We start from the raw sequence: 111430 nt of genomic DNA on the forward strand, positions 1-111430 counted from the left end.
CGAGCCGATCACCGGAGAAAGCGGGTAGCACCATTCTCGCTGCCGGCCGACTCAAGCCTTACAGCAACGTCCGTTCGATCCGATCCATCGGCTTCTCTCCGTCCGCTGGCCGATCCTCGACGGCCTCGGCGACCGGCCCCATCCGCTCGGAAAGCAGAAACGCGATGATCTCCGCCTCCTGCTCCTGCGCGTCGTCGTAGGTGGCCCGCATCAGCATGTCCCGGACGATGTCCGGATCCAGATTGGGGAACAGCGACCGGGCGCTCTCGTCGTCCAGCAGCCCGGACCCGCGATGGCAGCAGATGATGTGCCCAAGCTCATGCAAGATAATGTGCTCCTGGTGCGCGCCGGTTGTGTTGGCGTCGAAGAAGATCAGGTCCTCGCCCCGGGCCGCCACCCACATTCCGCACGGATGCGACGCGGGCATCGGCAACGGCACCAAAGTGATCGGCCGATCCCGGATCTCCCCGAGCCGCGCACACAGCGTGGCCAGGTCGTACTTGGCCGGCAGTCCCAGCTCGGCGATCCGCCGAGCCCCCTCGTCCCGCATCCGCCGCAGCTGCTCGCGCCGCTGCGGACCCAGTTGTTCGCGCCGGGGCGCGTCCGGCCCGGTCACTGCGAGGCTTCGTCGCTGACCGGCGGCAGGCCCTGCATCTTGCGGTACTGGTCCATGATCGTGGTGATCGCCTGGAGGTTCTCTTCCCGCATTCCGGCCGCGCGCATCGCGACCGCGCGGACGCCCGCCTGGCGCATCGCCTCGACCGCGGCCAGTTCGGCCAGCACCGACCCGGCGACTTCCTCGTCGAAGAAGTAGGCGACGGACACGCCGAAGAACTTCGCCAGCGCGGCCAGCAGCTCCTGGGACGGGTTGGTGCGCTTGCCGGTGCGCAGCTGCGACAGGTACACGCCGCCGACCTTCAGCTCCGGCGATACCCGTTTCAGCTCGGCTGCCACCTCGGCGTTCGTCCAGTGCTTGCCCTGCGGGCGCACGGTGCGGAACAGGTCGTCGAGTCTGGAAGCCAGCGTGGGCCGGGTGTCTTCGGACATGCTGCTTCGCCCCTCCGGTATGCAGCTGATCGCTCTCAGCTAACTCGACTATCTCAGATTAGCTCAGAGTTGACAATCGCCGGAGGGTTCCACAAGACTGTGCGCAGCCGAGTTAGCTGGTGGCTAATTCGGTAGACCGGGGCAGTGCGGAAGGCGTAGTACCGGCCCGGGGCGACGCTGGGGGTGTCGCCCCGTTCGGTCCGCCGAGCGCGGGCCCGGAGGCAGCAGGGGAGCTAGCGGACTGCCTCCGGGCCGGCGAACTGCGCCCAGTCCTCGGCCCAGCGCGCCGCGCGGCGGCGGTCCAGCACCCGGCGGGCGATCCAGAACGCGCCGGCCAGTACTCCGGCCGCGCAGAGCCAGCTGAAGGCGGCGACGAGAACACCGTTGGTGACCGCGTCCGCGTGCGTGAGCGGAGCGGTGGTCTGCTTGCCCGAGTCGTCCAGCCAGATGTCCGTGGTCGCGCCTTCGACCGCGGACGCGCTCGGCACCGTGATGACGCCGGTGCGCTGCGCGCTGTGCGGCGGCTGCCAGACGGCGTTCACGCGAGCGGTGTTGGCGATCGGCGCGCTGTCGCCGACCGACGCGGCGGGCTGAGCGGCGGTGGCGAGCACGGTGGCGGTCACCTGATGCCGGGACTGCAGCTGCGCGTCCGATGCGGCGGTTTCGGAAGAAATGTCCGCACTGCCGATCGTCATCGCGAACGGGACCGCGATCAAGGCGATCAGCGCGAAGATGGCGACGAGGATGCCCTCGATCCGATCCGATCGGCGGACGAGCGGGTTGCGTACGGCGCCGAACCGTCGGAGCAATCGTTTGCTGGGGTGTGGTGGTCTGCCTGCCCTTGTCTTGTTCCGCATGGCTCCCATGGTCCTCCGCTGCGCCCGGGAACGCTGTGTCCCGGACTACGTTTTTCCCTCTTTTCCTGGGGATTCGGTGTGTTTCTGGTTACTTCGGCGGCGGTCGACTACCCGTTTGGGTGACAGATAGCGGCGAGGGTCCGGCCCGGGCGACGAGTGGTCCAGGCCAATGGGGCTAGGGTCGATCCGCGCCGGAAGGATGCGGTGGATCGGTTGCGGGCCTTGGTCTTCGGACGGCTCGGTGCCGATGGAGCGCGGATCCCGACCGGTCGGGTTCTCGTCGGCAGGCGGTGGCGGGTCCTCTCGGTCGACGGCGGAGCGGGCTGTCGGCGGTTGAGTGCCCGGTGGACGGGGCTTCGGCTCGGCGGGCTCACGGCGGATCGGAAAACTCATTCCGGCCGGTGCCCGCGAACCCGCTGAAACGCGGTTTCCGGAAAATTGTTCAGGGAATCAGCCGGATGGTCGTGGTGGCACTGTGCGAACGTCGCCGGGTGATCCCGTGTTCGGCGACGATTCCGAGCTGGATGCTGCGGTCCGCGGGCGCCCAGTACCCGGTGCGCACGAAATAGCCGTCCATTGTGCAGAGCCGGTTCGCGCTCTTGCGGGAACTGATCGGTTCCCAGCCCCATTGCCGCCCGGTCTCCTCGACCCCGTTGCGCCGCACGTGCAGCCGCGGGTTCCCGATCTCCTGGCAGTACGCGCTGCCCTCGGCGATGTAAAGCACCCCGTCGACCTTGTAGAATCGCTTGTCGTCGAGCAGGCTGACCTGGCCGGAGAGAGTGAACCGTACGCGGCCGCCCTCCGCGCCCTGCATCGTCCAGTCGAGGACGAATTCTTTCGTCGAAACCTCGATCGACTGGGTCATGACCGTGTCCCCTTTGCTGCGCAGGCCGGAGCGTCCGGGGAAAATATAGGGAAGAATCGGCGGTCTGCGAAGGTATCGGGAACCGTTTTCACCCGAAGAGGCCCGGCGGACACGGATCGTGGTCGCCGCCCGATTAATCGGTGGAATTACCGCCGATGGGGTATCGCGGATACGAACGGTGAATTCCGCTTGCGCGAAACCGGTGGCGGTCCGCCGCTCGGGGTCCCGGTGGGCGGCGGAGGCCGTGCCGGCAGCGTGACCTCGGCCATGACGCTTGTCATAGCACGCGGGCTGTGCCACCCTGCTGTTATGACGACTGTCATAACAGCGATCAGGCCGGCCACCGCCGGCTCGGTGGCCGAGCTGGTCCGGGCTTCCTCGCCGGAGTCGCTGCGTCGCCGGTTCACCCTCGGCCGCGCGTTCGAGCCGGACGAGATCCTGGCCCGATACGGGCGGTTTCTCCTCGCCGGCACCTCGCTGGTCGCGGAGGCGTCCGGCGTTCCGGCCGGGCTGCTGAACGCGGTCCCGGACGACGAGCGCCGCGTCGAGCTGGGGTTGCTCGTCGCCGACGGATGGCAGCGGCGGGGGATCGCGCGCGGCCTGGTCGGCCTGGTCACCGGCGGCGAACGGTGGCTCGGCTGGACACTGCACGCCACCGTGCAGGAGGGCAACGTCGCAGCGGAAGGACTGCTGCGGGCGTGCGGGTTCCGCTTCGCTCCCGGGTACGGCGGGGAGAATGAGTTCGAGCTGACGGTCACGAAGGAGGCTCTCGATGGCGGAACGGCCGGCGCGCGACCGGATGGTCATCAGCGCTGCGCAGCTGCTGCGTATGCGAGGTCTGAGCGGCACCGGTATGCGCGAAGTGGTGGCACATGCCGAAGCGCCGCGGGGGTCGCTGCAGCACTACTTCCCGGGCGGTAAGGAGCAGCTGTTCGGAGAAGCCATCGACTGGGCTGGCCGTTACGCCGCACGTCGCGTCGCGCGCGCACTGGGCTCGCTTGCCGAGCCGTCGCCGTCTGCGTTCTTCGCGGCGATAGTCGAACAGTGGCGGGCGGAATTCCTCGACATCGGCTTCGAGGGCGGCTGCCCGCTGGTAGCCGCCGTCACCGACAGTCCGGCAGACCTGTTGCGGGAGCGCGCGAACGACGCGTTCCTGCTGTGGCGAAAGCCCATCGTCACAGCGCTCGAGCAGATGGGTGTGCCCGCCGCGCGTGCTGTTTCGCTGGCAGTGGTGATGATCAGTGCGCTCGAAGGAGCCGTGGTGCTGGCGCGGGCCCAGCGCGATGTTTCGGCTCTCGACACAGTCGTCACCGAACTGGGCCCGCTGCTCGACACCGCGGTCGAGAAGGGGCGTCGTCGCTAGCGGCTGAGCTTCGCGCGCAATGTCGCTACCGTGTCCGGATCGTGCAGCAGTTCGCCGAAGTGCGCGGTCTCGGAGTCCATCCGCGCTTCGACGCTCGTGTCCGTGCGGTCGTGCAACAGCGCGCGCGTCGCCTGCAACGCTCGCATAGACCGGGTCGCGAGGGTCGCTGCGCGTTCCGGCACTCGCTTGCGGAGCGCCGTCGAGTCTTCGAGCACTTCGTTGACCAACCCCAGCTGCGCGGCTTCGGCCGCAGGCAGTCGTTCACCGAACAGCAGTAGCTCCGTCGCGCGCTGAGGGCCCACTCGACGCGGCAGTGCGTAGCTGCTGCCGAACTCCGGCACAAGCCCCAACGGCACGAACGGGAACTGCAAGTAGCTGCGTTCTGTCGCGTAGACGAGATCGCAGTGCAGCAGCAGGGTCGCGCCGATCCCGACAGCCGGACCGTCGACCGACGCCAGCACGACAGCCCGCGTCGCGAGCAGCGCCTCCTGAAAGATCCGCGCGGGCGTCTTCTGCCGGTCGCCTGCTTCGTGCGCGAGGAAGTCGCCGAGGTCGTTGCCCGCGGTGAACGCGCCGCCCGACCCAGTAAGGACGACGATCGGAGTGCTGACCGTGTTGAAGGCTTCGGCGAGAGCGAGGTACATCCCTTTCGAGAGCGCGTTGCGCTTCTCGGGCCGGTTGATGGTGACAGTAGTGACCTGCCCGTCGACCGTGGTCTCGATACTCATTCACAGCTCCGTAACGGCGTTGAGCAGCAAATCGACCTCTGCTGCGGTTGTGTACGGCGCGATGCCCGCGCGTACGGCACCAGCCTCGCCGAGGCCGAGGTGCCGAGAACACTCGATCGCATAGAACGTCGCCGCCGGCGCGTTGACGCCTCGCGATGCAAGGTGCTCGTACACGGCCTGCGGCGTGCTGCCCGTGACCGAGAAGAGGACAGTAGGCGTACGCCGCCGCTGTGGCGAGCCGTACCGCACGACGCGCGGCAGCGCGGCCAGTCCGTCGTCCAGCCGTCGCAGCAGTGCGTCTTCGTGCGCTTCGAGTGCTTCGAGCGACGTACGCAGCCGTTCTCGCCGCGTGCCCTCACTGGGTACCAGGCCGGCGAGGAAGTCGATAGCCGCTGTCGTGCCCGCGAGCAGCTCGTACGGCAACGTGCCCAGCTCGAACCGCTCCGGTACCGCGTTGCTGGAAGGCAGCAGCTTGTCCGGCCGCAGCGTCTCCAACAGTTCCGGTGCGGCGGCGAGGAGCCCAAGATGCGGCCCGAGGAACTTGTACGGCGAACAGACGTAGAAGTCAGCTCCCAATGCGGCGATGTCCACCGGAGAGTGCGGCGTGAGGTGCACGCCGTCCACGTAGCTGAGCGCGCCCGCTTCGCGGACCGCCGCCGTGATCGCCGGGATGTCGGGACGCGTGCCGAGCAAGTTGCCCGCCGCGGTCACCGCGACCAGCCGCGTCCGGTCCGTCAGCAGCGAAGTGAGAGAAGCTGTCGACAGCTCGCCGGTCGCCGGGTCGAAGTCGGCCCAGCGCACAGTCGCGCCGCGTGCCTCTGCGGCCTGTACCCAGGGCCGGATGTTGGCGTCGTGATCCAGCCGCGTTACGACGATCTCGTCGCCCGGTCCCCAGTCCTTCGCGAGCGTCCGGGAGAAGTCGTACGTCAGCTGCGTCATGCTCCGGCCGAACACCACGCCCTCCGGACGCGCGCCGAGCAGGTCTGCCACCGCTTGGCGCGCTTCGCGCACGACGCCGTCCGCGCGCCGCTCTGCGGCAGTGACAACGCCACGGTTCGATATGGCGGCACACAGCGTCGACGACACTGCTTCGCCGACTACGTCGGGGACTTGGGAACCACCCGGTCCGTCGAAGTGGGCAGCTCCGCCCTCTAGCGCGGGGAAGTGCTTGCGGATCGCGTTCACGTCGTAGGCCACGGCTGCCACTTTGCCTGATCCCCGGGCGAGTGTCGTGCTCCGCGCGAGTGCGATCATGCCGATAGTCCCGTTGTTCGGTCGGAAAGGGGTTCGCCGTGCTCGCCGAAGAGGTCGAAAAGCTGCTCGCCCAGCCCCTGCCGTGGCCGATCGTGCAGGCAGGCGACCCGGTGCTGCGCGCTGCCGCGAAGCCGTACGACGGCGAACTCAGCGATGCCGCGCTGTCCGCGTTGATCGAAGGGATGAAGGCGACCATGCACGCCGCCCCCGGCGTCGGCCTGGCCGCGCCGCAGATCGGTCTGTCCGTCCGGATCGCCGTGGTCGAAGACGGCGCCCGCGAACGCCCCGGCGTCCCGGAATCCACCCTCGCCGCCCGGGGCATCGCGCCACTGCCGTTTCGTGTGCTGGTGAACCCGGCGTACACCCGAGTGGGCGAGGAAACCGCCGCTTTCTTCGAAGGCTGCCTCAGCGTGCACGGCTGGCAAGCGGTCGTCGCGCGCCCGTTGCGCGTCCAGCTCCGCGGTGCCGACGAAACCGGGGCCGTCCTGGACGAGGAACTCTCCGGCTGGCCAGCTCGGATCATCCAGCACGAAACCGATCACCTGCACGGCATCCTCTACCTGGACCGCGCCGAGCTGCGTTCGCTGTCCACACACGAGGCCGTCGCCCGCCGCTGGGCGCAGCCGACCCCTGTCGACGCCGCCCGCGAACTGGGCTTCGACCTGCCCTGACTTCGCGGCCCCGTTTTTGTCGGTGCCCGCTGATACGTTCCTCCGCAGTCGCCCCGCCCGGGGCCGTCGACTGGGGAGAAACCCACATGACTTCGTTGCAGGACAAGGCAAAGCTCTTTCGCGACCAGCACTCGGACGGCGTTCTGGTGCTCCCGAACGCCTGGGACGCGGGCAGCGCCGTGGCGATCGAACGGGCCGGCGCCCCGGCCGTCGCCACCACCAGCGGAGGCGTCTCCTGGGCGCTGGCCCGCGGCGACGGCCAGCACCTGACCCGCGCGGAAATGCTCGAGGTCATCGCCCAGATCGCCGCAGCGGTAGAAGTCCCGGTGACCGCCGACGTGGAAGGCGGCTACGGCCCAGAACCGGCCGCAGTGGCCGAAACCGTCGCCGGCGTCGTCGCGGTCGGCGCGGTAGGCGTGAACCTGGAGGACTCCCGAGCAGGCACCCTCACCCTGTTCACTCCCGATGAGCAGGCAGAACGCCTGCGAGCCGCCCGCGCCGCCGCCGCGTCGGCCGGCCTGGCGGACCTGTGGGTCAACGCCCGGACCGACGTGTACCTGTTCGGCGTCGGCGAGCCGGAAGGCCGCTACGAGGACGTTGTGACTCGGGCGAACACCTATGCGGAGGCGGGCGCGGACAGCATTTTCGTGCCCGGCTTGGCGGACCTGGAGGTGCTGGCCGCACTCTCGAAGGCAGCCCCGATCCCGGTGAGCGCCATGGCGGGGCCGGGTGCGCCCGCCGTAGCCGAACTGGCCGAGGCCGGGGTGCGCCGGGTGAGCGTGGGAACGGCGATCGCCCAGGCCGCGTACTCGCTGGCCCATCACGCGGCCGCCGAGCTGCTGAACCAAGGCACGTACGGAGAGGTAACCGGAGCGCTGGACTTCGGCACGGTGAACGGCTGGTACCGGTAAGCGATCGGCCGGGAGCGGAGAGGTGCGGGGCGGGTTCGCCGCCCCGCGGCGCACTGGCCGCCGGAGCCCGGGGAACCCGCGCGCCGTACCTACCGCCCGACCTTCTCCAGCTCCAAGAGCCGCCGCTTGCACTCCACGCCGGCCGCATACCCGGTCAGCGTCCCGTCAGTGCCCAGCACCCGATGGCAGGGCACCACGATCCCGATCGGATTCCGCCCGTTCGCCGCCCCCACCGCACGGGCGGCCGTGGGTCGCCCGATCGACTCCGCTAGTTCGCGGTAAGTCGTCGTCTCCCCGTACGGGATCCGGAGCAGCGCTCGCCACACCGTCACCTGAAAGGAGGTTCCCCGAAGCGCCAAGGGAAGATCGAACTCCCGCCGCACGCCGGCGAAGTACTCGCCCAGCTGCCGCGCGGCCTCGGCGAACGGCCGGTCGTCCCGCGGCCCGAACGCGGTCTGCGGAGGCCGATACAGCGCGTCGCCGATGTACAAGCCCGCCAACCCGCCGTCCTGGGCCAGCAAGGTCAACGGCCCCTCCGGGCTGTCGATGACGGTGTGCACCACTGTCATGCCGACGCCGCCGGGATCCGGTTGATCGGGTGGTCCCCAGTCGCCCACAGGTGCTGCACGGCGTAGGCGCGCCACGGCCGCCACCGACCCGCGTGCGCGATCAGAGCGGCGGGGCTGGTCGGCAGGCCGAGTTGCTCGGAGGCGATCTTCACCCCCAGATCGGTCGCGACGAAAGCGTCCGGGTCGCCGAGCGCGCGCATCGCGATCGATTCCACCGTCCACGGCCCGAACCCGGGCAGCGCGGCCAGTTGCGCCCGGGCCTCGACCCAATCGCCGCCGACCGTCAGATCGACCTGGCCCGCGACCAGAGCGGCGACCAGGCCCAGCAGGGTCGAGCGGCGGGTCTTCGGCATGGCCAGCGTTTCCGGATCCAGCTGCGCCAACGCTTCCGGCGACGGGAAGAGGTGGGTCAGCCCGCCTTCGCGGTCCTCGATCGGCGTGCCGTGCGCGAGCACGAGCCGAGCGGCGTGAGTGCGGGCGGCGGCGGTCGAGACCTGCTGGCCGAGGACCGCTCGTACCGCGAACTCGGCGGCGTCGGTCGTGCGCGGGACCCGGCGGCCAGGGGCGGCGGCGACGAGCGGCGCGAGGGTCGGGTCGGCGGCGAGCTGTTCGTCGACCGCGACGGGGTCGGCGTCCAGGTCCAGCAGCCACCGGCAGCGACTGATCGCGGCGGACAGGTCGCGCAGGTCGGCGAGGCTCAGCCGGCAGGCGACGTGATCCGGTTCAGGACGCAGCGCCACGACGCCGTGGCCGTGCGGCAGCCGCAGGGTGCGCCGGTAGGCGCCGTCCCGCCATTCCTCGACGCCTGGCACCGCGGTCGCGATCAGGTGGCCGAACAGGTTGTCCGGACATAACGGCTGCCGGAACGGGAGCCGCAGCGTCAGCACGCCGGGCGAGCTGGTCCGTTTGCCGCCGCGGACGCGCGACCGGAGTTCGCTCGGCGTCAGCGCGAAGACCGCGCGCACGGTCTCGTTGAACGTCCGGATGCTCGAAAACCCTGCCGCATGAGCGATGTCGCTCATCGCCATCGTCGTGGTTTCGATCAGCAGCCGCGCTGTTTCGGCCCGCTGCGCCCGGGCGAGCGCGAGCGGCCCGGCACCCAGCTCCGCCTGCACCTGACGCTCCACCTGCCGCACGCTGTACCCGAGCCGCGCGGCCAGCCCCTGCACGCCCTCCCGATCGACCACTCCGTCGCCGATCAGCCGCATCGCTCGTGCCACGACGTCGGCGCGTTCGTTCCACAGCGGCGAACCCGGCGACGCGTCCGGCCGGCATCGTTTGCACGCCCGGAAACCGGCCGCCTGCGCGGCGGCCGCGCTCGGGTAGAAGCGCATGTTCTCGACCTTGGGCGGCACCACCGGACAGCTGGGCCGGCAGTAGATCCGCGTGGTCAGCACCGCGGTGAAGAACCACCCGTCGAACCGGTCGTCTTTCGATTGCACCGCGCGCACGCAGCGTTCGGTTTCTTGGTACACGCCGACCAGTCTGCCGCGCCGAGCCGGCCAAACCTCGCGAAAAAACGACATCACCCTGACGAGGCGGCCAGCGTTCGCACGGCCGCGCGAGTGTCGGCTACCGCCCTAGCGCCCGAGGCCCCGCGCTTGCGGCAGCTGATCGCGGTGGACGGCACGACTAGCACGAACGCCAGCCCGAAACCGGCGAACACGGCTATCAGCGCAGGACCGCTCCACCAGGTCATCGTTCCGCCACCCCGGGGTGGGCGGCCCGGCTAGCCGCCGGCAGTAATCTGAGCACGCGGAAGGAGGCGGCAGTGGACGACGACATCGAAGACAACGCCGACACCGGCCTGCTCGACCCCGAAGACACCCTCGAGGACGGTGATCCGTACGACGAGGGCTACTCGCCGCCGGAACGTCCGCTCGCGACTCGAGACTGGGGCACCACCGCGGCCGAGGAAGCCGCGGGCGAAAGCTGGGCGGGCAGGCTGTCCCGCGAACTCCCCGACGTAGCGGCCGGCGGCGGCGACGGTCTCGGCGACACGGACGACACGGACGGCGAACTGCTCGACAACGAAGTCGGCGACTCGCGCGCTGGCCGTCTAGTGGCCACGAACGAGGGCTTCGGCCCGGACACCGACGCCGAACTGCACGCGACCGACATCGGCATCGACGGCGGCGCGGCCTCCGCGGAGGAAGCCGCCATGCACCTGGTCGACCCGCGGGACTCGTGAGCGCGCCCGGCCCGGCGGTCAGTCCGCTGGTTCGCCGATCCAGATCGACGCGGGAAGAACATACGGCCGCAACAGCTTGACCAGCTCGGGGTCGCCTTCGCCGTGCAGAGTCTGCTCGGTGAGCCTGCGCGCGACGCCAGCCAGGAAGTCGGCGACCTGCACCCTCGGCTCCGACCGCGAGTCCACGAACCGCAGCGGCGGCACCGGTTCGAGCAGGTGCGCGAGCCGGGCCGGGGTCAGCGACGGCTGCTCGTCGTGAATGACGTTTTCCGGACGCCAGAACGCGATCGTGTCGGCGAGGGCGGGCATCAGCGGGTCGAGCGGCGGGACCAGGGCAGGGTCGGCGAGCAACTGGTCCCGCAAGCCGGTGAGAGGTCCACGGGCGTGCGTCAGGTCGCCCAGGACGTCGGTCTGCGCGAAGAACTCGTCGGGGGTGGTCACCGGAAGCCGGCGGTTCGACGTGTGCAGCAGCCCGGTGAAAGAACGGAGGAAGTCCGCCCAACGTCGTGCACCGTGCCGCGCGGGACCGTCGCGGTGCAGCGTACGGGCGCGCTCATCCGGGCGGCGGCGGAGGCACTCCGGATACGGGGTGAGGTCGACCAGCAGGTCGACTACCTTCCCCGCGAGGAAAAGTGCTTTGTCGACAAGCAGCACACTGGCCGCGTCCGCGAGCGGTTCGGTGAGCAGCCATTCCAGCGCGTCGCGATGTTTTGCGCGCAACAGATGGTTGGCCTTGTACTCGCGCGCCGGCGAACCGATGAGCTCCCGCAGCCGCGCGACGCATGCCGCGGCTTCCTCCGGTTCGAGCCGGACAGCGGCGTGCGCGAACACCGCGGTATTCGCGCCGATCAGATTGACGCCTTCCGCGCCGGACTCGTCGCACGCGATCGTCGGCGGCCGCACAGCTCCCGATCCTGCCAGAGCCGCCGGGCCGGAGGGAACCGTTTTCCGGGGGCTGGGGGCGATCGCGCGATGCCGGGACGGCGCGGACAGCTCCGTAGCGCTGCCCGAGCTGGCCGCCGCCGCGGCTTGAGTCCTTTGTGGAGACCGCGAGCCCCGCCGCCGGGAGCGCGGCCCAGCGTCCGCCTCGCGGCCGGGGAACGCCGATGACACCCGGAACCGCCGGGAGTGCGGTGTGCGCCGCGCTCCCGGCGGCTCCAGGACGGTCGGGCGGCCGGGACGGTGATCCCAGTGCACGGCACCGGCGTGCGCCGACCTGGTGAACAAGCCTTCCGGCCGGATCGTTTTCGAACTTAGCCCAGGTCCGGGGCTTGCCAGCGGCCTGTTCCCCTATCGTGTCGGCGGAACCACGCCTCTGGGCGGGTCCCGAAGGGCGAGCCGGATGCGGTTGAGTGAGAGCGGGTGCGGGACAACGCGCCCGATCGGGAGGATGATCCGGGGATGGCCGGGTTCAGGGCTCGTCACCGGCGGGCGGTTGCGGACGAAGCGCTGGTTCGCGCGCTGTTCGAGGAGCATGGGCGCGCGATGCTCGCGTACGCCACCCGGCTGCTCAGCGACCGGGCGGCCGCGGAGGACGTAGTGCAGGAGGCGCTCGTCCGCGCGTGGCGCAGTCCGGACAGCCTCGTCAATGGGCGCGGGTCGGTGCGCGGATGGCTGCTGACCGTCGTCCGCAACCTGGTGATCGACCGGGCCCGGGCGAAGGAAGCGCGGCCGCGGGAGGTGGCCGAGTCGGCGTCCGGCGGGCCGGTCGAGGCGGACCACGCCGATCAGGTCGTGGACTCGATGGTCGTGCTGGCCGCCCTGGACGGGCTTTCGGCCGAGCATCGCGAGGTGCTGGAGCAGATGTACCTGCACGGCTGCAGCGTCGCCGAGGCGGCCGAGCGGCTCGGAATTCCCCCGGGAACGGTCAAATCGCGCTCGTACTACGGCTTGCGGGCGTTGCGGGAACAGTTCCGGCGAGCGGAAGGAGTGGCCGGATGAACACTGCCGACGAGCACGTCGACCTGGCGGGATACCTGTCCGGTCAGCTCGCGTCGGGCGAACGGCGCGACATCGAGGCACACCTGGCCGAGTGCGAACGGTGCCGGGCGGAGGCGGCCTCGCTGCGGGAGGTGCAGAGCTTCCTCGGCGAGCTGCCGCCGGAAGCGCTGCTGGAAGGTCCGCCGGTCGGCGCGGACGGAGTCGTGCAGCGGACGGTGGACCGGATCCGCGCGGAGTCCCACGCCCAGTTCGACCGCGGCCGGATGCTCGCGCTCGCCGCGGCGGCGGTAGTGGTGCTCGCGGCGCTCGGGATCGGAGTGCTGGTGGGGCGCAGCACTTCTGGGACCGCGGTCGCGGTGCCGCCCTCGCCGGTCATGTCCAGTCCGGCTCCTGTCCCCGGCTCGAAGGTCCTCACCGGCGCGGACGCGAGCGGACGGACCCGGCTGATCGCCAGCATCGTGCCCGCGGCCGGCTGGGTGCGGGTGAACGCTTCCGTCTCCGGGATCCCGGCGGGGGAGAAGTGCCTGCTGGTGGTCCTCGGGAAGAAGGGCGAACGCCAGGTCGCGGGCGGCTGGCTGGTCTCCGAGCAAGCCGCGAAGGACGGCGCGAGCCTGTACGGCTCGGCGGTGGTGGACCCGGCGGAGGTGTCGGCGATCGTCATCGAGAACACGGCTGGACACCGGTTCGTCGAGGCGGATTCGTGAGCGGGAGGGGCGGCCGGACCCGGCTCGGTCGGCCGCCGTCTCCGCGGGCAGTGGTTGACCGCCGTCCCCGCGGACAGCGGTCGTACGGCAGTGTCCGCAGGCGTCAAATGTGCAGCGCTTGCGGACTTCGGCCGTGCCCGCCGTGCATTCCAGCTGGGTCGCCGAATCCGGCTGAGTCTTTCAGCTGAACCGGCGGTCGAGCCATCCCCGGGCCGGTTTCCACGGTTCATCGGCCGGATCGATGAGCCGGAAGTGGTCCACGCCGGGCAGTTCCAGGTACTCCACTTCGTCCCCGGCCGCCACTGCCGCGGCCACGTAGTCTCGGCTGTGCGGTGCCGGGACCCGGACGTCCGCATCGCCCTGCACCACGAGCTGCGGGCACCCGATCGGCAGTTGCCGGATCGGGGACGCCGCCGGGTCGTCGCCGGTCAGGAACAGGCCGGCGGCGCCCTCTCCCAGGTTTTCCGCGCGGGCGCGGGGCACGTCGGTGATGGGGGCCAGTGCCACGACGCCGGACAGCCCGAGGCGTTTTCCGGCCAGCAGGGCCAGATGCCCGCCGGCGGAGTGTCCGATCGCGACGGTCGGCAGCGAGGGCGACGGGGCGACGGCGGCGATCGCGGCCAGCACGTCGTCCAAGGTCTGCGGCCAGCCGCCGGTGTCGCCGTCGATTCGGCGGTATTCCAGGTTCGCCACAGACCAGCCGGCGGAAACCAGATCGGCTGCCATCGGGTCGAGCTGGTGCAGGTCGTGCCGCGCTCGCCACCATCCGCCGTGCAGCAAGACGGCGGTGCCGCGCCCGCCGGGGGCGCCGTGGAGTTCGACGAACTGGCTGGGCTCGCTGCCATAGCGGAGGGTTTCCATACCGGCCATTAGATCACCCTCGCGCCAACCGTTCGTGCGCTCTCGCCAGCCGTTCGTGCGCTGCCCGATACGCCTCGTACTGGCTGGTCAGGTCAGTATTCGGGGGAAAATCCGCTCCGCGGCGACCTCCGCTGGTCCGGCCAGCTGATCGCCGGGGCGAGCGGCACGAGCGCGGCGTTGACCAGCAGATGGGTGTCGACCCGGCGGACGATTCCGGCCGCGCGCACCGCGCCGGCGGGCAGTCCGGAAAGGACGGTTCGCAGCGCGGTTTCCATTGCCTGCCACCAGTCTTCCGGGTCCTGTTCGGCCCAGCCGGGATGCGGCAGGCTGATCGGGCAGGGCTCGGAATGCGCCCAGAGTTCCTGGTCGTCCAGTGCGAACGCGGCGACTTTCACCGCGGTCGTCCCGACGTCGATGCCGAGCAGTGCTGCGTCGTCCAGGCCACCGGGGTACCAGGAATTCGCTACCTTCGAAGCATGACCGCTGCCGAGAACTATCTGCGCGACTACCACGATCGCAAACCGGACGCGATGTCCGTGCTGATCGAGTCCGGCCGGGTGACCGGAGACGGGCGGACGAGTTACCAGGTGCTCGCGGACCGGGTCGCGCCCGCCCGCAACGTGCTCGACCTCGGCTGCGGGGACGGTGCCCTGCTTGCCGTTTTCGCGCGCAACGGCGCGGAAAAGCTGGCCGGCATGGACCTCTCCGAGGGACAGCTGGCGCTGGCCCGGAAGCGCCCGGAGCTGGCGGGTGCGGATCTTCGGCACGGACGTGCGCAGGAACTGCCGTTCGCCGACGCCGCGTTCGAGGCCGTCGTGTCGCACATGGCCTTCATGCTCATGGACGACCCCGAGACGGTCGCCGCGGAGGTGGCCCGGGTGCTGGTGCCGCGCGGGACGTTCGCCATCGTCGTCGGCGGACCCGATTCGACCGGTGCCACCCGGGTGTTCCTGGAGCTGGCCCGGCCGTTGTTCCGCGAAGTGCCGGAGGAACGCCGGGCGACCTACACGAAGGAGCGGCGCACCTCGGAGCGATCGGGCATCGACGAGGTGCTCGCACCGGCCGGATTCGCGCCGGTTTCCTGGGAGCCGTACGAGATCGACCTGACCGCGTCGCCGGAGACGGTGTGGACGTTGTGCTGCGAATCGTTCTACTCGACCGACACCCTCGACGAGGACCAGCGGACCCGGTTGCGCTCGGCGTTCTTGGCCGAGACCGAGCGGCTGCGCACCGCGGACGGCCGGTTGCCGGCGGGACTCTCCGTGAACCTGGCGAAAACCCGTCTGCTGACCTGACGGTTCGCGCTACCGTCGCGGCATGATGACGCCCGCCGAAGAGTTCTTGCGCGATTTCCACGACCGGAACCCGGCAGCCGCGTCCGAACTGGCCGAGCGCGGCACCGTCGACGGGCGCACGGTGTACGAGGTGTTCGCCGACCAGGTGGGCCGGGCTCGGCAGGTGCTCGACCTCGGCTGCGGTGACGGCGCGCTGCTCTCGGTTCTCGCTGGTCGCGGTGCGGAGAAGCTGGCGGGCATCGACCTGTCCGGCAAACAGGTCGAGGCAGCGCGCGGCCGGACCGGCCTCGCCGAGGCAGACCTGCGCCCCGGTCGCGCGCAAGAACTGCCCTTCGAAGACGACAGCTATGACGCGGTCGTGTCATTCATGGCGCTGATGCTGATGTCCGACATCGAACAGGTCATCGCGGAGACCGTACGGGTGCTCCGGCCGCGAGGGGTGTTCGCGATCGGCGTGGGCGGCGGCGGGACGGGCGCGCTCGAGGTGTTCCCGAAGGTCGCGCGGCCGCTGTTCGCGGTGGTGGCGGAGACGCGCCAGGTGCCTGCCTCGGGCGACCCGCGCAGCCGCACCCGGGAAGGGCTCGACGGGCTGCTCGGCCCGGCCGGGTTCGCGCCGGTCGAGTGGCACGAGATGACGGTGGACCTGTCCGGTCCGCCGGACGAGGTGTGGCAGACCTGCCAGGACACCTACTACCAGGTCGAGGCGCTGGACGAGAACCAGCTGAAAGGCCTGCAGACGGCGTTCAAGGTGGCGACCCGGCCGCTGGTCGCGGACGACGGGACGCTCGCCGCGGGCGCCCGGATCAACGTCGCGACGACGCGGCTGGCCGAGGCCTGAGCCGAGCCGTCCGGCCGCGGGCCGGACTAGGTCGCGGCAGCGGCCTGTTCGCCAGCTGACCGCCGGCTCTTCGCCCCGGACCGGCAGGCGTGAAAAATCCAGCCGAGAATCATCAGGAAGTCGACGATCCCGAAGGCGAGGCCGGCGCCGAAGCCGACTTCGTCCGGTCGGTGCAGGTCGACTGCCTTCCGGGGGTCCGCGACGACTTCGACGGTGCTGCCTGGCTTGTCGTGGTTGACGGCAACCGGTCCGCGTTGCCCGTCCGGAGTGATCACGACCAGCGCGTTCTTCGTGTACTTGCTCGGCGGCGTGAACTGCACCGCCGTCCAGTGGCCGCTGTAGCCGGTCGCGGTCGCCTGCACCGGTACGCCGCGCGTTTCCAGGACATAGCCGCTGACCAAGGAATACCCGGTCAGGAAAATCATCACGAGATGCAGGGCGGCGATGAAGATGTTCGGCACGATGAACCAGCCGCTGCGGCCCAGAATGGCGGGCAGCACGACGTTCTGCGGGCGACCGGCGTTAGGGCAGGACCCGGCACAGCGCGGCGAGCGCGCCGGACCACGCGCTCGCGGACGGGGTGCTGAACCCGATCACCAGTGCGTCCCGGTCGGCCGGCGCGTCGGGATGCCGGAACGCGCCGATCCCGTAAACCGCGAGCCCCTGCCACGCGGACCCCTGCCACGCGGACCCCTGCACCACGGCGTCTTCCTCGCCGGCCGGAACGTCCACCAGCACCTGCAGTCCGGCGGACAGCCCAGTCACCCGGGTGTGCGGCGCGTGCTCGGCCAGCGCCGCGACGAGTTGGTCCCGGCGGCGCCGGTAGGTCAGCCGCATCGCGCGGATGTGCCGGTCGTAGCTGCCCGAGGCGATGAACGCGGCCATCGTGAGCTGGTCGACCACGCCGAGGTGCAGATCGCGCTCGCCCTTCGCCTCGGCGGCGAGGCGGGCGATCCGCGGCGGCAGGACCAGCCAGCCCAGCCGCAGGCCCGGGGCGAGTGCTTTGCTCGTGGTGCCAAGGTAAACGACGTGCTCGGGGTCGAGCCCCTGCACTGCGCCGACCGGGCTGCGGTCGTAGCGGAACTCGCCGTCGTAATCGTCTTCCAACACCAGGCCGCCGGTGCGGCGTGCCCAGTCCACGACCGCGGCGCGGCGGTCCGGGTGCAGCGCGACGCCGGTGGGGAACTGGTGCGACGGGGTCAGCAGAACCGCGCCGGCGTCGGGCAAGTCGTCCAGGTGGCCGACCACCGCGCCGTCCGCGTCGACCGGCAGCCGCGGCGTGTCGAGACCGGCTTTGACGAGATGCTGGCGGTGGACTGGCAGCCCGTAGGACTCCACCGCGATCTCCGCGACTCCGCGCTGTTTCAGCACTTGCGCGATGGTCATCAAGCCGTGCGACGCGCCAGTGCAGATCATGATCTGGTCCGGGTGCGCGCGGACGCCGCGGGTGCGCGCGAGATACCCGGCGACCGCTTCGCGCAGTTCAGGACGGCCGAACGGACCGCCGTAGCCAAACGCCTCGTCCGGGGCGTCGGTCAGCGCGCGGCGGGCGGCCTTAAGCCAGTCCGCGCGCGGAAACGCGGACAGGTCCGGCTGTCCGGGACGCAGGTCGTGGTCGATGCGGCGGCGGTGCCGCGGCTTCGGCGGCGTCGGCGCCGCGACGGTCTCCGTGCGCGGGGCGACTCGGGTTGCCGAGCCTTGACGTGCGGTGAGCCAGCCTTCGGCGACAAGTTCCGCGTACGCTTGCGCCACAGTGTTGCGTGCGATGCCAAGGTCCGCGCCAAGAGTCCGGCTGGACGGCAGCTTCGCTCCTGGCGCGAGCCGGCCGGTGCGGATCGCCTCGCGCAGCGCCTCCATGAGGCCGTCGCGCAACCGTGGCCCGCGCAGGTCGAGGTGAAGGTCTTCGCTCAGCGAATTGGCCCACTCTTCGCGCACGGAAATGGACCATAGCAGGGTGCCAATCGTCCGTAGGGTCGATGCCATGACCAGTACCGAAGAACGCCTTCCCGTCCACCAGCCCCGGCTCAAGCTGGCCGAGCTGGCCCCGGAGGCGTACAAGGCGATGATCCGGCTCGACGCGGCGACCCGGCGCGGGGTGGAACCGGTGCTGCTGCACCTCGTCAAGATCCGGGCGTCGCAGATCAACCACTGTGCGTTCTGCATCGACATGCACACGAAGGACGCGCTCGCCGCGGGAGAGACGGTCGAGCGGATCGTGCAGCTCTCGGCATGGGAGGAGTCGAAGCACTTCTACACGGCCAAGGAAACCGCCGCACTGGAGCTGACCGAGGCGATCACCGTGCTCACCGACGGCTTCGTCCCGGACGAGGTCTACGACCGGGTCGCGCCGCAGTTCGACGAGGTCGAGCTGGCGCACCTGATCGCGGCGATCACCACGATCAACGCGTGGAACCGGTTCGCGGTCAGCACGCGGATGGTGGCCGGGGAGTACCAGCCTGGGGACCATTGAGCCACCTGATCTGGACCGCGAGGGGAGACGGACCGGACGAAGACGGTCAGGCTGGCAACGCTGCCGCCTGACCGTCCGCTGTCACAGGTTTCGCAGCAGCCGCACCGGATTCTCGATGCAGTCGGCGACGAAGCGGAGGAATCCGCCCGCTGTGGCGCCGTCGCACACCCGGTGGTCGAACGCCAGGGTCAGCTCGGTGATCTTGCGCGCGGCGGCCTGGCCGTCCACGATCCACGGCCGGTCGATGATCCGGCCGACGCCCAGGATCGCCACCTCCGGGTAGTTGATGATCGCGGCGGAACCGTCCACTCCGAACACGCCGTAGTTGTTCACGGTGAAGGTGCCGCCGGTCAAGTCGGCGGGTGCGAGCCGTCCGCCGCGCGCCTGCTCGGTGCGTTCGGCGAGCGCGGCCGAGAGATCTTCCAGGGTGTGTTCGTGCGCGTTCTGGACTACCGGGACGACCAGGCCGCGGTCGGTCTGCGCGGCGAATCCCAAGTGGACCGAGGACGGAATGACGATCTCGTCGCCGTCCAAGTGGGCGTTCAACTCGGGGAACCGGCGCAGGCCGGCGACCGCGAACCGGCCGAGGAGCGCGAGCAGGCTGATCTTCGGGCGGTGCGGATCGGCATTGAGCGCGTGCCGCAGTTCCAGCAAACCGGTCGCGTCGACATCCACCCAGACCGTTGCCTCCGGGATCTCCCGGCGGGACCGGCTGAGCTTGTCCGCGACGGTTTTGCGCAGGCCCCGCAACGGGATCCGCTGCTCGTCCGGCGAACTGGCCGAAGGGGCGACGGTCGCGGCGATCGCGCGTTCCACGTCGGCGCGGCTCACGATTCCGCCGGTTCCGGTCCCGGTGAGCGCACGCAGGTCCACTCCGGACTCGCGGGCGAGGCGGCGCACGAGCGGCGAGACGACCCGGATCCGGTCCGAAACCGACGGCGGCGGCGAGACAGGCGCCTTGCTGCCTCGTGGCCGCCGGGTCCGCCGGGTGTGGGCCTTGCCGGTGCCGTATCCGATGAGGACGTTCCCGCTGCCTTCCGGCGTGACCACGCCGGGTTCGACGAAGTCCGCGGCATCGTCCACCGTGATCAGCGGGCTGCCGACGGACAGCACCTCGCCCGCCGCCCCGTGCAGCGTCGAGACCCGGCCCGCGAACGGAACCGGCACCTCGACGCTCGCCTTGGCGGTTTCGACCTCCACCACGGTCTGGTCGATCGTGACGGTGTCGCCGACCCGGACGTGCCATGCGACGATCTCCGCCTCGGTCAGTCCTTCGCCGAGGTCGGGCAGCTTGAAGACGGCCATCACTTCTCCCCGTCGAGCGGAGCCGAGTCGTCCCACTGGAGGCGTTCGATCGCGTCCAGGATCCGGTCGACGCCGGGCAGGTGGTGCTGTTCCAGATTCGGGGCCGGGTAAGGAATGTCGAACCCGGCGACGCGCCGCACCGGCGCTTCCAGGTAGTGGAAACAATGCTCCGACAGCTGAGCGGCCACCTCCGCGCCATAGCCGCAGAACCGGCTTGCCTCGTGCACGACGATCGCGCGTCCGGTACGGCGCACCGATGCGGCGACGGTTTCCAGGTCAAAGGGCGCGAGGCTGCGCAGGTCGATCACCTCGGCCTGATAACCCTCTTCCGCGGCGGCTTCGGCCGCTTCCAGCGTGGTGCCGAGCGCACCGCCGTACGAAATGAGGGTGACGTCGTCGCCGGTGCGCCGGACCACCGCTTTGTCCAAGCCGGGCGACCGGTGTCGCGGGTCGACAGCGCCCTTTTCCCAGTAACGGCGCTTGGGCTCCAGGAAGATGACCGGGTCCGGGCTGGCGATCGCGTCGCGCAGCAAGGAGTAGCCGTCCTCCGGGGTCGCCGGGGTGACGACCCGCAGGCCGGCGGTGTGCGTGTAGTAGACCTCGGAAGAATCGCAGTGGTGCTCGACGCCGCCGATCCCGCCGCCGTAAGGCACCCGGATGACGATCGGCAGCTCGACCCGGCCCTTGGTGCGGTTGCGGAGTTTGGCGAGGTGGCTGGTGATCTGTTCGAACGCCGGATAGGCGAACGCGTCGAACTGCATTTCGATCACCGGGCGCAGCCCGTTCATCGCCATCCCGATCGCCGTGCCGACGATGCCCGACTCGGCCAGCGGCGAATCGAAGACCCGGGCCTCACCGAAGCGTTCCGCCAGCCCGTCGGTCACCCGGAAGACCCCGCCGAGCGTGCCGACATCCTCGCCGAAGACAAGGACTCGCTCGTCCTCGGCCAGAGCGTCGGCGAGGGCGCGGTTGAGCGCTCCGGCGAGCGAGAGCGTGGTGTCCAGCGTCGCGGTCATGCGTGGTCCTCGGAATTCTGGGCGTTCTCAGCAGCCAGTTCGGCGGCCTGCTGACGCAGCGCGGCAGTCGGCTCGGCGTAGACGTGCCGGAAGAGATCCGCCGGATCAAGCTCGGTGTCGACATTCATCCGCGTACGCAACGCAGCTGCCTCTTCTTCGGCGCGCGCGTCGATCTCCTCCTGCACCTTGTCGTCAAGGAGGCCACGGTCGGTGAGGTACTGCTTAAGGCGGCTGATCGGATCGCGCGTGAGCCACTGCTCCACTTCGACGCGTTCGCGGTAGCGCGTGGCGTCGTCAGCGTTGGTGTGCGACTCGATGCGGTACGTGAGAGCTTCGATGAGCGTCGGTCCTTCGCCAGCCGCGGCGCGCGCGACGGCCTGCTCGACGACAGCGTGTACAGCGGCCGCGTCATTGCCGTCAACGAGCACAGAGGGCATCCCGTAGCCGACGCCCTTGTGCGCAAGGGAAGGCGCGGCTGTCTGCTTTTCTAGCGGGACACTGATCGCGTAGCCGTTGTTCTGAACCAGGAAGACCACTGGTGCCTTCCACACTGCGGCGAAGTTCAGCGCTTCGTGCGTGTCGCCCTCGCTGGTGGCACCGTCGCCGAGAAGGACCAGCGAGACAGTGTCTTCGCCCTTCACGCGCGCAGCGTGCGCGAAGCCGACTGCGTGCAGCGTGTTGGTGGCGAGCGGGGTGCACTGCGGCGCCACGTTGGTGCGGTACGGGTCGTAGCCGCAGTGCCAGTCGCCGCGCAGGAGCGTGAGCACCTCGACCGGGTCCACGCCGCGCGCGACGATGGCCACTGAGTCGCGGTACGTGGGGAACAGCCAGTCCTGCGGCCGCAGTGCGAGGATCGAGCCGATCTCGGCGGCTTCCTGTCCGCGCGCCGACGGGTACACCGCGAGCCGGCCCTGCTTGGTGAGCGCGGTGGCCTGAGTGTCGAAGCGGCGGCCGGACACCATGCCGCGGTAGAGGCGCAGCAGCACGTCGTCGGCGGGCATTTCCAGCGCCGGGTCCGGCATCGGCGTGCCGTCCGCGGTCACGAGGCCCAGCGGCTCGTCGCTGGGCAGGAAGTAGGACGCGGCAGTGCGTTCCGTAGTGGTCACCGACAGCTCCCATCGACAAGACGAGTAGACCCAGATATTCGCGGTCTGACGATCAGGGGTCCAGCCTTATGCGGGAAGTGTGGAATGATGGCTGAGTCAGGCAGTGCTCAATGGACGATTGGCTAGCGGGGTAGCGCGGATGTCCCAGCCGGGTGGACAAATGGCAGCGGCCCTGGACGAGGTCGACCTGAAACTCATCGCCGAGCTGAAGAAAGACGGTCGCGCTTCGATGCGCGCGCTCGCCGAACGCGCGCACATCTCGCGCGCCGGCTGCTACACGCGCGTCGAGCGGCTGCACCGCGAAGGCGTGATCACCGGCTACGCGGCGGTCACGGATCCGCGCCGGCTCGGCCAGGGCCTGGCGGCGTACGTGTACCTGAAGGTCACCCAGAACTCCTGGCGCACGGTCAGCACGGAACTGAAGCAGATCCCGGAAATCGAACACGGCGGCCTGGTTTCCGGGGACAACGACCTGATCCTGTTCGTCCGGACCCGGGACGCGGACAGTCTGCGCGACTTGGTGTTCGAGCGGCTCCAGGCGATGCCGGACGTGCTCTCGACGCACACCGTGCTGGTGTTCGACGAGCTGTGATCAGCGCGGTTTGACCAGGTAGACAGCCTTCTTGAGGACACCGGTCGGCTCGACCGGCATCGGTGTGCGGCGGTAGCCGGCGCGCTCGTAGATCGCGATGTTGCGCTCGCTGGCCGCGCCGGTGAACAGCACGTACTGCTTCGCCTCCGGCGGAGCCTGCTGCTCCGCGTGCGCGAGAAGGAACCGGCCGAGACCGTGCCCGGCGAGGTCCGGCGCGACCATCAGCCTGCCGATTTCCCAGCCGTCTTCGACCGCCCTCGCGCGGACGGCGGCGACCAGCCGGGGCCCCTGGCGGACGATCCAGCTGTCCCAGCTCTTGATCGCTTCGCTGACCTCGGCGAGGGTCTCGGTCAGCGCCGGGTGCTCCAGCGTGTTGTTGAGCACCGCTTCCTGAACCCAGCAACACCGTTGCAGCACCATGAGTTCGGCGGCGTCGTCGGGGGTGGCGGGCAGCAGGGTCGCGCCGGGGAGGTCCATGCGGTCCTGTTTATCCGCGATCGCACGTCATGGCAACGGGTGAGGAGGCGTGCGCGACTGCGTTCCTGCGATTCCTTGCCGACCTCCGGTCCTGCTCGACCGCTCAACAGGTGGGAGCCGCTGGCCGCGAAGATCCAGGCGCACGCATCCTGTACAGGTCGACCCCGGATCCGAATGGCAGGCAGATGAGCACGTCCCCGCTCAGCAATCCCGCATGGGCAGCATTGACCGGCCGGCAGGCGCACTTCGCGGAGCAGAAAGGCCAGGTGCTGCGGTACCCGGTCGACGTGTCGCCGTTCCAGGCCGTGCCGGACCGGCCGGACGAGCACGTCTGGCAGGACCTCGCCGACCTGGTCGGCCCCGGTGTCTCGGCCTGGGTGGTCGGCGGCATCGCAGTGCCCGCGCCAGCGGGCTGGACGGTCGAGCACGAGGTGCCGGGCGTCCAGATGGACGGTTCGGCCGTCGACGCGGCGCCGGACGCGGAAGCCGTGCGGCTCACCGAGGCTGACGTGCCGGAGATGCTCGACTTGACCGAACGTACGAAACCCGGCCCGTTCCTGCCGAAAACCATCGCGCTGGGCACCTATCTGGGCATCCGCCGCGACGGCGCATTGGTCGCCATGGCGGGCGAGCGGATGCGGCTGCCGGGCTGGACCGAGATCAGCGCGGTGTGCACCGATCCGTCGTTCCAGGGGCAGGGGCTGGCCGGCCGGCTGGTCCGCGCGGTCGCGGCGGAGATCCGGGAGCGCGGGGACCGGCCGATGCTGCACGCGGCGGGGAGCAACACCGGGGCGATCCGGCTGTACGAGAAGCTGGGGTTCCGGCTGGCACGGGAGATCGTCTTCGGCGCGTACCGGACTCCGGCGCAAGGCTAGGGTCTGGTGGTCCCGATCCAGGTCCGGGAATGGCCCCTTGACGGAATCTGAGTCCGGCAGGGGCCCGTTGAGGGAATCTGCGTCCGGCAGGGGCTCGTTGAGGGAATCTGAGTCCGGCAGGGGCCCCTTCACGGCAGTTCCGCGGCGAGGCGGACAGGATCACGCGACCCGAGCGGAGCCAGTGGAAGACACCGGTAAGCCGGTTTGGTCTGGCCGGACGCAATTCGGTGGCACCTCGCCCTCGTGGACCGAGAGGATGGTGCCCATGTCCCGACGCGAGCTCGTCGTGCTGGGTTCGGCGAGCCAGACGCCGACCCGGCACCGCAACCACAACGGCTACCTGCTGCGGTTCGACGCCGACGGCGTGCTTTTCGATCCGGGCGAAGGCACTCAGCGGCAGATGACGCACGCGGGCGTGTCGGCGAACGAACTGACCCATCTCTGCGTCACCCACTTCCACGGCGACCACAGCCTGGGCCTGGCCGGGGTGATCCAACGCCTCTCGCTCGACGCGGTCGCCCACCCGGTGCGCTGCCACTACCCGGCGTCCGGCCAGGAGTACTTCGACCGGTTGCGGCACTCGACGGTCTTCCACGAACGCACCGAACTGGTCGAGCACCCGGCCTCTGGACCCGGTCCGCTGGACGGCCCGCTGTCGGCGTATCAGCTGGACCACCGCATCGACTGCTTCGGCTACCGCTATGCCGAACCAGACGGCGTCCGGATGCTCCCGGACGCGTTGGCCGCGGCCGGCGTTCGCGGGGCCGACGTGCGGAAACTTCAGGCGGACGGCGTGTTCGTCACGCCTGAGCGCACCGTCGGGCTGGCGGACGTGAGCGTCCCGCGCCCGGGACAGGTGGTCGCGTTCGTGATGGACACGCGCCTGTGCGAGGGCGCGTTCGCCTGCGCCCGGGAAGCGGACCTGCTGGTGGCGGAATCGACCTTCCGCGCGGACGACGCCGACCTGGCGCACCGCTACGGGCACCTGACCAGCACCGAAGCCGGCCTCCTCGCGGCGGAGTCGGGTGCCCGGGAGTTGCTGCTCACGCACTTTTCGCAGCGATACCCCTACGCGGAGGCCGACCGGTTCCGCGATGAGGCGGCGAAGGTATTCGACGGGGAGATCCACGTGGCACGGGACTTGGACGTCGTGCCGCTGCCGTCGCGGCGTTGAGCGGAAGGCACCCGGCAGCCAACGCACCCGGCGCCGACGATTTCCGGCGGCGTGTCGGTACCCACCCGGGCCGCGCGGGTACCGGCTCGTGACAGACTGCCGAGCGATGTACACGCCGTCTGATCTCGCTGACCTGCTCGAATGCGAGCACCGGAGCATCCTCAACCAGGCGCTGGCGGCGGGGATTCCCGGCGCGCCGCGGCCCGGTTCCGGGCCCGATCGGCTGGCGGTGAAGTACGGGCGCGAGCACGAGGCGGCCACCCTCAACCGACTGCGCGGCGAGCGCAGGCAGGTCGTGGAGATCGAGGAGCACGATCCGGTCGCAGCGGCGAAGGCGACCGAGGAAGCGCTGCGGGGCGGCGCGCCGGTGGTCTACCAGGCGGTGTTCCACGACGGCGAGTTCTCCGGGCGCGCGGACTTTCTCCTCCGCGACGACCAGGGCCGCTACGAGGTCTATGACACCAAGCTCGCTCGGCACGCGAAGCCGTCGGCGGTCGTGCAGCTGACTGCGTATGCCGACGCGTTGCGGCGCGGCGGCTGGCCCGCCGGTCCGGAGATGCACCTGCTGCTCGGCGACGGCAGCACGCGCAGCCTGCGCGTCGACGACTTCCTCCCGCTCGTCGACCGGCTCCGGGACCGCTTGCTGGACCGGCCGCCGCAGCTGCCGGATCGGGTCTGGGCCGACGAGCGGCCGGCTTGCACCGGGTGTGCCTTCGCTGATCATTGCTCGTCCGCGCGGGAGGCGGACCGCGATCTGTCGCTGGTCGCGGGGATGCGCGGCGAGCAGCGGCGCAAGCTGGCGACTGCTGGTCTCGGCACGATCGACGCGCTCGCCGCGGCGGACCCGGCCGACCGCCCGCGCGACATGTCCGAGGGGACGTTCGCCTCGCTGCGCGCGCAGGCGGCGATCCAGGTCCGGCAGGACGAGACCGGCGAGCTGGCCTGCGAAATCATCGATCCGGACGCGCTCGCCGGGCTGCCCGAAGCCAATCCCGGTGACGTCTACTTCGACATGGAAGGCGATCCGTACGCGCAGGCCGGCGCCGGCCTGGAGTACCTGTTCGGCGCGGTCACCCCGGACGAGCGGTTCACGCCCTTCTGGGCGCATTCGCGCGCGCAGGAGAAACGGGCGTTCGAGGAGTTCATCGACTTCGCCACCGAGCGGCTCGCGGAAAATCCTGGCGCGCATGTGTATCACTACGCACCGTACGAGGTCACCGCGATCAAGCGGCTCGCCGCGGTGCACGGAACGCGCGAGGAGGCCGTGGACGAGCTCGTGCGCAGCGGAGCGATGATCGACCTGTATGCCGTGGTGCGCAAAGCTTTGCGGGTCGGGCAACGGTCGTATTCGATCAAGTACCTGGAGCCGCTGTACATGCCGGAAGCGCGCGACGGCGAGGTGAAAACGGCGGCGTCGAGCATCGAGGCGTACGAGGAATATCTGACGCTGAACGCGACCGGCGATGCTGAGCAGGCTGCCACCGTGCTGCGAGGAATCGCTGACTACAACGAGTACGACTGCGTTTCCACCTGGCGGTTGCACGAGTTCCTTCATCGGGTGCGGTCCGAAGCCGGGATCGAGCTCGCCGAACCGGCACCAGAGTCCGAAGTGGACGCTCTGCTGCGCCGTACCGAGGAAGAGGAAGCGGCACAGCGCCGCGCCGAACGCGCCGCCGCGATGGCCGCGCTGGTCGACCCGCTGCTCGAGGGTCTTCCGGACGACCCCGCGGACTTCACCCCGGACGAGCACGCCCGAGCGCTGCTGGCCGCGTCGGTCGGCTACCACCGGCGCGAGACGAACCCGGCGTGGTGGGAGTTCTTCCGGCAGCTGGCCGCGCCGATCGGCGACCTCGAGGTCGACACCACCTGCGCGGTCCCGGTTTCGGTAACCGCCGGGGAATGGGTGCCGCCGTCGGGCCGGCTGCGGACCGCCAAGCGCACGCTGGTGGTGCGGTGCGACCCGGACCGGCCGCATCCCTTCGCGCCGGGCGATGACGTGCGGTTGCGCTACGGCGCGGGCGCCCGGGACGCGAAAGTCGTTTCCACGACAGCGGTCGAGGTGACGCTGGAGGAGAGCAGCGCGCCCGACCAGACCTCGGACGACCGTCCGGCCGCGGTTCTGCCCGGCAGCCCGGTCCGTCCGTCGCCGAAGGACGAGGCGGTCGCCGACCTGGCCCGATTGGTCGGCGAAACGTTGCCGGAACTGCCGAAGCATCCGGGTGTCGACCTGCTGCGCCGGGTGCCGCGACTGCGCGGCGGACTGCCGGCGCCGGGCGAGGACTTGGTCGCGACGGTCATTTCCGCGGTGGACGGCCTCGACGGGTCGGTGCTCGCCGTCCAGGGGCCGCCGGGTGCCGGGAAGACCTATCTGGCCGGGAAGCTGATCGCGCATCTGGTGCGTTCGGGGCGGACCGTCGGGGTCACGTCGAACAGCCACAAGGCGGTCGAGAACGTGCTTTCCGCGGCGATGGAGAACGCGCCGTCGATGGCCTGCGCCAAGCGGGCCAAGCGGACGCCGGATCCGTCGCTGCCGTGGGAGCAGCCTAAGAACAACACGGCGCTGGTGCGCTGGCGCGAAGAACACGACACCGGGCACCTCGTCGGCGGCACGGCGTGGACGTTCGCCAACGCCGCGGTCCGCGACGAACCGTTCGACGTGCTCGTCATCGACGAGGCCGGCCAGTTCGCGCTCGCGGACGCGCTCGCGGTGTCGATGTGCGCGAAGAACGTGGTGCTGCTGGGCGATCCGCAGCAGCTGCCGCAGGTGGTGCAGGGCACGCACCCGGCGGGTGCGGAGGCGTCGGCGCTCGGCCACCTGATCGGCGACGCGGACATCATCCCGCCGGATCTGGGCTACTTCCTCGACCTGACGCGCCGGATGCATCCTGACGTGTGCGCGCCCGTTTCGCGGCTCTCGTACGCGGGATTGCTGCACTCGCACCCGTCGGCTTCGCGTTCGATCGACGGTTTTCGCTCAGGTCTCTATCTGGCGTCGGTGGAGCACCGCGGCAACACCACCCGGTCGGTGGAAGAGGCCGAGCAGGTCGTTTCGGTGATCAAGTCGTTGCATGGCCGGTCGTGGGAAGGCCGCCCGCTGACCGATGCCGATTTCCTCGTGGTCGCGCCGTACAACCTGCAGGCCCGGGTGGTGACGCGGGCGCTGTCCGACGCCGGGCACGGCGACATCCGAGTGGGCACGGTGGACCGGTTCCAGGGCCAGGAAGCCCCGGTGGTGGTGACGACCATGACGTCCTCGTCGGCGGTCGATCTGCCACGCGGACTGGATTTCCTGTTGTCCCGCAACCGGTTGAACGTGGCGCTGTCGCGCGCGCAGTCGGTGGCGGTGCTGGTGTGCTCGCCGCGGCTGCTGGAGGCGGACATCCGGACGGTGGAGCAGATGCGGCTGGTGTCGGGGATGCTCGGGTTGCTGCGGGACGCTCGGGAGTGGGTTGGCTGAGCCGCGAAGATCCGTCCGGCAGCGAACTCGCCGTTCCGGCCAACCCGCCGCACCGGTCGGACAACCCGTTGCCGGGAAACAAGATCGGGCTGTCCCGCCCGGCCGTTCCGGTGGGGGGCCGGCGGCCGGGCGGGACACATGTCCCCGCTGCGCGACCGTGCGGGAGCGGGCGCTGCGAGCGGGGTAGCCAGGGGCGCCCCGCGTCGACCGGTTGGGCCCGGCGGCGGGGGCGCGGGGACCCCGTCCGCGCGGGGCACTGGGGGGAGATGCCGCTGCGGACGGGGGGTTTGGGGGCCGGTGCGGTGGTCGCCTGCGCGGCGAGTAGCGCGACCAGGCTCCGGACGGAGCCGGTATTCCTGGAAGGCAGTGTGGTGAGGCCCGGGGACATCACCGCACCGGCTCCTGAGTACAACGCTTGCGGGCCGGGAAAATTCCCGCCCCGCCGGGTAGGGGTGTGCTCCCGCTCTCCTCCGGACCGGCTGGGGGTTGACCGGCCGGCGGGAGCAGGAGCACCGGTTCCCGTCCCCGCGCCTGAGGGGGAGCAGATGCGCGGGACGGGTGGTTCGTCGCCGGTACGGGGGCCGCCTCGCGGCGAGTGGCACGACCAGGCTCCGGCCGGACCGGTATTCCTGGAAGGCAGAAGGTGAGGCCCGGGGGCACCTCCGTACCGACACTCTGTACAACGCGCGGACCCGGCGAATGTTCCGGCCGCGCAAGGTGATGTGGGTCGCCATCGAACGAGTGGCGGCGCGGCCCGGGGACGCGGCGACCAAACGATTGCTCAGGTGTCCGGCAAGACGGCACCGGCCGTGCCTTCGTCTGGAGCGGATGGTCAGGCCGTGCCTTCGCCTCCCTCGGATGGTCAGGCCGTGCCTTCGCCTCGAGCAGATGGTCAGGCCGGACCTTCGCCTCCCTCGGATGGTGAGGTCGTGGCTTCGTCGTGAACGGATGGCGCGCTGCGTTCGGGCAGCCGACTCGGAGCGGGCATCGTCGACAGGCGGGTTGACCCAGGTCACTCGCGAACGAACTTGTTCGTAACGAACATGTTCGTTAGAGTGGCTCAGGTACCCACTGGAACGAAACCTGGAGCACCCCATGACCATCACCATCGTCGGTGCCGGCCTCGGCGGCCTCACCCTCGCCCGCGTTCTCCACGTCCACGGCATCGAAGCCACTGTCCTTGATCTGGACGCGTCCCCGACCGCACGCACTCAGGGCGGGATGCTCGACATTCACGAAGACGCCGGCCAGGTCGCCCTCCGCGCTGCCGGCCTCCATTCCGAATTCCTCGGTCTCGTCCATGCCGGAGGCCAGGAAACCCGCGTCTACGACCGCGCCGCGACACTCAGGCATTCCCAACCCGACGACGGAGCCGGTGATCGGCCGGAAGCGGAACGCGGCGCCCTTCGCGACCTCCTCCTCGACTCCCTCCCCGAGGGCACCGTCCGGTGGGGCACGAAAGTCGTCGCCGCCGAAGGGCTGCCTGGTGGGCCGCACCGGCTCGTCCTCGCCGACGGCACGTCGCTGACCACCGACCTGCTGGTGGGCGCGGACGGGGCCTGGTCGCGGGTCCGGTCGCTCGTCTCGCCGGAGCAGCCGGCCTACACCGGAATCTCGTTCGTCGAGATCGACCTTCTCGAGGCGGACGTGCGCCATCCGGCCGCCGCCGCGCTGCTCGGCGGCGGGATGACCTTCGCGCTGGGCGCGGACAAGGGGTTCCTTTCGCACCGCGAGCCGGACGGCAGTCTGCACGTTTACGTCGCCCTCCGCGTACCGGAAGACTGGGTCGACTCGGTCGACTTCACTGATGCGGCGGCCGGGAAAGCCGCTGTGCTGAACCAGTTCGACGGCTGGTCCGAGCGGCTTCGCGCGCTGGTCGTGGACGCGGACGGCGCGCTCGTACCGAGGCTGATCCACGCGCTGCCGATCGGACATTCGTGGTCCCGGGTTCCGGGCGTGACGCTGCTGGGCGACGCCGCGCACCTCATGTCGCCGTTCGCGGGCGAGGGCGCGAACCTCGCCATGCTGGACGGTGCGGAGCTCGGGCTCGCGCTGGCGCGGCATCCGGGGGAAGTGGAGCGTGCGCTCGCCGAGTACGAGGCGGAGCTGTTCCCGCGCAGCGCGAAGTCGGCCGCGGCGTCGGCGCAAACGCTGGAACTGTGCTTCGGCAGTGAGGCGCCTCGGGGCATCTTGGAGTTGTTCGGCGCCTGAGATCAAAGCTGGCTTTCCCTGACGCTGGGAGCTGGCTCAGCGCTTGTCTCAGGCGCCGAGCGGTCCACTGGCGTGTCCGTGAAGGGACCCTTGCGGGACTTGGATTCCCTCGAGGGGTCCCTCACGGACCGGCCGCCGGGCGGGCTATCCGCCGACGTTCAGGTCGATGCAGGCGTAGAACGCGTTGCCGGTATCCGCGATGTTCCACACCGCGAGCACCTTCCGCGGTCCGGGATAGGCACTGAGGTCGACCTGGTGCGAGACGGTCTCCGGCGGGATGGAGTCGTTGCCGCTGAAGCTCGCGACCATGGTGTTGCCGATGTAGTACTCGTAGTCCAGGGTGCGGTGCCGGGCGGTGAAGACCCAGTCGAACGTGACCTGGCTGCCGACCGGGGTGACCGTCCAGCCCTTGCTGTCGTCGTCGAGGTCGGCGAACCGGTCGACGCCGCCGCTGCAGCTGTGCAGGCCCTTCGGGCCCTCGACGCTCTGCGGTTCCCACTGGATGTCGCCGCAGGACACGGTTCCGTCCGCGCACTGGGCCTGCCGGCTCGGCGGGGAGTTCACGTAGCCGTGCGCGCTGGCGATGCCGGGTCCGATCAGCATCAGCGCCGGAGCGAGCACCACGCCGCCGAGAGCGGCGAGGATCGAGCGTTTGCGGGGCATTGCTGGCTCCTTCGAAGCCGGGCCCGCTCCCGCGCCGGCGGACGACGGCAGCACCGGGGCGCGACCGACCGGCCCGCGGTGGGGTGGTGCGCGGGCGGAGAGGGGAGAATTGGTGGTCTAGACCATACGGCAGGCGTTCCGCTGAGTCAAGGGATGACCACGCACGGTGACTGGATTCGGAATACTGTATGCAATACAGTGGACGCGCAGATGCCGACCGCAGGGAGACCGCGATGTACACGGTGACCGACCCGACCACAGGCCAGCTGATCGAGGAGATCGACAACGCGACCGACGCCGAGGTCCGCGCGGCGATCGAGCGGGTGGCCGGCGGATATCCGGCCTGGCGGGACCGCCCGGTCGCGGAACGGGCGGCGATCGTCGCGCGGGCCGCGGACCTGTTCGAGCAGCGCGCCGACGAGCTGGCCGCGATCATGACGCTCGAAATGGGCAAGCGGATCAACGAGGGCCGCGGCGAGGTCGGCATCGTGGTGGACATCTTCCGCTACTACGCGGAGAACGGCCCGGCTCTGCTCGCCGACCAGCCGCTCCCGATCCGCGGCGGCGCGGCGGTCATCCGCAAGGAGCCGATCGGCGCGCTGCTCGGCGTGATGCCGTGGAACTTCCCGTGCTACCAGGTGGCTCGGTTCGTCGCACCGAATCTGGTGCTGGGCAACACGATCCTGCTGAAGCACGCGTCGATCTGCCCGCGCTCGGCGGTGGCGATCGAGGGAATCCTGCACGAGGCGGGCGTACCGGCTGAGGTGTACGCGAACGTGTTCGCGTCGAGCCGCCAGGTGCCGTGGATGCTCGCCGACCCGCGCATTCAGGGCGTTTCGCTGACCGGCAGCGAGCAAGCCGGGGTCTCGGTGGCCGCCGAGGCGGGGCGCAACCTGAAGCGCTGCGTGCTGGAGCTGGGCGGGTCGGATCCGCTGGTAGTACTGGACAGCCCGGACCTGGACGAGACGGTCCGGGCGGTCGCGACCGCCCGGATGCGCAACTGCGGCCAGTCCTGCAACGCGCCCAAGCGGATCATCGTGCTGGCAGATCTCTACGACGAGTTCGTGGACCGGTTCACCAAGCGGGTCGCGGACTACTACGTCCCGGGCGATCCGTCCGACCCGGCCGCGAAGCTGCCCCCGCTGGCTTCGGTGGCGGCCGCGGACGAGGTGGCCGCCCAGGTAACGCGCGCGGTCGAGCAGGGCGCGACGTTGCGGACCGGCGGCCGGCGCGGGGAAGGAGCGTACCTGGAAGCGACCGTGCTGACTGAGGTGACGGCGGAAATGGACGCCTACCGAGAAGAGATTTTCGGGCCGGTGGCGATCCTGTTCCGAGCGGAATCGGACGAGCACGCTGTTTCGATCGCGAACGATTCGCCGTTCGGTTTGGGCGGGGCAGTGTTCGGGACCGACCCGGTCCGGATGCGGAAGGTGGCCGATCGGCTGGAGACCGGAATGGTGTATTTCAACAAGTCCGGCGGATCGCAGGCGGACCTGCCGTTCGGCGGGATCAAGCGGTCGGGGATGGGCCGGGAACTGGGGCCGGCGGGGATCGCGGAATTCATGAACCAGAAGTCGATCCGGTTGTGAGACCCGGCTAACCCCGGTTCAGATACCGCAAGACGGCCAGCACCCGCCGATTCCCGGTGTCGTCGTCCGAAATCCCCAGCTTCCCGAACAGCGACGTGGTGTACTTGCTGATCGCGCTCTCGCTCAAGAACAGCCGCCCCGCGATGGCCTGGTTCGACAACCCCTCCGCCATCAGCTCCAGCACCGACCGTTCCCGATCGGTCAGGCCGGCCAGACGCTGGTCCGGCGACCCGCTCGTCAGCAGCTTCGTGATCACCGCCGGGTCCATCGCCGTGCCGCCGGCCGCCACGCGTTCCAACGCGTCGATGAATTGCTCGGCCTCGAAAACGCTGTCCTTCAAGAGGTATCCGACTCCGCTGGCGCCGTCGGTCAGCAACTCCCGGGCGTAGAGCTGCTCGACGTGCTGCGACAGGATGAGCACCGGCAAGCCGGGTGTTTCGCGGCGCGCCGCCAGTGCCGCGCGCAGCCCCTCGTCGGTCTGGGTCGGCGGCATCCGGACGTCCACCACCGCCACGTCCGGCCGGTGTTCGCGCAGCGCGGCGACGGTTTCCGGGCCGGTGGCCGCGGTCGCCACCACCGCGTGGCCGTACGCCTGCAGGAGCCGGACCATCCCGTCCCGCAACAGATACAGGTCCTCGGCTACGACGATTCGCATGGCACCATCATCCACGCCCTGGTCGGTCCGCCTTCCGGGCTGCTGATCTCGAACGTCCCGTCGAAGACGGCGAGGCGGCGGCGCAGTCCGGCGAGCCCGCCGCCGGAGTGGATCCCGGCACCGCCGCGGCCATTGTCCCGTACCTCGGCGCGCAGCTGGTTTCCTTCGCGGGTAACGGTAATCTGGACCTGGGAAGCGTGCGCGTGCTTGATCGCGTTGGTCAGCAGTTCGGCGATGCTGAAGTACAGCGCGGACTCGACCGGCGGGTCGAGCTTCGGCAGTGGGCCAGCATCGACGATCACTTCGAGCGGGCTGTCCAGCGCCATCGCGCGCACTGCGTCGGCGAGGCCCCGTTCGGTGAGCACCGGCGGGCTGATGCCGCGGACGAGTTCGCGCAGCTCGGTCAGCGAGGTAGCCGCACCGGCGCGGGCGTCGCGCAGGAGTTCCTTGGCCTGTACCGGATCCGTCTCCATCAGCTTCTCCGCGGTGGCCAACGCGAGACCGACCGCGACCAGCCGGGCCTGTGCGCCGTCGTGCAGGTCCCGTTCGATGCGGCGGATCTCGGCGGCTTGCGCGATCGTGGTGTCCGCCCGCTGGGCGGTCAGCACGTCCACGCGCTCGGCCAGCGTCATCGCGGCCGACGCGCCCAGGAGCCGGTTCGCGACGGGGATGATGGTTCGCCACGCGAACGGCGCGGTCGCGATGGCCACCAGTAGCGGGCCGAGGGCGGATATCTTCGGCAACGAGCTGAACAGCGTCAGCACGGCCGCCAGGACGCCGAGCACCGGAATCAGCGCGACCAAGCCGAACGAGATCGGCGCGAGCAGAGTGAACCGCAGGTCGCGACAGGTAGCGGGGTCGTAGCGCCAGCTCTTCAGCCGCTGCTCGCGACGGGCCTCTTCGCTGGTGCGCGAGTAGGAATGGCCGTTCCACCAGTACCCGGTCGACAGCTGGGTGATCGGCGGAAGTTCGCGATACCCGGGCGGGAGCGCGATTCCGGTCCAGTTCGCGACCAGCGCCCGGCTCAGCTGGCACACCGGGCGCGCCAGCAGCAGCGTCCCGATCACCGCCCACACGAACGGCGCGATCCACGACCACGGGTTGCCGCCCCACCACTGCCACACTGCGTACGCGGCCGCCCAGACGGCTGGGACCAGCATGGCCACGCCCGCGGCCTGGGCGGCGCGCACGAATCCCACGCCGATACCGCTCAGCCACGACTTCACCATCAGCTTCCTCCCCCATTCGACCCGGCTTCGCGGTCCACTGTGCACCGCGAAAGGCCGGATTCCAGCCCGAGCGGTGCAGGAGTGGGTCCAGACCCACCCGCTCGTGCGCCCAGACCCATACCGGGTCGGCCCAGCGTTTTCTAGCGTTCTTGGCACCGCAGGAAAACACAAGGGAGAACAGACATGCAGACCGTGGAAGCCACCGGTGCCCGCCCGTTCAGCCTGGCGAAGGGGTTCATTGCCGGGTACGGAGTGGCCGGTGCCGCCGTTTTCGGCGCCGTCGTCGTGCTGGCGCTCGCCGGCGGCGAGGCGACCAGCTTCATGTGGACCCGCTCGGCCGTCGTCCTGGCCAGTGCCGCGATCGCCTACTGGCTGGTCCTGCTCGCGCAGCGGGGACGGCGCGCGGCCTACCAGCGGGCCCGGCTGATCTCGATCGTGGCACCGGTCGCGATCATCGGGGTGGACCTGATTCCGGGCGCCTGCCCGCTGTGGTTCCTCCTGGTCCAGGCCGGATGCGCGGTCCTGCTGGCCGGCGCGGCGGCCCCGCTCATCCGGATGCGGGCTTCGTTCCCGGCGTCCTGACAGTGCGGAGTCCGGCCAGCGCGGCGACCGGGGAGCCGGTCACCGCGCCGGGTCGGTCAGTCCCGCGAAGCGTCTCCGATCGCCTCGTCCAGGATCGACAGTCCCAGGTCGATCTCCTCCTCCGTCGCCGTCAGCGGCGGCGCGATCCGGAACACCCCGCCCATTCCGGGCAGCTGGACGATGTTCATGTGCAGCCCCAGCTCCAGGCATCGCTGCGTCACCCGCGCCCCGAGCTTGTCCGCGTCCGGGCCCGCCCCGTTCAGTTCCAGACCGGCCAGCAGACCCCGTCCGCGGATCTCGCCGACCGACGAGTGCCCGGCCGCGATCTGGTCCAGACCGGCGCGCAGCCGGTCGCCCAGGACGCGGGCGCGTTCGTCGAGCCGGTCGCGGATCAGCACGTCCAGCACGGTGTTCCCGACCGCCGCGGGGAGCGGGTCGGACACGTGCGTCGTGAAGAAGAGGTACCCCCAGGCGTGCGCCTCCTCCTCGATCGCCGCGCTGGTCAGCACCGCGGCGAGGGGCAGCCCGGCACCCAGCGTTTTCGACACGGTGAGCAGATCCGGGACGATTCCCTCGTGCTCGAAGGCGTACCAGCTTCCGGTGCGGCACAACCCGGTCTGCGCCTCGTCCAGGATCAGCAACATGTCGCGCTCCCGGCATTTCCGGTGCAGCGCGGCGAAGTACCCGGGCGGCGGCACGAGGATGCCGCCGGAGCTGAGGATCGGTTCCACCAGGCAGGCGGCGAGGCTGCCGACCGATTGCGCGTCGATCAGGTCGAACGCGAGGTCGAGCTGGTGCGGCCAGTCCGGGCCGCTGGGCACCGGGATGGCGAAGTTGCCCGGCGCGGACGGTCCGTAGCCCTTGCGACCGGCGCTGTAGGTCGCGCTCGCCGCGGCCTGGGTCATGCCGTGCCAGGAGCGCGCGAACGAGACGATCTCGTGTTTTCCGGTCACCAGCTTGGCCATCCGCAGCGCGGCCTCGTTGGACTCGGCGCCGGTGGTGAGCAGCAGCGCTTTCTCCAGCGGCGCGGGCAGCGTGTCGGCGAGCCGGCGGGCAAGGTCGACCACGGGGCGGCTCAGCATTCCGCTGAACAGGTGGTCGAGCTTCGCCGCCTGCTTCCGGACGGTCTCGACGATCTCCGGGTGCGCGTGCCCGAGGATCGCGCTCATCTGCCCGGACGTGAAGTCCAGGATCCGCCGCCCGTCCTCGGTGTAGACGAAGCTGCCCTCGGCGCGGTCGATGATCTCGCCGGTGAACGAGCCGGGGCCGGAGTAGCGGACGAGGTGCCGGTCGACGTCGGACCAGAAGGTGTCGGTGCCCATGTCAGCGACGGTAAGGCCGGGTCGAGCGCCGCGTCTATCTCACAGTTTGCGGTTGCCTGTTCGATAGCATCGAACAATGCTGAACCCGTGGCGACTTCGCTTGCTGAGCCGGCTGGCCGTGCTCGGCACGGTCCGCGCGGTGGCCCAGGACGTGAACCTCAGCGCCTCGACGGTGTCGCACCAGCTCGCGGTGCTGGAGACGGAAACCCGCACCCGGCTGCTGGAGCGCACCGGGCGCCGGGTCCGGCTGACCCCGGCCGGGCAGAAGCTGGCTTGGCAGGCGCGGGCGATCCTCGACCATCTCGACGCGGTCGAGGCCGAACTGCGCGGTGACGAACCGGCCGGGCTCGTCCGCCTCGGTGCGTTCCAGAGCTCCTTGCACACCTTCGCGGTGCCCGCGGCGAGGAGGCTCGCCGAGACCTTCCCGCGGCTGGAAACCGAACTGGCGGAACGAGAACCGCACGAAAGCGTGCGTGCGCTGCGGGCCGGGGACAGCGACGTCGTCATCACCACGACCGACTTCGCGGACCTGCCGCTCGGCCCGGACCTGGAGATCATCCGGCTGGCGACCGACCCGATCGTGCTGGTCACCGCGCTCGACCGGGCCGATCCGGCGGGACCGGCGGTGCTCGCCGACTACGCGGGCGAGCCGTGGGCGCTGGACATCCCGCACTCCTACCTGGCGAACCTGACCCTGCGGCTCTGTCGCGAGTCGGGCTTCGAGCCGCGCGCGGCGTGCCGGTTCAGCAACTACCTGATGACGTTGCAGCACGTCGAAGCCGGACTGTCGATCGCGTTGCTGCCCGGGCTGGCGGTGGATCCGCGGTACCGGGTCGCGACCAAACCGCTGGCGGCGCCGGTCACGCGCACGATCGTCGCGGTCGCCCGCCGCGGTTCGCCTCGCCGGGCGGCGGTGAACGCGGTGCTGGCGGCGCTGCGGGAGGTACCGCTCCCGGCAACGGTGGAACCGGTTTAGCGGCCGGGCAGGCCAGCAACGAGGTCCGCCACGATCCGTGCAGCCGGAGCGCTTCCCGTACGCGCCCGGCCGACTTACCGGCGTAGCTCCAGACCGGGCCGAATAGCCTCCGCGGCAGCACACCGGCTGACATGATTGCCCGGTGGTCGTGCCGGTACCCGCCAAGTTCGCCGCAGGCCCGGTCGCGGCGACCGCGGTCGCACCCGCCGCCGCGCTCCTCGCGCTTTCCAGCCGGTACGGCTATCACCGCGACGAGCTGTACTTCCGGGTCGCCGGCCAGCACCTCGCCTGGGGCTACGTCGACCAGCCCCCGCTGACGCCGGTGCTCGCCCGCGCCAGCATCGCGCTGTTCGGCGACACCCCGACCGGACTTCGCGTTGTCGCGGCAATCGCCTACGCCTTCACCGTCGTTGTGGTCGCACTGCTCGCCCGCGAGTTCGGCGCCGGTCGCCGCGCCCAATTCCTCGCCGCCGTCACGACCGCGGTGTCGTCGATGGTTCTCGCTTCCGGACACCTGGTGTCCACGCCGACCTTCGACATCCTGTTCTGGCTTCTGCTCTGCCTCTTCGTCGCCCGGCTGCTGCGCACCGGCGAGCCGCGCTGGTACCTGGCGATCGGCGCGGTCACCGGCGTCGCGCTGCTGAACAAGTACCTGGTCGTCCTGGCCGTGGCCGGACTCGCCGCCGGGCTCCTGCTGGCCGGTCCCCGCGCCGCACTGCGCACGTGGTGGCTGCCCGCCGGGATGGTCCTCGCACTCCTGATCGCCGCGCCCAACCTCTGGTGGCAGATGACGCACGGCTGGCCCCAACTGACCGTCGCCGCCGGGATCGATCGCAAGCAAGGGCTGGAAAACCGGATCTCGTTCGTCCCGTTCCAGCTCATTTACCTGGCACCTCCGCTGGTGCCGATCTGGGTGGCCGGGTGGCTTCGCCTGTGGCGCACGCCGAAGCTGCGGACGTTCGCGATCGCCTACCCGTTGGTCGCGGTCGTCGTTCTGGCGTTGGGCGGCAAGGCGTATTACGTCATCCCGCTGGTGATCGTTTTGCTCGCGGCGGGCGCGGAGCCGGCGGTGCAGTGGGCGGCGCGGGGACGGCGCGGCTGGGTTCTGCCGACGATCGTGGTGTTCTCCGCCGCGGTGAACGCCATCGTCGTGCTGCCGGTGCTACCGCCGAATGCGCTGGGTTTCGTGAACTCGGTGAACAAAGAACAAGGCGAACAGGTCGGCTGGCCGCAACTGGTCCGGCAAGTCGCCGTCGCCTGGCAGCGCCTCCCGGACCGGGACCGGGCGGTCATTTACGCGCAGAACTATGGCGAAGCAGGCGCGATCGCACGGTATGGACCGGATTACGGGCTGCCCGCCGCGTATTCCGGGCACATGAGTTTCGCGGACTGGGGCCCGCCGCCCGATTCCGCGAACGGCCCGGTGCTGCTGATCCATCTCGCCGGCACGCTCGACGTCCCGGCGAACTTCGCCGGGTGCCGCCGGCTCGGCCGGGTGGACAACGGGGTCGGGCTGAAGAACGACGAACACGATGGGGTGCTGGAGCAGTGTTCCGGCGTGCGCGGTACGTGGTCGGCGCGGTGGCCGGCGTTGCGCACCTACTACTGATCGGCCCAGCGCAGCGCCGACGATGGTGACTCAGCGTACAGGTCGGCAGGGCGGCTCGGACGGCGTTTTTCCGGGCATGGGACACTAGCTGAGCTATGACTGCCCTCCCCCTTGTTTTCGACGCGCCCAAGCGCGGCCTCCCGCCGCGCCATCTCGCCGACCTCACCGTTGCCGAGCGGGCCGAAGCGGTCGTCGAACTGGGGGAGAAGGCGTTCCGCGCCAAGCAGTTGTCGAATCACTACTTCTCGCGGCTCACCGTTGACCCGGCGGAGATGACCGACATCCCGGCCGCCTCCCGTGAGCGGCTCGTGGCGGACCTGATGCCGCCGCTGCTCACCGAGGTGCGCGCGCTGGAGGCGGACCGCGGTGCCACTCGCAAGACGCTGTGGCGCGCGCACGACGGAACGCTGCTGGAAAGCGTCCTGATGCGCTACCCGGACCGCGCGACGCTGTGCATCTCCAGCCAGGCCGGCTGCGGCATGGCGTGCCCGTTCTGCGCGACCGGCCAGGGCGGCCTCGACCGAAACCTGTCCACCGCGGAGATCGTGGACCAGGTCCGCGACGCGGCCGCGGTGATGCGCGACGGTGCGATGCCGGGCGGCCCGGGCCGGCTGTCGAACATCGTCTTCATGGGTATGGGCGAGCCGCTGGCGAACTACAAGCGCGTGGTCGCGGCGGTCCGCCGGATCACCGATCCGGCCCCCGGCGGGCTTGGCATCGGCCAGCGTTCGGTGACCGTGTCGACGGTCGGCCTGGCGCCGGCGATCCGCAAACTGGCCGACGAAAAAATGCAGGTGCGGCTCGCGGTGTCGTTGCACACCCCGGACGACGAGCTGCGTGACACGCTGGTGCCGGTGAACAACCGGTGGTCGATCGACGAGGTGCTGTCGGCGGCCCGGTACTACGCGGACACGTCCGGTCGGCGGGTCTCGATCGAGTACGCGCTGATCCGCGACATCAACGACCAGCCGTGGCGGGCCGAACTGCTCGCCAAACGGCTGCGGAAACACCTGGGACAGCTGGTGCACGTGAACGTGATCCCGCTGAACCCGACGCCGGGCTCGAAGTGGGATGCCAGCCCCAAGCCGGTGGAGCGCGAATTCGTCCGGCTGGTCAACGCCGGCGGCGTGGCGTGCACGGTGCGGGACACGCGTGGTCAGGACATCGCGGCGGCCTGCGGCCAGCTGGCCGCCGAAGGTTGATTCATTCAGAGTGGAGTAGCTGTCTTGTTGTGTGCGCCGAGCCTGCTCGATCCGGCGGCTGAGGAACTGAAGCTGGCCGATGTGAACGGCCGCCCGACCGCGGTCGACGTCGCCCGGACGGCCCGCACCCTGCTGGGCGAGCGGTTCGACTCGGGCAGCTTCATGTACGTGCTGATGCGCGCTTACGACGTCGAGTACCACGCTGCCTGCGAGGCGTTCCGCTGGCAGGGCTTCGGCGACGGGCCGCTGTCGGACGATGCGCTGGAGACGCTGCTCGCGCCTTGGCTGACCGCTCGCTGATCGAGCGTCAGCCGCGCCGCGGGTTCCGGCCCATGCGGTGCAGCAGCCAGTCCTGCCGGGACGCGTCCGCACCGAGCGTTCCGGTCGGTGCGGCGAAGAACCGGTGCGTCGTCTCCGCCGCGACCGGGCTTTCCGCCAACCCGGCGTAGATCGTCTCCAGTTCGTCGCTGATCCACGCCACCAGCGAGGCGTCGAGCCGGTCGTCGGCACCGACCGCCCGAGCGAGGTCCCAGGTGTGGATCACGATGTCCGTGGTGCGGACAGCCAGCGCCTGACCCCCGCAGACTTGGCCGAGCGGATAGTCGAGCTTCCGCTCCAGCGCGCCCGGCCGGCCGAACGCGTCGGCGAGGAGTTGCACGGACGCGTCGAACGCGGCGAGCGGGTCGTCGCCCAGCGCGTCGGCTTCGCGCATCCGCAGAAACTCCTGCCGCGTTCCGCCGGCCAGCAAATCGACGTAGTTGCGGTTCCCGCGCACCACGTGGTTGACGAGCTGGCGCACGTTCCACTCCGCGCACGGCGTCGGCGCCGCCCAGTGCGCCGGGCGAACCGACCGCAGCCGCCGGCCGAATTCCTTGCTTGCCAAGAGGAACCGGTTCATGCCCACCAGTCTCCCGGACTGCCGGCGGGGGAAGCTGGCGTAAATCGGACCTAGTCCTTGACCACCTCGCACAACGAGGCCCGCAGCGGCGCGCTGCCGCTGATCGGGTCGCTCGGGCCCAGGCTCAGCACGAGGTTCAGGTTCGCGCTCCCGTCGCCGACCGCCGGATAGCCGGGGCTGCCCAGCACGCCCGACGGCTGCCACCAGCCGTGCTGGCCGCACACGACGTCCGGGCTGAGGTTGCCGTTGAACTTCGCTTTCGCGCGGATGCTGCCCCGCGGCGTCTCCAGCCGCACCCAGTCGCCGGCTTCCACGCCGCGCGCGGACGCCGCGTCGGGGTGCAGTTCGAGCGTCGGGTCGGGCGCGGACTTGCGCAGGCTGGCGATCTGCCGATGCTGGGTTTCGCAGAAGAACAGCGATTTCGCGCAGGTCAGGATCAACGGGTAACGCGCGGTCAGGTCCGGCCGGGAGACCGGGCTGATCGACGGCTCGGCGTAGGTCGGCAGCGGCGGGTAGCCGTGGTCCCGCAGCGTCTCGGAGTACAGCTCGACCAGCCCGGACGGCGTCCGGAAGCCGCGTTGTTCGTACTTGCGGTAGACCGTCTCCAGCGGCAGCCGGATGCCTTCCGGAGCTGCCCGCAGCTGGTCGAGCGTGAGCCCGCTGGGTTCGAGCTGGTACTGCCAAGCGGCCTCGACATCGCCGTGGAAGAACTGCTCGCCCAGCCCCAGCCAGACCGCCAGGTCGAAGATGACCTGAAGGTCGGACCGCGCCTCGCCGCGCGGGGCGACCACCGGCTGTCGCAATTGGACAGTCGACACCGCGGCCTGGCTGATCTCGAAGCCGACCCGCAGCGCCGCGGCCTCCCATGCGCTCGTCACCGGCAGCACGAGATCCGCCTGCTCCGCGGTCGGGTTGAGGAACAAATCGGTGTGGACGAAGAAATCCAGCGCGCCGAGCGCGGCCCGGCCCCGCGCGCTGTCGCCGTTGGCCAGCACCAGGTTTGCCCCGAAGTTGACCAGTGCGCGCGCCCGGTACGGCACGCCGTCCAGCGCCGCCCGGTAGAAGTCCTCGCCGGTGACGAACTCGTACTTCGCCGGGCCGAGCGGCCGGTCGCCGACGCCGATCGCGCCGCCGCGCTGCTCGGCGGTCAGGAACTCCCGCCCGTCGACCGGGTTGGTCGGCACCGGCGTGAACAGCACGTTCCCGCCGGGCACGTCGATGCAGCCGGTGAGCGCGTAGAGCTGGCTAATCGCCCGCGCGGTCTGGGTGGAGTTGCTCTGCTGCTCCAGCCCGCTCCAGGTGTAGAACGCCACCGGCCGCTCCTCCCAAAGCAGCCGTGCGGTGTCGACTATCTGATCCGCGGGCACGCCGGTGATCTGCTCGGCGGCCTCGGGCGCGAACTGCGCGCACTCTTCGACGATCAGGTCCCACACCTGCCGGGTCGCGGTGACCTGCTGCGGCGCGTTCGTCCACCGCGTGACGAATTCCTTGTCGTACCAACCGTTCTCGATCATCACGTGGGTGAGGGAGAGAGCCAGTGCGGCGTCCGTGCCGGGACGGACCCGCAGCCACTGGTCGGCCTTGCTGGCCAGGCCGGCCTTGCGCGGGTCGACCACGACGAGCTTGGCGCCGGCTCGCCGCGCGGAGGTGGTCGCGGTGGCATGCGAGAGCCGGGATACCGATGGGTTGTAGCCCCAATAGAGGATGCAGCGCGCGTTCTCGAGGTCGGGCACGTAGCTGCCGGGCACCGGCTCGCCCCAGGTGCTGAGCGTGCTCAAGTGGCGGCCCCAGCCGCAGAGCTCCATGTAGGTGAGCGCGTTGGGACTGCCGAAGGCGCGCCGGAGCCGGGTGTACCAGTCGATCGAGTCCGACATCGCCGATGTCGACGGTGAGGCGTTGCCGAACAGCACCGACTCCGGCCCGGACTCCGCGGCGATGACGGTCAGCTGCGCGGCGACGGTGTCGAGCGCCTCGTCCCAGGTAATGCGTTCCCAGCCCGGGTCGGCCGCGCCCTTCGGAGCGGTGCGCCGCAGCGGGTGCAGCAGCCGGTCCGGATGCTCGACGATCTCCGGCGCGGCCTTGCCTTTGACACAGATCGCCTGCCCGGTCGGATGCCCGGGCAGCGGGCGAAGCGACAGCAACCGGCCGTCTTCGACCGCGGCGGTGGCTCCGCACCGGGACGCGCACAGGGGGCAGAATGTCGGTACATCGGTCGCCATCGGGCACCTCCGGACTCTGCATGAGGAATCGGGGCCGGCTCGTCCGGTGTAACAGCCTACTGAGCGGCGGCGACCCTGCCGTAGTGAAGGAAACCGCGCCGGTGCGGTTGTCCGAGCTGGTCGCCACGCTCTCGCTGGTGGCCGACCTCGGCATGGGCCGTCCGATGGAGCGCGTGCTGCGGCAGACGGTGATCGCACTGAGGCTGGCCGACGCGGCCGGCGCGGACGAGAGCGTGCGCGCGGCCGCTTACTACACGTCCTTGCTCACCTGGGTCGGTTGCGCCGCCGACACCAGCGAGCTGGCCGAGCTGTTCGGCGACGAGACCGAGCTGTACGCGGACAGCCACGACGGGGATCTCGCCGGCGTCGCGATGGCCATGTTCGTCCTCCGCCACCTCGGCCGCGGCGCTCCGCCGCTGCGCCGGGCCGCGCTGGCCGGCCAGTTCCTCGCCACCGCTGGCCGGTCGGTGCAGCAGGTCATGCAGGCTCATTGCCAAAGCGCCAGCGAACTCGCCGGGCGGCTGGACCTCGGCGCCGACGTGTGCCGTCCGCTGCTGCAGTCGTTCGAGCGCTGGGACGGCCGAGGCATCCCGGGCGAAGCCGGCGGCGCGGACCTCGACCTCGCGATCCGGCTGGTGCACCTCGCCGACAACGTCGAAGCGTTCCACCACACCGCGGGCGGGGACGGCGCGGCGGCGGTCGCACGGGAACGCCGGGGCACCCAGTTCGACCCGTCACTGGTCGACTGCTTCCTCCAGCATCGCGCCGACGTGCTGGCCGGGCTCGACCACATCCGGGCCTGGGACGAGGTGATCGCACTCGACCCACAGCTCGGCGCGCGGCTGTCCGAGGCCGACCTCGACCGCGCGCTGCAGGCGTTCGGCGACTTCGCCGACCTCAAATCCCCGCCCCGGCTGGGTCACTCGCGCGGCGTCGCGACACTCGCCGCGGCCGCCGCGGGCCGGCTCGGCCTGCCCGCGGACGACGTCCGGCTGGTGCGCCGCGCCGGCTGGGTACACGACATCGGGATGATCGGCGTACCGAGCGGGATCTGGAACGCGACCCGCCCGTGGTCGCTTGCGCAGGCAGAACGCGCGCGCACCCATCCGTACCTGACCGAACGGATGCTCGCCGGAATGCCCGGGCTGGCCGCGGTCGCGCGATGCGCGGCCCAGCACCACGAACGGCTCGACGGTTCCGGCTACCCGCACGGCCTTTCCGGGGACGCACTCCCGATGCCGGCCCGGCTGCTCGCCGCCGCCGACGTCCGCCACGCCCTTGGCGAGCCGCGCCCGCACCGCGCCCCGCTCACCCGGGACGCGGCGGCGGGCATCCTGACCGCCGAAGCCCGCGCGGGCCGTCTCGACCCCGACGCGGTCACCGCCGTACTGGCCTCGGACGGTCAGCGGGTACGCCGCACCGCGGCCGGGCTGACCGCGCGAGAGACGGAAGTCCTGCTGCACCTGGCACGCGGCCGGACTAACCCGGAGATCGCCGCCGCGCTCACGGTGTCCCGGAAGACGGTTTCGACGCACCTGGAGCACATTTACGCCAAACTCGGCGTGACCACCCGGACGCAGGCCGCGCTGGTCGCGTTGCGCCGCGGGCTGACCTGAGAAAGATCGGGCAGTTACCCGATCCGCGTCGCCGCCGCGAGCGGTAAACCTGAGTCATGACAACCCAACTCCAGTCCTCCCGCCTTGCGGCGGCGGACGCCTTGCTCCGGGCGCTGTCCGGGCAGAACTTCGCCCGGATCGCCTCCACAATGGACACTGAGGCGCAACTGAGCGCCCTGCTTCCGCACGGACTGCGCGAATTTCGCGGGCCGGACGAGATCGAGGCCGCGTTCACTCGCTGGTTCGGCGACCTCGACGAGTTCGAGCTGGTCGAGGGAGAGATCGACAAGGTCGGCCCTCGGCTGCACCTGCGCTGGCGGGCGCGGGTGCGCGGCGAACGCCTCGGCGCGGGCTGGTTCTCGGTGGAACAGCAGGCGTACGCCGACGACGACGGCGCGGATGGCCGGTTCTCGCGGATGGTGCTGCTGTGCTCCGGCTATTGCCCCGAAGGCGGGGCGCGCTGACCAGACGCCGGATCCGCCGGAGGCGGCCCGGCGGATCCATCTGGTCATCCGGCCAGAACCGAGGTCTCCCAAGCGAATCCGTCCGGGTCCGTCATCGGCCCGGCGTCCCCGCCGATGGTCAGCCGATGCGAGCCCGAGCCCTCCATCGGCACGCCAGCGTCCTTGGCCAGCGCGCGCCGGCCGTACAGCGCCAGCTTGATCGGGCTGGTCTCGAACTCCACGTACTTCTTGCCGAAGCTCTTGCCCACCTCGAGCCGGTGCGAGACATAGAACTCCTTGCTGGCCGCCACGTCCGACGCGCCCAGCAGCAGCACCATCTGCTCGTACTCGCGAACCCCGGCACCGGTGTCCTTTTTGGAGGAACACGCGACCTTCCAGATCGCGCCGTCCGGGGCCCGCACGACGCCGCCGAAACCCCAGAACGACTTGGCGGCGGGTTTCAGGGACGTGCCGCCCGCGGCCAGCGCGGCGTCCAGGTAGGCGACCGCGTTGGCAGGCTGGGCGACCGTGAGCGACAAGGTGTATCCGCGGAAGCCGCTGGTCGGCGCGTCCGACTGGCGGAAGCGGAGCCGGTCGCCCAGGTCGAACGCGCTGAGGTAGAAGCGCTCGGCGGCGGCGACATCGGGAACGTCGAGGGTGATGAAGTCGAAGGAAGTCATGCCGTAAACGCTAAATCCGGCCGCCGCCCGGACGCTTCTCGATTCCTGATCGCTTACCGCGCGAGCCACGCCTCGCGCCGCCGCGGCGACGCCCGCGACAGCCAAGCGTCCTCGACCACTTCGGTCAGTTCCTGCAGCGTGAGGTCGTCGAGCCGGGCCGCGCGGACCAGCACCGAAGGGTGGCCGTCGAAGTGCGGGGTAGTGAAAAACGGGCTGTCCGGGTCCTGGACCAGGGCCTGCTTGTCCGATTCGGACGGCACCCAGAACACGATGACGTCCGGGTAGCGCTCGCCGGTCTCCGGGTCGAACGCGTCCGGCCGCGGCGTCCGGAAGAACACGAACGACTTCCGGCCGACCTGGTACACCGGGTTCCCGCCGCCGCCGCGCTCCACCGTGACGTGCGGCATTCCCAGCGCCAGTTCGTGCACGTCCTCGACCGTCGCGCGGCGCGGCGAAGCTGCCATGTCTCGCAGGATACGACCGGGCGGGCATCGTCGGGTATGAACAGGACATGGTCACGCTGGATCGGCTCGTCAACGTCCTCGGCGGATACGGCGCGCGGTTGTGCTGCTGTCCCGTCGCGCGCGAGACGGCGCTGCGCGACGTGGTGATGGGCGATCCCGCCGACCCGCGCGGGCTTCGGGGCGACGTCTACCTCGCGGTAGGCGTCGGGTCGGTGTTGGAGGCCGTGGAACGGGCGATCGCCGCGCGCGCGTCGGTCGTGCTGGTGCGCGGCGCGACAGCGCCGGGGCCGGATGAGAACGGGCGGGCCGAGGAGGGCCGGGTCGCGGTGCTTCTCGTGGACCCGGATGTGTCGTGGGGCCAGCTCGCCGGCGTGGTCTACGGCCTGGTGCTGGAAGGCCGCGAAACTGAATCCGGCCGCGGCCCGACCGACCTGTTCGCCTTGGCCGACAGCCTCGCCGACGCGCTCGGCAGCGCGGTCACCATCGAGGACCAGCTGTCCCGTGTGCTCGCCTACTCCAGCCGCCAGGAGGGCGCCGACCGCGTCCGGCTGGAGACAATCCTCGGCCGGCGCGTGCCGGATCCGGTGCGGGAACTGTTCGAGCGGCGCGGGGTGTTCGCGCACCTCGCGCAGTCGGACGAGCCGCTGTTCGTCGAAGCCGATTCCGCGCTCGGTCTCACCGGCCGGATGGTCGTCGCGGTCCGGGCCGGGCGCGAGACGCTCGGGTCGATCTGGGTGGAATGCGAGCAGCCGCTGCCCGACGCCCGGCGCACGGTGCTGCACGACAGTTCCCGCACGGTCGGCCTGCACCTGCTGCGGTCGCGGGCGAGCGCCGACCTGGAACGACAGGTCGAATCCGACCTGGTGATCCGCCTGCTGGAAGGAACCCCGGACGCGGCCGCCGTGCTCAGCCGGCTCGGGTTGCCGCCCGGCCGGTTCCGGGTGATCGCACTCCAAGCGCACATCGCCGACGAACGGCACGCCGCCCTGCTGCTCGCCTTCGAACGCGCGACGACCGGGTTCGGCTGGTCCCGGCCGGGCCGGAGCACGTTGTTCAGCAACACGGTCTACACGGTTCTGCCCGGGGAAGACGTCGCGACCGCACGTGCCTGGATCGACGGCATCCGCGACGCCTTGCCCGCGCAAGCGACTGTCGCGGCCGGCATCGGCGCGCCCGCGTCCACCGCGGAACTTCCGGCCAGCCGCCGCGAATCCGACGAATGCCTGGCACTGCACGACACCCGATCGAAGCCCGGCGAGACAGTCGCTTACGACGAGTCCTGGGACGACATCCTGATCCTTCGCCTGCGCGCTGCCGCGGCCGCCGGCCGGGTCCCGGCCCGCGGTCCGATCGCCGACCTGGCGCGGCACGACACGGCGCATGCGACCGAGTACGTCGCGACGCTGCGGGCCTGGCTGGAGACCCAAGGCGACCTGACGGAAGCCGCGGAACGGCTGGGCGTGCACCCGAACACGATCCGGTACCGGCTGCGGAAAATGGCGGAGGTGACGCCGCTGCGGCTGGACCTGCCCGCGAAACGGCTCGCGATGATCATCGAGCTGGCGGTCGCGGACTCGGCGCGCTGAGCCTCGGGCGAGCGGGCCGCGCGCCCGCCGTCGGGGTTTCGCGGTTTTGCCGTCGCACCTCGTTGCTTCGCCTCACTGCCGCGGCACCCAGCAAGCCCGCCCTGAGGAACTCTGAGTCCGTCAAGGGGCCCCTCACGGACTTAAGGAAAAAAGCCGTCCAAGCCTGTTGGCCATATCGGACAAAACGACTCCGCCGGTTTGGCTGAACTCGACAACGCCGCCGACTCCGATCCGGGTCATCCTGGCCGCATCGGCAGCACGGCACTTCCGCGCTGCTCGGCCAGGTGCGGAAGGAAGACAGATGGGCGATCTCGATCGGATGGACGGCGGGCCGCGGTCGGCGATCGTCGTCGGCGCGGGCATCGTCGGGTTGTCGACCGCCTGGTTCTTGCAGGAGCGTGGCGTGCGGGTCACTGTCGTCGACCGCGCGGGCATCGCCGCGGGCTCGTCCTGGGGCAACGCCGGCTGGCTTTCGCCCGGGCTTTCCATTCCGCTCAACGAACCCGCCGTCCTGCGCTACGGCCTGCGCTCGCTGCTCGACCGGCAGGCGCCGCTGCACGTCCCGGCCACACCGGACCCGCGGTTGTGGCAGTTCCTCGCCCGGTTCGCGGCGAACTGCACCAACCGGTCCTGGACCCGGGCTGTGCGCGCGAACCTGCCGTTCAACGAGGAATGCCTGGAAGCGTTCGACGTCCTGACCTCCAACGGCGTCGAAGCGCCCACCATCGACGCCCCGATCACCGCGATGTTCGAGACCGCCGGACAGGCGCAGGCGCTCGTCGCGGAGCTGAACCGGCTCGGCGACGCGGGACAGCCGGTCTCCTGGACCCGGCTCTCCGGTCCGGCACTGCGCGAACGCTTCCCGCAGGTCACCGACCGGATCGGGGCCGGCATCCGGATCGACGGGCAACGCTACGTCGACCCCGGCCGGTTCGCCGAAGCGCTCGCCCGGGCGGTGGTCAGCCGCGGCGGCACGATCCGGCACCGGTTCGACGTCGCGGCCGTGCGGCGGCACGACCACGCGTACACCGTGCAGTCGTCGAACGGCCGGACGGTCAACGCCAACGCGGTCGTTCTCGCCACCGGCGCGTGGCTGGGCGGATTGGCTCGAAAGTGGGGCGTGCGCGTCCCGGTGCGGGCCGGGCGCGGATACTCCTTCACCGTGCCGACTGATCAGCCGGTGCCCGGTCCGATCTACCTGCCCGACATCCGGGTCGCGTGCACGCCGTACCAAGGCGGCCTGCGGGTGGCCGGGACGATGGAGTTCCGCGAACCCGACGACCCGCTGTACCCCGCGCGCGTCAACGCGATCATCGCTTCGGCGCGGCCGCTGCTCAAGGGCCTGCGCTGGGAGGAACGCACCGACACGTGGGTCGGCTCGCGTCCGGTCACCGCCGACGGCCGCCCGGTGATCGGCGAGACCGGCGCGCCCGGCCTGTACGTCGCGGGCGGCCACGGCATGTGGGGCCTGACCCACAGCGCGGTCACCGGGCGGCTGCTGGCCGAGCAGATCACCACCGGGAAACAGCCGGAAGCCCTGCGCCCGTTCGACCCGTTGCGGTGAGCCGGCCGTGTCCGCCGATCCCGCCGGTCCGCCGCCGACCGGGGACGAACACGCCGAGCTGATCTTCCTTCGCGCGGAGAACGCGTTGCTGCGCACCGAAAGGGACATTCTGGTGAAGGCCGCCGGCTGGTTCGCCGCCGACGCGCTCTCCCGCCGCCCTGATCCCGAGCCCCGCTGACCGCCGCGGGACTCCGCCAAAGTCCGTGGGGGCTGGACGCCTCCTGCTCACCCGGCCCCCACGGACGACCACCGAAAGGCCCTTGCCGCTCATGCCTGTCTCCGCACCGCGCCCTTGGCTGACCGCCGACGCGCACGCTCGCCTCACCGCCGAACTCGCCGACCTGCAGCGCGAACCCGATGACGGCGCTTCCGAACAGGACCGGCTCGACCGTCGGCAGCACCGCCAGGCCCGGATCCGCCAGCTGCAAGAGCTGGTGCAGGACGCCGTGATCGGCGAAGACCCACCGGACGACGGCATCGCCGAACCCGGGATGGTCCTGACCGTGCGCTACGAAGACGGCGGCGGCACGGAAACCTTCCTCCTCGGCTCCCGCGACGAGGCAGGCGACGTCGCGGTCTGCTCGCCGGACTCGCCGCTCGGACAGGCACTCGACGGCGCGAAACCGGGGGAGGAGCGCGAGTACGAGGTGCCGAGCGGGGCGGTGGTGCGGGTGACGCTGGTCGCGGCGCATCCGTACGGCCGCTTTCGGAGCCGCTCCTGAACCCCCGGTTTCCGATTAGTCTGGGAGGGTGACCGACGAAGAGCTCCTCATCGAGTTCGCTCTGGCGCGGCTCGACAACCCGAGCCTCGACCTGGACGAAGTAGCCGCGCTGCTGGTCCGCCGCGGCGGGACGGACCGCATGATCGACCTGGCCGCCCGCAACCTGGCGACCCGGGGCGAACTTCGCGGCGCGGTGTTCGAGTCGGCGGTGGAGCACGTGCTTCGGGTGGTGCTTTTGGTCCGGGGGCAGACGGACTGAGGTCTCGCTCGGCGCGTGGTCCGGTGGGCAGCCGGGTTGTGGCGCGGCTGCGTTATGGGCCCCGTTGGCAGCGACCTTGGCGCAGGTGGCCCACCCCGGCCCAACCCGGTCCACCCCGGCCACAGCTACCGCCCAGCCCCAGAGCTCCAGCCGCAGAGCCCCAGCCTTGGCCGCGCTTATCGCTGCGGCTGCTCTCGCTCCAGAGCCGTGCGCCCGCACCGTCGCTCCTGCCGTTCTCGTCGTTCGCCCGCGGCAGGCGACCAGACCGCTACTGCCGCTCTCGTCGTTCACCCGCCGCAGGCGACCAGACCGCTACTGCCGCTGCGGAAGCGCCGCACGCCGGTCACCTTTTCCCATCCGCGCGTCGCTCGCGGGCCCCGCCGCCCTCCGTGCCCCGCGCATCGTGCCTACCGCATCGCCGGCGATCCGCAGGACGTCCTCTTCGGACTGTCCATAACCGCTGGTCACACCCCCGCGCCCGACAAACCGTGCAGATTTCCGGGCCCCTGTTCCGGCCGCCGATTCCATTGTGGACAATTTCCGCCCGTTCCGTTCCTGGTTCCGGTACGAATTGTCGACCAGCGAATACCGCCAGGTGTGCCGGTAGCGGTCACATCACGCCAAGTGTTCGGCGAATACCCTTCGTAGGATCACTCCTACGGGTGAGTTTGGGGGCAATCCGCCAGATGGGCCCCGATGTTGGTAGCTCAGCGTGAGAAATCGCGGCGGCAGCGCCGCGTTACATCACTCTTTAGTGGTGAAACTGCGGGAATTGCCGTAACGGGAACCGGCTGGTCGACGCGCAGCGGAGTCGATCTTGCTTTGCGTTTCGAGGGCTGCTTGATTAATGTCAGCGGCCTGCCGGTGATCGACAGTTGTGCGCGGTCACGCGTGGATTCGGGGATCCGCGGGCGGTTCCATTCTTGATGTTCGGAAGGACAATTCATGCGTTCTGCCCTGCTGCGCGGACGGACCCTCGCGGTCGCGGTTCCCGCGCTGGCTCTGCTCGCCACCGCCGTCGCCCCGTCGGCGGTCGCCGCCGAGTCGGCTGCCGGTTCGGCTTACGGCGCGTCCGCTTCGGTCTCGCTGCTGCCTGGCGTGCTCGGCGGCAAGGGGATCACCATCGACACCGGCAAGCTCGCCGCGTCCTCGACCGATGGCCCGACGTCGGCCAGCGTCCTCGACGCGCCGCTGAAGGGCCTGGTCACCGCGAAGGTGATCAGCAGCTCGGCGAACCAGTCCGGCACCGGCGGCCCGGTCACCTCGAAGGCCTCGATCGTCGACGCCGCGCTCCCGGTGCTCGCGCCGCTCGCCGGCAGCACCCCGACGGCCCGCGTGATCAGCTCCCAGTGCAAGTCCACCTCGGACGGCATCACCGCTTCGTCCGAGCTGGTCGGCCTCGACCTCGGCAAGATCGGCAAGATCCCGGTGTCGACCAAGCCGAACCAGAAGCTCGGCATCGACGGCGTGCTGCAGGTCATCGTCAACGAGCAGATCAAGCACGCCGACGGCAGCCTCACCGTCAACGCGCTGCACGTGAAGCTGCTCGGCGGCGACGTCACCAACGCGCTCGGCAAGGGCGACATCGTGCTCGCCTCGTCCACCTGCGCCAAGGTCGCCGGCAACCCGACGACCACCCAGCCCGGCCAGCCGGGTCAGCCGACCCCGCCGGCCAACGGCGGCGGCAGCCAGGTGACCGTCGTGCCGGTCGGAGCGCCGGAGACCGGGGACGGCTCACTGGCCGCGGTGACCGTCAAGTGACCCGTTCCCGGTTCGGGCTTTTCGCGCTCCTGCTGGCTTTTATCGCCAACTTCGCGCTGCTCGGCTGCGGTTCGGCGGACCAGACTCCGCCGGCCGCGGCCCCGGCGAGTTCCGCCTCGGCCGCGCAGGTCGCGGAGCCGGTTTCGCTTGACGTGCCCAGCATCGACGCGCACTCGTCGCTGGTCCCGCTCGGCCTCAACGACGACAAGACCGTCCAGGTGCCGCCGGTCGACCAGCCGCTGCAAGCCGGCTGGTACCACTTCGGCCCCAAGCCGGGCCAGGTCGGTCCGGCGGTCGTCCTCGGCCACATCGACGGCAACCACCAGAAGGGCATCTTCTGGCGGCTGCACGAGATGAAGCAGGGCGACAAGATCATCGTCGGCCGCAAGGACGGCTCGAAGGCCAGCTTCACGGTGACCAAGGTCGACCAGATCGCGAAGAAGACCTTCCCCACCGAAGCGGTCTACGGCAACACCAGCGACGCGCAGATCCGCCTCATCACCTGCGGCGGCGCGTTCGACCCGGAAAAGCACAGCTATCTCGACAACATCATCGTGTACGGCACGCTCGACAGCTGAGCCCTGCCGACCCGGTCCGGGAAGGGCCCCTTGCGGGACTTAGATTCCGTCAAGGGGTCCTTCCCGGACTACTGGGAAGCACCGGGGAGCCGGCGGGACGAGGTCACTGGCTGGCGAGCTCGTCCGTCACTCCTCGCCCCAGCTCCGTCGTCCGTCGCAGAAACCCGGCGATCAGGGCCAGTTCCTCCTCGGTGTAGCCCGCGCACAGCTCGTCCAGCGCGGAGTTCATCCCGGCGTACTGCCGGAACACCTCCTGCGCCCGCCCGGCCACCGCGCGCACCGTGACCGCGCGGCGGTCCGTCGCTGCGGGGTCTCGCTCCCGCACCACCCAGCTGCCCCGCTCCAGCCGGTCGAGGATGCCGGTCACCGTCGCCGGGTGCAGGCCCGCTCGGCGGGCCAGCGCACTCGGGCTCAGCGGGCCCTCGCGCGAGATCAGCTCCAGGCAGTCCAGGTCGGCGTCCTTGATTTTCAGTCGGCCGCCGACCTGATGGTTCAGCAACGACAGTTGATTGCGCAGCTCCCGAAGCGAGTCCTTGACCGCCACTGTCGTACGTCGGCGGCGGCGCGCCGTTTCGGAAGCCATCCGGCCTGCCCTTCGTAACGAGTTCCAGCTGGTCAGCGTAGCCGGGTCAGGCAGCGGCGAGCAGGGCTTCCCCCTCCGGCGTCAGCTCGGCGGGCACCGGCGAGCCAGCCGGGCCGGAACCGATGGCGCGCAGCAGGCCGGCATGGGCCAGCGCGTGCGCGGTGAACTGGTCGCAGCACGGCAGGCCGTCCACGAACAGGTCCGGTTCGCAGCTGCGGGTCAGCCGGCCGCGTCCGGCGGCGACGGCGCGCAGCATCGCGATTCCCCGGTGCGTGACGTCGGTGTCCATGCCTGCCTCCTCGAAGCGTGCTTCCACCGATACGTCGAACGAGCCGGCCGGCTTTCGACCTAATCTGGCGTGGAGACGACGAAGGAGCGCCGATGCTGATCGACGACCTGCGCACTGTCCTGCCAGACGACCGGATCGTGCAGGACCCAGATGTGCTGCGCGGCTACGCGCACGACGAAGCCGAGTGGGCCCCTTACGGCGAACCGGCGGTGCTGGTCCGACCGCATACCGCGGACGAAGTGCAGGCGGTCGTGCGGCAGTGCATCAAGCACCGCACGCCGTTGGTGCCGCGCGGCGCGGGGACTGGATTGTCCGGCGGCGCGAACGCGCTGTCCGGCTGTGTCGTGCTGAGCACCGACCGGCTGACCGCGATCAAAGAGATCGACCCGGTCGAAAGGCTCGCCGTGGTCGAACCCGGTGTGGTCAATGACGATCTCCGGGCGGCCTGCGCCGACCACGGGCTGTGGTATCCGCCGGACCCGGCCAGTTCGCCGTGGTCGACGATCGGCGGCAACGTCGCCACCAACGCGGGCGGCGTCTGCTGTGTCAAATACGGGGTGACCCGCGATTACGTGCTGGGGCTGCAAGTCGTCACCGGCACCGGCGAGCTGGTCCGGCTCGGCAGGCGCACCGCGAAGGGCGTCGCCGGGTACGACCTCGCCGGGCTGATGGTCGGCTCCGAAGGCACGCTGGGCGTGCTCACCGAAGTCACCGTGCGGCTGCGAGCGAAACGCCCCGCGGAGGCGACCGTCGCCGGCTACTTCGATTCGACGGTCGCGGCGGGCGAGGCGGCCGCGGCGATCCGGGCGGCCGGTGTGGTTCCGTCTGCGCTGGAACTCGTGGACCGGCATTGCCTCGCCGCCGTGGACGCGTGGAAGAACATGGGACTGTCGGCGGACGCGAACGTCGTTCTGCTCGGCCGCAGCGACGTCCCGGGCGGGCACGAGACCGCGGTGATGCTGGAATGCTTCGAGAAAGCCGGTGCGACGTGGGCCGCGCAGTCCACCGACCAGGAGGAGGCGGACGCGCTGTTCGCCGCCCGGCGGCTGGCGTACCCGGCGCTGGAACGGCTCGGCCCGGTGCTCACCGAGGATGTCTGCGTGCCGACCCACCTGGTGCCGGAAATGCTCGCCCGCATCGACCTCGCCGCGGAACGGCACGACACGCAAATCGCCAATATCGCCCACATCGGCGACGGGAATCTGCACCCGCTGCTGATCACGCCGACCGGCGACGACGAGGCGCAGCGCCGGGCGCAGGCGGCTTTCGACGACATCGTCGCCGACGCGCTCGAACTCGGCGGCACGGTCACCGGCGAGCACGGAGTCGGCCTGCTCAAGCAATCCGGGTTGGCCCGGGAGCTGGGCCCGGCTGTCCTCGACCTGCACCGCGCGGTCAAGGAGGCGCTCGACCCGCACCGCATCCTGAATCCGGGAAAGGTGTTCGGCGGTCCCGCTCAGCGGTAACTCGACCGGGTGAAGGTAAATAGTCCACAAAGGATAGTCATCGATTTGTGACCCTTGTCTCCCAGTCGTTTCCGATTGTTGGTTGCCTACCGCAACCAACTTGCTTAGCCTAGCTAAGGGAACGGCTGGGAGAGGGGTTTGTGACGGTGGCGGAGCGCAGGACGTATTCGATCGCGGAGCTGGGCCCGCGGTACAAGTGGATCGCGCTGTCCAACACGACGCTCGGGATGCTGATCGCGACGATCAACTCGTCGATCGTGCTGATCGCGCTGCCGGACATCTTCAAGGGCATCGGCATCAACCCGCTGGAGCCGTCCAACACCAGCTACCTGCTGTGGATGATCATGGGCTTCCTCGTGGTCACCGCGGTGCTGGTAGTGGCGTTCGGCCGGCTGGGCGACATGTACGGCCGGGCCCGGATGTACAACCTCGGCTTCGCCGTCTTCACGGTTTCCTCGATCATGCTGGCCATCACCTGGTTCCAGGGCGACGCGGCCGCGCTGTGGCTGATCGGCTGGCGGATCGTGCAGGGCGTGGGCGGCGCCTTCCTGATGGCCAACTCGTCGGCGATCCTCACCGACGCCTTCCCGGCGAACCAGCGCGGCCTCGCGCTCGGCATGAACGGCGTCGCGGCGATCGCCGGCTCGTTCCTCGGCCTGGTGGTCGGCGGCGTGCTGGCCCCGGTCGACTGGAACCTGATCTTCCTGGTGTCGGTGCCGTTCGGCGTGATCGGCACGGTCTGGGCGTACCTGAAGCTGCACGACACCGGCGTCCGCAAGCACGCGAAGATGGACTGGTGGGGCAACATCACCTTCGCGGTCGGCCTCATCGCGGTGCTGGTCGGCATCACCTACGGCATCCAGCCCTACGGCACGTCGCAGACCGGCTGGGGCAGCCCGATGGTGCTGTCCTGCCTGATCGGCGGGATCGCGGTGCTGATCGCGTTCGTGATCATCGAGACCAAGGTGGACAACCCGCTGTTCCGGTTGTCGCTGTTCAAGATCCGCTCGTTCAGCTGGGGCAACCTGGCGAACCTCACCGCCTCGCTCGGCCGCGGCGGGCTGCAGTTCGTGCTGATCATCTGGTTGCAGGGGATCTGGCTGCCGCAGCACGGCTACACCTTCGAGCAGACCCCGCTGTGGGCGGGTATCTACATGCTGCCGCTGACCATCGGCTTCCTGGTGTCCGCGCCGACGTCCGGCATCCTGTCCGACCGGATCGGCAGCCGGCTGCTGGCCTCCGGCGGCTTGGTCATCACCGCGCTGACCTTCCTGCTGCTGACGTTCCTGCCGGTGGACTTCAACTACTGGGCGTTCGCGGCGATCCTGCTGCTCAACGGCATCGGCATGGGCATGTTCTCCTCGCCCAACCGGGCCGAGGTGATGAACAGCCTGCCCGCCGATTCGCGCGGGTCCGGCGCGGGCATGATGACCACCTTCCAGAACGCGGCGATGGTGCTGTCGATCGGGTTCTTCTTCAGCCTGATCATCGCCGGGCTGTCCGACAACCTGCCGGGCGCGATGTCGCGGGGCCTGATCCAGCACGGCGTCCCGGAGGCGGCCGCACAGCAGGTCGCGCACCTGCCCGCGGTGGCGGTGCTCTTCGCGGCCTTCCTCGGCTACAACCCGATCCAGCAGCTGCTCGGCCCGCAGTTGCACAACCTGCCCGCCGACCAGGCGAGCTTCCTGACCGGGCGGAGCTTCTTCCCGAACCTGATCTCCGGCCCGTTCCAGGACGGCCTCGCGGTGGCGTTCGGCTTCGCGATCGTGGTGTGCCTGATCGGCGCGGTCGCCTCGCTGCTGTGCAAGGACGTGAAGAAGTCGCCGGAGTCGGTGGGCGAGGAACTGGCCGCGGTGGCCGGTGAATCCGGCGGCGGGCCGAGCGAGCTGGTTTCCCCGCGCAGCGACCGGTAAGTCAGTCGACTGGCCAGAGCACCGCTTGCGCGACGATGACGTGCTCGCCGTTGAAAGTCACCGAGGGGCCCTCGTGCAGGCGGTAGCCCAGCGCGAGGGCCTCGCTGACCCGGTGGCAGAACGCCGCGTCGTCGGGGCCGGTGAGAACGCGGTAGACCGGAAGTCCGTTCGGGGGAGTGTTCATCCGGCCATAGTCTCAGCTCTGCCCGGATTCCGGGCAGCTCGGGCCACCAGCCACGCCGCGGCCAGCGCGCCGCCCGCACCGACGCTCACTGCCAGGAATCCCAGCCGGAACGCCGCGGCGACGTCTGGCAGATGGTTCGCGATCAGCACCGTGAACGCGGCGCCGCCGAGCGATCCGCCCAGCCGCAGCAGGATGGTCACCTGAGCGGCGGCGTCGGGAAGTTTCGCCGGCGAGACGGTTTTGTACGCCGCGATCCCCATCGGCATGCTCACCAGCGCCACCGAAGCCCCGTATCCGGCCAGCAGCAGCTGAACCACCGCCATCGGTGCGTTCGCGGGGAGAAACGCGAACGGCATCGTGCTCGCCACCGCCAGCACCGCGCCGGCCAACGCGACCGGCGCGGTGCCGTATCGGTCGACCGCCCGACCGGTGAACGGGGCCGCTGCCGCCGTGGCACCGGCGAATCCGAGCAGGCTCAAGCCGGTGCCGACGAAACTCAGCTGCCTGCCGATCTGGAAGTACAGCGTCACTACGATCCCGCTGCCGAAGATCAGTGCGCCGTTGAACGCGGCGGCGAGGCTGGCGGCCCGGTAAAGCCGGTTGCGGTACAAGGAAAAGTCCAGCAGCGGATGCGGGTGCCGACGGCAGCGCAGGACGAACCAGGCCAGCAAACCCAGTGCGGGCAGGAGAATCGGCCAGGGCAGCTGTCCGGACTCGCCCCAGGACGTCACCGCGAACAGTGCCAGCGGCAGTCCCGCCGCGACCAGCGCGAGACCGGCGAAATCGATCCGGTGCGTCTCGGTCGGCGTCCCGCGCGGTACGTAGCGAAGCCCAAGCGCCAAGCCGATCGCGCCGATCGGCAGGTTGATCGCGAACAGCCACGGCCAGGAAAGCGACTGCAGAAGCACGCCGCCGACGAGCGGTCCGAGCGCGGGCGCGACACTCACCGCGATCCCCAGCGTCGCCATCACCCGCCCGAGCCGGGCCGCGCCGACCTGTTGGCCCAGCACGGTTTGCCCGGCCGGGATCAGCATCCCGCCGGCCAGCCCCTGCAGCAGCCGGAAAACGATCAGCAGCCCGACCTCCGGCGCCAGCGCGCACAGCCCGGACGCGACGGTGAACGCGGCGAGCGCGACGAGCCACACCCGCCCGGCGCCGAATCGCCGCGAGAGCCAGCCGGTCAGCGGGAGCGACAGGGCGAGCGCGAGCAGGTACCCGCTCGCGACCCATTGCGTCACCGAAAGATCCGCGTGCAGGTCGCGGCTGATCGAGTCGAGGCCGATGGTGACGACGGACGCGTCCAGTCCGCTGGCGAACGCGCCGAACACGATCACCCAGCAGATCCGCCAGGTGGCCCGGTCGATCGGCGCGGCGACGGTGGTCACCGCGGGACCCGCAGGCCGCGCAGCGCGGTGGACCAGTCGACGAGCTCGTCCAGCATCCGGGCCAGGATCGCGTCGTGGTGCCCGGCCGGAGCGAACGTGCCGGGCTCGGCCGGGTCGGTGACGACGAAGTCGGTGAACAGCCCCAACGCGACCTGGCTGCGCACGCAGGCGACGCTGACCTCGGCGAGCGTGAGCCGCAGGTGCTCCACCGCGCGGGTGCCGCCGTTGAGGCCGTAGCTGACGAAACCGGCGGCTTTGTTCCGCCATTCGGCGAACAGGAAGTCGATCGCGTTCTTGAGCGCGGCCGGCATCGAGTGGTTGTACTCCGGGGTGACGAACACGAAGCCGTCGAACGCGTCGACTAGTTCGGCCCAGCGCTGGGTGTGCTCGTTGCGGTAGCCGCCGATCGCGGCCGGCACTGGTTCGTCCAGTAACGGCAGGCCGACGTCGGCGAGGTCGACCAGGTCCACCTGGGCCCGGTCGCCGAGGTGAGCGACGGCCTGTGCGCGGGCCCATTCGGCGACCTGAGCGGCCCGGCGGCCAGGGCGGGTGCTGCCGGAGACGACAGCCAAGCGAAGTGTCATAGCCCCAAGTTACAACGGTCGTTGTAATTTTTGCAACGATCGTTGTACTTCGGCATACTGGGCCGGTGAGGACGGACAAACAGCGCGCACTGCTCGACGGCGCCCTGCGCGTGTTCGCGCGGGACGGCTACGCCCGCGCGAGCATCGACGTGCTCGCCGCCGAGGCGGGAGTCTCGTCGCGGACGATCTACAACCACTACGGCGACAAGGCCGGGTTGTTCCGCGCGGTGATCCTGGACAGCTCCGACCGGGTCGCCGAACGCCAGACCGCGATCGCCGACGCGCTGCTCGGCCGGATCGTCGACCTGGAAGCCGACCTCGTCGAATTCGGGCTGCGGTGGGCGAAACGGGACCCGGACACCGAGCCGCACTGGGCTCTGGTGCGTCAGGTCCAGGCCGACCTCGACCACATCGACCCGGAAACGGTGGCAGCGTGGAAGGACCGCGGTCCAGGCCGGGTGCGCCGCGCGCTGGCCGGCCATCTGCGCCGGCTCGCCGCCGAGGGGCTGCTCGAACTGCCGGACCCGTCGCTGGCCGCCGTCCACCTGGTACAGCTCACCGCGGGCAGCGTGGCCGCGGACCCGGACGCCGACCCGGACGCGGTGATCCGGTCCGGGGTCGGCGTCTTCCTGCGGGCTTACCGAGCCGGGGCTACCAGCCGAAGCTGACCGAGCGGATCTTCACCGGATGCCTGGGCGCGCCGTCGAGCGGGCCGTTCGGATCGGTCGGGACAATGCCGTCGGCGACCATCCGGTCCAGCACCTCCATGCCGCGCACGACCTTGCCCAGCACCGAGTAGTGCGCCGGGATGTGCGCGAACGAGTGCACGATGAAGAACTCGCTGCCGTTCGTGCCCGGACCCTGGTTGCCCATCGCGACCGTGCCGCGCTCGTAGGTCTCCGCGCCGGTCACCTCGTCCGGGAACTTGTACCCAGGGCCGCCCTTTTCGACCTCGTAGAGGTCGCCGCACTGCAGGACGCCGAGACGGGCCGAGTTCGACAGCCGCCAGCACTGCGACCGGTCGTAGAAGTGCTGCAGCACCAGGCTGGTCATGTTCGCCACCGCACAGGGAGCCGCGCCGGCGCGGTCGAGCCGCACGGTGACCGGGCCGTAGTTGTAGTGGAACGTCACGTCGACGCTCCCGCGAGTGAACGCGAACGGCAGCGGGCGCAACACCGGCCGGGCCGCCGGGTTGTCCGGGGTCGGGGTGAAGGTGCAGGGCACCACCGGCGGTTTCGCGGCTGCTGCGGGGACGGTCGCGGTGGGGACGGCGGTGGTGGGGGCGGCTGCGGCGGGAGCGGCTGCGGCGGGAGCGGCTGCGGCGGGAGCGGTCGCGGTGGGGACGGCGGTGGTGGGCGCGGCTGCGGTGGGAGCGGCGGTGGCCGGGGCCGCGACGGCCAGCGAAAGTCCGGCGATGACGGCGGCCGCGAACGCGACCCAGCGTGTCTTCATGCGGCCGCAAAGTAGCGAACCCTGGCACTGGGCACCAGGTTTCGGGCGGCACTCGGCCCGCCTGCCCGTCCGTGAAGGGCCCCTTGAGGGACTTAGATTCCCGCAATGGGCCCTTCACGGACGCCCCGCGGGAGAAGTCGCGCCGGGAGAAGTCGCGCCGGGGACGCCGCCCAAGGAACGTCGCGCAAGGAACGTCGCGCCCGGGAAGCCGGGCCAGGGAAGTCGCGGACAGGCGAAAGGGCAGGCTCGCGAGTCGCGAGCCTGCCCCAGCGAAGACGGGTTACTTGCGCCAGGCGGTGCGGCGCTTGCGCAGGTCGAGCAGCAGGAGCAGCACGATGAACGCGGAGAGCCCGACGAGCCACACGTTCTCCGTGTTGTTCTCGTGGTTGCCCTTGATCATCACCAGCAGGATGATCGCCGAGACCCAGCCCGCGATGCGGGTGGCCTTCGGGAACGTGCCGTGCCAGCCCCACTCCGCGGACGGCTCGTCGCGCGGGTCGACCTCGGGGCGCTTCTCGACCGCCTTGCCTGCCACGACCACTCCTTCGAACCGCCTGATGTTGTGCCCCCGCATGATCCCACACCGCCAGGCGTCGCGCGGACAGGACCCGGGCCATAATGCTCGCTGATGACTACTTCGCGAAGCGTCCTCGTGCTGGGCTCCACCGGATCCATCGGAACCCAGACGCTCGATGTCGCCGCCCGCAACCCGCATCTGTTCACGATCGCCGGCATCGCGGCCGGCGGTTCCGACCCGGCGGCGCTCGCCGCGCAAGCGCTCGCGCACGAAGTAGCCGCAGTCGCCGTGACGAAGCCCACGGCGGTCGAAGACCTGCAGCTCGCGCTGTATGCGGAGGCTCAACGCCGGGGCTACGCGAAGGGCGAATTCCGCCTTCCGCGCATCCTCGCCGGCACTGACGCGGTGGCCCAGCTGATCGAGACCGTTCAGGTCGATGTGGTGCTCAACGCGCTGCCCGGCTCGCAGGGGCTCGACCCGACGCTGCGCGCGCTGGCCACCGGCTCGACGCTCGCCCTGGCCAACAAGGAATCCTTGATCGCCGGCGGACCGCTGGTGCTCGCCGCGGCGAAGCCGGGACAGCTGGTGCCGGTCGATTCCGAGCACTCGGCGATGGCGCAGGCGCTGCGGTCGGGCACCGGCAACGAGGTCGCGCGGCTGGTGCTCACCGCGTCCGGCGGGCCGTTCCGCGGCCGCAAGCGCGCGGACCTCGGCGAGGTGACCGTCGAGCAGGCGATGGCCCATCCGACCTGGTCGATGGGCCCGCTGATCACCATCAACTCCTCGACGCTGGTCAACAAGGGCCTGGAACTGATCGAGGCGTCGCTGCTGTTCGGCATCGAGCCGGCGCGGATCGACGTGACCGTGCACCCGCAGTCCATCGTGCACTCGATGGCCACCTTCACCGACGGGTCCACGATCGCCCAGGCCAGCCCGCCGGACATGCGGCTGCCGATCGCGCTCGCGCTGAACTGGCCGCATCGCGTCCCGGGCGCGGCGCAGGCATGTTCCTGGGACACCGCGGCGAGCTGGACCTTCGAACCGGTCGACAACGAGGCGTTCCCGGCGGTCGAGCTGGCCCGCGAGGTCGGCACGGCGGGCGGCTGCCTGCCGGCGGCCTACAACGCGGCGAACGAGGAGGCGGTGGCCGCCTTCCTGGACGGCAGGGCCGGCTTCCTGTCGATCGTGGACACCATCGCGCAGGTGGTGTCCGATGCGGACGAATGGCGTCGCGAGCCTCGCGACGTCGCCGACGTGTTCGCCGCGGAGCAGTGGGCCCGCACCCGGGCGGCTGAACTTCTCCGCTGACCTGCGCCCGGTGCGCGGGGTACCGCCCGGTCGATGCAACACTGGCTTCACGCTGACGGCGGATACTTGACCAGGTAACTGTCAGGTGGTCTCACCGCTTCAGCTGAAAGCCGTGGAAGACGACGAACCTGCCGCCACCGCATCGCGAGTCGCGGCTGAGGGGTGAGGTGCAGCGCCCGTGCTTGCCTATGTGATCGGCGTGGTGCTCTTCGCACTCGCGATCTGTGTCTCGGTCGCGTTGCACGAAGCAGGCCACATGGTCACCGCCCGGATGTTCGGGATGCGGGTCCGCCGGTACTTCGTCGGCTTCGGGCCGACGGTGTTCTCCTTCCGGCGCGGTGACACCGAATACGGACTCAAGGCGATCCCGCTCGGCGGGTTCTGCGACATCGCCGGGATGACCGCGCTGGACGAGGTCACGCCGGAGGAAGCGCCGCGGGCGATGTGGCGGTTCAAGACCTGGAAGCGCACGGTCGTGATGTCGGCCGGTTCGATCGCGCACTTCCTGATCGGCTTCATCGTGCTGTTCGCGATGGCGGCGACGATGGGCCTGCCCAACGTGGACCAGAAGCCGATCGTCTCGACGATCTCCGACTGCGTGCAGAACGCCACCACCATCGACCAGGTCAACAACCCGGTCTGCAAGCCCGGCGACCCGGCCCCGGCGAAGGCGGCCGGCCTGCTGCCCGGCGACCAGATCGTTTCCGTGGCCGGGAAGCCGACCTCGACCTGGCCGGACATGGTCACCCAGGTGCAGGCGGTGTCCGGGCCGGTGCCGGTCGTCGTGGAACGGGGCGGCAAGCAGCAGACCTTCACCGTCGACGTGCCCAAGGTGACCCGGCCGGACCAGAAGGGCGGCACCCAGTCGGTCGGCGCGGTCGGCGTCGGTGTGGCGAAGAGCATCCACTACAGCGCGCTCGGCGCGTTCGGCGGCGCGACCTCGTTCACCGGCGACATGTTCGCCCGCACCTGGGACGGCCTGATGGCCTTCCCGAAGCGCATCCCGGCGGTCATCCACTCGATCTTCGGCGGCCAGCGCGACCCGGACACCCCGGTCAGCGTGGTCGGCGCGAGCCGGCTCGGCGGCGAGGCGGTGGAGGCCGGGCTGTGGCAGGTGTTCCTGCTGCTGCTGGCCAGCCTGAACTTCTTCATCGGCGTGTTCAACCTGCTGCCGCTGCTGCCGATGGACGGCGGCCACATCGCGATCGTCTGGTACGAGCGGGTCCGTGACTGGATCCGCGGCCTGCGCGGCAAGCCCGCGGGCGGTCCGGTCGACTACACGAAGCTGTCCGCGATCACGATGGTGCTGATAGTCATCGGCGGCGGCGTCACGCTGCTGACGGTGACCGCCGACATCGTCAATCCGATCCGGCTGCAGTAGCCGGCCGCACCGGCCGGGGCACGGCGCGGCCGGGAGCGGCCCGACCGGGCGTAACGCTGCTCACCGCGACGGCTGACTTCGTTGAAGCGGGCCGGGGCGATGTGGGTACGCTGGATGTGTGACCGTCGCGCTAGGTATGCCCGCTCTGCCCCCGCCCGTTCTCGCCGAGCGCCGCAAGACCCGCCAGCTGATGGTGGGCCCGGTCGGGGTCGGCAGCGACCACCCGATCTCGGTGCAGTCGATGACGACGACCCTGACGTCGGACGTGAACGCGACCCTGCAGCAGATCGCCGAACTGACCGCGGCCGGCTGCGACATCGTGCGCGTCGCGTGCCCGTCCGCGGACGACGCCGAGGCGCTGCCCGCGATCGCGAAGAAGTCCCAGATCCCGGTGATCGCGGACATCCACTTCCAGCCGAAGTACGTGTTCGCCGCGATCGAGGCGGGCTGTGCGGCGGTGCGCGTGAACCCGGGCAACATCCGGAAGTTCGACGACCAGGTCAAGGAGATCGCGCAGGCCGCGAAGGACCACGGCACCCCGATCCGGATCGGCGTGAACGCGGGTTCGCTGGACAAGCGCCTGCTGGAGAAGTACGGCAAGGCGACGCCCGAGGCGCTGGCGGAGTCGGCGCTGTGGGAAGCGTCGCTGTTCGCGGAGCATGATTTCCACGACATCAAGATCTCGGTGAAGCACAACGACCCGGTCGTGATGGTGCGTGCGTACGAGATCCTGGCGCAGCAGTGCGACTACCCGCTGCACCTCGGCGTGACCGAGGCCGGCCCGGCCTTCCAGGGGACGATCAAGTCGGCGGTCGCGTTCGGCGCGCTGCTGCGGCAGGGCATCGGCGACACGATCCGGGTGTCGCTGTCCGCGCCGCCGGTGGAAGAGGTCAAGGTCGGGACGCAGATCCTGCAGTCGCTGAACCTCCGGCCGCGCAAGCTGGAGATCGTGTCGTGCCCGTCGTGCGGACGCGCGCAGGTGGACGTGTACACCCTGGCGGACCAGGTCACGGCCGGTCTGGAGGGCATGGAGGTCCCGCTGCGGGTCGCCGTGATGGGCTGCGTGGTCAACGGGCCCGGCGAGGCGCGGGAGGCGGACCTCGGGGTGGCGTCCGGGAACGGCAAGGGCCAGATTTTCGTGAAGGGCGAGGTCATCAAGACGGTCCCGGAGCACGCGATCGTGGAGACGCTGATCGAAGAGGCGATGCGCATCGCGGAGGAGTCCGGCGAGACGATCGGCGAGGGTGCGCCCAGCGTCACCGTGGGGTGAGCTTGTGGTCCGTGAAGGGAACATTGAGGGACTCTGAGTCCCTCAATGTTCCCTTCACGACGTTCCGGGCGGGCTCAGGCGTCGCTGAGCAAGAGCAAGGCGTAATAAGCCAGGAAATGCTCGACGGCGTACGGGCCGCCCGTGACCTGTGGCAATGCCGCGTGCGCGTGGGCGCGGGAAGCTTCCTCCAGGGCGGCGCGCGGGGCGGGCAAGGCCTGCGCGATGCGTTGCCAGCACCAAGCCCGGTGCAGGTTGAGTCCGTGCAGGTGAGCCGTCAGGCCGTCGGAAGAATCGGTCACTTCCGCCGGGGTGAACAGTGCCGCGGGCGACGGACCGGGCAGGAAGTCGTCCAACCAGGCACGGAAGTCGCCCGCTGGAAGCAACTGGCTCAACAGCTCCGCCTCCGCCAACGCGGGGGACAGGAAGTCCGCCCCAGAAGGCTCCCAAGCACCGGGGTAGTCCCGGTCTGAGCCAAACCAGCGCAGCGCCGTCTCGGTAACAACCTCCAGCAATCCCGGCTCCCCGCGAGCGGCTAGCCACTGGGCATAGGGCAGCGTGCGCGAGAGGCCGAACGCACTGTTCGCATGCAGCCCGTACCGGCACGGATACCCAGCCCGTGGCAGCCATTCCAGAAAACGCTCCACGAACACCGCGCTCAGCGATTGCAGCGCGGCGCACCATCGAGCGGCATCCGGGTCGTCCCAGCCGACCGTCTCCATCGTCAAGGCCAGCAGCGCGGACCAGCCGTACGGGCGCTGCGTCGTCCGGTGGTGATCCGGAGCGAAGTACCCGGCCTCGGCTGCCAACGCTGGTGCGGTCAGGTGTCCGTTGAGGAACTCGCGGATCTCCGCGGCCGGGACCAGATCGGAGTGCCTGCGCAGCAACCGCGCCAGTACCCAGAACATCTCGACGCACGAATGCCAGTCGAAGCTGCCGTAGAAGCACGGGTGCAGCTGACGGATGGCGGGAACCGGGCGGTCGTCAACGCGCCAATGGCTTTCGTAGTGCGGGTACTCGCGCACGACGTTGGTCAGCGCGGTTTCCGCGAAGCCCCGGGCGTGCGCGGTCAGCAGGGCGGCTCGTTCTTCGGTCCAGCTGGTCATGGCCGGTCAGCCTCGCAGGTGGTGTTGCGCGGCCTCCCGGATCTGGATGCGCACGTTCTCCAGCGACGCCGCCACCTCGTCGATCTGCCGCAACGCGAGCTGGACCGCGCCCTGGATGGCCGTCGCGGAGCCGGTTTCGCCCAGCAGGCCGAGTACCTGGGCCTGGAGGTCCTCCAGTTCGCCCTTCGTGGCGAGGGCGATGCCGGTAGGCACCTGGTCGGCCAGCAGTTCCAGCTGCTGCGCCTGCTCCTGGATCGTCATGGCGGATCTCCTGTCGCGGTGGGGACGAGCTCTCCCGTGGTAGCAGAATCCGGCTGCTTCCGGGCTAGCCTGGTCGCGTGAGTCACAGCTGGGCCGCCCGTCCGCCGCACCCGGTGCTGCGGGGGCTGGTCACGCGCTATGTCGGCTACGCCCAGGAAGACCTCCCCCTCGCCGTGCACCGCGGCCGCGGCCTGCGCCCCAATGCCACATTGGGTGCGTGGGGTGCACCCAATGCCACATTGGGTGCGTGAGATGCACCGAATGCCGCATTGGGTGCGTGAGATGTACCCAATGCCACATTGGGGTGCGCGCAGGCGGGGGCGAGATCAGCTTGGGGTGGCACGACGTTGGCAGCGGCGCGCATACGTTCGCGGTTTTCAACCCTCCGGATAGAACACGAACAGTGTGCATCCGGTCGCCGAGGCCGGGACGTGCCAGGATCCGCCCGGTGCGTGCAAGAAAGTCCCGGCCGGATAATCCCGCGCGCCGTCGTGGAAGACGCCGGACACGACGAAAACCTCTTCTGGCCCGGGTTCGTGCAGGTCGCGTTCCGGCCACGAGCTGCCCGGGTCGAACTCGACCACGTTCGCGTGCGCGCCGTTCTCGCCGGTCCACAGCGGGCGCAACCGGATGCCGGGGAACAGTTCTTTCACCGGGGCGTCGTCGGTCCGGATCGCCGTATACCCCGGCTGAGCAAGGATTTCAGGGTGCATGACAGTCAGCTTGGCGAGGCCGGTGCGGGAAGCACAGAGACAGGAAAGACATCCTCAGGTACTTTCTTGCCATGCATCGCGTGATGGCTCTGGTGCGTCCGGTGCAGTCGACGTTCGAACTCGGCTGCGGCGCGGAGGTATTCGGCACCGTCCGCGAAGGCGTGCCGCAGCACTACGAATTCGACGTGTGCACCGAGAATCCCGGTCCGGTCCCGACGTCGGCCGGGTACCCGATGCATGTGTCCAATGGATTGGCGGCGCTCAAAACCGCCGACACGATCCTCATCCCGGGCTGGCTCCCGGTCGAAACGCCGTTGTCTCCGCGAGTGCGCAAGGCGCTGCTGCGCGCGCACGAACGCGGCGCACGTCTGGTGACCATCTGCTCCGGCGTGTTCGCGCTGGCCCAGACCGGACTGCTGGACGGCCGGTCCGCGACGACGCACTGGGCGCGGGCCGAGCGGCTGCAGCGGGAATTCCCGGAGGTACGGGTGGAGCCGGATGTGCTTTACCTGGACCACGGCGACGTCGCCACCAGCGCCGGTGCCGGCGCGGGGATCGATCTGTGCCTGCATCTGGTCCGGCGTGACCACGGTGCGGCGCACGCGGCGCTGGTCGCGCGGCACATGGTGCTGCCGACGCATCGCGAAGGCGGGCAAGTCCAGTACGCGCCGCCGCAGGCGCCCGCGGACACATTGGACGGTCTGCTGGAGTGGGCCGGACAGCGGCTGGAAACCCCGCTGTCAGTGGAGGCGTTGGCCGCCTGGCTCAGGATTTCCCCTCGGACGCTGGCCCGCCGGTTCGCCGAGCAGCTCGGGACGAGTCCGGGCGCGTGGCTGCTGGCCCGCCGCGTGGCCGAGGCGAGGCGGCTGCTGGAGGAAACCGAACTGCCGGTCGACGCGATCGCGGCGCGGGTCGGGCTGGCGTCGGCGGTGAATCTGCGCCGCCGGTTCCGGGCGCGGGTCGGGACGACGCCGGGGGCGTACCGGAGAGCGTTCCGGCTGCGGTAACCGGTTGCCGCGGCCGGAAATCGGGAGGTGACCGGCGCGCGGTGGCGAAGGGGAGGGGCCGCCGCGCGCCGGTCACCGGATCATCCGGTGACGGTGGTGGTCTGCACGGTCACCGCCGGGCCGACGCCGATCCCGGTGACGGGGGCGATGGTGAAGGTGTACGCCGTGCCGGGCTTGAGTCCGTCCACCACGCGGGTCATGCCCTTCTGGGTGGGCTGGCTGACGATCGTGTCGCGGCCGGTCGCCTCGATGGTGCGGCCGTCGGACACCGTGATCCGGTAGCTGATCACCGGCGCGGACCCGTTCTCCGCGGGCGGCGCCCAGTGCAGGCTCACCGCGTCGGAGCTGGGCAGCGCCTTCGTCTTGGTCACCACGCCGGCGGGCGTGCTGCCCGGCTGCGCGACGGTGACCGCGGCGGACGGCAGGGACGGCATGCCGGTGCCGAACACGTTGCGCGCGGCGACCGTGACCGTGTACGACTTCCCGTCGGTCAGGCCCGGGATCATCGTGTACCCGGTGCGCTTGAAGTCCTTCGCGGACACCGTCGAGGTGACGGTCTGCTTGCCGTCCGAGGCGGTGAGGAGGTAATCCTTCACCGGAGCGCCGTTTTCCGCGACGGTCGGGTTCCAGGTGACGTACAGCGCGCCGGAAACCGCGAACGTGCCGATGCGAGTCGGAGCCTGCGGTGCGGACCCCCCGTCGACCCGGCGGGACAGCACCCCGCGGTGGGACGGTTCGATGCCCGCGTTGTCCACAATGGACTTCGGGGCCGCGGCCGGGTTGCTCAGCAGGTGGTTGCCCTGGGTGAGAACGCCCTTGATGTTGCCGTCCGGATCGCCTTGCTCCCAGTAGTTGCCGGAGATGACGGTCGGGTCGTTGTTGCCAAGCGAGTCGCGGTAGTCCACGTGCGTCGAGGCGACGTTCGCGTAGGCCGCGTTGTAGAGCACGTTGCCGGAAACGGTTTCGTAGGTGCAGCCGTTGTCGGTGTAGACGGACTTGCCGAGGCCCCACTGATCGTGGATGACGTTACCGGTGACCTTCTCGCCGTCGGCCTGCGACGGGCCGGTGATGCCCTGGGTGTAGATGCCGCCGCCGTCGTCCAGCGACAGCATGTAGTCGTGGATCAGGTTGTTCGAAACCACGTTGTCGCGCGAGACGTTCGCCGTCGCGGCCTGCTTGATCTTGTCCGGCCAGCCGCCCCAGCCCATCGAGATGCCGGAGTAGGCGACATGGTCGATCTGGTTGTGCGAGATGACGTTGCTCTGTGAGTACCCGTTGACGATCGGGACGCCGCCGGTGAACTCGCGGGGCATTCCGTACAGGTGGTTGTTGGTCACCTTGACCCGCGCGGTCACGTCCGCGCCGCCGGCGTTCGGCTTGCTGACGCCGCCGATTTCGACGCCGTTGCCGGAAATATCGGTGAATACGCTGTCGGACACGGTGCTGTCCTGCGCGCCCTCGCCGAGGTCCAGCCCAGCCCCGCCGAGGTGCGCGAACACGCTGTCGCTGAACTCGACGCGCTGCCCGTGCGATATCGAGACGTTGCCGGGCTCCTTCGTCCAGTCCGCGTACGGGCAGGCGCCGCCCGGGGTGAACTGGCACAGGCCCTGCGTGGCCCAGCCGCGCTCGCCGGTGATCTGGTAGCCGGCCTGGATTTCGGAGAAGCCTTCCGGCGACGACGGTCCGAGCCAGGTCGCGTAGGAGAACTGGATGCCGCGGAAAGAGATGTCGTGGATCGGTTTCTCGGCGGTGCCGCGGCCGTCGACGAGCTTCTCCAGTGCGGGCAGTTCGACGTCGGCGCGGTTCAGGTTCTCGCCCTTTCGCGGCAGGTAGTAGACGCGGCGCGCGGAGCGGTCGAGGTACCACTCGCCCGGGGTGTCGAGCAGCTCGAAGGCGTTCTCGACGTACGACGGCTGCCGCCCGTTGGTGAGATCGCCGGGACCGACCATGTTGACCGACCGGCCGGGGATGTCGGCGAACATGAGCCGTTTCGTCGAGTTGTCCCAGCACGGCTGCGCCATGGTGATGGTGGTGCCCTGCGCGGACGCGATCGGGCAGCGCGGTTCGGTCCACTGGCCCAGGCCGCTGCGCCCGACGTTCCACAGACCCTCGCCGCCGGTGTACACCAGTTCGAGGTCGCTCGGGTTGCGCCAGTGCGCGAGGGCATCCGAAGAAGCCGTGTAGCCGGTCTCGGTCGCCTTGACGGTCACTGGAAGCCGCCCTGACGCCCGCTGCGCGCGAGCCCCGTCGACGTACAGCTGACGGGTGTTGTCCAGTCCGGCCGGAGCCGGCGCGGAGTACAAGCCGGGACGGCCGGCGACCGGGCGCCAGCCAGTGACCTGCTTGCCGCCGCTGACCACGGTTCCCGGCGAGCCCTGCCAGATCACGCGGTGGCCGGGGGAACCGGAGTCGGACGCGTCCAGCACGAGCGGCTGGTCGAGCCGGTAGGTGCCGGACGCGACGTGCACGGTCAGGTCGGCGTTGAGGTGGGCGGCGCGCTGCCGGACGAGCTGCTGTGCGCGGGGCAGCGTACGCACCGGCGACCAGACGGCACCGGAACCGAAGTCATTGCCCCACGGCGAGACGTACACGTCCTGGCTGCCCGGCCACGCGGCGGCTACCCCGGCGGGGAGCAGCGCGGTGGCGGTCAGCGCCGCGACGGCGAGCCCGAAGGCGCGCCTGCCGCCCGGGCGCGATGGTCTTCTGAGCTTCATCCGGGACCTCCGTGTTCGCCAGTGAACGACGCGTGCCCGCGCCGAGAGAAAGATAGGATCTATCTGCGACGCTGTCGAGTGCGCCAGTCGGGATTATTGGCCATTCACACTGGTGAACAGCCTTGATACGGTCGGACGGCTTAGTCCCGATTACCGGTCAGTGATCGGATGAATCATTGCTGCTGCTGGTCGGGCGGGCGTACAACGAAGCGATCCTTGGGAGAGGTGGTCGCGATGAGACGGAGTCGGATCGGGTTCCTGGCCGCGGCGATGGCCGTGCTGGCCGGGTCGCTGGCCGGGACGGCCGCAGCCGCGGACAGCCAGTCGATCGATTCGTGGGTGCCAGTGGCGAAGACCCCGCCGATGGGCTGGAGCAGCTGGAGCGCGCTCCGCCGGCAGTTCACCGAGCAGACGATCAAGGCGCAAGCCGACGCGATGCACGACCACCTGGCCGCCTACGGCTACCGGTACCTCAACATCGACGCCGGCTGGACCGACCACGTCGACGAGTACGGCCGGGTCGCCCCGGACCCGAAGAAGTTCCCCAGCGGCATCGCGTCGCTGGCGCGCTACCTGCACCAACGCGGCCTGAAGTTCGGGATCTACCTGGTGCCCGGCGTCCCCGCGCAGGCGGTCGCCGCCGATTCGCCGATCGAAGGCACGCCGTACCGCGTCCACGACATCGTCGCGCCCGGCGCGGGCAACACCGCCGACGACAAATCCGCGAAACTCGACTTCACCAAGCCGGGCGCGGCCGCGTACGTCCGCTCGCAGGCCCGGCAGCTGGCTTCGTGGGGCGTCGACTACGTCAAGATGGACTTCGTGGGACCCGGCGGCGGCCGGATCAAGGCGGACAACCGGGAAGACATCCAGCAGTGGCACGCGGCGATTGGCGAGACCCGCCGCCCGATCCACTTGGAACTGTCGAACTCGCTGAGCATCGACGAGGCCGCGACCTGGCAGCGCTACAGCAACGGCTGGCGCATCGAGGGCGACATCGAGTGCTACTCGCACTGCGTCGGCCTGACGAACTGGGACGTACGGGTGAAGCTCCGCTTCGCCGATGCTCCCCAGTGGACGAGCTACGCCGGCCCCGGCCACTGGAACGACCTGGACTCGATCGAGGTCGGCAACGGCGACGCGAACGGCATCACGCCGGACGAGCGGCGAAGCATGATCACGCTGTGGGCGATCGAATCTTCGCCGCTGCTGCTCGGGACCGACTTGACCAAAATGGATCCGGAGGACCTGAAGCTGCTGACGAACCGCGAGGTGATCGCGGTAGACCAGGCGGGCCGCCCGGCGAGTCCGGTATCGCAGGAAACGCAACAGCAGGTGTGGTTCAGCCGCGATGGCCACGGCGGGATCACGGTGGCTCTGTTCAACCTGGGCTCGGCCGAAGCCCCGGTGACCGCCGCGTTCAAGGACCTGGGCCTGACCGGCTCCGCCGAGGTCCGAGACCTGTGGACACACCGGAACCTCGGCGTAAGCCGGGACAGCTTCACGGCCACCCTGGCCCCGCACGCCTCGCGCCTGCTGCACCTCACCCCGCGCTGGCCCTAGGCACCGCCCGAGCGGGTCCGTGACGTACTTGAGATTCCGGCTCGGAGTCCGTGAAGGGCCCGTTCGCGGATTTGGATGCCTGCTCAGGGTCTGTGAGGGGCCCCTTGAGGGATCTGGATCCCTGCTCGGCGTCCGTGAGGGGCCCCTTGAGGGACTTAGATTCCGTCAGGGGCCCCTTCACGGACTTGACCCGGAGCACCGGAGCCTGGAGCCCTAACCCGGAGCCGGGAGCCCCGGGGCTCCGGAGCCCCGGAGTCCGGAGCCCCCGAGCCCCCGAGCCCCAACCCGGAGCCCGGGACACCCAACCCGGAGCCCTAACCCGGAGCCCCGGAGCCGGGAGCCCCGGAGCCCGGAGTCCGGAGCCCGGGACACCCAACCCGGCGTCCGGGACCCGGCTGCCCAGGCCAGTTCAGGCGGAGCGGCCCCTGCCGAGCCCGCCGCGCGACAGGAGGCCGCCCGAGAAGCTGGCTCCGCCATTCAGGTCCCTGGACCAGTTCCTCTGAGCGTGTCGCCGGGCTCGCGTTCCGTTCATCCGGTTCATCTGGCACTCTGGACCCTGTGTTGCGGCTTGCAGGTGCACGGCTGCTCGATGATCGGGACTATCCGGCGGTGCGCGCAGCACTGGCCGCCGATCCAGTGGGCAGCTGCATGGTCAGCGCCCGGGTCGAGGCGGCCGGCCTCGACCCGTGGCGTCTTGGCGGCGAGCTCTGGGCCGCCGATTCCCGCCCCGCCCGCGCTGGCCGCCTGCAGGGCCTCTGCTTCGCCGGGCCGAACCTGATCCCGTTGCGCGGCAACGCCTCCGCCTTGCGCTCCTTCGCTGACCGAGCCCTCCGCCGCCAGCGCAGATGCTCGTCCCTGGTCGGCCCCGCTCCCCAGGTACTCGGCCTCTGGGACGAGCTTTCCGCCGAATGGGGGCCGGCCCGCGAGGTCCGCGGCGACCAGCCCCTGATGGCGCTGGACGGCGACCCGCTGGTGGCTCCGGACCCGCACGTCCGAACCGTCCGCCCGCACGAACTCGACCGGTACCTCCCGGCCGCCGTCGCGATGTTCATCGAAGAGGTCGGCGTCGACCCGCGCGCGGGGGACGGGGGAGCCAGTTACCGCGCCCGGGTCAGCGAGCTGATCTCCGCCGGTCGCGCGTTCGCCCGGTTCGAGGACGGCGAAGTCGTGTTCAAGGCCGAGATCGGCGCGATGTCCGCCCGGGTCGGGCAGATCCAGGGCGTCTGGGTGCATCCGGACCGGCGCGGCAGCGGTCTCGGCACCGCGGGCACCGCCGCGGTGGTGAACCGGCTGGTGCACGGGCTCGGCCGCACCGCCAGCCTGTACGTGAACGCGTTCAACGCGCCCGCGCTCGCCGCGTATCGGCGGATCGGGTTCCAGCAGGTCGGGCAGTACGCGACGGTGCTGTTCTGAGCAGGCTCCGAGACGTCGTAGTCTGGAGTACATGTCCGTTCGCGCCCCGTTGAAGCCCGGCGTCCAGACGCCGCGCCGTGCCGTCCCCGCCGACATCGCCCGCCCCGAATACGTGGACCGGCCGGCGCCGAAACGGGACACCGGCAACGGGGTGCGCACGCCCGAGGTGATCGAGGCGATGCGGGTCGCGTCGAAGATCGCCGCGCAGGCGCTCGAAGAGGGCGGCAAGGCGGTCAAGCCGGGCGCCACCACCGACGACATCGACAAGGTCGTGCACGAGTTCCTGCTCGACCACCGCGCGTACCCGTCGACGCTGGGCTACCGCGGCTTCCCGAAGTCCTGCTGCACCTCGCTGAACGAGGTGATCTGCCACGGCATCCCGGACTCGACGGTGATCGAGGACGGCGACATCTGCAACATCGACGTGACGGCGTACATCGGCGGCGTGCACGGCGACACGAACGCGACGTTCCTCGCCGGCGACGTCTCCGAGGAGGTGCGGCTGCTGGTCGAGCGCACCCGCGAGGCGACCGCGCGAGCGATCAAGGCGGTCCGTCCGGGGCGCCAGCTGAACGTGATCGGCCGCGTCATCGAGGCGTACGCGAAGCGCTTCGGTTACGGCGTGGTCCGCGACTTCACCGGGCACGGCGTCGGCCCGGCCTTCCACACCCCGCCGACCGTCCTGCACTACGAGGAGCCGTCGGTGCAGACGCTGATCGAGGAAGGCATGACCTTCACGATCGAGCCGATGATCACCCTCGGCACCATCGACTACGACGTGTGGGACGACGACTGGACGGTCACCACCAAAGACAAGAAGTGGACCGCCCAGTTCGAGCACACGCTGGTGGTCACCGCGAACGGCGCGGAGATTCTGACCCTGCCGTAACCGCGTCCCCGGCAAGACTGTCCGCGAAGGGCCCCTCGAGGGATTCAGATTCCCTCCAGGGGCCCTTCACTGGCTTCTACAGGTTTTCGGCGCGGGCGATCAGCTCGTCCAGGAAACCGGCCGCCTCGGCGGCCGCCCGGTCGGCGTCGCGCGCCTCGATCGCTTCCACCAGGTCACGGTGCCGGATCATCTCCGCGTGCTCCGGGTTGTCCGAAGTGGACGCCACGCTCGCGGTGATCGCTTCCATCAGGCCGCGGTACAGCTCCAGCAGCAGCCCGTTGTGCCCGCACCGCACCACCGCCAAGTGGAACTCGGCGTCGTTGCGAGCGAACTCGTCGCGCAGGCCAGCCTCCCAGTCCGCGTCGCGCTGGTCGAGCAGGCCGCGCAGTTCGGCGAGGTCTTCGTCGGTGCGGGCGGTCGCGGCCAGCCGCGCGCCTTCCACCTCCAGCAGACGGCGCACGTGCAGCACCTCGCGCAGCTCAGTGCTGCACAGCCGGCGGATCGCGCCGGACACCTCGCTGGTCGCGCGCACGTACGTGCCATCGCCCTGACGGACTTCCAGGATCCCGGTGTGCGCGAGGGCGCGCACCGCCTCCCGGACCGTGTTCCGCCCGACGCCCAGCTGCGCGGACAGCACCGGCTCGGTCGGGATCCGGTGCCCGATCGGCCATTCCCCGGCACTGACCGCCTCGCGCAGCTGGTCGATGACCTGGTCGACGAGTCCGGTGCGGCGGGTGGTGGCCAACGGCACAGCCTGATCCCTTCATCCAATCATCCTATGTATGCGATAGTAGCGCACATGCCCGCCGACTCCCGAGACGCCGCTGTGCCCACCGCCTCATATTCCGACCGGCTCGAACTGGAGCTGGAAGGCGCCATCGAGGAAGAGGTGCCCGCCGGCCGTCGGCCCGGCGTCGTGGCCGGTGGTGCGCTGCTGGCGGTCGCCGTGGTGCTCACGGCGATGAATCTGCGCCCGGCGATCACCAGCATCGGGCCGCTGCTCGCGGAGATGCGCAACGGCCTCGGCGCGTCCGCGGTGTGGGCGAGCATCTTGACCACCATTCCCGGCCTGTGCTTCGCGGGTGCCGGCCTGGCCGCGCCGATGCTGGCGCGCCGGATGGGCATCGGCCCGGCGATCGGGCTCGCGCTGGCGGTGCTGACCGCCGGCCTGGTGATCCGCGTGGTCGACGGCCCGTACGTCGTGCTCGGCGGCACGCTCGTCGCCACCGCCGGCATCGCGCTCGTCAACGTGCTCATCCCGGTGGTCATCAAGGATTCGTTCCCGGCGCGAGTCGGCCTGATGACCGGCGTCTACACCGCCGCCCTGCAGGGCGGCGGCGCGGCGGGCTCGGCGGTGACCCCGGCGCTGGAACCGGCCCTCGGCGGCTGGCGCGCCGCACTGGGATCGTGGGCGGTGCTGGCAGTGATCGCGCTGGGCGCGTGGCTGATCGCTTCGCGCGGCACCGGCCGTCAGCCGCGCCCCGCCGCTGGTTCCGCGGCCGGTCGTTCGCTGCTGCGCAGCCCGCTCGCCTGGATCGTGACGATCTTCTTCGGCCTGCAGTCGTTCATCGCCTACATCGTGATGGGCTGGCTGCCTCAGGTGTTCATCGACGCGGGGGTCAGCAAGGCCGACGCCGGCTTGCTGCTCGGCCTGATCTCGGTGATCGCGGTGCCGATCAGCCTGGTGATCCCGCCGATCGCGGCGAGGCAGAACAGTCAGAGCCCGTGGATCGTCGGAATGGGCGTCTTCGGCGCGGCGGGAATGGTCGGCCTGATCGTCGCGCCCGGGTTCTCGCCGCTGCTGTGGAGCGTGCTGCTCGGCATCGGGATGAGCGTGTTCTCGCTGGCGCTGACGGTGATCGCGCTGCGCGCCCGGACTGGTGCGGAGACCGCGAAGCTGTCCGGGATGGCGCAGGGTTTCGGCTACCTGCTGGCGGCGGTGGGGCCGTTCGTCTTCGGCCTGCTGCACGACGCGACCGGCAGCTGGACGGTGTCCCTGATCGTGTTGCTCGTGGTGATGACTACGCAGATGATCTTCGGTGCGCTGGCGGGGCGTCGCCGGTTCGTCTGATCGGTGCGCGGGCTATGTCGTGAAGGGAACATTGAGGGATTCAGAGTCCCTCAATGTTCCCTTCACGACATTTGGCCAGTGCTGGATCCCGAAGGTGATCCACTCCGTCCCGCAGGGCCGGCTCAGTCCAGCGGCAGGTTCAGCAGCGCGTTCTCGATCAGCTCCGGCATCGCCGGGTGGATCCAGTACTGTCCGCGCGCCATCGAACGGGCGTCGAGGCCGAAGCTCATCGCCTGAATCAGCGGCTGGATCACCGTCGACGCCTGCGGGCCGATGATGTGCGCGCCGAGCAGCTGCCCGGTCGCCGGGTCGGCCAGCAGTTTCGCGAAGCCGGTGGTGTCCTCCATCGCCCAGCCGTAGGCGATGCCGGCGTAGTCCTGCTTCGAAACCACGAACGACACGCCGCGCTCGGTGGCCTCGCGTTCGGTCAGGCCCACCGAGGCGACCTGCGGCGACGTGAACACCGCGTGCGGCACGAACCGGTGGTCGGCCTTGATCCGGTCGTCCGGGTGCAGCAGGTTGTGCTGCACCACGCGGGCCTCGTGGTTCGCGACGTGCTTGAGTTCCAGCGGCGACGAGAGGTCGCCGAGTGCGTAAATACCCTCGACGGACGTCTGCTGGTAGTCGTCCACCACGACGTGCCCGCGCTCGGTGGTGGCGACGCCGGTGGCGGCCACGTCGAGCAGGTCCGAGTTCGGCGTGCGGCCGGTCGCGACCAGGATCAGGTCCGCTTCGACGATCTCCGCTCCCCGCGGGCCCTCGAGATCGAGCGCGACGCCGTTGTCGGTGCGCCGCGCGCGGAGAGTCTTGCGGTTCAGTCGGACGTCGAACCGCTGCGCGGCCAGCTCGGTGTAGCGCGTGCTGACGTCGTGGTCCTCCTGCCGCAGCAGCGCGCCGGACCGGTTCACCACGGTCACCGCGACGCCGAACGACGCGAAGACATGTGCGAACTCGGCCGCGATGTAGCCGCCGCCCAGCACGACAATCCGTTCCGGCAACGCGTCGAGCCGCATGATCGTGTCGGAGGTGTAGTAGCCGGTTTCGGCCAGGCCGGGCACGTCCGGGATCACCGGGCGGCCGCCCGCGGCGAGCACGAACCGGTCCGCGGTCAGCACCTCGGCCGGGCGGCCGTCGGCGAAGCTGACGCTCAGCTCCTTCTTACCGGTGAACCGGCCTTCGCCCTGGTAGACGTCGACGTTGCGGTTGTCCTCGTGGTTCTTCCGGTACTCCGCGCCGCCCTCGGCGATCGGATCGATCCGGCCGAAGATCCGGTCCCGGATGTCCGGCCAGCGCACCGCGGTCAGTTCCTCGTCCACGCCGAACCGCGAGCTCCCTGCCGGGGTCGCGGCGACGTCGGCCGCGTAGACGAACATCTTCGTCGGGATGCACCCGACGTTGAGGCAGGTCCCGCCGAACACGCCCTTTTCGACGATGGCCGTCCGGAGGTCGGCGAACTCCGGTCCGAGGATCGAGTTGCCCGATCCGGTCCCGATGATCACCAGGTCATAGTGCGGCACGGCGGTCCCTTCCGAGTTTTGTCTGCTGCCAGCGTAGTCAACTCGATTCGCCCGGCCGGGTGTTCCCGGATCACTCGCCGCTGGCAGTGAAATGCATCCGGTCCACCGGCGACTTCCAGGCGCCGCCCCATTGCCAGCCCGCCTGCGCGAACGCCTGCACGACCGGGCCGCCCGCGAGGACCATCCCCGGTCGCACGTCGGCGCGGTCGACGTAGGCCGTCGCCAGCTCCGGGAGCACGAGATCGCCCTTCGTGTACGGATTGCAGAACGGGTTGACGTCCACCGCCAGCCCGTACGCGTGCGCGGACCAGTTCTTCTGCCCGCGCACCGGACGGCAGACGAACGCGCTGGTGTCGTTGCCGTCCCCGGTGGGCGGCGCGTCCAGTTCGGACGGTCCGGTGATGCGCATTTCCTCGATCGGGAACCGCTGCGCGTAGAGCTGGCTGAACGCCTTCACGACCGCGGGCGCGGCATCTTTCCGGACCAGCAGTTCGCCGGTGTGCGGGTGCCGGTCGAAGCCCCAGAAGGAGAGCGTCACGTAGCGGAGGTCGGCCGACGAAACCGGGCAGGCAGCCTGCCAGGTGCTGCGGTTGAGCACGTCGGCGATCTTGGCGTCGTAGGCGCTGCTCGTCGGCGGGGGCAGGACATCGCGGGTGGGCAGCGAACGGTTCACCAGTTCGGGTGGAGTCGGCAGGATTTCGCCGAAGCCGTCCGGTCGCAGCGGCAGCGGATGGGCACCCACCTGCCAGGTGACGGCCGGTGCGGTGGTGGCTGTCCGGGTTGTCGGAACTGTCGGACTGGCCGGAGCCGACGGCGCGCTCAGCGGGCTCGACGGGGGCGCCGGCGAGGTGGCCGTGGCGCATCCGGCCAGCAGGAAGGCCGTCAGCAGGCCGGTCGTGGCGGCCGTGATCCATCGCATGCCACCAGCTAAACAGTCGCGGCCGGTCCCGGGAGAGTCCACCCATTCCAGTGACACCGTTTCGGGCCTGCTCCGTTTAGGGTAATCGCGGCTGAGTGTTCACGCGCCGGAGTCGCCCGATCTCGTGCTGTTCCCGTCGCGTCCGTGCTGTGCCGTCGTCGTGCCAATGAAGGGAAAGCTCATGCCCGCGAAGTTCCGCCGTCCGCTCCTGCTCGCGGTGGGGGCGCTGCTCGCGACCGCGGTCGCGGTGCCGGTCGGGTCGGCCTGGGCTGCCGGGCCCGAATCCGCCGCGCCGTCCGCCCCTGGTTCCCATGCCGAACCGCGGATCGTCGGCGGCTCGGAATCGTCGCTGGCCGACCATCCGTACGCGGTGTACCTGACCGACGAGAACGGCTCGCAGTTCTGCGGCGCGGTGATCGTCAGCCCGTCCGCGGTCGCGACCGCCGCGCACTGCGCGAAAGCGCTGCCGGCGTCGTCGGTCCGGGTGGTCGCCGGACGACAGGACAAGCGCACGGACGACGGTGTCGAGCTCGCCGTCGCGCGAGTCTGGGTCGACCCGGACTACACCGACCCGACCAAGGGCGCCGACGTAGCGGTGCTGACCGTTCGCGGCCGGCTGCCCTACCGCGCCGCGAAGCTCGCCGACAAGACGGCGTACCGGGACGGCGCGCAGGCGACCGTGCTGGGCTGGGGCCGGCTGTCCGAGGGCGGGCAGCGCTCGGACGTGCTGCGCAGCGTCGACGTCCCGCTCGTCAGCGATTCCGGCTGCAAGACGGCGTACGACAGCTACGACGCGTCGAGCATGGTCTGCGCCGGCTACCCGGAGGGCGGCAAAGACGCCTGCCAGGGCGATTCCGGCGGCCCGCTGGTCATCGGGGACACCCTGATCGGCATCGTGTCGTTCGGCGACGGCTGCGCGAAGGCGGGCAAGCCCGGGGTGTACACGCGGGTTTCGACGTATGCCTCCGACATCGAAGCGCAGTCCCAGCCGCGCCTGCTCGGCTGAGGCTGTGTTAAGCAGGGTCCTGTGACGACTCTGCACCGGGCGAACGGGCCGGACCTGACCGCCGCGGACTTGTACGCGATCCTCCGATTGCGCTCGGAGGTCTTCGTGGTGGAACAGGAATGCGTGTACGCCGACCTGGACGGCCGGGACCTGCTGGCCTCGACGCAGCATCTGTGGCTGACCGCGGACCAGGACGTGCTGGCCTACCTGCGGATCCTGGCCGAACCGGGCGGCGGCCTGCGGATCGGCCGGGTAGTGACGGAGGCATCCGCCCGTGGCCGGGGCCTGGCCGGGGAATTGATGGCGGCCGCGCTGGACGGGGTCAGCGAGCAGTTCGTGCTGGACGCGCAGACGTACGCGCAAGGGTTGTATGCGCGATACGGGTTTGTGGCCGAGGGCGAGGAGTTTCTCGAGGACGGGATCCCGCACGTGACGATGCGACGGGCGGGATAGCGGCCTCGAAGTCAGCGCGGCGCGGTCGCGGCGATGACCTTCGCCGCGCGGTCGATGTCCGCTTCGGACAGATCGGCGCGAGCGGTCAGCCGGAGCCGGGCGACGCCGTCGGGTGCGGACGGCGGGCGGGAGAACCCGACCTGGATTCCTTGCTCTGCGCAGGCTTCCGCCCAGACCGTCGCGGATTCCGGCGTCGGCGCCTGCACGGAAATCACCGCGGCTTCCGGCAGTTCCACGCGCAGGCCGGCGCTCTTCAGTTCCATCGCCAGGTTCCCGGCGTTGTTGATGACCTTCGCCGGCAGCTCCGGCTCAGCCTTGAGCACCTGCAACGCCGTCAGCGCGGCCGCGGCGCTGGCCGGTGCGAGAGAGGCGTCGAAGACGAAGCTGCGCGCGGTGTCCACGAGATGCCGGATCACCCGGCGCGGACCAACCACCGCGCCGCCTTGCGAGCCGAGGGCATTCGAGAGCGTCATAGTGGTGACGACGTCCGGCTCCGATGACAGCCCCGCCGCGTGCACCGCGCCCCGGCCGCCCTCGCCGAGGACACCGAAGCCATGCGCGTCGTCGACAACCAGCGCGGCACTGTGCGCCCGGCAGATCCCGGCCAGCTCGCCGAGCGGCGCGAGGGTGCCGTCCACGGAGAACACCGATTCGGTGACCACCAGCGCCCGCGGCTTGCGCCGGGTGGCCAGCGCGTGCTGGATCGCCGACGGCGTCGAATGTGCGACCGCGGCGATGTCTCCCCGGGAAAGGCGGCAGCCTTCGGCCAGCGACGCGTGGACGGCCTTGTCCGTGACGATCGCCGCCTCGGAACCGGAAAGGGCGGTCACCGCGCCCAGGTTCGCGGTGAATCCGGAGGAGAACACCAGCGCGGCCTGCGCGCCGCAGAACCGGGCAAGCTCGTGTTCCAGCTCGGCGTGCAGCTCGGTCGTCCCGGTGACCAGCCGAGACCCGGTCGAACCGGCTCCCCACCGCAACGCAGCCGCCGCGGCGGCACCGGCGACGCGTTTGTCGCGGGCCAGCCCGAGGTAGTCGTCGCCGGCGAGGTCGAGTTCGGTGTGCTGCGCCGGCCGAAGCCACATCCGGCGGCTGAGGCCGGCTTCCGCACGCCGCTCGCCTTCGGCGTCGAGCCAGTCGAAGACGTTTTCGGGCGGCAGCGGCGGGGTGGAAGTCACCTTGGCAGTGTCGCATCCGGCAGGGGACCGGGTGCGCCGCCCCTGCGCTCGGGACGGCGGGAAGCCTGCCGGGGCAACGGAAACGGCGAGACTGAGCGGCGGGTCGGGGCGTTGTGCCGGGCGCGGTCAAAACCCAGCTCGAACCCCGAACGCGGCTCGAACCCCGAACCCAGCTCGAACCCCGAACGCGGCTCGAACCCCGAACGCGGCTCGAACCCCGAACGCGGCTCGAACCCCGAACGCGGCTCGAACCCCGAACCCAGCTCGAGCTCCGAACCCGGCTGGAGCCCCCGCCTCCGGCTGAACCCGCAAGCTGCGTCCGGACTCTCAGGACTCTCAGGCCGCGGCCGAACCCGCTGACCTCGTCCGAAACCCGGCCCGAACCCCTCAACCCCGCCCGACCCCTCTGCCCCGCAACGAAAAACGGCCCCGCCGAAGCGGGGCCGTTCTTCCGAAATCAGACTACTCAGGCGTCGTGACCGCGACGCGGGCCGCGGCTGGGGCGCTGCGAGCGGCCGGCACCGAAGCTGGAGCCGGAACCGGAGCCGGAACCGCCGAAGCGCGGCTGGCGGCCGCGGCCGCCGTAGCCGCCGCTGCTGCGGTTGTCGCGCGAGTAACCGCCTTCGCGCGAACCGTAGCCGCCCTCGCGAGCGTAACCGCCTTCGCGGGACGCGCCGCCTTCGTTCGAGCCGCGGTTCTCGTAGGACCGGCCTTCCTGCGAACCGCGCCCCTCACGGGACCCACGGTCCTCGCGCGGACCCCGGTCGTACCCGCCACGGCCTTCGTAGCCGCCGCGGTCCTCGCGCGGGCCGCGGTAGCCGCCGCCGTCGCGGGAGCCGCGGTAGCCGCCGGAGCGGCCGCCGCCGTTGAAGCCTCGGTCTCCGCCGCCGAAGCCGCGGCCGCCGGTGCGGCGCGGCGCCTCGCGGCGGCGCTCCACCACCGGCTCGCCGCTGGGCTCGCGGGCGCCGGTGATGCGGGAGAGGTCCTCGTCGTGCGGGCGGATCATGCTGGTCTCGGCGCTGACCCCGGCCCGGTCGGTCATCCGGCGGACGGTGCGCCGCTGGTCGTGCGTCACCAGGGTGACGACGATGCCGGACGCGCCGGCGCGGGCCGTGCGGCCGGCGCGGTGCAGGTAGTCCTTGTGGTCCGCGGCCGGGTCGACATGCAGCACCAGCGAGATGTCGTCCACGTGGATGCCGCGGGCGGCGACGTCGGTGGCCACCAGGACCGCCGCGTGGCCTTCCTTGAAGTCGGAGAGGACCCGGTTGCGCTGACCCTGGGTCTTGCCGCCGTGCAGCGCCACCGCGTGCACGCCGCTCTCGCGCAGCCGCTCGGTGAGCCGGTCCACGTGGTGCTTGGTGCGCACGAACATGATCGTGCGGCCCTCGCGGGCGCCGATCCGGGTGATGATCTCCTGCTTGTCCGGGTGCGAGACCTGGAACAGGTGGTGGTCCATGGTGGTGACGCTCGCGGTCGACGGCGCGACCGAGTGCGTGACCGGGTCGGCCAGGTACTGGCGGACCAGCTTGTCCACGTCGCCGTCCAGCGTCGCGGAGAACAAAAGCCGCTGTCCGCCCGCCGGGGTGAGGTCCATGATCTCGCGGACCTGCGGCATGAAGCCCATGTCCGCCATCTGGTCGGCCTCGTCCAGCGCGATGAAGTTGCAGTCGCCGAGCGAGGCGGTGCCCTGGCGGACGTGGTCCGACAGCCGGCCCGGGGTGGCGATCAGCAGGTCGACGCCGCGGGCGAGCGACTCCGCCTGCCGCGAGAACGACATGCCGCCGACCGCGGTGCGGCACCACAGGCCGAGCGACTTGGCGAGCGGGGTCAGCGAGTCGGCCACCTGCATGGCCAGCTCACGGGTCGGCACCAGCACCAGCGCGCGGGGGCGCTTCGGGCGGGCCTTGCCGCCGTCGAGGCGGGCCAGGATGGCCAGGCCGAAGGCCAGCGTCTTGCCGGAGCCGGTCTGGGCGCGACCCAGCACGTCGCGCCCGGCCAGTGCGTCCGGGATGGTCGCGGACTGGATCGGGAACGGTGCGGCGATGCCGGCCTCGGCAAGCGCCACCAGCAGCGGCTCGGGCAGGCCCAGCTGGGCGAAAGTCGTGACGGCGGGGGTCTCCACCGTGTCGTCGTGGAGCATGTCTCCACCGACCGGCCGGTGCCTCGGCTTGCGCTCGGGGCGGCTCGCGCGGGAGCGAGCGGAATGGCCGGAATCGTACGTGATTGTCACAAATGCCTCTCGGACGCGGCACGTCGCAAGGAGGCCCGGGCTGCCCGCGCGCAGGCAGGGCAAGATGGTGTGCAGTGGGCGTTCACAGGGACGGACCCGGTGAGCCAAGCCGTGGCATGGCGCACCGACGGAAATTGCTTCGGATGGCCGCGAGCCCTTCTGCGGGCTATGGAGGCGACGGACACCAACTCATCCACGCCGCCGTTGCGGTCTTGTCACACTCTACCTGAGTGTTGCCTTTTACCTCGCACCCAGGTGCGGGGTTGTGGGCGGCGTCGCAGGTGTGGCGTGGCGCACACCCGCGACGCCGCCGCGCGTTCAGCCCAGTCCGGCGGCCTCGGCCAGGTCCCGCACCAGGTCGGCGGTGTCGGTGACGTGCTCGGGCAGCCCGCGGCTGTGGAACCAGCCGGCCAGGTTCGCGACGTCGCGGGCGAGGAACTCCTGCCCGCGCGGGTTCGCGATCAGATCGACCACCTGCGGCAGGTCGATCACCATCAGCTGACCCTCGTGCACGAGCAGGTTGTACGCGGACAGGTCGCCGTGCCCGAGACCCTGCGTCGCGAGCAGTTCCAGCGCGGAAACAGCTTGCTCCCACAGATCTTCCAGCTCGTCTCGCTCCGGGCGCAGCTGCGCCAGCCGGGGCGCGGCGGTGCCGTCGGGCTCGCCGAGGAACTCCAGCAGGAGTTCGGTGCCGTGCCGCTGAACCGGATACGGCACCGGCGCCCCGATCGTCCACAAGCGACTGAGCGCGGCGAACTCCGCCACCGCCCACTGTTCGGCGATCAGGTTGCGGCCGAACGAAGACCGGCTGGCCATCGCGCGCATCTCGCGGGACCGGCGCATCCGCCTGCCCTCGAGATAACCCGCGTCCCGGTGGAACAGTTTGTGCTCGTCCGAGCGGTATCGCTTGGCCGCCAGCAAAACGCCCTCGACACCGGGTTCGTTGCGGCGCAGCAGGTGCACGTCGGCTTCCTTGCCGGTTTTCAGCACCCCCAGCTCGGTGTCGACCGCGCCTAGGCTGGTCACCACCCAGTCCGGCCGGGGGCTTGGGCCGTGGTCGGCGTCGTCCCAGGTGGTCCAGCGATCGGCGCCGTCGGGGAGTTCGGTTTCGGTGTAGGCGTCGTCGCGCAGCCGGGCGAGGCGGACGCGCTCGGCCTCGGTGAGCCGTCCCCGGCGGGCGGGGGCGGGTTCGTCGTCGTACCGCGGCCTGCGGCGCGGAGTGCGGTCCAGGTAGTAGTCGACCGCGTCGGAATATTCGTCGAATTCGTGCTCGCGCACTGGTGGGTTCTCCTAGCTCAAGGGGTGCCCACCGGGGGAGCGCCGAATTCAGGCCGTGCTGGGCCGCCGCACCGGGAACGGGGCGGGGGCCGGGCCGAACGGATGTGCTCTAGCCGAGGCGGGCGGGCGGAAGTGGGCAGGACAGCGCCCGGACAAACTCCATGACGCACCTCCTCGCTTCGAGCGACCGCCGGCACCTCGCCGGTTCGCGATCACCTTGCCGCCCGCCTCGGCCTCGCGCAACCGATTTAATTCGCGCCCGCCGCCGACCGCCTGCTCGTCGCGCGCTGGCCGGAAGCCGGCTCTGCCGGCGCGCTGAGACCTGGAGCGCGGTCCGGGCCAACCGTTAGGCTCGCCGCGGTGGACTACGACGCGGTGATCGTGGGCGGCGGGCACAACGGGCTCGTCGCCGCTGCTTATCTGGCGCGGGCCGGCCGTTCGGTGCTGGTCCTGGAACGGCGTGCGGAGATCGGCGGGGCGGCGGTGTCGTTCCGCGCTTTCCCCGGCGTGGACGTTCGGCTGTCTCGCTATTCGTACCTGGTGAGCCTCCTGCCGCGGCGGATCGCGGCCGAGCTGGGGCTGTCGGTCGAGCTGCGGAGACGGCGAATGTCGTCCTACACCCCGGCCGGCGACACCGGTCTCCTTGTCGACACAGGTGACGACGCGCGCACCGCCGAATCGTTCCGCGCCGCCGCTGGGTCCACAAAGGACTTCAAGTCCTGGCAACAGTTCTACGCGGCAGCGGGCAAGGTCGCCGCCGCCACTTTCGACTCGCTCACCGAGCCGCTGCCGACCCGCGCCGAGCTGCGCGCACGGATCGGCGACGACGAAGCCTGGACCACGTTTTTCGAACGGCCAGCCGGAGAAACGCTGCGCACCCAGTTCGACGACGACCTCGTGCGCGGCGTAGTCCTGACCGACGGCTTGATCGGCACGTTCGCGTCCGCCGACGACGCCCGGCTCCGCCAGAACCGTTGCCTGCTCTACCACTTGATCGGCAACGGAACCGGCGACTGGGACGTCCCGGTCGGCGGCATGGGCGCGGTGACCAGCGCACTCGCCGACACCGCCCGGCGCGCCGGCGCGACGCTGGTCACCGGTGCCGAAGTGCTTTCCGTGACTCCGGACGGCGAAGTCCGCTACCGCGAGGGCGATGCGGAACACGCAGTCGTCGGCGGTCACGTCCTGGCGAACGTCGCGCCGCACACGCTCGCCCGCTTGCTCGGCACGGAACCGGCTCACTCGCCGGAAGGCGCGCAGCTGAAGGTCAACATGGTGCTGCGCCGCCTTCCGCGGCTGCGCGACCAGTCCGTCGACCCACGCGACGCTTTCGGCGGCACGTTCCACGTCAACGAGTCGTTTTCCCAGCTGGAGACCGCGTACCGAGAAGCCGCCGCCGGGCGGATCCCGAGGGTGGCGCCCTGCGAGATCTACTGCCACTCGCTGACTGACCCGTCTATCCTCGGCCCAGCCGAACGGGCGGCTGGCGTTCAGACCCTGACCTTGTTCGGCCTGCATATGCCGGCTCGCCTCTTCGAGGCGGACAACAACGCCGCGCGAGCAGCGGCGTTGTCGGCGACAGTCGCGTCGCTGAACAGCGTGCTCGCCGAACCGATCGAGGACTGCCTGCTCCCGGACGGCGAAGGCAATCCTTGTATCGAGGCGAAAACGCCGATGGATCTGGAAGCCGAACTCGGGCTGCCTCGCGGGCACATTTTCCACCAGGACCTTTCCTGGCCCTACGGCGACGACGAAACAGCTGGTACTTGGGGCGTGGCGACCGAGCACGACCGCGTGCTGCTGTGCGGCGCGGGCGCTGTGCGCGGCGGAGGGGTGAGCGGAATTCCCGGCCACAACGCGGCGATGGCGGTACTCGGTCGACGTTTCGGCTGAGGACGGGCAGGGTGAAGACATGCGCGTGATCGTGATCGGCAGCGGGATGGGCGGTGCCTCGACGGCCTACCACCTGGCGCTGCGCGGAGCCGAAGTAGTAGTCGTCGACGCGGATACGCCCGGCGGGGCGACCGATGCCGGTGCCGGAATCGTCAGCCCGTGGACGTCGACCTGGGACGAGTCGGGGTATTCGCTGGCCGCCGCGGCCGGCCGGTATTACCCGGCACTCGCGGCGGAGCTGCGCGAAGCCGGGCACGAATCGTCGTACGAAGTAGTCGGCGGCATGGTGGTGTCGGCCGTGGAAGAGGAGCTGGCGGAGTCCTGCGAACGCCTCACCACGCGCGCCGCGGCCGCACCGGAGGCGGGCACCGTGACCAGGCTGGACCCGGCGCAGGCGCGGGAACTCTTCCCGCCGCTGGCCCCGGAACTGGCTGCCGTGCACCTGTCTGGTGCGGGGCGGGTGGACGGCCAGGTATTGCGCCGCGCGCTGATTTCCGCCGCGATCGACCGAGGCGTCGAGTTCGTGACCGCGTCCGCGGCACTGGAGCCGGGCCTGCGCGTCCGGGCCGGCGACGAGCTGTTGACCGGCGACGCGGTAGTCCTGGCGGCCGGTGCCTGGTCGGCACAGGTCGCCGAGGCGCTGGGCGTCACGGTGCCGGTCGCGCCGCAGCGTGGCCAGATCAGCCACTTCGACCTGCCCGCGGCGGACACTGCCGCCTGGCCGGTCGTGCTCCCGCGAACCAGCCACTACCTGCTGTCGTTCCCCGGCGGCCGCGTGGTGGCCGGAGCGACCCGCGAAACCGGTGCCGGTTTTGACCACCGCGTCACGGCCGCCGGACAACGGGAAGTCCTGGACCACGCCCTGACCGTCGCCCCTGGCCTGGCGAACGCCGGCCTGGCCGAAACCCGCGTCGGCTTCCGCCCCGCGACACCGGACACCCTGCCTCTGCTGGGACAGGTCGCACCCGGGCTGTACCTGGCGACCGGCTTCGGGCCGGCCGGCCTGACGCTGGCGCCGTACTCCGGAAAGCTGATCGCGGACTTGGCGCTGGGCGAGGACGTCCCGGCCGATCAGCTGGCCGCCTGCTCGCCGTCCCGGTTCACCTGAGCCTCACCTGAGCCGCATTCCGTGAAGGGCTCCATACCGGACTTGGATTCCCTCAGGGGGCCCTTCACGGACTCAGATTCCCGTAAGGGGCTCTTCCCGGACGCACAACGCCGGGCCGCGGCAAGTGCCGGTTACCCGGTGACCAACTCCAGCGAGTAGTCCCCGGTCCGCTCGACCCGCAACCCTGCCTTGTCCACTACCCGAATCAACTGCTCCACAGTGGACGGCTCCGACCGCGAAGTGGCGAGCACTCCCGCCAGCCGTCCCTTGTACGCCTTGTTGAAATGGCTGACGGTCGTCCGATTGCCCGCAGCGTCCTCGGTGACCACTCGAACCGCCACCGCATCCGCCCGCAACTTGGCGAACGCGGCATAGGTCCCCGACCGGAGATCGACAACCAGTCCTTCGACGCCCTGCAGCACCGGCTCCAGAACCGGCTTCCACACCCCGCGGACCGACCCCAGCGCAGGCACGGAATTCCCGCCGGAGAGCCGGTAAGCGGGAATCGGATCGGTAGCCGCGACCACCCCGAACAGCGACGAGGTAACCGCCAGCCGCTGCTGCGCCTTGGCCAACCCCGCGCGGGTGAAGCTTTTGAGGTCCAGCGCGTCGTAGAGCACCCCGGTGTACCGCCTCAACGCGGGCATCGTCGGCGACGTCCACAGCTGCGCGTTGCGCTCGACCTCGTCGCTCTGCCGGGCCGAGATGTTCAGCGCGGCGAGACTGGCCGGAACGTCCGAGGCGAGCGAGACGAGCGCGTCCGCCATCTTGGCTCGCACCGGGTTGAGCTCGGGAAACGACAGCGAGTCCAGGTCGAGCGGCGCGCCGTTGCCGCCGTCGGCCTTGGTTTCGGAAGGGGGAAGCAGCACCAGCACCCCCGGAGCGTAACGGCCGGGCGATTCGGCCCCGGCTTCCGTGTGCCGCTCCCTGCCCTGGCCGCGTGGAAACTCACCGGTCGTCCGCTGCTCCCTGCCGACGCGGCTTCATCCGGCCGCGGAAGGGCTCGACCGCACCGGGGGACATCACGACGAGAAGGACGTGTGCGGTTCGGTGCGGTCGATGGTGATCATGCCCATTTCCAGACCCGTGCCCGGAGGCTGGCCGAGGACACCGACAAAACCGGCGCTCGCGGATAACCCGCATGCGTCGCGGCGTGGGGGTTGACTACTCTGTGCGAAACGTCTAAGGCCCGCTCAGCGCAGGGAGTCTCCAAGTGATCACCAGGATGTCGTCGTTGTTCCTCCGCACGCTGCGCGAGGATCCGGCGGACGCCGAAGTGCCCAGCCACCGGCTGCTGGTGCGCGCCGGCTACGTCCGCCGGGTCGCCCCGGGTGGTTACTCGTGGCTGCCGCTCGGGCTGCGGGTGCTGCGCCGGGTCGAGGAGACCGTGCGCCAGGAGATGAACGCGATCGGCGCGCAGGAGATCCAGTTCCCCGCGCTGCTGCCCCGCGAACCGTACGAGGCAACCAACCGGTGGACCGAGTACGGCGACAACCTCTTCCGGCTCAAGGACCGCAAGGGCGCCGACTATCTGCTCGGCCCCACCCACGAGGAGCTGTTCGCGCTCACCGTCAAGGGCGAGTACAGCTCGTACAAGGACTTCCCGGTCACGCTGTACCAGATCCAGACCAAGTACCGGGACGAGGCGCGCCCCCGCGCGGGCATCCTGCGCGGCCGCGAGTTCGTCATGAAGGACTCCTACTCCTTCGACCTCGACGACGCCGGCCTCGAGCGCTCCTACCAGGCGCACCGCGACGCCTACGTCAAGCTGTTCGACCGGCTCGGCATCGACTACGTGATCGTCGCCGCCACGTCCGGCGCGATGGGCGGCTCGGCGTCCGAGGAGTTCCTCGCGGTCGCGGAGAACGGCGAGGACACCTTCGTCCGCAGCACCGAATCGGGCTACGCGGCGAACGTCGAAGCGGTGGTCACGCCGGCACCCGCGGCCCGGCCGCTCGACGGGCTGCCCGAGGCGCAGGTCCACCACACGCCGAACACGCCGACCATCGAGTCGCTCGTCTCGTTCCTCAACGCCGCCGGGCTCGGCCGCGAGTTCACCGCCGCGGACACGCTGAAGAACGTCTTGGTCAAGACGCGCCAGCCGGGCGCGAAGGAATGGGAGCTGCTGGGCGTCGGCGTCCCGGGTGACCGCGAGGTGGACTTCAAGCGCCTCGAAGCCTCGCTCGAGCCCGCCGAGGTGGAGCTGCTCGACGAAGCCGACTTCGCGAAGAACACCTTCCTCGTCAAGGGTTACATCGGCCCGAAGGCGTTGCAGGAGAACGGGGTCCGCTACCTCGTCGACCCGCGCGTGGTCGAGGGCACCGCCTGGGTGACCGGCGCCGACCAGCGCGACCACCACGTGCTCGACCTGGTCGCCGGCCGCGACTTCACGCCGGACGGCACCGTCGAGGCCGCCGAGGTCCGCGAGGGCGACGCGTCGCCGGACGGCCACGGCACCCTGGTCGCCGCGCGCGGCATCGAGATCGGGCACATCTTCCAGCTCGGCCGCAAGTACACCGACGCGTTCGAGGTCGACGCGCTCGGTCCGGACTCCAAGCCGGTCCGGATCACCATGGGCTCCTACGGCGTCGGCGTCTCCCGCCTGGTCGCGGTGCTCGCCGAGCAGAACCACGACGAGCAGGGCCTGGTGTGGCCGCGCGAGGTCTCGCCGTTCGACGTGCACGTGGTCATCGCGGGCAAGGACGAGACGGTCCGCGAGGGCGCCGAGAAGCTCGCCGCCGCACTCGGCGCGGCCGGGCTCGAGATCATCCTCGACGACCGCAAGGCCACCCCGGGCGTCAAGTTCGCGGACGCGGAGCTGCTCGGCGTCCCGACCATCCTCGTGGTCGGCCGCGGCCTGGCCAACGGTGTGGTCGAGGTCAAGGACCGGCGAACCGGCGACCGGGAGGAAATCGCGGTGGACTCGGTCGTCGACCACCTCGTGAAGCTCGTCCGCGGCTGAGTTCGTGGGCTGGTTCGGCCGCAAGCGGCGCGACGACGGCGGATACCAGGACAACGCCGCGCTGAGCGGCTTCGGCGGGTACGAACCGTCCGACGGACCGCGGTTCCCGAGCGCCGGGTACGGGCCTGCCCGCCCGGCGCCGGGGACGGCCGAGCCCCGCGTTGACCCGCGGCCGGGCTGGGCTTCGACTGGGCGGGCCGGATCTGGTCCGGCTGCTCAGGGCGGAGCCGATTCGGCCGCCAGCGGATCGGGTTCGGCGGCCACCGGATCCGGCTGGGCGACGTCCGACTTGACCGCGGTGCCGCCTCCGCCGGGCTCCCCGCCGGTCGCGGACCTGCCGCCTGGCTCCTCGCCCGTCTCGGACCTGCCGCCGCCACTGCCCGGCGGGCCGAGCCCGGCCCAGCCGCGGAACCCGGCCGCTCTGCGGCAAACCCTGACCCCTGCCCAGCTGCGCTCCCGCCGGCCCACCACCGGCCGGGGCAAGGCGATCAAGATCGTCACCGGCTTCGCGCTGGTCGGCGCCTTCGGCTACGGCATCGCGAACGGCGGCCGAGAGCACTCGCATCGCACTTACACCCCGCCGCCGCGCACGCCGTCGACTTATCAGCCGCCGCCCGTGGTCACCGTGCCCGCCGTGGTCGCGGGCTGGCAGTCAGTCGTCAGCAAGGACGGCAGCTTCGCCTACGACGTCCCGTCGTCCTGGAAGCCCGCTCCGGGCACCGTGCACGGCTGGGAAGCTGCTGGCAGTTCGCCGGGCGTCACCCTGTCCGTCAGTGCGTTCCTGGGCGAGCATTCCTGCAAAGACGACCCGGTCGGCCAGGTCGGCGGTGCGGGAGTCACCACCGAAAAGGTCGCCGACGCTGCCGTAGCCGCGCGGGAAGCAGTCATCGACGTCGGCGTTGCCGCGTACACCGGCAAGGGTGCTCCGCCCGCGAAGGTCGCGCCTGGCGCACCGGAGCAGACCGAGGTGAAGATCGGCACCAAGACCGGGCAGGGCTCGCTCGTGATCGCCGAGGTGACGCCGAGCGGAGATGTCGCCTGCAAGCCGCAGAGTGTGCTCACCGGCGCGATCGCGCTCAGCGCCGGGGACGCGTCCACCGTGCTCGTCGTCTACTCCGAACAAGGCCGCCCCACGTCCGCGTCGCGGGACGACCTCGTCCGGATCCTCAAGAGTTACCGCGGCGTTCCGGCCGCTGACCGGTCCACGTCCACGCCGCCGCCGACCACGCGCTGACGGCGCAGGGCCAGCTTCGCGAGATCCTTGAGCCCGGCGTTCGGCAGGTACGCCCGGCCGAGCGCGATGCCGATCCGCGGCAGGTCCGCCTCGTCACGGTAAGCGAGGTACAGGGGCTCGTGCCTCGGCTGGAACTTCGCCTTGAACGCGTGCAGGGAACGGAATCCGTAGTACGGCTCCATCATCGAGCCGAGCGCGTCCAGCATCCGGTCGACCATCTGGCGCGGCGCACTGTCGTTGCTGCGGACCAGCGGAGCGCCGGACAGCGACACGAACTTCGCGCCCTCCTCACGGAACGCGAGGCAGCTCGAGGCGATCAGGAACTCCATCACCGGACGGAAGCCGTGCGAGCTGCGGCGCATCACGTCGAGCGTCCACCCGCCGACCTCGCCGGCTCCGGTGTGCACTGGGAGCCACGACGTCACGCCGTGCACCGTGCCGTCCGCGTCGACCGCCAGCCCGACCCGGGTCGCCGGGTCCATCGCCTGGTCCACGCCGCCCAGCGTGAAGCCCATTTCCGGCAGGCCCTTGTCGCCGATCCATTCCTCGGACAGCTTGCGCACCTGCTCGCGGATCGCCCACGGCTGCTGTGCCAGCCGCACCAGCCGGAACTCGATGCCATCCTTCTTGGCGCGGTTCAGCGCGGTCCGCACGTCCTGCCACGCCTTGCCTCGGAACTCCAGGTTTTCCAGGTCCACCAAGGTGTCCTCGGCGACCTGCACGTGCTGCCAGCCCAGCTCCCGGGTCTGCGCGGCGGTCGCGGCGGTCGCCGAGAACACGCACGGCACCAGCCCGCTGTTCTCGCACATCGCGCGGAACTCCTGCAGAGTGCGGGTGCTCGACCCGTCCGGCGCGACCGGGTCGCCGAGCGCCACCGCGACCCCGGCGTGCCGCTGGTAGGCGAGGTACGAAGAGCCGTCGGACGCGACGAAGTAGGCGTTCTGCGGCCAGGTCGTCATCCACGAGATGGTGCTGCCGCCGTTGCGGCCCAGCAGCAGCCGGGCGAAAGCCGGGTCCGGTCCGCCGCGGAAAAGGGTGCGCCGGCGCCGTCGCGACGGCACCCGGAACGCGCGCCGCGCCGAGATCAGCAGGATCAGCTCGGCCGTCCACAAAAGATTGTCCACAATGAACAACGGCGGGCTGCCGAGGTCGTAGTCCTCGCGGAACAGCCGGGCGATCGCTGCCATCCCGGCCAGCACCGCCATCTGCGACGCGGCCAGCACGCACAGCGTGACCGTGCAGCGCCAGGCGAACCGCGAACCGTGCCGCAGCCCGTTGAGGACCGGCACCGCGACGAGGCACAGCGGGAGAAGCTCGGTGCCGGACAATGCGATCGCGTCGGAGGAACCGAACGGGCCGTCGCCCGGGATCAGCCACATCACCACTTCGGCGACGATCAGCAGCACCAGCCCGGCGCAGGCGAGCAGTCGCCATTCGCGCAGCGACGGCTTGTTGGCGTTGCGCGCGGCCGGGCCGGCGAGCCGGCTGCCCAGCGGCAATGCGAGGGCGAGCGCGAAGAAGTGCACGAGATCGGCGAGAGTGCCGACGTAGACGATCGCGACGCCCGCGTACACGCACAGCGCGGCGCGAAGCCGGAGCCGCCACGGCGTGCGCAGCGTCGCGCTGGTGATGGCTATCGCGGCGAGCGCGCCGCCGGAGAAGCCGACGTCGAGGGTGCCGGAAATGCGGTCCGCCCAGGCCCAGCCGGAGTTGCGGGACAGTTCGAGGAACTGGACCGCGACGATCGTCGACACCAGCTGCCCGCCGATGGTCACCGCCATCGCGCGGCGGGTGCCGAGGTGCCATTCCGCGAACCCGGCCATCAGCGCGAAACTGCCCGCCATCGGCAGGTAGAACCAGGGACGCAAGGCGTAGAACGGCCCGCTGAACAGCGTCCACCAGCGGCCGTGCTCCAGCGACGGCAGGCCGTAGGCGTAATAGTGGAAAGCGTGCTGCTGCTCGGCCGCGTGCCACAGTGATCCGCTGACGACGCCGACCACCATGATCGCGAGCACCACCGTCGTCGTGAACGGCAGCCGGTTCACCAGGACTGCCAGCCGGCCGCGTGCCCTTCCGGCCGCGAGACCGGTTCCCCCCTGTGCGATCGTCATGCGAGAAGTCTTGCGTGCTGATCTTGAACCGACATCGGCCGTCGGTCCCACATCTCCCTTAAGGGACTGCTACTCCAGGGGGACCCGACCCCTGACCCTAAGACTGACCCAAATCCGATGTCGGCGCTCCGACCTGCGAAAACGACATCGGGGAAGGCCTGGCTCGGAGCGTTCGACCCTGAGCCGGACGCGACCCGAACCGGCGGCCCGCGATCAGCCGAGCACCGCGGTGCGGACCGCGGCGAGATCGGCGAGATCCGGCAGCACGGTGTGCGCTCCGGCGTCGGCGAGCTGCCCGGCGGTGTACCGGCCGGTCGCCACTGCCACCGCGATCGCGCCGTGGTCGAGCGCGGCTTCGACGTCGTTCGGGGTATCCCCGATGATCACCACCGCGTCCGCGGCGAATTCCGTGCCGTGCTTCGCCGAGGCGGCCTTGACCGCGTGCGGGACAAGGTCGGGCCGGTGCACGGACAGGGAACCGTAGCCGCCGATCTCCAGGTCGAGATGTTCGTCCAGCCCGAACGCGGCGAGCTTGTGCCGGGAGATCTCCGGCAGGTTGCCGGTGACCAGGCTTTGCACTACGCCGTCCCGTGCGCTCAAATCCGCGAGCGCGACCGCGGCGCCGGCCAGCGCCCGGCCGTCTCTGGGGAGTGTGTCCCGGTCGCGCTCGACGGCCGCGATCAATTCCCGCCACAGCCGCTGGATGGTTTCCTCGGCCGGTTCGATGCCGTGCAGGGTCAGCACGTCGGTGGTGATCGCCCGTTCGGTGCGGCCGCGGAAATCCGGGTGGGCGCGGAACTCCGCGCCGGTCGCGGCGGCGAGCGCGGCGCGGTACCAGCCGATCCCGGCCCCGGCGTAGTCGACGAGCGTGTGGTCGATGTCCCAGAGCACCAGCCGGTGCGCGCGAGTTTCGGTCACAGCCGCGATGCTACGGCGGGATCAGCCGGTGAGGTAGCTGAACCGGACCTTCCGGACCGGGTTGTCGACATTCGTGTCCACCAGGCAGATCGACTGCCAGGTGCCGAGCAGCAGCACGCCGCCGAGGACCGGGAGCGTCGCGTACGGCGGGAGGAACGCGGGAAGCACGTGGTCGCGGCCGTGCCCGCCGGTGCCGTGCTGGTGGCGCCAGCGCTGATCGCGGGGGAGCAGGTCGTCGAGCGCCGCGAGCAGGTCGTCGTCGCTGCCCGCGCCGGTTTCGAGGACGGCCAGCCCGGCTGTCGCGTGCGGCACCCACACGTGCAGGAGCCCGTCGGTGGCGTCGGCGTCGCGCAGGAACGTCTCGGCTTCGCGGGTCAGGTTGTGCACGACGGCGGAATCGCCGGTGTGCACCTCGATCTCGGTGGAGTACATGCGGCCAGCGTAGGCGTCAGGAATCGAGATAGCGGAGCACCGCGAGCACGCGCCGGTTGTTCTCGTCCGACGGCGGCAGTCCCAGCTTGCCGAAAATGCTCGTCACGTACTTCTCGACGGACCCGGCGGACAGGAACGTTTCGGCGGCGATCGCCGAGTTCGACCGGCCCTGCGCCATCAGCCCGAGGATCTCGTGTTCGCGCGGCGTCAGTTCGGCGAGGTGGTCGGCCTGTCCGGTGGCCGCGAACAGCTGGCGCACCACCTCCGGGTCCAGCACCGTCTCGCCGGCGGCGACCCGTTCCAGCGCGGTGAGGAAGTCGGACACCTCGGCGACGCGGTCCTTCAGCAGGTAGCCGACCGCGCCCGCCTCGCCGGCCAGCAGCTGTTTCGCGTAATTGGTCTCCACGTACTGGGAGAACACCAGAATCGCGCAGCCCGGCCGTTCGGAGCGCAGGTCGATGGCCGCCCGCAGTCCCTCGTCGGTGTGCGTCGGCGGCATTCGGATGTCTACAATGGACACGTCGGGCCGGTGTTCGCGCACCGCCTCGCGCAGGCCGTCGGCGTCCTTCACCGCCGCGACCACCTCGTGGCCGCGCAGCCCGAGCAGTTCGACCAGGCCGTGGCGCAGGATGGCGGAGTCCTCCGCGATCACGATCCGCACTGTTTCCCCCTCGCTCTCGTCCGACCTTAGCGGGGCAGCGGCAGTACCGCGGTGACGACGGTCGGCCCGCCGCGCGGACTGGACACGGTCAGTTCGCCGTCCGCGGGGCGCAGCCGATCCGCGATCCCGGCCAGCCCGCCGCCCGGGACGATCTCGGCCCCGCCCGCGCCGTGGTCGATCACAGTGAGGCGCAACGCTTCTTCCCGCTCGTTGACCAGAACCGCGCACCGTCCGGCCCCGTGCTTCGACGCGTTGGTCATCAGTTCGGCGGCCGAGAAGTAGACGATCGTCTCCAGCGACGGCGGCGGCCGCCGGCTCAGTTCTACCGCGACAGTCGCGGAAAACCCCGCCGAACTGGCCAATGTGGACAGTGCGACGTGCAGGCCCTTGTCCAGCGCCGCCGGATGGATGCCGCGCGCGAGGTCGCGCAGCTCGACCAGTGCCTGCTTGGCGTTCCCGTGCGCCGCGTCGACCAGTGCGCGGACCTGGTCGAGATCGATGTCATCTCCGGCCAGTTCTTCTTTCGCCAGACCGAGTTTCATCGCCATCGCGACGAGCTGCGCCTGCGCGCCGTCGTGCAAGTCCCGTTCGATGCGGCGCAGCTGTTCCGCCGCGTCGTCGAGTGCGGTGGCCCGGGTTTCCTCGAGGAACCGGACGCGCTCGCGCAGCTTCGGATCGACCACCAAGGCACGCAGCAGCAGCCGGTCCGCCCAGGCGAACACGTGCACGAACGCGGGCCAGCCGGTCAGGACCGCCGCACCGCCCGCGCACCAGACGAGCGAACCCGCCCAGCCGCCGCTCTGGATGGCGAAGACCGGCAAGCGATGAAAGTGCTCGGTCTGGACGAACCAGGTGATCGGATACGTGAACGCCGCGAGGCCGAAAAGCCCGAGCGCTCCCGACGAGAAGAGCATGATCAGCCCGAGCGGCAACCGCAGCAGCAGATACGCGACCGACCGCCAGGCCATCCGGTCGCCGAGCCGGGCGACCAGCCAGTTCCACAGCCCGGGCTTGAGCTCGACCGGTCCCGGCGGCGGCAACGGCAGCCCGAGCAGCCGCCCCGCGAGCCGACGATGCATCCCGCCGAACCCGCGCGCGCCGCGCAGCACGCCGACGAGGATGAGGAACCCGAGGAACACCGGTGCCAACGCCAGCCCGACGACCGTCCCGGCGAGCAGCAGGATGACGGAGATCGGCGCGAGCAATCCGGTGACGACGATCCAAGCCGCCTCGCTGAAGCCCTGTCGCGCGGAAGCGGGCCAGAGCGCCCGGGGAAACGACGGGTTCACCGGCCGCTCCGCCGCGGATCGCCGCCGCACGGAACTGCGACCCGGTGCTCGCGGGCGTGGCGGATCGAGGGCAGGACGGTGTTCACGTGATCGAGTCTCCCGCGCCGGGACCGCGGGGACCACCGGGGATCCCCTGGACTTCGGCGGGGGATAACCCCCGTCAGGGGTGCTCTGTGAGGGCCTTGGGTGCGGTGAAGGGGCCCTTGACGGACACGGTGGCCGTGAAGGGAACATTGAGGGCTTTGGGCGCGGTGAAGGGGCCCTTGACGGACACGGTGGCCGTGAAGGGAACATTGAGGGAATCAGAGTCCCTCAATGTTCCCTTCACGGCCTTGGCGCGGGCGCGGAAGCGGGCACGGCCTTGGCGCGGGCGCGGAAGCGCGCGCCGCCTTGGCGCGGAAGCGGGCACCGGAAGCGGAAGTCAGCTCACTCCGGCTCGTCGCCGACCTTGAGCCGGGCTTCGTCCGCCTGCGCTCGCTGCGCCGCTTCGCGCATTTCGATCAGGTCCGTGAACCAGTCGCCGGTTTCCCGGGCGATGTCGCGGACCGCGCCGGTGATGATGGTGGCGATGTTGCCGATGTGGGTGGCCGCGGACTCCGTCAGCTCCTGCGCGGTGTCCTTGCCACTTTCGAATGGGCCGACCATGGGCTTCCCTCAGGCTGCTCGGAGTTGCCGTTCCGGGTCCACGGTAGCCGTTGTCCCCCGCGAAGGGAGGGCCAGCCGCACGATCTTCTTCGCCACCGACCACAGCTGCCGGTGCAGCGGCCCGGTGTTGTACGGCAGGCCGTAGCGCTCGCAGATCTCCCGCACTTCGCCGGCGATCTGCGGGTAGCGCCGGGCGGGCAGGTCGGGGAACAGGTGGTGCTCGATCTGGTGCGACAGGTTCCCGGACAGGATGTGGAACAGCGGCCCGCCGGTGATGTTCGCCGATCCCAGGATCTGGCGCAGGTACCACTGGCCGCGGGACTCGTTCTCGGTCTCTTCCTCGGTGAAGCTTTCCACGTCGGCGGGGAAATGGCCGCAGAAGATGATGGAGAACGCCCACAGGTTCCGCACCAGGTTCGCGCTCGCGTTCCCCAGCAGTGTCAGCGGGGCCAGCGGACCGGTGAGCAGCGGGAACAGCACGTAGTCCTTGCCGACCTGGCGTCCCGCCTTCCGCACGATCCGGCGCAGCACCGGCACGTTCTCCGCCCAGGTCCGTTCGCCCTGCACGACCCGGTCCACCTCCAGGTCGTGCAGCATTACGCCCCACTGGAACAGCAGCGCGAGCAGCGTCGCGTACACCGGGTTGCCCAGGTAGTACGGATGCCACTTCTGCGCCGGGTCCATCCGAAGGATTCCGTAGCCGACGTCGCGGTCCTTGTCGACGATGTTCGTGTACGTGTGGTGGATGTAGTTGTGCGAGTGCCGCCAGTTCTCCGACGGCGCGACGGTGTCCCATTCGAACCGCTGCGAGCTCAGCTCCGGGATGCGCGTCCAGTCGTACTGGCCGTGCATCACGTTGTGGCCGATCTCCATGTTGTCCAGGATTTTCGCCGCCGACAGCGCCGCGACGCCGGCCAGCCACGCGGGCGGCAGGAAGCCGGCGAACAGCAGGCCGCGGCCGGTGACTTCCAGCGCGCGCTGGGTCTTGATGATCTTGCGGATGTAGTCGAGGTCCTCCTCGCCGAGATCGTCGACGATCCGCTGGCGCAGCGCGTCGAGTTCCCGGCCGAATTCCTCGACCTGGGCGGTGCTCAGTCGGTCCTGCAACCCGGTCATGAGTGTTCCTCCGGTGGTCAGGCGTCGATTTCGACGTCCCCGACGGGGACGCTGACGCAGAGCTGGATTTCTTCGTTCTCTTCGCCGGAGACCTCGCCGGTGCGGGCATTGCGCACCCGGCCCGCGGTCTTCACCTGGGTGCAGGAGAAGCAGATGCCCATCCGGCATCCGTGTTCCGGCGACAGGCCCGCTTCCTCGGCCTGTTCGAGCAGCGCCTTGCCGCTGTTGGCGAACTCCCGGCCGCTGCGGGCGAACCGCACCTGGCCTTCGGCGGCCGAGGTGTCGAAGGTCAACGGCGCGGCCGTGAACTCTTCGGTGTGCAGTCGTTCACTCAATCCTTCGCGAGCGAACAGGGCGCGGGCGGCGGCCATCAGTGGGGCCGGGCCGCACAGGAAGGTCTCCGCTTCGCGGAACCACGGCGCGGCCTGCTCCAAATGAGCCGCTGAGAACAGGCCGTGCAGGTCGCCGCCGCGCCGGGCGTGCGTGTGTGCGTGGACGATCTTCAGTCCGGGATGGGCGGCGGCGAGTTCGGCAAGTTCGGCGCGGTAGAGCGTGTCGGCCGGGGTGTTCGAGTAGTGCAGGAACACGACCTCGCCAGGATGGCGCTCGGCGACGAGCGTGCGCGCCATCGCGAGCACCGGCGTGATCCCGCTGCCGCCGCTCAGCAGGACGATCCGGTCCGGCCGGCTCGGCGGCAGCGTGAACTCGCCGTCCGCCGGAGACAGCCCGACCACCGCGCCGGCCTCGGTGTTCTGCAGATACCGCGACACCAGCCCATGTGGGTCGGCCTTCACGGTGAACTCCAGATCGCCGGTGCCCTGCGCGACACACGGCGAGTAGCAGCGGGTCCGCCGCACCCCGTCGATCTCCACGTGCAGCCGCACGTACTGGCCGGCTCGGAAGCCTTGCCAGGCGCGGCTCGGGCGCACCGTGAAGGTGACGGTGTCCGGCGTCTGGTGCCGCACGGCGGTGACGCGGCCGCGGATCTCGCGGCGCACCAGCATCGGGTCGACCAGTTCGAGGTACCGGTCCGCGCCGTGCGGGGTGAGCAGCGCCTCGGCGAGCGAGACGAGCCCGCGCACGCGGCGGGGCAGCAGTGCGGTCATCACCCCTCCTGAAAGTTTGAGTGCACAGTCGTACACTGACTAGTGTGGGGGCAAGGCCGGGGGGCCTGTCAACGCGGAAGCGAGGTGATGTGACGTGGACCATGCGGGGACCGCCAGTACGCTGCTCGACGTGTCCGCAGCCGAGGAGCCGGCCGGTCCGGTGAGCCGGCAGGAACGCAAACAGCGCACCCGTCAGTCGTTGCTGGACGCTGCGCTCGAGCTGCTGGCCGACCGGAGTTTCGCGAGCCTTTCGCTGCGCGAGGTCGCCAAGCGGGCGGGCATCGTGCCGACCGCCTTCTACCGGCACTTCACGTCGATGGAAGAGCTGGGCGTCGCGCTGGTCGAGGAGACCACGCGCACGCTGCGCGGCCTGCTCCGCGGCGCGCGCACGGAGAACAGCGGATACGGCGGGATGATCCGGGCGTCGGTGCACACGCTGCACAAGCACGTCCGCGCACACGAGGACCACTTCCGGTTCGTCACTCGCGAGCGCTACTCCGGACCGGGTCCTATCTCTCGCGCGATCGCCGTAGAGCTGCGGATGTTCTCCAGCGACCTGGCGCTGGACCTGGCCCGCTTCGACCCGCTGCGCACCTGGCCCACCGAAGACCTGCACCTGCTCGCGGACCTGATCGTCACCGCCATGCTCGGCACTGTCGCCGAACTGCTCGACGTGCGTCCCGGCGACACCGCGGCCGACGAACGCATCCTGACCGCGGCGGAAAAGCGACTGCGGATGGTGCTGCTCGGCGTGCCGCATTGGCGGCCGGAGGGATAATTCGGCCACCCCGCGCATCCGCTTGCCGGGCGGCCCGGACGTTCGGCGCCGACGCGCGTTTAGGGTGAGTCGTGGCCCATCTGCACCTGACCGCGATCATCGTCGCGGACTACGACGAAGCGATCGACTTCTTCACCCGCGCACTCGGCTTCGATCTGGTCGAGGACTCGCCGTCGCTGACCAACGACGGACGCCCCAAACGCTGGGTGGTCGTGCGCCCGCCCGGGGGCGAAACCGGCATCCTGCTGGCTCAGGCCGACGGTGACCGGCAGGCCGCGGCGGTCGGCGATCAGCACGCCGGACGAGTCGGATTCTTCCTGCGGGTGGCCGATTTCGAGGCCAGCTACCAGCGGATGCGCGCGGCCGGCGTCGAGTTCCTCGGCGAACCCCGGACCGAGCCCTACGGCACGGTGGTCGTCTTCCGGGACATCGCGGGCAACCGCTGGGACCTGCTCGGGCCCGCTCGGGACTCCGCGGGCCCGGCAGGCGAGGGAGGAACGCGATGACCAGCGGGTCGGAAGTGCGGGCCGAGTTCGCCGACCCGGCCGAGAACCTGGCGTTCGACGAAGCTCTGCTGCGCGAGGAACCGCCGGGTCCGGTGTTGTGGCTGTGGCGGAACCCGGTGTGCGTGGTGGTCGGCCGAGGACAGCGGATCGCCCGCGAAGTCCGCGTCGACGACTGCGTTCGCGACGGGGTTCCGGTGCTGCGCCGAGCCAGCGGCGGCGGCACGGTGTTCCACGACCCGGGCAACCTCAACGTCACGCTCGTGCTGCCCGGCCCGTCCGACCGTCCACTGGAAATGCTCGGCCTGGTCATGTCCGCCGCGGTGGAGAAACTGGGCCTGCCCGCCCGGATCGGCGACCGCGGCATCTTCGTCGGCGACGCGAAACTGTGCGGGTTCGCGGTGTTCCGGACGAAAGGCGTGCTGCTCGCGCACTCGACGCTGTTGATCGACACGGATGCCGCGCGCGTCGGCGCTTACCTGACTGGTCCGCCGCCGGATCCGAAGCCGCTGGACTCGCACCGAAGCAAGGTCGCTTCCCTGGCTGATCACGGGGTTTCGATGAGCTTGCGCGAGGTGGAGGACGTGGTGCGCAGCGCGGCGGCCGGGTTGCTGGGGGAGTTGCCGCCGCGCCCGCCCAGCGAAGCGGAACTGGCGCGGCAGGAGGCATTGCTGGAGAGCCGGTACCGGTACGCGGAGTGGCACGCGGAGGGACGGCAGCGTTCGTGAAGGGGCGCGCGGCGAGGTCGGCCCAGCCATGCGGAGCCTGTGGTTGGTCCGTGAAGGGTCCCTGGAGGGAATCTAATTCCGGCATGGGGTCCTTCACGGAACCAGCGGGAAGTCCGGTCTAGCCGGATCTTCGCGCAGCCGCGGACCGCGCCGCTGATCGGCCGCCGGGGAGAAGCCGGACGGCCGATCACTCGGCGGAATCAGGTGCCGGACGAGGAGAACAGCACCGGCGGAACCTCTCGCGCCGCACGCCGCGGTTTCGCGGCGGCTTTCGGCGCGGACGCTTCGGCTGGCGCGGTTGCCTTCACCGGGGCGGTTGCTTTTACCGGCGCGGCCTTGACCGGCGCGGCCTTGACCGGCGCGGCCTTGGGTGGCGCGGCCTTGACCGGCGAGGCCTTGGCCTGGGCGGCTTTGACTGGCGCGGCTTTGACTGGCGCGGCCTTCGCCCTGGCTGCCTTGACCGGGACCGATGTGGGCGCGGCAGTGACCGGGACCGATGCAGCCGGGGCAGTCTTGGTTGCCGCCGGCTTGGCTGGCGTCTTGATCGCGGCCTTCGCTGCCGTCGCCTTCGCTGCCGTCGGCTTGGCTGCGGAAGCCCTGGCGGCAGCGGGCTTTGCCACCTTCTTCTTCACCGTGGCGGTCTTCGCCGCCGTGGTGGCGGCGGTCGTCGTCTTCGTCTCGGTCGGCTTGACCGCCACCTTCGCCGAGGTCTTGGCCGTAGCCGACCTCTTCGCGGCCGGGCCCTTCACCGGCTTGGCAGCAGTCTCAGCCGCGCGGGCCCTGCGAGCGCCGGCGGCCGAACTCTTCGTCACACCTGCGGAACCGGTGCCCTTCCCGGGCTTTGCCGAAGCAGCGCCGGTTCCCTTCTTGCCCGCCTTTGCGCCTGCGTTGCCAGCGGCAGTTTCCTTGCCCGCAACGGCTTTCCCGCTCTGTGCCGCGGTCGCGGCCCGAACCGTTCCGGCCACCAGGCGCGGCCGCAGCTTGCGGCCGCCCGAGCGGCGGCCTGCCTTCGCGTACTTCGTCAGCAGCCGGCGCAGCGCGGCGGCGTTGCGGGCGCCCAGGTCGATGTCGTAATCCGCCCCGTCCAGCGAGAACGCGACCGTCTCGGCCGCGCGGCCGCCGGTCAGTGCGTCCGGGACGTGGGCAGCGGTGTTCCTCGCCATGGAGCCTCCCGTGCTCGATCGTGGTCATGCGTGCAACCGGCACGGCGACGACCCAAAACCTTCTGGTGCCGCCGGTTTCTTGCAGCTCGTGGACGACAATAGCGCCAGGCTTGCGCGAACCTGCGCGGTGGTGTGCGCTGTGTGCATGTCAGCAGAGACTTTCGACGTCGTGGTGATCGGCGCGGGCCCGGTAGGCGAGGTGGCGGCCGAACGCGCTGCCATGGGCGGGCTGAAGGTGGCACTCGTCGAACACGAACTGTTCGGCGGGGAATGCTCCTACTGGGCGTGCATCCCGAGCAAGGCGTTGCTGCGCCCGGGAAATCTGCTCGCCGCCGCGAAGCGGATTCCCGGGGTGCCGGTCGGCGACGCGCTGGATCCGGAGAAGGTGCTCGCCCGCCGCGACTGGTTCACCGGCCGCGGCGACGACGCGGGCCAGGTCGCCTGGGCGCGCGGGGCGGGCATCGAGCCGGTGCGCGGGTACGGCCGGATCAGCGGCGAGCGCGAAGTGACCCTCGACGACGGCCGGGTGCTCGCCGCCCGGCACGCGGTGATCGTGTGCACCGGCAGCGTGCCGCGGACACCGCCGATCCCCGGCCTGGACACGATCCGGCCGTGGGGTTCGCGGGAGGCGACGTCGGCGACCAAGGTGCCGGCCCGGCTCGGCGTGCTCGGCGGCGGCGTGGTCGGCGTCGAAATGGCGCAGGCGTGGGCGCGGCTCGGCTCGCAGGTCGACCTGGTGATCACCGGTGAACGGCCGCTGCCGCGGCTGCCGGAGTTCGCCGGCGACCTGGTGCTGGCCGGGCTGCGCGAGGCGGGCGTGCGCGCACACGTCTCGTCCGGGTTGAGCGAAGTGTCCGTTGTGGACGGTGGAACGCGGCTGCTGCTCAAGGGCGGCGAAGAGATCGTGGTCGACGAGCTGCTCGTCGCGACCGGCCGGGCACCGGCCACCGGGAAGGTCGGCCTCGACGTCGTCGGGCTGCCCACGACCGGTCCGCTCGAGGTCGACGAAAGCGGCCGAGTGTCCGCTGTGGAGGGTGGCTGGCTGTACGCGGCGGGTGACGTCACCGGCCGCGCTTTGCTCACTCACCAGGGGAAATACGCCGCTCGAGTGGTCGGCGACACGGTGGCCGCCCGGGCTCGCGGCGAGGAGATCTCGACCGCGCCGTGGAGCCGCTACAGCGCTACGGCCGACCACCACGCGGTGCCGCAGGTGGTGTTCACCGACCCGGAGGTGACGTCGGTCGGCGTCAGCGAGGCACGCGAGGGTTCGGCGGACCGGGTGGTGGACATCGACATCGCGGTGGCCGGTTCGTCGCTGCACGCCGACGGGTACGCCGGCAAGGCGCGAATGGTCGTCGACACCGAACGCGGCGTCGTGCTCGGCGTCACGTTCGTCGGCCAGGACGTGGCGGAACTGCTGCACTCGGCCACCGTCGCGGTGGTCGGCGAGGTCCCGCTGGACAGGTTGTGGCACGCGGTCCCGGCGTTCCCGACGATCAGCGAGGTCTGGCTGCGGCTGCTGGAGGCGTACGGGCTCTGAGCGCGGTTCCCGGTCCCGCCCGGGGATGACCAGTGCCCGGTTCCGGGACAGCGGAGATCGTTTGGCCAGCCGACCACGGACGATTCACAGTAAGCAGAAGGCCCGCAGCTTCGGCTGCGGGCCTTCTCTTCGCGGGTGATCAGGACGGCAGTTGCAGGTCCAGCGCGCCCTTCGCGGCCCGGACCAGCCCTGGATCGTCCGGAGTGGACGGTCCCGGCTGCCAGACCGCCTGCACCAGCCGCACGCCGTTGCCGTCGATCTTGCTGGCGTAGGCCGAGCTGTCGAACTTCGGCGTGCCCGAGGGCCACTTGTTGCTCTCGGCGGCGATGTCGAGAATTCCGCCGCCGCCCGGGTTGTCGGCGAGCTGCTTGAAGTTGGCTGCCTGCGCAGCGTTCGGGAACTCGACGACCGCGACGGTCACCGCGGCCGCGCGACCGTCCACGAGAGCCGTGTAGCTCGCGCGGCGGACCGCGGAACAGCTGGTCTGCTGAAGGCTCGCCTGGACGTCGCCGAACGCGTGCGACGCGCACTTCTGGTCCGAACTGTTCGCGATCGGCTGGAAACTGAGGCTGGGCGCAGGCGGCGCACTCGACGCGGCGCTGCTGGGCGGCGGACTGGCTGCCGGATTAGTGGCTGGCGCGCTGCTGGCCGGTGAGGCGGCGGTGTCGTTGCTGTCGCCGCTGGTAGCCACGACGATCGCGGACACGATCAGAATGACCAGCAGGACGATCGCGGCGAGCGGCACCCACTTGACGGTGCTGGACTTGCCGTTCCCGCTAGCGCCCCCCGGCGCGGAACCTGTCGCGCCGCCGGAAGCCGCCGTCGAACCGGCCGCCGCGGCCGCGCCGCCGACCGCAGCGCCGGAAGCCGCTGCCGCTTGAGCCGAACCACCCGCGGCCGAAGGCGCGGGAGCAGGCCGAGGCACCGGGGTCGGCGGACCCGGCCGAGACGGGGAAACCGGCCGAGCAGCCGGTACCGGCGAAGGCCCCGGCCGAGCCGGCTGCGCGGGCGGACTGGGCGGAGACCCCGGCTGAACCGCCCCGCGCGGCTGACTGCCCTGCCCTGGAACCCGCACAGGCGCGATCGGCGGAACCGCCCCGAGGGCCCGCCCGCGACCGGCGGGTTTCGTCGGGGACGGCATCTTGTCGGTCGGTGCCGCGGGCGGCTCGGCGGATTCCGTGGTGGCCTCGGAAAGCGCGTCGAGTTCGATTGAGGGAGCCTCGGACCGCGCCGGGGGAGCAGCGCTGTCCAGTGCGGCGGCAAGAGCGCTGGGGGAAGCAGCACCCGTGGACCCGCCGCTGGAACCAGGCGCGCTGGAGCCAGACGCGTCGGAACCGGCAGCGACCGTTTCAACCGCGCCGGACCGCTCAGTTACGGCCGCGCTGGAACTCTGGGTCTCGGCCGCGTCGGATCGCTGAGCCTCGACAGTGCTGGAACTCTGCGCCTCGGCCGTGTCGGACCGCTCAGCCTCGACAGTGCCGGACTGCTCAGCCGTGACCATGCCGGAACGCTCAGCCGTGACCATGCCGGAACGCTCAGCTGTGGCCGCGCCGGACTGCTGAGCAACGGCCGCCGCAGCCGCTCCGGTCACAGCGGTGGCCGGCCTCGCCGGGACCGCCTTCCAGCCTGGATCTTGGCCCCGTGCGCTGTCGCTCGCCGCAGCTCCGCCGGAGCCCGCCGCACCAGCACTACCGGTGTTCCCGGCTGCGCCGCCCAGCGCGGCGATTCCGCTGCCCAGCGCCGCGGCACCGCCAGCCACCGCAACACCGCTCGCGACGGTTGCGCCAGGTGCAGGAGCCCCGGCCCCAGCCGGTCTCCCGCCCGTGCCAGCCGCAAAACCCGCCGCGCTGCCCGCCGCGCCCGTGCCAGCGACTCCCAGCCCATCAGCCCTGGACCTCGGCAGGGGAGGCGGCGGAACGTCGTCCGCGAACCGAACGAACCCTTCCCCTCGCAGCACCTCGTCGGAAAGCTCCGGCGCGTCCGGCGCCAGCGCCGCGATCAGCGCCCGTGCCTGGTCCACCGACCGCGGATGCCGCGCGGTCGCCAGCGAGACCGTCGCGGCCAGCATCGTCGTCGGGGTCGGGTGCAGCACCCGGACCGGTCCGGCCAGATCGCCCGGCGGCTGCTCGACCGTCTCCACGTACGGTCCGACCGCCACGATCGTGCCGACCGGGCCGCCGCCCAGTTCGGCGATCCGGCGTTCGCATTCCTGGGACAGGTCGAGCGCCTCGGTCGCCGGGTTGACGTCGTCGCCGTGCACCAGCGGCCAGCCGTCGGCCTTCCAGGAGCCGCTCAGCGGGGCTTCGAGCCGCAGCGCCGGGTCGGGCAGGTCCACGCCGATCACGATGAGCACGCCGGCGGGCAGCACGACGACCGCTTCCACCGCGCGGTCTCCGGTGGGGCGGGCGCCGACGAGGGCGACGCCGCCGATCACGGTGCTCCCCCGGCCGAGGGAGGCGAGCGCGGCCCGCACGTCTTCCGCGACGCGCGAGGGCTGTTGCCCGAGACGGACCAGTCGCACCGCACTCTCCTCAAGGTCCACGCTGCTTCCGGGGCTACGCTAGCGCGCCGGGCCGCCGCAGCCGTGCTTCGCGCCTGCGCGTCGGCGTGCCTCACCACAACGGGCGGTCCGCTGCGACTTGTGGTGTTCATGTGGCCAAACAGCACAGTCGGGGTGCAGAATGTGCTACACAAGTCGGGAACTGGCATGGAGGCTAGCGATCCTGCGCAGGGTTCGAGAGGTCGTAGGGGAAGACGTCCCTCGTCGAACAAGCGGAGGTCAGCAGTGAGCACCCGTGGCAGCACCCGAGGCGTGGTGTACGTCCACTCGTCGCCGTCTGCGGTATGTCCGCACGTCGAGTGGGCGATTTCGGGCACCCTGGGTGCCCGAGTGGAGCTGAAGTGGACGGCCCAGCCGGCCAGTCCGGGACAGCTTCGCGCCGAATGCAGCTGGAGCGCGCCCGCAGGGACCGGCGGCAAACTCGCCGGGGCCCTCAAGGCGTGGCCGATGGTGCGCTTCGAAATCACCGAAGAGCCCAGCGCCGGCGTAGACGGCGAACGGTTCTGTCATGCCCCCGGCCTCGGCCTGTGGCACGGCCGGACCAGCGCCAACGGCGACATCGTCGTGGGCGAGGACCAGTTGCGCGCGCTCGTCAGCATGACGCGCGGCGGCGAGTCGCTCGCGCACAAGCTCGACGAACTGCTCGCCGCGGCCTGGGACGAAGCGCTCGAGCCGTACCGGCACGCGGGCGACGGCGCCCCGGTCACCTGGCTGCACCAGGTGGGCTGACCGGGGACGGTACCCTCACCCGGGTGAGCGTTTCTCCGGCCCCGCCGTCCCGTCAGCGGTGGTTGATCCCCGTGCTCGTGGTGGTCCTGTCGATCACCGTCGGCGGAGGTCTGCTCGCCCGCGAGTGGTACCGCCAGCCGGATCCGCCGCCGGCGACCGACCCGGTGACCGCGCCGCTGCCGTCGGAGAGCGTGGACCCGAACGACCGGCCCGGATCGGACGTCGTCAAGGTCACCGCGGACGTCGCGAACCATCCGCAGAACAATGCGGTGCGCACCGTTCTGCAGGCGTATTTCCGGGCGGTCAACGACAAGAACTACGCCGCCTGGGCCGATACGGTCACCGACGCACGACGCGCCCGGACGACCATGGTGCAGTGGCACCAGGACTTCAAGTCCACTAAGGACGGCACCATCCTGCTGTACCGCATCGAGCCGGGCGCGCAGGGCACGCTGCGAGCGTTGGTCGGGTTCACCAGCACGCAGAGCCTCGACGAGGCGCCGCAGGAGTTCCAGCAACCGTGTATCCGCTGGCGGCTGGTGATGCCGATGAAATTCGAGCACAACTCGTACCGGATCGACACCACCGACAACACCGCCATCGAACACGACAAGTGCTGAGCAGGCATCCGAACGACGAAGAAGGCTCCGGGCAGGAAATCCCCGCCCGGAGCCTTCTTCGTGAACCGGTACTCAGCCGGCCGGCGTGAACACCAGCGCGGTGTTGTGCCCGCCGAATCCGAACGAGTTGCTCAGCGCGGCGGCCAGTTCGACCTTGCGGTTCTCCCCGGACACCACATCGAGCTGGACCTTCGGGTCCTGGTCGGTGAGGTTCAGCGTCATCGGCACGATGCCCTGGTAGACCGCCAAGATCGTGGCGATGCCCTCGACCGCGCCCGCCCCGCCGACCAGGTGGCCGAGCGCGCCCTTCGGCGCGGTGACCACCGGGTGGTCGCCGACCGCGGACCGGATGGCGGCCGCTTCGCCGATGTCGCCGACCACAGTGGACGTCGCGTGCGCGTTCACGTGGCCGATGTCCGACGGGGAGAGACCGGCCATCGCGATCGCCGCGCGCATCGCGGCGATCTGCCCGATTCCCTCGGGGTGATTGCCGGTGATGTGGTAGGCGTCGGAGGTGATTCCGTAACCGGCCAGCTTCGCGTAGATCCGCGCGCCGCGAGCCTTCGCCCGGTCGGCGCGTTCGAGCACGACGGCGCCAGAGCCCTCGCCGAGCACGAAGCCGTCGCGGTTGACGTCGAAGGGACGCGAGGCCGCCGCCGGGTCGTCGTTGCGCGTCGACACGGTGCGGGCCTGGGCGAACCCGGCGACGGTGATCGGGTGGATGCACGCCTCGGCACCGCCCGCGACCACCACGTCGGCCCGTCCGGACCGGATCATCTCGAAGCCGTTGGCGATGCCCTCGGCCCCGGACGCGCACGCCGACGCGGGCGAGTGCACCCCGGCCCGCGCCTTCAGGTCGATGCCCACGTGCGCCGCCGGGCCGTTCGGCATCAGCATCGGCACGGTCAGCGGCGACACCTTGCGAAGACCCTGCTGGTGCAACAGGTCGTTCTGGGTCAGCAGGGTGACCGGTCCGCCGACACCGGTGCCGATGGAGACGCCGAGGCGTTCCGGTTCGACATCGGTGTGCTCGTCGGTCTGCTCGGCGAACCCGGCGTCGGCCCACGCTTGCCGGGCGGCGATGAGCGCCACCTGCTCGCACCGGTCGAGCCTGCGGGCTTGCACGCGGGGCAGGATCCCGGCCGGGTCCACGGCGAGCTGCGCCGCGATCCGCACCGGAAGGCCCAGCTCCTCGGGCCAGTCCGCCTCGATGGTGCGGACACCGCTGCGGCCGGCCAGCAGGCCGTCCCAGGTGGACGTGACGTCCCCGCCCAGCGGCGTGGTCGCGCCCATTC

The 111430-nt window shown here is 70.5% G+C and carries 109 protein-coding genes (2 of these 109 only partly in view); 55 read left to right on the forward strand and 54 right to left on the reverse strand.

All coding sequences use genetic code 11. From position 1 onward, the window contains the following. Positions 1–28: the end of a nitroreductase/quinone reductase family protein gene (locus AMYBE_RS0101090; RefSeq protein ID WP_020657475.1), read on the forward strand. Its footprint begins 395 nt before the window's first position; only the last 28 of its 423 coding nucleotides appear in the window; the start codon falls outside the window, past its left edge; its stop codon occupies positions 26–28. A gap of 30 nt (positions 29–58) precedes the next feature. Here the strand turns inward: AMYBE_RS0101090 and AMYBE_RS0101095 are convergent, their stop codons facing one another. The 4 genes from AMYBE_RS0101095 to AMYBE_RS0101110 all read right to left on the reverse strand — a co-directional run bounded on the left by AMYBE_RS0101095 (position 59) and on the right by AMYBE_RS0101110 (position 2769). Beyond that, a complete protein-coding gene (locus tag AMYBE_RS0101095) occupies positions 59–616 on the reverse strand; it encodes a toxin (RefSeq protein ID WP_020657476.1) in 558 nt (185 codons plus the stop codon). After that, complete coding sequence (locus tag AMYBE_RS0101100; protein ID WP_020657477.1) at positions 613–1047, reverse strand: helix-turn-helix domain-containing protein; 435 nt, start codon at positions 1045–1047, stop codon at positions 613–615. Before AMYBE_RS0101100 ends, AMYBE_RS0101095 begins: the two co-directional genes overlap by 4 nt. Before the next feature lie 233 nt (positions 1048–1280). After that, the gene (locus AMYBE_RS0101105) at positions 1281–1904 is read right to left on the reverse strand and encodes an Rv1733c family protein (RefSeq protein WP_211226787.1); all 624 of its coding nucleotides are present in this window, start codon (positions 1902–1904) and stop codon (positions 1281–1283) included. 442 nt (positions 1905–2346) lie between these two features. Continuing rightward, positions 2347–2769, reverse strand: a complete 423-nt coding sequence (locus AMYBE_RS0101110) for a hypothetical protein (protein WP_020657479.1) — start codon at positions 2767–2769, stop codon at positions 2347–2349. Positions 2770–3078: 309 nt separating this feature from the next. On the opposite strand from AMYBE_RS0101110, the gene AMYBE_RS45975 reads away from it, so the two are divergent. After that, positions 3079–3690, forward strand: coding sequence for a GNAT family N-acetyltransferase (locus AMYBE_RS45975; RefSeq protein ID WP_034286682.1), 612 nt, complete (start codon positions 3079–3081; stop codon positions 3688–3690). Next, positions 3635–4132: an LmrA/YxaF family transcription factor gene (locus AMYBE_RS0101120; RefSeq protein WP_020657481.1), complete on the forward strand. Its 498-nt coding sequence runs from the start codon at positions 3635–3637 to the stop codon at positions 4130–4132. Before AMYBE_RS45975 ends, AMYBE_RS0101120 begins: the two co-directional genes overlap by 56 nt. On the opposite strand, the gene AMYBE_RS0101125 is transcribed toward AMYBE_RS0101120, so the two are convergent. Together AMYBE_RS0101125 and AMYBE_RS0101130 are read right to left on the reverse strand one after the other, a co-directional pair. Further along, on the reverse strand, positions 4129–4860 hold the full coding sequence (locus tag AMYBE_RS0101125) for an enoyl-CoA hydratase-related protein (RefSeq protein ID WP_020657482.1): 732 nt from the start codon (positions 4858–4860) through the stop codon (positions 4129–4131). The genes AMYBE_RS0101120 and AMYBE_RS0101125 overlap by 4 nt on opposite strands. Next, positions 4861–6057 (reverse strand): cysteine desulfurase-like protein, encoded by a 1197-nt coding sequence (locus tag AMYBE_RS0101130; protein WP_027927265.1) that lies wholly within the window; start codon positions 6055–6057, stop codon positions 4861–4863. Positions 6058–6152: 95 nt separating this feature from the next. On the opposite strand from AMYBE_RS0101130, the gene AMYBE_RS0101135 reads away from it, so the two are divergent. Continuing rightward, positions 6153–6785: a peptide deformylase gene (locus AMYBE_RS0101135; RefSeq protein ID WP_020657484.1), complete on the forward strand. Its 633-nt coding sequence runs from the start codon at positions 6153–6155 to the stop codon at positions 6783–6785. An 86-nt stretch (positions 6786–6871) separates the two neighbouring features. Beyond that, positions 6872–7696 carry an isocitrate lyase/PEP mutase family protein gene (locus AMYBE_RS0101140; protein ID WP_020657485.1) on the forward strand — a complete coding sequence of 275 codons (825 nt, stop codon included), beginning with the start codon at positions 6872–6874 and terminating at the stop codon, positions 7694–7696. 89 nt (positions 7697–7785) lie between these two features. On the opposite strand, the gene AMYBE_RS0101145 is transcribed toward AMYBE_RS0101140, so the two are convergent. Next, complete coding sequence (locus AMYBE_RS0101145) at positions 7786–8265, reverse strand: methylated-DNA--[protein]-cysteine S-methyltransferase (RefSeq protein WP_020657486.1); 480 nt, start codon at positions 8263–8265, stop codon at positions 7786–7788. Then, complete coding sequence (locus tag AMYBE_RS0101150; RefSeq protein ID WP_020657487.1) at positions 8262–9740, reverse strand: AlkA N-terminal domain-containing protein; 1479 nt, start codon at positions 9738–9740, stop codon at positions 8262–8264. The genes AMYBE_RS0101145 and AMYBE_RS0101150 overlap by 4 nt, the downstream gene beginning before the upstream one ends. Before the next feature lie 296 nt (positions 9741–10036). Between AMYBE_RS0101150 and AMYBE_RS0101155 the strand changes: the two genes are divergently transcribed. After that, positions 10037–10456, forward strand: a complete 420-nt coding sequence (locus AMYBE_RS0101155) for a DUF5709 domain-containing protein (protein ID WP_020657488.1) — start codon at positions 10037–10039, stop codon at positions 10454–10456. Positions 10457–10474: 18 nt separating this feature from the next. Here the strand turns inward: AMYBE_RS0101155 and AMYBE_RS0101160 are convergent, their stop codons facing one another. Further along, complete coding sequence (locus tag AMYBE_RS0101160) at positions 10475–11359, reverse strand: DUF3800 domain-containing protein (protein ID WP_020657489.1); 885 nt, start codon at positions 11357–11359, stop codon at positions 10475–10477. Positions 11360–11857: 498 nt separating this feature from the next. Between AMYBE_RS0101160 and AMYBE_RS0101165 the strand changes: the two genes are divergently transcribed. Further along, complete coding sequence (locus tag AMYBE_RS0101165; RefSeq protein WP_020657490.1) at positions 11858–12397, forward strand: sigma-70 family RNA polymerase sigma factor; 540 nt, start codon at positions 11858–11860, stop codon at positions 12395–12397. Beyond that, complete coding sequence (locus AMYBE_RS0101170) at positions 12394–13101, forward strand: anti-sigma factor family protein (protein WP_020657491.1); 708 nt, start codon at positions 12394–12396, stop codon at positions 13099–13101. The genes AMYBE_RS0101165 and AMYBE_RS0101170 overlap by 4 nt, the downstream gene beginning before the upstream one ends. Before the next feature lie 180 nt (positions 13102–13281). Here the strand turns inward: AMYBE_RS0101170 and AMYBE_RS0101175 are convergent, their stop codons facing one another. Both AMYBE_RS0101175 and AMYBE_RS0101180 read right to left on the reverse strand, forming a co-directional pair. Then, the gene (locus AMYBE_RS0101175) at positions 13282–13971 is read right to left on the reverse strand and encodes an alpha/beta hydrolase family protein (protein ID WP_034286686.1); all 690 of its coding nucleotides are present in this window, start codon (positions 13969–13971) and stop codon (positions 13282–13284) included. Positions 13972–14054: 83 nt separating this feature from the next. Then, entirely contained in the window at positions 14055–14474 is a 420-nt protein-coding gene (locus AMYBE_RS0101180; RefSeq protein WP_020657493.1) for an FGGY family carbohydrate kinase, read from the reverse strand. Between AMYBE_RS0101180 and AMYBE_RS0101185 the strand changes: the two genes are divergently transcribed. Next, on the forward strand, positions 14439–15257 hold the full coding sequence (locus tag AMYBE_RS0101185) for a class I SAM-dependent methyltransferase (RefSeq protein ID WP_020657494.1): 819 nt from the start codon (positions 14439–14441) through the stop codon (positions 15255–15257). The two genes, AMYBE_RS0101180 and AMYBE_RS0101185, sit on opposite strands and share 36 nt — an antisense overlap. Positions 15258–15279: 22 nt before the next feature. After that, positions 15280–16095 (forward strand): class I SAM-dependent methyltransferase, encoded by an 816-nt coding sequence (locus AMYBE_RS0101190; RefSeq protein WP_020657495.1) that lies wholly within the window; start codon positions 15280–15282, stop codon positions 16093–16095. A gap of 26 nt (positions 16096–16121) precedes the next feature. On the opposite strand, the gene AMYBE_RS0101195 is transcribed toward AMYBE_RS0101190, so the two are convergent. Then, a complete protein-coding gene (locus AMYBE_RS0101195; RefSeq protein WP_020657496.1) occupies positions 16122–16595 on the reverse strand; it encodes a hypothetical protein in 474 nt (157 codons plus the stop codon). A gap of 22 nt (positions 16596–16617) precedes the next feature. Beyond that, entirely contained in the window at positions 16618–18030 is a 1413-nt protein-coding gene (gene pdxR, locus AMYBE_RS0101200) for a MocR-like pyridoxine biosynthesis transcription factor PdxR (RefSeq protein WP_020657497.1), read from the reverse strand. Positions 18031–18076: 46 nt separating this feature from the next. Here pdxR and AMYBE_RS0101205 point away from each other — a divergent pair, with 46 nt between their 5' ends. After that, positions 18077–18565 (forward strand): carboxymuconolactone decarboxylase family protein, encoded by a 489-nt coding sequence (locus tag AMYBE_RS0101205; RefSeq protein ID WP_020657498.1) that lies wholly within the window; start codon positions 18077–18079, stop codon positions 18563–18565. A gap of 81 nt (positions 18566–18646) precedes the next feature. On the opposite strand, the gene AMYBE_RS0101210 is transcribed toward AMYBE_RS0101205, so the two are convergent. The 3 genes from AMYBE_RS0101210 to pdhA are packed head-to-tail and all read right to left on the reverse strand — an operon-like array spanning position 18647 to position 21992. Continuing rightward, complete coding sequence (locus tag AMYBE_RS0101210; RefSeq protein WP_020657499.1) at positions 18647–19870, reverse strand: dihydrolipoamide acetyltransferase family protein; 1224 nt, start codon at positions 19868–19870, stop codon at positions 18647–18649. Then, the gene (locus AMYBE_RS0101215; RefSeq protein ID WP_020657500.1) at positions 19870–20886 is read right to left on the reverse strand and encodes an alpha-ketoacid dehydrogenase subunit beta; all 1017 of its coding nucleotides are present in this window, start codon (positions 20884–20886) and stop codon (positions 19870–19872) included. The genes AMYBE_RS0101210 and AMYBE_RS0101215 overlap by 1 nt, the downstream gene beginning before the upstream one ends. After that, positions 20883–21992 (reverse strand): pyruvate dehydrogenase (acetyl-transferring) E1 component subunit alpha, encoded by a 1110-nt coding sequence (gene pdhA / locus AMYBE_RS0101220; protein WP_020657501.1) that lies wholly within the window; start codon positions 21990–21992, stop codon positions 20883–20885. Before pdhA ends, AMYBE_RS0101215 begins: the two co-directional genes overlap by 4 nt. A gap of 160 nt (positions 21993–22152) precedes the next feature. Between pdhA and AMYBE_RS0101225 the strand changes: the two genes are divergently transcribed. Next, positions 22153–22584 (forward strand): Lrp/AsnC family transcriptional regulator, encoded by a 432-nt coding sequence (locus AMYBE_RS0101225; protein ID WP_020657502.1) that lies wholly within the window; start codon positions 22153–22155, stop codon positions 22582–22584. Here the strand turns inward: AMYBE_RS0101225 and AMYBE_RS0101230 are convergent, their stop codons facing one another. Continuing rightward, on the reverse strand, positions 22585–23061 hold the full coding sequence (locus AMYBE_RS0101230; protein WP_020657503.1) for a GNAT family N-acetyltransferase: 477 nt from the start codon (positions 23059–23061) through the stop codon (positions 22585–22587). A gap of 185 nt (positions 23062–23246) precedes the next feature. Between AMYBE_RS0101230 and AMYBE_RS0101235 the strand changes: the two genes are divergently transcribed. The 4 genes from AMYBE_RS0101235 to AMYBE_RS0101250 all read left to right on the forward strand — a co-directional run bounded on the left by AMYBE_RS0101235 (position 23247) and on the right by AMYBE_RS0101250 (position 30778). Further along, positions 23247–23936 (forward strand): GNAT family N-acetyltransferase, encoded by a 690-nt coding sequence (locus AMYBE_RS0101235; protein WP_027927266.1) that lies wholly within the window; start codon positions 23247–23249, stop codon positions 23934–23936. Positions 23937–24201: 265 nt separating this feature from the next. Continuing rightward, on the forward strand, positions 24202–25110 hold the full coding sequence (locus AMYBE_RS0101240) for a ribonuclease Z (protein WP_020657505.1): 909 nt from the start codon (positions 24202–24204) through the stop codon (positions 25108–25110). A 106-nt stretch (positions 25111–25216) separates the two neighbouring features. Beyond that, entirely contained in the window at positions 25217–28567 is a 3351-nt protein-coding gene (locus tag AMYBE_RS0101245; RefSeq protein WP_020657506.1) for a TM0106 family RecB-like putative nuclease, read from the forward strand. A 1095-nt stretch (positions 28568–29662) separates the two neighbouring features. Continuing rightward, a complete protein-coding gene (locus AMYBE_RS0101250) occupies positions 29663–30778 on the forward strand; it encodes an FAD-dependent oxidoreductase (protein WP_020657507.1) in 1116 nt (371 codons plus the stop codon). A gap of 144 nt (positions 30779–30922) precedes the next feature. On the opposite strand, the gene AMYBE_RS0101255 is transcribed toward AMYBE_RS0101250, so the two are convergent. Further along, positions 30923–31441 (reverse strand): lytic polysaccharide monooxygenase auxiliary activity family 9 protein, encoded by a 519-nt coding sequence (locus AMYBE_RS0101255; RefSeq protein ID WP_020657508.1) that lies wholly within the window; start codon positions 31439–31441, stop codon positions 30923–30925. 233 nt (positions 31442–31674) lie between these two features. On the opposite strand from AMYBE_RS0101255, the gene AMYBE_RS0101260 reads away from it, so the two are divergent. Further along, positions 31675–33030 (forward strand): NAD-dependent succinate-semialdehyde dehydrogenase, encoded by a 1356-nt coding sequence (locus AMYBE_RS0101260; protein WP_020657509.1) that lies wholly within the window; start codon positions 31675–31677, stop codon positions 33028–33030. Between the two features lie 7 nt (positions 33031–33037). Here AMYBE_RS0101260 and AMYBE_RS0101265 read toward each other — a convergent pair whose 3' ends face one another. Further along, entirely contained in the window at positions 33038–33685 is a 648-nt protein-coding gene (locus tag AMYBE_RS0101265) for a response regulator transcription factor (RefSeq protein WP_020657510.1), read from the reverse strand. Continuing rightward, a complete protein-coding gene (locus tag AMYBE_RS0101270) occupies positions 33670–34914 on the reverse strand; it encodes a sensor histidine kinase (RefSeq protein WP_020657511.1) in 1245 nt (414 codons plus the stop codon). The genes AMYBE_RS0101265 and AMYBE_RS0101270 overlap by 16 nt, the downstream gene beginning before the upstream one ends. A 183-nt stretch (positions 34915–35097) precedes the next feature. On the opposite strand from AMYBE_RS0101270, the gene AMYBE_RS0101275 reads away from it, so the two are divergent. After that, entirely contained in the window at positions 35098–35496 is a 399-nt protein-coding gene (locus AMYBE_RS0101275; protein ID WP_020657512.1) for a hypothetical protein, read from the forward strand. Positions 35497–35552: 56 nt separating this feature from the next. On the opposite strand, the gene AMYBE_RS0101280 is transcribed toward AMYBE_RS0101275, so the two are convergent. Continuing rightward, positions 35553–36818, reverse strand: coding sequence for an aspartate aminotransferase family protein (locus AMYBE_RS0101280; protein WP_020657513.1), 1266 nt, complete (start codon positions 36816–36818; stop codon positions 35553–35555). 76 nt (positions 36819–36894) lie between these two features. On the opposite strand from AMYBE_RS0101280, the gene AMYBE_RS0101285 reads away from it, so the two are divergent. The 4 genes from AMYBE_RS0101285 to AMYBE_RS0101300 all read left to right on the forward strand — a co-directional run bounded on the left by AMYBE_RS0101285 (position 36895) and on the right by AMYBE_RS0101300 (position 40905). After that, positions 36895–37794 (forward strand): LysR family transcriptional regulator, encoded by a 900-nt coding sequence (locus tag AMYBE_RS0101285; RefSeq protein ID WP_020657514.1) that lies wholly within the window; start codon positions 36895–36897, stop codon positions 37792–37794. Between the two features lie 142 nt (positions 37795–37936). Continuing rightward, on the forward strand, positions 37937–39403 hold the full coding sequence (locus AMYBE_RS0101290) for an ArnT family glycosyltransferase (RefSeq protein WP_020657515.1): 1467 nt from the start codon (positions 37937–37939) through the stop codon (positions 39401–39403). Positions 39404–39498: 95 nt separating this feature from the next. Continuing rightward, entirely contained in the window at positions 39499–40605 is a 1107-nt protein-coding gene (gene rlmN / locus AMYBE_RS0101295) for a dual-specificity RNA methyltransferase RlmN (protein WP_020657516.1), read from the forward strand. A 24-nt stretch (positions 40606–40629) separates the two neighbouring features. Then, entirely contained in the window at positions 40630–40905 is a 276-nt protein-coding gene (locus tag AMYBE_RS0101300; RefSeq protein WP_020657517.1) for a hypothetical protein, read from the forward strand. 7 nt (positions 40906–40912) lie between these two features. On the opposite strand, the gene AMYBE_RS0101305 is transcribed toward AMYBE_RS0101300, so the two are convergent. Together AMYBE_RS0101305 and AMYBE_RS0101310 are read right to left on the reverse strand one after the other, a co-directional pair. Then, positions 40913–41503 (reverse strand): TIGR03086 family metal-binding protein, encoded by a 591-nt coding sequence (locus AMYBE_RS0101305; RefSeq protein WP_020657518.1) that lies wholly within the window; start codon positions 41501–41503, stop codon positions 40913–40915. Between the two features lie 50 nt (positions 41504–41553). Beyond that, positions 41554–43722, reverse strand: a complete 2169-nt coding sequence (locus AMYBE_RS0101310) for a molybdopterin-containing oxidoreductase family protein (RefSeq protein ID WP_020657519.1) — start codon at positions 43720–43722, stop codon at positions 41554–41556. 83 nt (positions 43723–43805) lie between these two features. Here AMYBE_RS0101310 and AMYBE_RS0101315 point away from each other — a divergent pair, with 83 nt between their 5' ends. Together AMYBE_RS0101315 and AMYBE_RS0101320 are read left to right on the forward strand one after the other, a co-directional pair. Next, on the forward strand, positions 43806–45338 hold the full coding sequence (locus tag AMYBE_RS0101315; protein ID WP_020657520.1) for an HD domain-containing phosphohydrolase: 1533 nt from the start codon (positions 43806–43808) through the stop codon (positions 45336–45338). A 56-nt stretch (positions 45339–45394) separates the two neighbouring features. After that, on the forward strand, positions 45395–45802 hold the full coding sequence (locus AMYBE_RS0101320) for a hypothetical protein (RefSeq protein WP_020657521.1): 408 nt from the start codon (positions 45395–45397) through the stop codon (positions 45800–45802). 44 nt (positions 45803–45846) lie between these two features. Here the strand turns inward: AMYBE_RS0101320 and AMYBE_RS0101325 are convergent, their stop codons facing one another. Both AMYBE_RS0101325 and AMYBE_RS0101330 read right to left on the reverse strand, forming a co-directional pair. Then, the gene (locus AMYBE_RS0101325; protein WP_020657522.1) at positions 45847–46461 is read right to left on the reverse strand and encodes a VOC family protein; all 615 of its coding nucleotides are present in this window, start codon (positions 46459–46461) and stop codon (positions 45847–45849) included. Between the two features lie 53 nt (positions 46462–46514). Then, complete coding sequence (locus AMYBE_RS0101330; RefSeq protein ID WP_020657523.1) at positions 46515–46925, reverse strand: MmcQ/YjbR family DNA-binding protein; 411 nt, start codon at positions 46923–46925, stop codon at positions 46515–46517. A gap of 47 nt (positions 46926–46972) precedes the next feature. Between AMYBE_RS0101330 and AMYBE_RS0101335 the strand changes: the two genes are divergently transcribed. From AMYBE_RS0101335 to AMYBE_RS0101365, 7 genes are all read left to right on the forward strand, one after another. Then, a complete protein-coding gene (locus AMYBE_RS0101335) occupies positions 46973–48511 on the forward strand; it encodes a PucR family transcriptional regulator (protein WP_020657524.1) in 1539 nt (512 codons plus the stop codon). A 301-nt stretch (positions 48512–48812) separates the two neighbouring features. Beyond that, positions 48813–50075 carry an NAD(P)/FAD-dependent oxidoreductase gene (locus AMYBE_RS0101340; protein ID WP_020657525.1) on the forward strand — a complete coding sequence of 421 codons (1263 nt, stop codon included), beginning with the start codon at positions 48813–48815 and terminating at the stop codon, positions 50073–50075. Positions 50076–50082: 7 nt separating this feature from the next. Next, on the forward strand, positions 50083–50253 hold the full coding sequence (locus tag AMYBE_RS45370; RefSeq protein ID WP_020657526.1) for a hypothetical protein: 171 nt from the start codon (positions 50083–50085) through the stop codon (positions 50251–50253). Positions 50254–50344: 91 nt separating this feature from the next. Then, positions 50345–50797 carry a GreA/GreB family elongation factor gene (locus AMYBE_RS0101350; protein WP_020657527.1) on the forward strand — a complete coding sequence of 151 codons (453 nt, stop codon included), beginning with the start codon at positions 50345–50347 and terminating at the stop codon, positions 50795–50797. Between the two features lie 28 nt (positions 50798–50825). Continuing rightward, positions 50826–51056, forward strand: a complete 231-nt coding sequence (locus AMYBE_RS0101355; RefSeq protein WP_020657528.1) for a hypothetical protein — start codon at positions 50826–50828, stop codon at positions 51054–51056. 945 nt (positions 51057–52001) lie between these two features. Continuing rightward, the gene (locus AMYBE_RS0101360; RefSeq protein WP_020657529.1) at positions 52002–52817 is read left to right on the forward strand and encodes a choice-of-anchor P family protein; all 816 of its coding nucleotides are present in this window, start codon (positions 52002–52004) and stop codon (positions 52815–52817) included. After that, the gene (locus tag AMYBE_RS0101365) at positions 52814–53395 is read left to right on the forward strand and encodes a class F sortase (protein WP_020657530.1); all 582 of its coding nucleotides are present in this window, start codon (positions 52814–52816) and stop codon (positions 53393–53395) included. The genes AMYBE_RS0101360 and AMYBE_RS0101365 overlap by 4 nt, the downstream gene beginning before the upstream one ends. Positions 53396–53498: 103 nt before the next feature. On the opposite strand, the gene AMYBE_RS0101370 is transcribed toward AMYBE_RS0101365, so the two are convergent. Together AMYBE_RS0101370 and AMYBE_RS0101375 are read right to left on the reverse strand one after the other, a co-directional pair. Next, entirely contained in the window at positions 53499–53978 is a 480-nt protein-coding gene (locus AMYBE_RS0101370; protein ID WP_027927268.1) for a MarR family transcriptional regulator, read from the reverse strand. 46 nt (positions 53979–54024) lie between these two features. Beyond that, positions 54025–54267 carry a hypothetical protein gene (locus tag AMYBE_RS0101375; RefSeq protein WP_020657532.1) on the reverse strand — a complete coding sequence of 81 codons (243 nt, stop codon included), beginning with the start codon at positions 54265–54267 and terminating at the stop codon, positions 54025–54027. A 92-nt stretch (positions 54268–54359) separates the two neighbouring features. Between AMYBE_RS0101375 and AMYBE_RS0101380 the strand changes: the two genes are divergently transcribed. Both AMYBE_RS0101380 and AMYBE_RS0101385 read left to right on the forward strand, forming a co-directional pair. After that, positions 54360–55733 (forward strand): FAD-binding oxidoreductase, encoded by a 1374-nt coding sequence (locus AMYBE_RS0101380; protein ID WP_020657533.1) that lies wholly within the window; start codon positions 54360–54362, stop codon positions 55731–55733. A gap of 146 nt (positions 55734–55879) precedes the next feature. Then, a complete protein-coding gene (locus AMYBE_RS0101385) occupies positions 55880–57646 on the forward strand; it encodes an MFS transporter (protein ID WP_027927269.1) in 1767 nt (588 codons plus the stop codon). A 1-nt stretch (position 57647) separates the two neighbouring features. Here AMYBE_RS0101385 and AMYBE_RS0101390 read toward each other — a convergent pair whose 3' ends face one another. The 3 genes from AMYBE_RS0101390 to AMYBE_RS0101400 are packed head-to-tail and all read right to left on the reverse strand — an operon-like array spanning position 57648 to position 59799. Beyond that, positions 57648–57830, reverse strand: coding sequence for a DUF1737 domain-containing protein (locus AMYBE_RS0101390; RefSeq protein WP_020657535.1), 183 nt, complete (start codon positions 57828–57830; stop codon positions 57648–57650). Then, positions 57827–59215 (reverse strand): DHA2 family efflux MFS transporter permease subunit, encoded by a 1389-nt coding sequence (locus tag AMYBE_RS0101395; protein WP_020657536.1) that lies wholly within the window; start codon positions 59213–59215, stop codon positions 57827–57829. Before AMYBE_RS0101395 ends, AMYBE_RS0101390 begins: the two co-directional genes overlap by 4 nt. Further along, positions 59212–59799: an NADPH-dependent FMN reductase gene (locus AMYBE_RS0101400; RefSeq protein WP_020657537.1), complete on the reverse strand. Its 588-nt coding sequence runs from the start codon at positions 59797–59799 to the stop codon at positions 59212–59214. Before AMYBE_RS0101400 ends, AMYBE_RS0101395 begins: the two co-directional genes overlap by 4 nt. Positions 59800–59864: 65 nt before the next feature. On the opposite strand from AMYBE_RS0101400, the gene AMYBE_RS0101405 reads away from it, so the two are divergent. Then, entirely contained in the window at positions 59865–60467 is a 603-nt protein-coding gene (locus tag AMYBE_RS0101405) for a TetR/AcrR family transcriptional regulator (protein WP_020657538.1), read from the forward strand. Here the strand turns inward: AMYBE_RS0101405 and AMYBE_RS0101410 are convergent. Both AMYBE_RS0101410 and AMYBE_RS0101415 read right to left on the reverse strand, forming a co-directional pair. After that, complete coding sequence (locus AMYBE_RS0101410) at positions 60451–61251, reverse strand: peptidylprolyl isomerase (protein WP_020657539.1); 801 nt, start codon at positions 61249–61251, stop codon at positions 60451–60453. The two genes, AMYBE_RS0101405 and AMYBE_RS0101410, sit on opposite strands and share 17 nt — an antisense overlap. Before the next feature lie 280 nt (positions 61252–61531). Further along, positions 61532–61786, reverse strand: coding sequence for a DUF2631 domain-containing protein (locus AMYBE_RS0101415; protein WP_027927271.1), 255 nt, complete (start codon positions 61784–61786; stop codon positions 61532–61534). A 93-nt stretch (positions 61787–61879) separates the two neighbouring features. On the opposite strand from AMYBE_RS0101415, the gene dxr reads away from it, so the two are divergent. The 3 genes from dxr to ispG all read left to right on the forward strand — a co-directional run bounded on the left by dxr (position 61880) and on the right by ispG (position 65727). Continuing rightward, complete coding sequence (dxr, locus tag AMYBE_RS0101420) at positions 61880–63076, forward strand: 1-deoxy-D-xylulose-5-phosphate reductoisomerase (RefSeq protein ID WP_020657541.1); 1197 nt, start codon at positions 61880–61882, stop codon at positions 63074–63076. Positions 63077–63254: 178 nt separating this feature from the next. Then, positions 63255–64457, forward strand: a complete 1203-nt coding sequence (locus tag AMYBE_RS0101425) for a M50 family metallopeptidase (protein ID WP_020657542.1) — start codon at positions 63255–63257, stop codon at positions 64455–64457. A gap of 118 nt (positions 64458–64575) precedes the next feature. Then, positions 64576–65727, forward strand: a complete 1152-nt coding sequence (gene ispG, locus AMYBE_RS0101430; RefSeq protein ID WP_027927272.1) for a flavodoxin-dependent (E)-4-hydroxy-3-methylbut-2-enyl-diphosphate synthase — start codon at positions 64576–64578, stop codon at positions 65725–65727. Positions 65728–65801: 74 nt separating this feature from the next. Here ispG and AMYBE_RS0101435 read toward each other — a convergent pair whose 3' ends face one another. Then, positions 65802–66830: a DUF2891 domain-containing protein gene (locus AMYBE_RS0101435; protein ID WP_020657544.1), complete on the reverse strand. Its 1029-nt coding sequence runs from the start codon at positions 66828–66830 to the stop codon at positions 65802–65804. 6 nt (positions 66831–66836) lie between these two features. Further along, positions 66837–67091 (reverse strand): hypothetical protein, encoded by a 255-nt coding sequence (locus AMYBE_RS0101440; protein ID WP_020657545.1) that lies wholly within the window; start codon positions 67089–67091, stop codon positions 66837–66839. 77 nt (positions 67092–67168) lie between these two features. Here AMYBE_RS0101440 and AMYBE_RS45980 point away from each other — a divergent pair, with 77 nt between their 5' ends. Further along, positions 67169–67342, forward strand: coding sequence for a hypothetical protein (locus tag AMYBE_RS45980; protein ID WP_245573139.1), 174 nt, complete (start codon positions 67169–67171; stop codon positions 67340–67342). Positions 67343–67468: 126 nt separating this feature from the next. Here the strand turns inward: AMYBE_RS45980 and AMYBE_RS0101445 are convergent, their stop codons facing one another. Next, positions 67469–67804 carry a cupin domain-containing protein gene (locus AMYBE_RS0101445; RefSeq protein ID WP_027927274.1) on the reverse strand — a complete coding sequence of 112 codons (336 nt, stop codon included), beginning with the start codon at positions 67802–67804 and terminating at the stop codon, positions 67469–67471. A 71-nt stretch (positions 67805–67875) separates the two neighbouring features. On the opposite strand from AMYBE_RS0101445, the gene AMYBE_RS0101450 reads away from it, so the two are divergent. Then, positions 67876–68811 (forward strand): GlxA family transcriptional regulator, encoded by a 936-nt coding sequence (locus AMYBE_RS0101450; RefSeq protein ID WP_020657547.1) that lies wholly within the window; start codon positions 67876–67878, stop codon positions 68809–68811. A gap of 80 nt (positions 68812–68891) precedes the next feature. On the opposite strand, the gene AMYBE_RS0101455 is transcribed toward AMYBE_RS0101450, so the two are convergent. Further along, positions 68892–71525, reverse strand: a complete 2634-nt coding sequence (locus AMYBE_RS0101455; protein ID WP_020657548.1) for a fibronectin type III domain-containing protein — start codon at positions 71523–71525, stop codon at positions 68892–68894. 234 nt (positions 71526–71759) lie between these two features. Between AMYBE_RS0101455 and AMYBE_RS0101460 the strand changes: the two genes are divergently transcribed. The 3 genes from AMYBE_RS0101460 to map all read left to right on the forward strand — a co-directional run bounded on the left by AMYBE_RS0101460 (position 71760) and on the right by map (position 75390). Then, positions 71760–73088, forward strand: a complete 1329-nt coding sequence (locus AMYBE_RS0101460) for a glycoside hydrolase family 27 protein (RefSeq protein WP_211226789.1) — start codon at positions 71760–71762, stop codon at positions 73086–73088. A 558-nt stretch (positions 73089–73646) separates the two neighbouring features. Continuing rightward, on the forward strand, positions 73647–74501 hold the full coding sequence (locus tag AMYBE_RS0101465; RefSeq protein WP_020657550.1) for a GNAT family N-acetyltransferase: 855 nt from the start codon (positions 73647–73649) through the stop codon (positions 74499–74501). A gap of 31 nt (positions 74502–74532) precedes the next feature. Beyond that, positions 74533–75390 carry a type I methionyl aminopeptidase gene (map, locus tag AMYBE_RS0101470; protein WP_020657551.1) on the forward strand — a complete coding sequence of 286 codons (858 nt, stop codon included), beginning with the start codon at positions 74533–74535 and terminating at the stop codon, positions 75388–75390. Between the two features lie 76 nt (positions 75391–75466). Here the strand turns inward: map and AMYBE_RS0101475 are convergent, their stop codons facing one another. Then, entirely contained in the window at positions 75467–76141 is a 675-nt protein-coding gene (locus tag AMYBE_RS0101475; RefSeq protein ID WP_020657552.1) for a FadR/GntR family transcriptional regulator, read from the reverse strand. 48 nt (positions 76142–76189) lie between these two features. On the opposite strand from AMYBE_RS0101475, the gene AMYBE_RS0101480 reads away from it, so the two are divergent. Next, on the forward strand, positions 76190–77461 hold the full coding sequence (locus AMYBE_RS0101480) for a CynX/NimT family MFS transporter (protein WP_051124619.1): 1272 nt from the start codon (positions 76190–76192) through the stop codon (positions 77459–77461). Between the two features lie 122 nt (positions 77462–77583). On the opposite strand, the gene AMYBE_RS0101485 is transcribed toward AMYBE_RS0101480, so the two are convergent. Both AMYBE_RS0101485 and AMYBE_RS0101490 read right to left on the reverse strand, forming a co-directional pair. Further along, complete coding sequence (locus AMYBE_RS0101485) at positions 77584–78978, reverse strand: mycothione reductase (protein WP_020657554.1); 1395 nt, start codon at positions 78976–78978, stop codon at positions 77584–77586. Positions 78979–79048: 70 nt separating this feature from the next. Further along, entirely contained in the window at positions 79049–79897 is an 849-nt protein-coding gene (locus AMYBE_RS0101490) for a M15 family metallopeptidase (RefSeq protein WP_020657555.1), read from the reverse strand. A gap of 181 nt (positions 79898–80078) precedes the next feature. Between AMYBE_RS0101490 and AMYBE_RS0101495 the strand changes: the two genes are divergently transcribed. Together AMYBE_RS0101495 and AMYBE_RS0101500 are read left to right on the forward strand one after the other, a co-directional pair. Continuing rightward, on the forward strand, positions 80079–80903 hold the full coding sequence (locus tag AMYBE_RS0101495; protein WP_020657556.1) for a S1 family peptidase: 825 nt from the start codon (positions 80079–80081) through the stop codon (positions 80901–80903). 21 nt (positions 80904–80924) lie between these two features. Continuing rightward, positions 80925–81356: a GNAT family N-acetyltransferase gene (locus tag AMYBE_RS0101500; protein WP_020657557.1), complete on the forward strand. Its 432-nt coding sequence runs from the start codon at positions 80925–80927 to the stop codon at positions 81354–81356. 11 nt (positions 81357–81367) lie between these two features. Here AMYBE_RS0101500 and AMYBE_RS0101505 read toward each other — a convergent pair whose 3' ends face one another. The 3 genes from AMYBE_RS0101505 to AMYBE_RS0101515 all read right to left on the reverse strand — a co-directional run bounded on the left by AMYBE_RS0101505 (position 81368) and on the right by AMYBE_RS0101515 (position 86039). Then, complete coding sequence (locus AMYBE_RS0101505; RefSeq protein ID WP_020657558.1) at positions 81368–82531, reverse strand: 8-amino-7-oxononanoate synthase; 1164 nt, start codon at positions 82529–82531, stop codon at positions 81368–81370. A 466-nt stretch (positions 82532–82997) separates the two neighbouring features. Continuing rightward, a complete protein-coding gene (locus AMYBE_RS0101510) occupies positions 82998–84761 on the reverse strand; it encodes a DEAD/DEAH box helicase (protein ID WP_027927277.1) in 1764 nt (587 codons plus the stop codon). A gap of 318 nt (positions 84762–85079) precedes the next feature. After that, on the reverse strand, positions 85080–86039 hold the full coding sequence (locus tag AMYBE_RS0101515) for a serine protein kinase RIO (RefSeq protein ID WP_020657560.1): 960 nt from the start codon (positions 86037–86039) through the stop codon (positions 85080–85082). 360 nt (positions 86040–86399) lie between these two features. Between AMYBE_RS0101515 and AMYBE_RS0101520 the strand changes: the two genes are divergently transcribed. After that, on the forward strand, positions 86400–87932 hold the full coding sequence (locus AMYBE_RS0101520; RefSeq protein ID WP_020657561.1) for a phytoene desaturase family protein: 1533 nt from the start codon (positions 86400–86402) through the stop codon (positions 87930–87932). Between the two features lie 19 nt (positions 87933–87951). Further along, on the forward strand, positions 87952–89040 hold the full coding sequence (locus AMYBE_RS0101525; protein ID WP_020657562.1) for an NAD(P)/FAD-dependent oxidoreductase: 1089 nt from the start codon (positions 87952–87954) through the stop codon (positions 89038–89040). Positions 89041–89171: 131 nt separating this feature from the next. Here AMYBE_RS0101525 and yaaA read toward each other — a convergent pair whose 3' ends face one another. After that, a complete protein-coding gene (gene yaaA, locus AMYBE_RS0101530; RefSeq protein ID WP_020657563.1) occupies positions 89172–89915 on the reverse strand; it encodes a peroxide stress protein YaaA in 744 nt (247 codons plus the stop codon). A gap of 338 nt (positions 89916–90253) precedes the next feature. Between yaaA and AMYBE_RS0101535 the strand changes: the two genes are divergently transcribed. Both AMYBE_RS0101535 and AMYBE_RS45600 read left to right on the forward strand, forming a co-directional pair. Next, on the forward strand, positions 90254–92002 hold the full coding sequence (locus tag AMYBE_RS0101535; RefSeq protein ID WP_020657564.1) for a proline--tRNA ligase: 1749 nt from the start codon (positions 90254–90256) through the stop codon (positions 92000–92002). A 4-nt stretch (positions 92003–92006) separates the two neighbouring features. Continuing rightward, complete coding sequence (locus tag AMYBE_RS45600; protein WP_020657565.1) at positions 92007–93236, forward strand: DUF8017 domain-containing protein; 1230 nt, start codon at positions 92007–92009, stop codon at positions 93234–93236. On the opposite strand, the gene AMYBE_RS0101545 is transcribed toward AMYBE_RS45600, so the two are convergent. The 8 genes from AMYBE_RS0101545 to AMYBE_RS0101580 all read right to left on the reverse strand — a co-directional run bounded on the left by AMYBE_RS0101545 (position 93176) and on the right by AMYBE_RS0101580 (position 101514). Then, positions 93176–95347, reverse strand: coding sequence for a bifunctional lysylphosphatidylglycerol flippase/synthetase MprF (locus AMYBE_RS0101545; protein ID WP_020657566.1), 2172 nt, complete (start codon positions 95345–95347; stop codon positions 93176–93178). The two genes, AMYBE_RS45600 and AMYBE_RS0101545, sit on opposite strands and share 61 nt — an antisense overlap. A 213-nt stretch (positions 95348–95560) precedes the next feature. Further along, complete coding sequence (locus AMYBE_RS0101550) at positions 95561–96265, reverse strand: HAD family hydrolase (RefSeq protein WP_020657567.1); 705 nt, start codon at positions 96263–96265, stop codon at positions 95561–95563. 21 nt (positions 96266–96286) lie between these two features. After that, entirely contained in the window at positions 96287–96697 is a 411-nt protein-coding gene (locus tag AMYBE_RS0101555; RefSeq protein WP_020657568.1) for a YjbQ family protein, read from the reverse strand. A gap of 16 nt (positions 96698–96713) precedes the next feature. After that, positions 96714–97358 (reverse strand): response regulator transcription factor, encoded by a 645-nt coding sequence (locus AMYBE_RS0101560; protein WP_020657569.1) that lies wholly within the window; start codon positions 97356–97358, stop codon positions 96714–96716. A 26-nt stretch (positions 97359–97384) separates the two neighbouring features. After that, on the reverse strand, positions 97385–98647 hold the full coding sequence (locus tag AMYBE_RS0101565) for a sensor histidine kinase (RefSeq protein WP_020657570.1): 1263 nt from the start codon (positions 98645–98647) through the stop codon (positions 97385–97387). A 426-nt stretch (positions 98648–99073) separates the two neighbouring features. Next, positions 99074–99292, reverse strand: a complete 219-nt coding sequence (locus tag AMYBE_RS0101570) for a hypothetical protein (RefSeq protein WP_020657571.1) — start codon at positions 99290–99292, stop codon at positions 99074–99076. A 9-nt stretch (positions 99293–99301) separates the two neighbouring features. After that, on the reverse strand, positions 99302–100408 hold the full coding sequence (locus tag AMYBE_RS0101575; protein ID WP_020657572.1) for a fatty acid desaturase family protein: 1107 nt from the start codon (positions 100406–100408) through the stop codon (positions 99302–99304). 17 nt (positions 100409–100425) lie between these two features. After that, entirely contained in the window at positions 100426–101514 is a 1089-nt protein-coding gene (locus tag AMYBE_RS0101580; protein WP_020657573.1) for a ferredoxin reductase, read from the reverse strand. Between the two features lie 94 nt (positions 101515–101608). Here AMYBE_RS0101580 and AMYBE_RS0101585 point away from each other — a divergent pair, with 94 nt between their 5' ends. From AMYBE_RS0101585 to AMYBE_RS0101595, 3 genes are all read left to right on the forward strand, one after another. Then, entirely contained in the window at positions 101609–102292 is a 684-nt protein-coding gene (locus tag AMYBE_RS0101585) for a TetR family transcriptional regulator (RefSeq protein WP_020657574.1), read from the forward strand. Between the two features lie 71 nt (positions 102293–102363). Beyond that, positions 102364–102798, forward strand: a complete 435-nt coding sequence (locus tag AMYBE_RS0101590) for a VOC family protein (RefSeq protein ID WP_020657575.1) — start codon at positions 102364–102366, stop codon at positions 102796–102798. Beyond that, on the forward strand, positions 102795–103523 hold the full coding sequence (locus AMYBE_RS0101595) for a lipoate--protein ligase family protein (RefSeq protein ID WP_020657576.1): 729 nt from the start codon (positions 102795–102797) through the stop codon (positions 103521–103523). Before AMYBE_RS0101590 ends, AMYBE_RS0101595 begins: the two co-directional genes overlap by 4 nt. 200 nt (positions 103524–103723) lie before the next feature. Here the strand turns inward: AMYBE_RS0101595 and AMYBE_RS40795 are convergent, their stop codons facing one another. Continuing rightward, complete coding sequence (locus AMYBE_RS40795; RefSeq protein ID WP_020657577.1) at positions 103724–104686, reverse strand: Lsr2 dimerization domain-containing protein; 963 nt, start codon at positions 104684–104686, stop codon at positions 103724–103726. A 145-nt stretch (positions 104687–104831) separates the two neighbouring features. Here AMYBE_RS40795 and AMYBE_RS0101605 point away from each other — a divergent pair, with 145 nt between their 5' ends. Further along, positions 104832–106226, forward strand: coding sequence for a dihydrolipoyl dehydrogenase family protein (locus AMYBE_RS0101605; protein ID WP_020657578.1), 1395 nt, complete (start codon positions 104832–104834; stop codon positions 106224–106226). Positions 106227–106365: 139 nt separating this feature from the next. Here AMYBE_RS0101605 and AMYBE_RS46835 read toward each other — a convergent pair whose 3' ends face one another. Further along, positions 106366–108747, reverse strand: a complete 2382-nt coding sequence (locus AMYBE_RS46835; RefSeq protein WP_020657579.1) for a hypothetical protein — start codon at positions 108745–108747, stop codon at positions 106366–106368. Between the two features lie 264 nt (positions 108748–109011). Here AMYBE_RS46835 and AMYBE_RS0101615 point away from each other — a divergent pair, with 264 nt between their 5' ends. Together AMYBE_RS0101615 and AMYBE_RS0101620 are read left to right on the forward strand one after the other, a co-directional pair. Further along, entirely contained in the window at positions 109012–109515 is a 504-nt protein-coding gene (locus AMYBE_RS0101615; protein WP_027927279.1) for a DUF3145 domain-containing protein, read from the forward strand. A gap of 23 nt (positions 109516–109538) precedes the next feature. After that, positions 109539–110135 carry a hypothetical protein gene (locus tag AMYBE_RS0101620; protein ID WP_027927280.1) on the forward strand — a complete coding sequence of 199 codons (597 nt, stop codon included), beginning with the start codon at positions 109539–109541 and terminating at the stop codon, positions 110133–110135. A gap of 72 nt (positions 110136–110207) precedes the next feature. On the opposite strand, the gene AMYBE_RS0101625 is transcribed toward AMYBE_RS0101620, so the two are convergent. Beyond that, on the reverse strand, positions 110208–111430 hold the 3' portion of the coding sequence (locus AMYBE_RS0101625) for a beta-ketoacyl-[acyl-carrier-protein] synthase family protein (protein ID WP_020657582.1). Its footprint extends 28 nt past the window's final position; only the last 1223 of its 1251 coding nucleotides appear in the window; the start codon falls outside the window, past its right edge; the stop codon is at positions 110208–110210.

Origin of the sequence: Amycolatopsis benzoatilytica AK 16/65 (assembly GCF_000383915.1) — a bacterium.
GTDB classification, from domain to species: Bacteria; Actinomycetota; Actinomycetes; order Mycobacteriales; family Pseudonocardiaceae; genus Amycolatopsis; species Amycolatopsis benzoatilytica.

What these genes read in the sequence shown, in the direction of transcription:
- AMYBE_RS0101100 (WP_020657477.1), bottom strand. Translation starts at nt 1,047, where the DNA reads ATGTCCGAAGACACCCGGCCCACGCTGGCTTCCAGACTCGACGACCTG.
- AMYBE_RS0101105 (WP_211226787.1), bottom strand. Translation starts at nt 1,904, where the DNA reads ATGCGGAACAAGACAAGGGCAGGCAGACCACCACACCCCAGCAAACGA.
- AMYBE_RS0101110 (WP_020657479.1), bottom strand. Translation starts at nt 2,769, where the DNA reads ATGACCCAGTCGATCGAGGTTTCGACGAAAGAATTCGTCCTCGACTGG.
- AMYBE_RS45975 (WP_034286682.1), top strand. Translation starts at nt 3,079, where the DNA reads ATGACGACTGTCATAACAGCGATCAGGCCGGCCACCGCCGGCTCGGTG.
- AMYBE_RS0101125 (WP_020657482.1), bottom strand. Translation starts at nt 4,860, where the DNA reads ATGAGTATCGAGACCACGGTCGACGGGCAGGTCACTACTGTCACCATC.
- AMYBE_RS0101140 (WP_020657485.1), top strand. Translation starts at nt 6,872, where the DNA reads ATGACTTCGTTGCAGGACAAGGCAAAGCTCTTTCGCGACCAGCACTCG.
- AMYBE_RS0101145 (WP_020657486.1), bottom strand. Translation starts at nt 8,265, where the DNA reads ATGACAGTGGTGCACACCGTCATCGACAGCCCGGAGGGGCCGTTGACC.
- AMYBE_RS0101165 (WP_020657490.1), top strand. Translation starts at nt 11,858, where the DNA reads ATGGCCGGGTTCAGGGCTCGTCACCGGCGGGCGGTTGCGGACGAAGCG.
- AMYBE_RS0101170 (WP_020657491.1), top strand. Translation starts at nt 12,394, where the DNA reads ATGAACACTGCCGACGAGCACGTCGACCTGGCGGGATACCTGTCCGGT.
- AMYBE_RS0101175 (WP_034286686.1), bottom strand. Translation starts at nt 13,971, where the DNA reads ATGGCCGGTATGGAAACCCTCCGCTATGGCAGCGAGCCCAGCCAGTTC.
- AMYBE_RS0101185 (WP_020657494.1), top strand. Translation starts at nt 14,439, where the DNA reads ATGACCGCTGCCGAGAACTATCTGCGCGACTACCACGATCGCAAACCG.
- AMYBE_RS0101190 (WP_020657495.1), top strand. Translation starts at nt 15,280, where the DNA reads ATGATGACGCCCGCCGAAGAGTTCTTGCGCGATTTCCACGACCGGAAC.
- AMYBE_RS0101205 (WP_020657498.1), top strand. Translation starts at nt 18,077, where the DNA reads ATGACCAGTACCGAAGAACGCCTTCCCGTCCACCAGCCCCGGCTCAAG.
- AMYBE_RS0101210 (WP_020657499.1), bottom strand. Translation starts at nt 19,870, where the DNA reads ATGGCCGTCTTCAAGCTGCCCGACCTCGGCGAAGGACTGACCGAGGCG.
- AMYBE_RS0101215 (WP_020657500.1), bottom strand. Translation starts at nt 20,886, where the DNA reads ATGACCGCGACGCTGGACACCACGCTCTCGCTCGCCGGAGCGCTCAAC.
- AMYBE_RS0101225 (WP_020657502.1), top strand. Translation starts at nt 22,153, where the DNA reads ATGGCAGCGGCCCTGGACGAGGTCGACCTGAAACTCATCGCCGAGCTG.
- AMYBE_RS0101230 (WP_020657503.1), bottom strand. Translation starts at nt 23,061, where the DNA reads ATGGACCTCCCCGGCGCGACCCTGCTGCCCGCCACCCCCGACGACGCC.
- AMYBE_RS0101235 (WP_027927266.1), top strand. Translation starts at nt 23,247, where the DNA reads ATGAGCACGTCCCCGCTCAGCAATCCCGCATGGGCAGCATTGACCGGC.
- AMYBE_RS0101240 (WP_020657505.1), top strand. Translation starts at nt 24,202, where the DNA reads ATGTCCCGACGCGAGCTCGTCGTGCTGGGTTCGGCGAGCCAGACGCCG.
- AMYBE_RS0101245 (WP_020657506.1), top strand. Translation starts at nt 25,217, where the DNA reads ATGTACACGCCGTCTGATCTCGCTGACCTGCTCGAATGCGAGCACCGG.
- AMYBE_RS0101250 (WP_020657507.1), top strand. Translation starts at nt 29,663, where the DNA reads ATGACCATCACCATCGTCGGTGCCGGCCTCGGCGGCCTCACCCTCGCC.
- AMYBE_RS0101255 (WP_020657508.1), bottom strand. Translation starts at nt 31,441, where the DNA reads ATGCCCCGCAAACGCTCGATCCTCGCCGCTCTCGGCGGCGTGGTGCTC.
- AMYBE_RS0101260 (WP_020657509.1), top strand. Translation starts at nt 31,675, where the DNA reads ATGTACACGGTGACCGACCCGACCACAGGCCAGCTGATCGAGGAGATC.
- AMYBE_RS0101265 (WP_020657510.1), bottom strand. Translation starts at nt 33,685, where the DNA reads ATGCGAATCGTCGTAGCCGAGGACCTGTATCTGTTGCGGGACGGGATG.
- AMYBE_RS0101270 (WP_020657511.1), bottom strand. Translation starts at nt 34,914, where the DNA reads ATGGTGAAGTCGTGGCTGAGCGGTATCGGCGTGGGATTCGTGCGCGCC.
- AMYBE_RS0101275 (WP_020657512.1), top strand. Translation starts at nt 35,098, where the DNA reads ATGCAGACCGTGGAAGCCACCGGTGCCCGCCCGTTCAGCCTGGCGAAG.
- AMYBE_RS0101280 (WP_020657513.1), bottom strand. Translation starts at nt 36,818, where the DNA reads ATGGGCACCGACACCTTCTGGTCCGACGTCGACCGGCACCTCGTCCGC.
- AMYBE_RS0101285 (WP_020657514.1), top strand. Translation starts at nt 36,895, where the DNA reads ATGCTGAACCCGTGGCGACTTCGCTTGCTGAGCCGGCTGGCCGTGCTC.
- rlmN (WP_020657516.1), top strand. Translation starts at nt 39,499, where the DNA reads ATGACTGCCCTCCCCCTTGTTTTCGACGCGCCCAAGCGCGGCCTCCCG.
- AMYBE_RS0101305 (WP_020657518.1), bottom strand. Translation starts at nt 41,503, where the DNA reads ATGAACCGGTTCCTCTTGGCAAGCAAGGAATTCGGCCGGCGGCTGCGG.
- AMYBE_RS0101310 (WP_020657519.1), bottom strand. Translation starts at nt 43,722, where the DNA reads ATGGCGACCGATGTACCGACATTCTGCCCCCTGTGCGCGTCCCGGTGC.
- AMYBE_RS0101320 (WP_020657521.1), top strand. Translation starts at nt 45,395, where the DNA reads ATGACAACCCAACTCCAGTCCTCCCGCCTTGCGGCGGCGGACGCCTTG.
- AMYBE_RS0101325 (WP_020657522.1), bottom strand. Translation starts at nt 46,461, where the DNA reads ATGACTTCCTTCGACTTCATCACCCTCGACGTTCCCGATGTCGCCGCC.
- AMYBE_RS0101330 (WP_020657523.1), bottom strand. Translation starts at nt 46,925, where the DNA reads ATGGCAGCTTCGCCGCGCCGCGCGACGGTCGAGGACGTGCACGAACTG.
- AMYBE_RS0101335 (WP_020657524.1), top strand. Translation starts at nt 46,973, where the DNA reads ATGGTCACGCTGGATCGGCTCGTCAACGTCCTCGGCGGATACGGCGCG.
- AMYBE_RS0101340 (WP_020657525.1), top strand. Translation starts at nt 48,813, where the DNA reads ATGGGCGATCTCGATCGGATGGACGGCGGGCCGCGGTCGGCGATCGTC.
- AMYBE_RS0101350 (WP_020657527.1), top strand. Translation starts at nt 50,345, where the DNA reads ATGCCTGTCTCCGCACCGCGCCCTTGGCTGACCGCCGACGCGCACGCT.
- AMYBE_RS0101360 (WP_020657529.1), top strand. Translation starts at nt 52,002, where the DNA reads ATGCGTTCTGCCCTGCTGCGCGGACGGACCCTCGCGGTCGCGGTTCCC.
- AMYBE_RS0101370 (WP_027927268.1), bottom strand. Translation starts at nt 53,978, where the DNA reads ATGGCTTCCGAAACGGCGCGCCGCCGCCGACGTACGACAGTGGCGGTC.
- AMYBE_RS0101375 (WP_020657532.1), bottom strand. Translation starts at nt 54,267, where the DNA reads ATGGACACCGACGTCACGCACCGGGGAATCGCGATGCTGCGCGCCGTC.
- AMYBE_RS0101380 (WP_020657533.1), top strand. Translation starts at nt 54,360, where the DNA reads ATGCTGATCGACGACCTGCGCACTGTCCTGCCAGACGACCGGATCGTG.
- AMYBE_RS0101390 (WP_020657535.1), bottom strand. Translation starts at nt 57,830, where the DNA reads ATGAACACTCCCCCGAACGGACTTCCGGTCTACCGCGTTCTCACCGGC.
- AMYBE_RS0101400 (WP_020657537.1), bottom strand. Translation starts at nt 59,799, where the DNA reads ATGACACTTCGCTTGGCTGTCGTCTCCGGCAGCACCCGCCCTGGCCGC.
- AMYBE_RS0101410 (WP_020657539.1), bottom strand. Translation starts at nt 61,251, where the DNA reads ATGAAGACACGCTGGGTCGCGTTCGCGGCCGCCGTCATCGCCGGACTT.
- dxr (WP_020657541.1), top strand. Translation starts at nt 61,880, where the DNA reads ATGACTACTTCGCGAAGCGTCCTCGTGCTGGGCTCCACCGGATCCATC.
- AMYBE_RS0101435 (WP_020657544.1), bottom strand. Translation starts at nt 66,830, where the DNA reads ATGACCAGCTGGACCGAAGAACGAGCCGCCCTGCTGACCGCGCACGCC.
- AMYBE_RS0101440 (WP_020657545.1), bottom strand. Translation starts at nt 67,091, where the DNA reads ATGACGATCCAGGAGCAGGCGCAGCAGCTGGAACTGCTGGCCGACCAG.
- AMYBE_RS0101445 (WP_027927274.1), bottom strand. Translation starts at nt 67,804, where the DNA reads ATGCACCCTGAAATCCTTGCTCAGCCGGGGTATACGGCGATCCGGACC.
- AMYBE_RS0101450 (WP_020657547.1), top strand. Translation starts at nt 67,876, where the DNA reads ATGCATCGCGTGATGGCTCTGGTGCGTCCGGTGCAGTCGACGTTCGAA.
- AMYBE_RS0101455 (WP_020657548.1), bottom strand. Translation starts at nt 71,525, where the DNA reads ATGAAGCTCAGAAGACCATCGCGCCCGGGCGGCAGGCGCGCCTTCGGG.
- AMYBE_RS0101460 (WP_211226789.1), top strand. Translation starts at nt 71,760, where the DNA reads ATGAGACGGAGTCGGATCGGGTTCCTGGCCGCGGCGATGGCCGTGCTG.
- map (WP_020657551.1), top strand. Translation starts at nt 74,533, where the DNA reads ATGTCCGTTCGCGCCCCGTTGAAGCCCGGCGTCCAGACGCCGCGCCGT.
- AMYBE_RS0101480 (WP_051124619.1), top strand. Translation starts at nt 76,190, where the DNA reads ATGCCCGCCGACTCCCGAGACGCCGCTGTGCCCACCGCCTCATATTCC.
- AMYBE_RS0101490 (WP_020657555.1), bottom strand. Translation starts at nt 79,897, where the DNA reads ATGCGATGGATCACGGCCGCCACGACCGGCCTGCTGACGGCCTTCCTG.
- AMYBE_RS0101495 (WP_020657556.1), top strand. Translation starts at nt 80,079, where the DNA reads ATGCCCGCGAAGTTCCGCCGTCCGCTCCTGCTCGCGGTGGGGGCGCTG.
- AMYBE_RS0101525 (WP_020657562.1), top strand. Translation starts at nt 87,952, where the DNA reads ATGCGCGTGATCGTGATCGGCAGCGGGATGGGCGGTGCCTCGACGGCC.
- AMYBE_RS0101545 (WP_020657566.1), bottom strand. Translation starts at nt 95,347, where the DNA reads ATGACGATCGCACAGGGGGGAACCGGTCTCGCGGCCGGAAGGGCACGC.
- AMYBE_RS0101555 (WP_020657568.1), bottom strand. Translation starts at nt 96,697, where the DNA reads ATGTACTCCACCGAGATCGAGGTGCACACCGGCGATTCCGCCGTCGTG.
- AMYBE_RS0101570 (WP_020657571.1), bottom strand. Translation starts at nt 99,292, where the DNA reads ATGGTCGGCCCATTCGAAAGTGGCAAGGACACCGCGCAGGAGCTGACG.
- AMYBE_RS0101575 (WP_020657572.1), bottom strand. Translation starts at nt 100,408, where the DNA reads ATGACCGGGTTGCAGGACCGACTGAGCACCGCCCAGGTCGAGGAATTC.
- AMYBE_RS0101580 (WP_020657573.1), bottom strand. Translation starts at nt 101,514, where the DNA reads ATGACCGCACTGCTGCCCCGCCGCGTGCGCGGGCTCGTCTCGCTCGCC.
- AMYBE_RS0101595 (WP_020657576.1), top strand. Translation starts at nt 102,795, where the DNA reads ATGACCAGCGGGTCGGAAGTGCGGGCCGAGTTCGCCGACCCGGCCGAG.
- AMYBE_RS40795 (WP_020657577.1), bottom strand. Translation starts at nt 104,686, where the DNA reads ATGGCGAGGAACACCGCTGCCCACGTCCCGGACGCACTGACCGGCGGC.
- AMYBE_RS0101605 (WP_020657578.1), top strand. Translation starts at nt 104,832, where the DNA reads ATGTCAGCAGAGACTTTCGACGTCGTGGTGATCGGCGCGGGCCCGGTA.